This window comes from Terriglobales bacterium (assembly GCA_035651995.1).
Taxonomy (GTDB): Bacteria; Acidobacteriota; Terriglobia; order Terriglobales; family Acidobacteriaceae; genus DASRER01.
In genome coordinates this window covers 57,672-151,663 of record DASRER010000014.1, presented here as the reverse complement: position 1 = coordinate 151,663, position 93,992 = coordinate 57,672, and the positions used below count along the sequence as shown (strand labels likewise).

The 93,992-nt window shown below is 64.6% G+C and carries 75 protein-coding genes and 1 tRNA gene; 16 read left to right on the top strand and 60 right to left on the bottom strand.

Features of this window, described 5'->3' with window-relative positions; all coding sequences use genetic code 11:
• Positions 1-48: 48 nt before the first annotated feature.
• On the top strand, positions 49-3,114 hold the full coding sequence (locus tag VFA60_05715; protein ID HZQ91271.1) for an efflux RND transporter permease subunit: 3,066 nt from the start codon (positions 49-51) through the stop codon (positions 3,112-3,114).
• Between the two features lie 223 nt (positions 3,115-3,337).
• Here the strand turns inward: VFA60_05715 and VFA60_05710 are convergent, their stop codons facing one another.
• Genes VFA60_05710 through VFA60_05700 form a run of 3 tightly spaced genes read right to left on the bottom strand, consistent with a single transcriptional unit; the run spans position 3,338 to position 10,140 of the window.
• Positions 3,338-6,955, bottom strand: a complete 3,618-nt coding sequence (locus VFA60_05710; protein HZQ91270.1) for a BadF/BadG/BcrA/BcrD ATPase family protein — start codon at positions 6,953-6,955, stop codon at positions 3,338-3,340.
• A 44-nt stretch (positions 6,956-6,999) separates the two neighbouring features.
• The gene (locus VFA60_05705) at positions 7,000-8,292 is read right to left on the bottom strand and encodes a radical SAM protein (GenBank protein ID HZQ91269.1); all 1,293 of its coding nucleotides are present in this window, start codon (positions 8,290-8,292) and stop codon (positions 7,000-7,002) included.
• 33 nt (positions 8,293-8,325) lie between these two features.
• Positions 8,326-10,140 carry a hypothetical protein gene (locus tag VFA60_05700; protein HZQ91268.1) on the bottom strand — a complete coding sequence of 605 codons (1,815 nt, stop codon included), beginning with the start codon at positions 10,138-10,140 and terminating at the stop codon, positions 8,326-8,328.
• Between the two features lie 449 nt (positions 10,141-10,589).
• Between VFA60_05700 and VFA60_05695 the strand changes: the two genes are divergently transcribed.
• Entirely contained in the window at positions 10,590-10,859 is a 270-nt protein-coding gene (locus VFA60_05695; GenBank protein HZQ91267.1) for a hypothetical protein, read from the top strand.
• A gap of 99 nt (positions 10,860-10,958) precedes the next feature.
• Here VFA60_05695 and VFA60_05690 read toward each other — a convergent pair.
• Both VFA60_05690 and VFA60_05685 read right to left on the bottom strand, forming a co-directional pair.
• Positions 10,959-11,036: transfer RNA gene (locus VFA60_05690), tRNA-Glu, on the bottom strand.
• A 204-nt stretch (positions 11,037-11,240) separates the two neighbouring features.
• Positions 11,241-12,080 carry a glycosyltransferase family 2 protein gene (locus VFA60_05685; protein ID HZQ91266.1) on the bottom strand — a complete coding sequence of 280 codons (840 nt, stop codon included), beginning with the start codon at positions 12,078-12,080 and terminating at the stop codon, positions 11,241-11,243.
• A 150-nt stretch (positions 12,081-12,230) separates the two neighbouring features.
• Here VFA60_05685 and VFA60_05680 point away from each other — a divergent pair, with 150 nt between their 5' ends.
• Positions 12,231-12,824, top strand: a complete 594-nt coding sequence (locus tag VFA60_05680; GenBank protein ID HZQ91265.1) for a hypothetical protein — start codon at positions 12,231-12,233, stop codon at positions 12,822-12,824.
• Between the two features lie 6 nt (positions 12,825-12,830).
• Here the strand turns inward: VFA60_05680 and VFA60_05675 are convergent, their stop codons facing one another.
• The 10 genes from VFA60_05675 to VFA60_05630 all read right to left on the bottom strand — a co-directional run bounded on the left by VFA60_05675 (position 12,831) and on the right by VFA60_05630 (position 26,880).
• Positions 12,831-13,334: a DinB family protein gene (locus VFA60_05675; GenBank protein ID HZQ91264.1), complete on the bottom strand. Its 504-nt coding sequence runs from the start codon at positions 13,332-13,334 to the stop codon at positions 12,831-12,833.
• Between the two features lie 105 nt (positions 13,335-13,439).
• A complete protein-coding gene (gene ppdK / locus VFA60_05670) occupies positions 13,440-16,184 on the bottom strand; it encodes a pyruvate, phosphate dikinase (GenBank protein HZQ91263.1) in 2,745 nt (914 codons plus the stop codon).
• A gap of 11 nt (positions 16,185-16,195) precedes the next feature.
• Positions 16,196-18,421 carry a glycine--tRNA ligase subunit beta gene (glyS, locus tag VFA60_05665; GenBank protein ID HZQ91262.1) on the bottom strand — a complete coding sequence of 742 codons (2,226 nt, stop codon included), beginning with the start codon at positions 18,419-18,421 and terminating at the stop codon, positions 16,196-16,198.
• Between the two features lie 190 nt (positions 18,422-18,611).
• Positions 18,612-19,631 carry a glycine--tRNA ligase subunit alpha gene (locus VFA60_05660; protein ID HZQ91261.1) on the bottom strand — a complete coding sequence of 340 codons (1,020 nt, stop codon included), beginning with the start codon at positions 19,629-19,631 and terminating at the stop codon, positions 18,612-18,614.
• 78 nt (positions 19,632-19,709) lie between these two features.
• Positions 19,710-20,453 carry a DNA repair protein RecO gene (gene recO, locus VFA60_05655; protein ID HZQ91260.1) on the bottom strand — a complete coding sequence of 248 codons (744 nt, stop codon included), beginning with the start codon at positions 20,451-20,453 and terminating at the stop codon, positions 19,710-19,712.
• 154 nt (positions 20,454-20,607) lie between these two features.
• Positions 20,608-21,858, bottom strand: coding sequence for a transcription termination factor Rho (gene rho / locus VFA60_05650; GenBank protein ID HZQ91259.1), 1,251 nt, complete (start codon positions 21,856-21,858; stop codon positions 20,608-20,610).
• 150 nt (positions 21,859-22,008) lie between these two features.
• Entirely contained in the window at positions 22,009-22,230 is a 222-nt protein-coding gene (locus tag VFA60_05645; protein ID HZQ91258.1) for a DNA-directed RNA polymerase subunit omega, read from the bottom strand.
• 519 nt (positions 22,231-22,749) lie between these two features.
• Positions 22,750-24,057 carry a hypothetical protein gene (locus VFA60_05640; GenBank protein HZQ91257.1) on the bottom strand — a complete coding sequence of 436 codons (1,308 nt, stop codon included), beginning with the start codon at positions 24,055-24,057 and terminating at the stop codon, positions 22,750-22,752.
• Between the two features lie 108 nt (positions 24,058-24,165).
• A complete protein-coding gene (locus VFA60_05635; protein ID HZQ91256.1) occupies positions 24,166-25,098 on the bottom strand; it encodes a hypothetical protein in 933 nt (310 codons plus the stop codon).
• 231 nt (positions 25,099-25,329) lie between these two features.
• Complete coding sequence (locus tag VFA60_05630) at positions 25,330-26,880, bottom strand: YifB family Mg chelatase-like AAA ATPase (protein ID HZQ91255.1); 1,551 nt, start codon at positions 26,878-26,880, stop codon at positions 25,330-25,332.
• Between the two features lie 194 nt (positions 26,881-27,074).
• Between VFA60_05630 and VFA60_05625 the strand changes: the two genes are divergently transcribed.
• Positions 27,075-27,569: a DUF6496 domain-containing protein gene (locus VFA60_05625; protein ID HZQ91254.1), complete on the top strand. Its 495-nt coding sequence runs from the start codon at positions 27,075-27,077 to the stop codon at positions 27,567-27,569.
• A gap of 550 nt (positions 27,570-28,119) precedes the next feature.
• Here the strand turns inward: VFA60_05625 and VFA60_05620 are convergent.
• A complete protein-coding gene (locus tag VFA60_05620; GenBank protein HZQ91253.1) occupies positions 28,120-29,304 on the bottom strand; it encodes an acetyl-CoA C-acetyltransferase in 1,185 nt (394 codons plus the stop codon).
• 75 nt (positions 29,305-29,379) lie between these two features.
• Here VFA60_05620 and VFA60_05615 point away from each other — a divergent pair, with 75 nt between their 5' ends.
• On the top strand, positions 29,380-30,132 hold the full coding sequence (locus VFA60_05615; protein HZQ91252.1) for a CPBP family intramembrane glutamic endopeptidase: 753 nt from the start codon (positions 29,380-29,382) through the stop codon (positions 30,130-30,132).
• 278 nt (positions 30,133-30,410) lie between these two features.
• Here the strand turns inward: VFA60_05615 and VFA60_05610 are convergent, their stop codons facing one another.
• The 7 genes from VFA60_05610 to VFA60_05580 form a co-directional block, all read right to left on the bottom strand.
• Positions 30,411-33,389, bottom strand: a complete 2,979-nt coding sequence (locus VFA60_05610) for an ATP-dependent DNA helicase (protein ID HZQ91251.1) — start codon at positions 33,387-33,389, stop codon at positions 30,411-30,413.
• 136 nt (positions 33,390-33,525) lie between these two features.
• Positions 33,526-34,257: an RsmE family RNA methyltransferase gene (locus VFA60_05605; protein ID HZQ91250.1), complete on the bottom strand. Its 732-nt coding sequence runs from the start codon at positions 34,255-34,257 to the stop codon at positions 33,526-33,528.
• 2 nt (positions 34,258-34,259) lie between these two features.
• Positions 34,260-35,390: a molecular chaperone DnaJ gene (dnaJ, locus tag VFA60_05600; protein HZQ91249.1), complete on the bottom strand. Its 1,131-nt coding sequence runs from the start codon at positions 35,388-35,390 to the stop codon at positions 34,260-34,262.
• 152 nt (positions 35,391-35,542) lie between these two features.
• Positions 35,543-36,103 (bottom strand): nucleotide exchange factor GrpE, encoded by a 561-nt coding sequence (grpE, locus tag VFA60_05595; protein HZQ91248.1) that lies wholly within the window; start codon positions 36,101-36,103, stop codon positions 35,543-35,545.
• An 8-nt stretch (positions 36,104-36,111) separates the two neighbouring features.
• Positions 36,112-37,158 carry a heat-inducible transcriptional repressor HrcA gene (gene hrcA / locus VFA60_05590; GenBank protein ID HZQ91247.1) on the bottom strand — a complete coding sequence of 349 codons (1,047 nt, stop codon included), beginning with the start codon at positions 37,156-37,158 and terminating at the stop codon, positions 36,112-36,114.
• A gap of 175 nt (positions 37,159-37,333) precedes the next feature.
• A complete protein-coding gene (locus VFA60_05585; protein HZQ91246.1) occupies positions 37,334-39,355 on the bottom strand; it encodes a hypothetical protein in 2,022 nt (673 codons plus the stop codon).
• A gap of 247 nt (positions 39,356-39,602) precedes the next feature.
• A complete protein-coding gene (locus VFA60_05580) occupies positions 39,603-40,421 on the bottom strand; it encodes an Mrp/NBP35 family ATP-binding protein (protein HZQ91245.1) in 819 nt (272 codons plus the stop codon).
• A gap of 417 nt (positions 40,422-40,838) precedes the next feature.
• Here VFA60_05580 and VFA60_05575 point away from each other — a divergent pair, with 417 nt between their 5' ends.
• Complete coding sequence (locus VFA60_05575; GenBank protein ID HZQ91244.1) at positions 40,839-41,102, top strand: CDGSH iron-sulfur domain-containing protein; 264 nt, start codon at positions 40,839-40,841, stop codon at positions 41,100-41,102.
• 6 nt (positions 41,103-41,108) lie between these two features.
• Here VFA60_05575 and VFA60_05570 read toward each other — a convergent pair whose 3' ends face one another.
• The 4 genes from VFA60_05570 to VFA60_05555 all read right to left on the bottom strand — a co-directional run bounded on the left by VFA60_05570 (position 41,109) and on the right by VFA60_05555 (position 45,078).
• Positions 41,109-42,344, bottom strand: a complete 1,236-nt coding sequence (locus tag VFA60_05570; protein HZQ91243.1) for a VWA domain-containing protein — start codon at positions 42,342-42,344, stop codon at positions 41,109-41,111.
• A gap of 109 nt (positions 42,345-42,453) precedes the next feature.
• Positions 42,454-42,801 (bottom strand): GxxExxY protein, encoded by a 348-nt coding sequence (locus VFA60_05565; protein ID HZQ91242.1) that lies wholly within the window; start codon positions 42,799-42,801, stop codon positions 42,454-42,456.
• Positions 42,798-44,294 carry a magnesium chelatase gene (locus tag VFA60_05560; protein HZQ91241.1) on the bottom strand — a complete coding sequence of 499 codons (1,497 nt, stop codon included), beginning with the start codon at positions 44,292-44,294 and terminating at the stop codon, positions 42,798-42,800. The genes VFA60_05565 and VFA60_05560 overlap by 4 nt, the downstream gene beginning before the upstream one ends.
• Before the next feature lie 175 nt (positions 44,295-44,469).
• A complete protein-coding gene (locus tag VFA60_05555; GenBank protein ID HZQ91240.1) occupies positions 44,470-45,078 on the bottom strand; it encodes an LON peptidase substrate-binding domain-containing protein in 609 nt (202 codons plus the stop codon).
• 193 nt (positions 45,079-45,271) lie between these two features.
• Here VFA60_05555 and VFA60_05550 point away from each other — a divergent pair, with 193 nt between their 5' ends.
• On the top strand, positions 45,272-46,099 hold the full coding sequence (locus tag VFA60_05550) for an SDR family NAD(P)-dependent oxidoreductase (protein HZQ91239.1): 828 nt from the start codon (positions 45,272-45,274) through the stop codon (positions 46,097-46,099).
• Here VFA60_05550 and VFA60_05545 read toward each other — a convergent pair.
• Positions 46,096-46,410 carry a tetratricopeptide repeat protein gene (locus tag VFA60_05545; GenBank protein HZQ91238.1) on the bottom strand — a complete coding sequence of 105 codons (315 nt, stop codon included), beginning with the start codon at positions 46,408-46,410 and terminating at the stop codon, positions 46,096-46,098. The genes VFA60_05550 and VFA60_05545 overlap by 4 nt on opposite strands.
• A 140-nt stretch (positions 46,411-46,550) precedes the next feature.
• Between VFA60_05545 and VFA60_05540 the strand changes: the two genes are divergently transcribed.
• Positions 46,551-46,988, top strand: coding sequence for a hypothetical protein (locus tag VFA60_05540; protein HZQ91237.1), 438 nt, complete (start codon positions 46,551-46,553; stop codon positions 46,986-46,988).
• Positions 46,989-47,002: 14 nt separating this feature from the next.
• A complete protein-coding gene (locus tag VFA60_05535; GenBank protein HZQ91236.1) occupies positions 47,003-47,512 on the top strand; it encodes an acyl-CoA thioesterase in 510 nt (169 codons plus the stop codon).
• On the opposite strand, the gene VFA60_05530 is transcribed toward VFA60_05535, so the two are convergent.
• The 17 genes from VFA60_05530 to VFA60_05450 all read right to left on the bottom strand — a co-directional run bounded on the left by VFA60_05530 (position 47,509) and on the right by VFA60_05450 (position 68,180).
• On the bottom strand, positions 47,509-49,722 hold the full coding sequence (locus VFA60_05530; GenBank protein HZQ91235.1) for a glycogen debranching N-terminal domain-containing protein: 2,214 nt from the start codon (positions 49,720-49,722) through the stop codon (positions 47,509-47,511). The two genes, VFA60_05535 and VFA60_05530, sit on opposite strands and share 4 nt — an antisense overlap.
• Complete coding sequence (locus VFA60_05525) at positions 49,719-50,795, bottom strand: glycosyltransferase family 4 protein (GenBank protein HZQ91234.1); 1,077 nt, start codon at positions 50,793-50,795, stop codon at positions 49,719-49,721. The genes VFA60_05530 and VFA60_05525 overlap by 4 nt, the downstream gene beginning before the upstream one ends.
• A 104-nt stretch (positions 50,796-50,899) precedes the next feature.
• On the bottom strand, positions 50,900-52,003 hold the full coding sequence (locus VFA60_05520) for a glycosyltransferase (protein HZQ91233.1): 1,104 nt from the start codon (positions 52,001-52,003) through the stop codon (positions 50,900-50,902).
• On the bottom strand, positions 52,000-53,100 hold the full coding sequence (locus VFA60_05515) for a glycosyltransferase (GenBank protein ID HZQ91232.1): 1,101 nt from the start codon (positions 53,098-53,100) through the stop codon (positions 52,000-52,002). Before VFA60_05515 ends, VFA60_05520 begins: the two co-directional genes overlap by 4 nt.
• The gene (locus VFA60_05510) at positions 53,097-54,209 is read right to left on the bottom strand and encodes a glycosyltransferase (GenBank protein HZQ91231.1); all 1,113 of its coding nucleotides are present in this window, start codon (positions 54,207-54,209) and stop codon (positions 53,097-53,099) included. The genes VFA60_05515 and VFA60_05510 overlap by 4 nt, the downstream gene beginning before the upstream one ends.
• A complete protein-coding gene (locus tag VFA60_05505) occupies positions 54,206-55,315 on the bottom strand; it encodes a glycosyltransferase family 4 protein (GenBank protein HZQ91230.1) in 1,110 nt (369 codons plus the stop codon). The genes VFA60_05510 and VFA60_05505 overlap by 4 nt, the downstream gene beginning before the upstream one ends.
• Positions 55,303-56,592, bottom strand: coding sequence for a TIGR04295 family B12-binding domain-containing radical SAM protein (locus VFA60_05500; protein ID HZQ91229.1), 1,290 nt, complete (start codon positions 56,590-56,592; stop codon positions 55,303-55,305). Before VFA60_05500 ends, VFA60_05505 begins: the two co-directional genes overlap by 13 nt.
• A complete protein-coding gene (locus VFA60_05495; protein ID HZQ91228.1) occupies positions 56,589-57,692 on the bottom strand; it encodes a GDP-mannose 4,6-dehydratase in 1,104 nt (367 codons plus the stop codon). Before VFA60_05495 ends, VFA60_05500 begins: the two co-directional genes overlap by 4 nt.
• A 27-nt stretch (positions 57,693-57,719) precedes the next feature.
• Positions 57,720-58,838 carry an NAD-dependent epimerase/dehydratase family protein gene (locus VFA60_05490; protein HZQ91227.1) on the bottom strand — a complete coding sequence of 373 codons (1,119 nt, stop codon included), beginning with the start codon at positions 58,836-58,838 and terminating at the stop codon, positions 57,720-57,722.
• Positions 58,835-59,746: a beta-xylosidase gene (locus tag VFA60_05485; GenBank protein ID HZQ91226.1), complete on the bottom strand. Its 912-nt coding sequence runs from the start codon at positions 59,744-59,746 to the stop codon at positions 58,835-58,837. The genes VFA60_05490 and VFA60_05485 overlap by 4 nt, the downstream gene beginning before the upstream one ends.
• A 34-nt stretch (positions 59,747-59,780) precedes the next feature.
• Positions 59,781-60,620 (bottom strand): TIGR04290 family methyltransferase, encoded by an 840-nt coding sequence (locus tag VFA60_05480; GenBank protein ID HZQ91225.1) that lies wholly within the window; start codon positions 60,618-60,620, stop codon positions 59,781-59,783.
• 194 nt (positions 60,621-60,814) lie between these two features.
• Positions 60,815-61,297 carry a hypothetical protein gene (locus tag VFA60_05475; GenBank protein ID HZQ91224.1) on the bottom strand — a complete coding sequence of 161 codons (483 nt, stop codon included), beginning with the start codon at positions 61,295-61,297 and terminating at the stop codon, positions 60,815-60,817.
• Positions 61,298-61,416: 119 nt separating this feature from the next.
• Positions 61,417-62,757 carry a sigma-54 dependent transcriptional regulator gene (locus VFA60_05470; GenBank protein HZQ91223.1) on the bottom strand — a complete coding sequence of 447 codons (1,341 nt, stop codon included), beginning with the start codon at positions 62,755-62,757 and terminating at the stop codon, positions 61,417-61,419.
• A 396-nt stretch (positions 62,758-63,153) separates the two neighbouring features.
• Positions 63,154-63,873, bottom strand: coding sequence for a hypothetical protein (locus tag VFA60_05465; GenBank protein ID HZQ91222.1), 720 nt, complete (start codon positions 63,871-63,873; stop codon positions 63,154-63,156).
• A 174-nt stretch (positions 63,874-64,047) separates the two neighbouring features.
• The gene (locus VFA60_05460) at positions 64,048-64,212 is read right to left on the bottom strand and encodes a hypothetical protein (GenBank protein HZQ91221.1); all 165 of its coding nucleotides are present in this window, start codon (positions 64,210-64,212) and stop codon (positions 64,048-64,050) included.
• A 104-nt stretch (positions 64,213-64,316) separates the two neighbouring features.
• Positions 64,317-66,350: a transcriptional regulator gene (locus VFA60_05455; protein HZQ91220.1), complete on the bottom strand. Its 2,034-nt coding sequence runs from the start codon at positions 66,348-66,350 to the stop codon at positions 64,317-64,319.
• 243 nt (positions 66,351-66,593) lie between these two features.
• The gene (locus tag VFA60_05450) at positions 66,594-68,180 is read right to left on the bottom strand and encodes an OmpA family protein (GenBank protein HZQ91219.1); all 1,587 of its coding nucleotides are present in this window, start codon (positions 68,178-68,180) and stop codon (positions 66,594-66,596) included.
• Positions 68,181-68,635: 455 nt separating this feature from the next.
• Between VFA60_05450 and VFA60_05445 the strand changes: the two genes are divergently transcribed.
• The 4 genes from VFA60_05445 to VFA60_05430 all read left to right on the top strand — a co-directional run bounded on the left by VFA60_05445 (position 68,636) and on the right by VFA60_05430 (position 74,640).
• Positions 68,636-70,036, top strand: coding sequence for a sigma-54 dependent transcriptional regulator (locus VFA60_05445; GenBank protein HZQ91218.1), 1,401 nt, complete (start codon positions 68,636-68,638; stop codon positions 70,034-70,036).
• A 112-nt stretch (positions 70,037-70,148) separates the two neighbouring features.
• Positions 70,149-72,008, top strand: a complete 1,860-nt coding sequence (locus VFA60_05440; protein ID HZQ91217.1) for an ATP-binding protein — start codon at positions 70,149-70,151, stop codon at positions 72,006-72,008.
• 108 nt (positions 72,009-72,116) lie between these two features.
• Positions 72,117-72,785 carry a hypothetical protein gene (locus VFA60_05435; protein HZQ91216.1) on the top strand — a complete coding sequence of 223 codons (669 nt, stop codon included), beginning with the start codon at positions 72,117-72,119 and terminating at the stop codon, positions 72,783-72,785.
• A gap of 244 nt (positions 72,786-73,029) precedes the next feature.
• The gene (locus VFA60_05430) at positions 73,030-74,640 is read left to right on the top strand and encodes a hypothetical protein (GenBank protein ID HZQ91215.1); all 1,611 of its coding nucleotides are present in this window, start codon (positions 73,030-73,032) and stop codon (positions 74,638-74,640) included.
• Between the two features lie 46 nt (positions 74,641-74,686).
• Here VFA60_05430 and VFA60_05425 read toward each other — a convergent pair whose 3' ends face one another.
• Both VFA60_05425 and VFA60_05420 read right to left on the bottom strand, forming a co-directional pair.
• Positions 74,687-75,841, bottom strand: coding sequence for a hypothetical protein (locus tag VFA60_05425; protein HZQ91214.1), 1,155 nt, complete (start codon positions 75,839-75,841; stop codon positions 74,687-74,689).
• A 122-nt stretch (positions 75,842-75,963) separates the two neighbouring features.
• Positions 75,964-76,614 carry a CmcI family methyltransferase gene (locus tag VFA60_05420; GenBank protein ID HZQ91213.1) on the bottom strand — a complete coding sequence of 217 codons (651 nt, stop codon included), beginning with the start codon at positions 76,612-76,614 and terminating at the stop codon, positions 75,964-75,966.
• Positions 76,615-76,881: 267 nt separating this feature from the next.
• Between VFA60_05420 and VFA60_05415 the strand changes: the two genes are divergently transcribed.
• The 3 genes from VFA60_05415 to VFA60_05405 all read left to right on the top strand — a co-directional run bounded on the left by VFA60_05415 (position 76,882) and on the right by VFA60_05405 (position 80,278).
• Positions 76,882-78,147 carry an MFS transporter gene (locus tag VFA60_05415; protein ID HZQ91212.1) on the top strand — a complete coding sequence of 422 codons (1,266 nt, stop codon included), beginning with the start codon at positions 76,882-76,884 and terminating at the stop codon, positions 78,145-78,147.
• A 175-nt stretch (positions 78,148-78,322) separates the two neighbouring features.
• Complete coding sequence (locus VFA60_05410) at positions 78,323-79,291, top strand: small ribosomal subunit Rsm22 family protein (GenBank protein ID HZQ91211.1); 969 nt, start codon at positions 78,323-78,325, stop codon at positions 79,289-79,291.
• A 219-nt stretch (positions 79,292-79,510) separates the two neighbouring features.
• A complete protein-coding gene (locus VFA60_05405; GenBank protein ID HZQ91210.1) occupies positions 79,511-80,278 on the top strand; it encodes an enoyl-ACP reductase in 768 nt (255 codons plus the stop codon).
• 19 nt (positions 80,279-80,297) lie between these two features.
• On the opposite strand, the gene VFA60_05400 is transcribed toward VFA60_05405, so the two are convergent.
• The 13 genes from VFA60_05400 to VFA60_05340 form a co-directional block, all read right to left on the bottom strand.
• Positions 80,298-80,840: a hypothetical protein gene (locus tag VFA60_05400; GenBank protein HZQ91209.1), complete on the bottom strand. Its 543-nt coding sequence runs from the start codon at positions 80,838-80,840 to the stop codon at positions 80,298-80,300.
• 54 nt (positions 80,841-80,894) lie between these two features.
• Positions 80,895-81,332: a tRNA (adenosine(37)-N6)-threonylcarbamoyltransferase complex ATPase subunit type 1 TsaE gene (tsaE, locus tag VFA60_05395; GenBank protein ID HZQ91208.1), complete on the bottom strand. Its 438-nt coding sequence runs from the start codon at positions 81,330-81,332 to the stop codon at positions 80,895-80,897.
• A complete protein-coding gene (locus VFA60_05390; protein HZQ91207.1) occupies positions 81,332-82,984 on the bottom strand; it encodes an NAD(P)H-hydrate dehydratase in 1,653 nt (550 codons plus the stop codon). Before VFA60_05390 ends, tsaE begins: the two co-directional genes overlap by 1 nt.
• Before the next feature lie 99 nt (positions 82,985-83,083).
• Entirely contained in the window at positions 83,084-84,097 is a 1,014-nt protein-coding gene (locus VFA60_05385) for a potassium channel protein (protein HZQ91206.1), read from the bottom strand.
• On the bottom strand, positions 84,094-84,552 hold the full coding sequence (locus tag VFA60_05380) for a hypothetical protein (GenBank protein HZQ91205.1): 459 nt from the start codon (positions 84,550-84,552) through the stop codon (positions 84,094-84,096). The genes VFA60_05385 and VFA60_05380 overlap by 4 nt, the downstream gene beginning before the upstream one ends.
• 67 nt (positions 84,553-84,619) lie before the next feature.
• Positions 84,620-86,119, bottom strand: a complete 1,500-nt coding sequence (locus VFA60_05375; protein HZQ91204.1) for an amino acid permease — start codon at positions 86,117-86,119, stop codon at positions 84,620-84,622.
• A gap of 24 nt (positions 86,120-86,143) precedes the next feature.
• Positions 86,144-87,664: an amino acid permease gene (locus VFA60_05370; GenBank protein ID HZQ91203.1), complete on the bottom strand. Its 1,521-nt coding sequence runs from the start codon at positions 87,662-87,664 to the stop codon at positions 86,144-86,146.
• A gap of 338 nt (positions 87,665-88,002) precedes the next feature.
• Positions 88,003-88,698 carry a hypothetical protein gene (locus VFA60_05365; protein HZQ91202.1) on the bottom strand — a complete coding sequence of 232 codons (696 nt, stop codon included), beginning with the start codon at positions 88,696-88,698 and terminating at the stop codon, positions 88,003-88,005.
• Positions 88,699-88,745: 47 nt separating this feature from the next.
• Positions 88,746-89,498: a thiamine phosphate synthase gene (locus VFA60_05360; GenBank protein HZQ91201.1), complete on the bottom strand. Its 753-nt coding sequence runs from the start codon at positions 89,496-89,498 to the stop codon at positions 88,746-88,748.
• Between the two features lie 42 nt (positions 89,499-89,540).
• Positions 89,541-90,911, bottom strand: a complete 1,371-nt coding sequence (gene accC / locus VFA60_05355) for an acetyl-CoA carboxylase biotin carboxylase subunit (GenBank protein HZQ91200.1) — start codon at positions 90,909-90,911, stop codon at positions 89,541-89,543.
• Between the two features lie 140 nt (positions 90,912-91,051).
• Positions 91,052-91,573, bottom strand: a complete 522-nt coding sequence (accB, locus tag VFA60_05350) for an acetyl-CoA carboxylase biotin carboxyl carrier protein (GenBank protein HZQ91199.1) — start codon at positions 91,571-91,573, stop codon at positions 91,052-91,054.
• 139 nt (positions 91,574-91,712) lie between these two features.
• A complete protein-coding gene (locus VFA60_05345; protein HZQ91198.1) occupies positions 91,713-92,795 on the bottom strand; it encodes a Xaa-Pro peptidase family protein in 1,083 nt (360 codons plus the stop codon).
• 65 nt (positions 92,796-92,860) lie between these two features.
• Entirely contained in the window at positions 92,861-93,019 is a 159-nt protein-coding gene (locus VFA60_05340) for a hypothetical protein (protein ID HZQ91197.1), read from the bottom strand.
• Positions 93,020-93,992: the final 973 nt, after the last annotated feature.

The following is a 93,992-nucleotide window of genomic DNA, read 5'->3' as shown; positions in this document are numbered from 1 at the left end:
AGTGCAACCGCCGGATAACTCGAAGCCGAAACCCGAGGACAGTTAGTCATGAAGTTTACCGACCTCTTTATACGCCGGCCGGTTCTTGCCATCTGCATCAACCTGGTGATTCTGATCGCCGGACTGCAGGCGATCCGCTCTTTAAGTGTCCGCCAGTATCCGCGCAGTGATATTGCCGAAGTACAGGTTTCGACCGTGTACGTCGGAGCCAACGCCGACCTGGTTCGCGGATTCATCACTACTCCGCTCGAGCGCGTGATCGCCAGCGCCGACGGCATCGACTACATGGAGTCGTCGAGCGCGCAGGGTATCAGCACGATCACCGTTCACCTCAAGCTCAACTACGACACGAACGCTGCCCTTACGCAGATCCAGGCCAAGGTGGCGCAGGTGCGCAACGACCTGCCGCCCGAAGCTGAGGCGCCGGTCATCGATTTGCAGACCGCCGACACGCAGTTTGCGGCGATGTACATCGGCTTCTCATCGCGCGACCTCGACCAGAACCAGATCACCGACTACCTCACGCGCGTCGTGCAGCCTAAGCTGAGCGCCATCAGCGGCGTGCAGCGCGCCGATATTCTCGGCAAGCGCACGTTCGCCATGCGCGTGTGGCTCAAGCCCGACAAAATGGCGGCCCTCGGCATCACGCCGTCGGCCGTGCAGGATGCGCTGGCCAACAACAACTATCTCTCGGCCCTGGGGCGCACCAGGGGCTCCATGGTCTCCGTGAACCTGGTGGCCAACACCGATCTGAAGACGGCCGAGGACTTTCGTCAGCTCGTGGTGAAGGAAGGCAACGGCACCATCGTCCGGCTGGGCGAGATTGCCGACGTCGTGCTCGGCGCCGAAACCTACGACGAAGACGTGCGCTTCAACGGCGAGTCCGCCACCTTCATTGGCATCTGGGCGCTTCCCACGGCCAACTCACTCGAAGTGGTGAAGAAAGTTCGCGAGGCCATCCCCGGTATTCGAGAGCAGTTGCCCGCCGGCATGAAGGTCGGCATCCCCTACGACTCAACCGAGTACATCGATGACGCGATCCACGAGGTGCTGCACACGCTGAGCGAGACGCTGATCATCGTGATCGTCGTCATCTTCCTCTTCCTCGGCTCGTTCCGTTCCGTGCTGATCCCGGTGGTCGCGATTCCGATTTCGCTGATCGGCGCCGTTTTCCTGATGGCGGTCGCCGGATTCACCATCAACCTGCTCACGCTGCTGGCCATCGTGCTCTCGGTCGGCCTGGTGGTGGATGACGCCATCGTGATCGTGGAAAACGTGGAGCGGCACATTCACGCCGGCAAGTCCGCCTATCGCGCCGCCATCGACGCTGCCCGCGAACTGGTCGGCCCGATCATCGCCATGACGATCACGCTGGCGGCGGTCTACACGCCCGTCGGAATCCAGGGCGGCCTCACGGGCGCGCTCTTCCGCGAGTTTGCCTTCACGCTCGCCGGCGCCGTGGTCATCTCCGGCGTGGTCGCGCTTACCCTCTCGCCGATGATGGGGTCGCGCCTGCTGCGTGCCGGCCAAACCGAGCGTGGATTCGCCGGATGGGTGAACCGCCGTTTCGAAAACGTCCGCGGCGCCTACTCCAGCGTGCTCTCCGGTACGCTCCAGTATCGGCCCGTCGTGCTCACGCTGTGGCTGATCGTGGCCGCGCTCATCGTTCCCTTCTACCAGTTTTCGCAGCGCGAGCTGGCGCCGGCCGAGGACCAGGGCGTGGTGTTCGGCGTCGTCCAATCTTCGCCGAACGCGACCATCGACCAGACGAAGCTGTTCTCCTCGCAAATCTACGACGTTTACCACTCTTTTCCTGAGAGCGGCAGTGTGTTTCAGATCATTTCGCCCACGGGCGGCTTCGGCGGCATGGTCACAAAACCGTGGTCCGAGCGCACCAAGACGGCGCAGCAACTGCTCATCGAGTCCACCGGGCCGCTGTCGAAGATTGCCGGCGTTCGCGTGATTCCGCTCACGCCGCCCCCGCTTCCCGGCGCCGGAAATTTCCCCGTGGACTTCGTCGTTGCCTCCGCGGCCGAGCCTCAGCAGCTCGTCAAGTTTGCCGATCAGCTCGTCGCCAAGGCCTTCCAGAGCGGACTGTTCATCTACGCCGACTCTGACCTGAAGTTCGACCAGCCCCAGGCCGAGGTCGTCTTCGACCGCGACAAGCTGCGCTCGCAGGGCGTGAACCTGAGCCAGGCCGGCCGCGACCTTTCCACGCTGATGGGCGGCAACTACGTGAACCGCTTCAGCAGCCAGGGCCAGAGCTACAAGGTGATCCCGCAGCTCAAGCGCGTGGAACGGCTCACGCCTGAGCAACTCACCCAGATCTACGTCACCGGCGCCGGCAACAAACTGGTGCCGCTTTCCACTTTCGCCAGCCTGAAAACGACCACCGAGCCGCGCGATCTGAAGAAGTTCCAGCAGCTCAACGCCGTCCGCATCCAGGGTGTGGTCCCTCCGGGCGTTCCGCTCGACAAGGCGCTCAGCTTGCTGGAAGACGAGGCGAGAAAGATCCTCCCCGCCGGCTTCACCGTGGATTACGCCGGCGAATCGCGCCAGCTACGCACCGAAGGCAGCAAGTTCCTCGGCGTCTTCCTGCTCTCCGGCGTGCTCATCTACCTGGTTCTGGCGGCGCAATTCGAGAGCTTCCGCGATCCCTTTATCATCCTGGCGGGATCGGTGCCGCTCGCTCTTTCCGGCGCGCTCCTGTTCTCCTTCATGGGTCTGACCACGCTGAACATCTATAGCCAGGTCGGGTTGATTACGCTGGTGGGACTGGTGTCGAAGAACGGCATCCTGATCGTGGAGTTCGCCAACCACTTGCAGGAGCAGGGACTGGAAAAGGTGGAAGCCGTGATTCAGGCGGCCACGACCCGGCTCCGTCCGATCCTGATGACCACCGCCGCCACCGTTGTCGGACACTTCCCGCTCGTGCTCGCCAAGGGCCCCGGCGCCGGCGCGCGCAACAGCATCGGCATCATGCTGGTGAGCGGCATGATCATCGGCAGTCTGTTCACGCTGTTCGTCGTGCCGTCCATCTATGTGCTGGTGGCGCGGCGCCACGCGTCGCTGGAACGCGATGTCGCCGAAGAACTGGTCGAAGCGGCGGGATGATCAGCCTCCGCGGTTCGTTGGCGACCGCCCCGCTGCGATTGCCGGGCCGCCAACAGAACAGCAGCAACTTACATCGGGAGCGCCTTCTGCCCGGGTCCAGGCTTGCACACCCGGCCAACCAGCCCAGGCGTCCTGAAACTGGGACACCTGTCGCTGGCTTGACTCAGGTTGGCGCGCTTCTCTGCCCGCAAGGACTCGGTCGTCGGTGATGGAGCCATGACTTTTAATCCGCGGCCATTTCCTGGAGCTCGGAAGCGCGCGGCCGGCTGTGTCGCAGGCCCTGTTCGATCGCAGAGAGCTGACGCTCCAGTTCAGTGATCGCCGCCCGGCGCTTGACCAGGTCTTCGCGATAACGCTTCAGGAAGTAGTCGATTGTCTCGACTCGGATCTTGATCGAACCGGTAGGCTTGTTCTCGTCCAGGTCCTTGAACGCGAAGTACGGCGTCCCGGAGCTCTCGATGATCCCTTCAATCACACTGTAGATCGGCGCATCGTGTCCGCATTTGAAATTCGAGATCTCCAGCGCCACCAGGTTCGGATGCCGCGCCGTGAACTTCGCCGCCCAGATTTTGTGATTGGTGCTCGCCGAATAAGCGTTCTTCCAGACGTCGGTGATATCGAGCGGGTGTTTGATCGTCCCCGCCCGCACTTCATCCCCAAAGAGGCGGTCAAGCAAATCTTCATCGAGCGGCAGGGTCGATTGCGAGAAGACCGGGTAGCCTAGTTTCTGGAACTCGTCCATGATCTCGTGGTTGACGCCCGGATCGTGGTGGTAGACGCGCCCCAGCATCACGATCCCGATGCGGTCCTCGGCTTCGAGTTGATCCAGCACCTGGCGGGCGTGCCGGCGCAGGCCGGATTCATACTGCTCCAGGGCCCTGAATCCCTGCTCCACCGCCCGCTGGTTCTCTTCCTCGGAAAGGCCCAGGATCGGCTGCCAGCACTGGAACATCTGCTGCGCAAACAGCTTGCGGTCGGCAAGGTTGACGATCGGATCCAGATACCGGATGCCGTTTTCCGCGAAGATATCCTGCTCCTTCGTGAAGGCGGCCTTCACCGCGTTCGGCGTGGCCGTGACCGTCGGGCAGGCATTCGAGCCGGTCGTGCACTTCAGATAGGTTGCGAGCACGTCGACCATCGGGAAGAAGATCGCGTCCAGCGGCTTCTTCGCGTGCTTCACATAAATCAGGTTGTAAACGTGCGGGATGCCGATCTTCGACGGGAAGCATGGATCAATGGCGCCGCGGCCCGCGCCGGCCTTGTACATCTCGTGACTCGTGTAATCCGAGTACACGATGTTCTCGGGCGCCACGCCCAGGCTTTCCAGATATGCGCTGAACACCGGCGCGTAGACGTACATGTTCAGCACCTTCGGCATGCCAACGCGCAGGCTTGCCCGCTTCTTCATCAGCTCCAGGCGATCCCGCGATGCCCGTGTCCAGGCGCGGGCGGGAATCGGATCGGCGACTTTCTCCGGATTGCGTGATCTCCATACCTCGCGCGACGCGATCTCGACGAAGTTCGGGTTCTGCTGCTTGACCGCATCGAGCCCCGCCTTGATGCCGCGCATCGCGCCGACGTCCTCCACCTGCCCCTTCTCACAAGTGGAGATGATCAGCCGCTGCTCGCCGGGCTGGAGCGGCACTTTGGACTGAAAGGCAGGCGCTTTCCAGCTCTGCAAATCGCCCAGTTGCACGTCGATGAACGTCCGCAGGCAGTTGTTCTTGCAGAAGTAGCAGCGCGTGCTCTCGTTTCGCGTGGTGCGGTAACTGATCTTCTCGATCGCCTCCAGGCCGATGAAGCTGGTGCGGTGGCCGTCCTTCCACAGCCGCAGGGCCTCGACGGCAGCGCCGATCGCGCCCGATTCGCCGCAGTGCTGATGAACGATCACTTCCGGCTCGGCGTGAACGCCGTTGAAATGTGACTTGATGAAGTCGACCTGCGACTTCACGGCTGCAAGGTTCTTCTGTGTGCCACCCTGGAGGATGAAGCGCGAGCCGAGCTTCGCCAGGTTCGGAATACTGGCGACATACAGAAAGATGTTCTTCGGCAGCACGGCCGCCAATCCGGCCAATATCTCTTCCGGTTGCCATCCCTGGCGCTGGAAGTTGACGATATCGGACTGCATGAACACCGCGCAGCCGTAACCGAAGACCGGCATCGCCTTCGCCGAAAACGCAATGTCCGAATACTCCTCCACCTGCATGCCGAACCCTTCGGCGGTGGACTGCAGGAAATAGCCGTTGCCCGCCGAGCACTGCGTGTTCAGCTTGAAGTCCTTGACCCGGCCGTCTTTCAGGACGATGAGCTTGATGTCCTGCCCGCCGACGTCCACGATCACATGCGGATCGTCGTAGAAGCGCCTCGCTGACTCGGTGTGCGCCACCGTCTCTACGAGCGCTACATCAGCCTTGAGCACGTCCTTGAGAATGTCCTTCGCGTACCCGGTCGTGCCGACGCCGAGGATGTCGAGCGACGCGCCCTGGCTCTCCACCTGCTTGCGCAGAGCGGCGAACATCTCGATCGTGTCCTGGATCGGGTTGCCGTTCGAGAGCTGGTATGCCTTGCACAAAATCTCGCCGGACTCGGAGATGAGGACCGCCTTCGTCGAGGTCGACCCGCCGTCCACCCCGACAAAGCCCTGCACCACTGTTCCGGGCTCGAACTTTGCCGCCGCGAACGGCTTCACCCGATACGCTTCTTTGAACTGCGCCAGCTCCTCGGCCGATTCGCTCAGCCCCTTTGCCCCCGAAGCCTCCTTCTCCCGCTGCCGGCCGACCGTGATGTATTCCACCAGGCGCTCCGTCCCGCGATAACGGCCGACTTCTTCGTCCTCGCCCTTGCCGAACTCGATCGAGCCCAGCGCCGCGAAGTACTGCGCGTTGGCCGGGACCTTGATCAAGTCTTCGGGACGCGCGCCGGAGGGGAGCTCGACCTTGCGCTCCTGCCACATGCGCGGAATGTTCGCCTGCCAGGCCTCGCGCATGCCGCGAATGAACGTATTGGGCCCGCCGAGCAGCAGCACATGCGGACGCAGCGTGTGGCCGCGCGTCAGCACCGTCAGGTTCTGCATCACGATGGCTTCGAACAGCGACGCCATCAGCTCGTCCGGCGGGACCCCCTGCTTTTGCAGTCCGTTGACGTCGGTTTCGGCGAAAACACCGCACTTGCCCGCCACCGGATGCAGCTTGAACCCGGTGTAGCCCTGGTCACACAGCCGTTCGGCCGGAATCTTCAGCTTGGCATTGATCTTGTCGATCACGGCGCCGGTGCCGCCGGCGCACTTGTCGTTCATCGACGGAATCTTCTTCTTGCGCCCGGTTGACTGGTCTTCCTTGAAGACGATGATCTTCGCGTCCTGTCCCCCGAGTTCGATCACCGAATTGACTTCGGGGTGAAGCTTCTCGACCGCAAGCGAAACCGCCGTAACTTCCTGCACGAACTTTGCGCCGACCAGGCCCGCGAGTGTCGCGCCGCCGGAGCCCGTGATGAACACGCGGCAGTTGTTGGGCGCGATACCAACCTCCGATTCCAGCCGCTGCAGAAATTCAAGAAGCTTTTCCGGCTGCTTGGTCTCGTGGCGCTGGTAGTCCTGCCAGAGCACCTGGTCGCTCTTGGCATCCACGACCACGGCCTTCACCGTGGTGGAGCCCACGTCGACGCCGGCGAAGAATCTGATCGCGAAGGGCTCTTCTGCGGCGGCTTGCGCGGCCCTTTGCTCAATCAGGGCCGGCATCCGTCCGCGCATGTGGGTCGTGCGCAGCAAGTCATCGATGCGCACGTCGATTGGTTCCGATTTGCCGTTCGCGCTCTTCCCGTTCGACCCGCAACAACCCGGCATCGTGTTCCCTCTCCTCGCGGCCGGCCGTCAGCCGCCGCTCGAAGCTAGTCGTTCCAGTTCGTCACGCCCTGAAAACCGCGCGCTGCCTGCTTGAGCAGCCACTTGATGACGCGCGCGTCGTTGTAGCAGAAGCCGACAATGTGATTGAGCGTGGAGAAGCAGTGCTTCTGGCAGTCCTGCTTCATTGCATCCAGCTGCTTGACTTCGAACTTGTGGTCCTCGATCGCGCCCCAGTCGTAGTTTGCCGAATACATCGGGAAACATGGCGCCAACGTCCCGTCCGTACGGATGATGAGCGTGTTCTGGCCGGCGCGGCAGTTCCACTCCTGGAGCTTGCCCCGCATATGCAGACCCATCTCGGCAATTCGCGAGCACGAATTCGTCATCTTGTAGCCGGCTTTCTGCTTCTCGATCAGCCATTGCAGCAGCTCATCGACCTCCGGCCAGTCTTCCTCCCGGACAAAGGTTGGGTTCTCATTCAAGTGCTTGTAGTGCGGTTGCTCGGTCATGGGCGACTCGACGATGTGGTAATCGGTCGCGATGCCGTTGTCGTGCGCGATCTCGGTCAGCATGCGCACGTCATCCATGTTGTTCCGGCAGATGCAGATGTTGAGGAAGATGCTGTAGCCGTAGCGGTATTGCTTCTTCAGCAGGTATTCGAAGTACGGGCGAATGGGGGCCAGCGCCTTGGGCAGGCCCGGTTTCACATCCACCGCGTCCACCGCGAGATTGAAGACGTCCACCCCGGCGTCACCGAGCTTATCAATCACTTCGGGACGGAGAAGCCGGCCGTTCGTCGGCAGGTAAACCCAGAAGCCCTTCTTCGCCGCATAGTAGACGACCTTGTGCGCGAAGTCGGGTCGCAGGAGGGGCTCGCCGCCCATCAGCGCCAGTACCCGGCAGGTGGTGGAGTGCAGCCATTCGATCGAGCGCTTGGCTACATCTTCCGTCATGCCCTTGACGCTGTTCTCGAACGCCCAACAGTAGTGGCAGTCGAGGTTGCACTTCCACTCCGTGAACAGGTAGCTGATGATCGGGTGGAAGTCGCCCGGCAGCAGGCGGGATTTGAAATACGGAAACATCCACCCATTCATCGTGTGCAGGATCTGCTTCGGCTTCCACTTCCGCCGGCCGTTCGTGGGGAGATATTCGGCATCCTCGCCGGCCTGCAGCTCCGGACGCGACGGGAAGGGCGGGACCGGCAGTTGCTCGCGGCCGTTGCGCAGCGGCGCCGCCATGGGACGCGCCTGTGGCGGCCGCATCAGCAGCTCATGCAGTTGCACGTCAAGCCGAAACGGCGGCGGTGGGTCGTGTTTCAGGTTCGCGGATGCAGGCATTCCTCCTCCTCGCAAGCACCGCTGGATGCCGCTTTAAGCGGCCGCCGGCGATGCCAAAGCCTGCGGCAGGGGCCTGATCTTGGCCTTGCCGTCCATCAGGTCGGAGACGTGCAGCGCAAAGTTCGCCGCTACGCCGGTCGTGCCTTTGCGCTCCGGCACGGGATAGAACGGATGCTGAAGCTCGCGGTGGTTCGCGACGTAGTCGCGGATGTCCTCGAGCCGCTTCCCGGTCGAGGCCAGCGCCTGCTCGAATTCCAGCTTGGCTTTCACCTTGGCCTCCCCGAGCGCCATCTGGACCCGGCTGTGGGCGTTGATCTCGCCTTCGCCGGAGGTTTCGATCGGCAGGAAGATCATTTCTTTGAAGTGATTCGCCACCGCCGACTGCGCGCCGTCGGATTGCGTGGAAGGCATGCAGCCGAACGGTTTCAGGGCCAGCACCATGTGGCAGAGGCGATTGACCGTGTAATAGATGTTCTTGCCGACTTCCAGGTGCCCTTCGCCGCCGCGCGCCAGTTGGTGGTAGAACGGATGCGCGAGGTCGGCCATCTCCCGCTGCGGAACAAGATGATGGGTGATTCCGCCCAATTCCTTCGCCACGCGGTGATACTGCCGCTGGTAGATCTGCTCTCCCACTGAGAATCCGAGCCACTTCCCCCGATATGCCAGCTCATTCAGCGCACGCTTCTTCAGCTCGTACCACTTCGGGTTCTGGTATTTCGCCCGCAGCTTCTTCTCGCCGGCTGCACGGATCTTGGCTTGATACAGCATATAGAGCACCCAGGTAGCGATCGGCTCGACCATCACCTGTGCGCCTTCGCTTTCGAGAAATTCAAACATATGGAAGTTGCCGTCACCCTCGGTGATCTGCGCCCAGAATTCGCCGATGATCTTGACGATCGGCTTCACGCGCAGACGGTCCACCTCGACCTGGCCGATGCGCTCGCGAGCGGCGTGCAGCGCGTCAATGTAGGCCTTGCCGTACAGGTGGTCCCACACCTTGCCCAGCGAGTTCACTGTCTTTTCCCAGCCCGTGTTCTTGTGCGCCCGGATGCGTTTGGCCAGAAAGGGCGGCAGATCGCGGTGGTCCTCGAACACCACCCGGTCGCGCAGCGTCGAGCAAAGCCTGTCAACGGCTTCTCGGAACGCGCGGTCGGTCTCGCCCTTGTTCACTTCGTACGGGCGAACGCGGTAGATCATGTCGTTGATTACGTCGCCCAGGTTCAACGCGTTGAACATGCCCATGCCGAAGTCGACAGTGAACTTCAGTCCCGGCTCGCCGCTGGCGGCCTTGACGCCGTCGTTCTGCTGGAACAGCAGCACGCGGAACCCGTCGAACCCGGCGTTCTGCAGCGCCAGCCGGTATTCGGACTCGTACATGCCGAAGCGGCACGGCCCGCAGGAACCGGCCGTGAAGAACACATAGTTGTCCAAAATGTCCTCGCGCCGGACGCCGGACGACTCAAGACCCTGCAGGTACTGCACCAGGTTGCCGACCGTGAAGTACGTGGGATTGCACTGTCCGTTGTTCCCGTACTCTTTGCCAAGCTGGAACGCGGCCACGTTCGGAGTGGGCAGGATCTCGCAGCGGTAGCCGCAGCCTTGGAAAACGGCGCGCATCAGCTTCTCGTGCTTCCACGTCAGGCCGCCAATCAGGATGGTGACCTTGCCGCGTTCCTCGGCTGTAAACGCCCGCTCAACCGGCCGGCGGAAATGCTGGCGTTGTGCGCCCAGCCCCAGCTCGCGCGCCAGGCGCGCGCGCTCACCTTCGAGTCGCCGCCGGATTTCGATTTCGGGATCGGTCCCCTTTCCCAGATTCTCCAGTGGGATATCGATTCTGCTGACGGACATGGCTGCGTCTCCTGTGCTCAGGGCGAGCACGGCTGATTACACGGCTGATGAACGGCGTAAACGGGAACATCATGGAAATTTGCGCAAGTGAGGTCCATGAAGCAGCCGCACTTGCCGCTACGGCCGCCGACGGAGTGGACGAACGGAGAACGCACTCTACGGAGGGTTGGAAACTGTGAAAACCCCGCAAGTTGCCAGCGGAGAGAACGGAGCTGCGGGATGGGCAGTCTGCCGTGGAGGCGACGAACCAAGCGTTCATCTGTCCCGTTTTCACGAACATGCCAGGCGTACAAGGCACGGACAGACCCACCCTGCGTAAGCAGGGACCTCAGGCTACCCCAGGCTCGAGAGGTCTGGCAAGCGGGAAAGGCCCCTTTTCAACGGTCAACATGCGCCACTGCGGATTGCATCTGGAATAAAAGAATTGCCGGTGGGTAACATGCCTCCCTATGAACGACGGAAAAATCATGTTCGAGATCTATCGCGACGCGCTCGAAGGGACATATCGGGTCGTCTATTACACCGAACTCGACGATCACACGAAGGATTGGGAAATCAGCCGCGCCGCCGCCGGAGACTCCGTCTTCGATGGATTTCTGAGCTGGTCGTCGCGACTCGACGGCAAGAGGGCGATCGCGCAGATCGTCGACGCCTTCAACAGCGGCGCCCCTCTGGACGCCGCCGAACTTCGCAAGCGATTGGCCCCGTTCCTGACCTGAACTTGCCCTCTCCCCTCGCGCACTGAATCACCCCGTGGGCGCAATAGGGTTCCCCGGGCCTTCACTTCAGCGGCGATGAACCATCATCGCGAAGGGACTTGGCGTCCCCGACGGGATTTGAACCCGTGTTACCGCCGTGAAAGGGCGATGTCCTAGGCCGGGCTAGACGACGGGGACGCGATCGAAAGGCGGGACGCGCATGCGCTCCCAACAGCGCTGAGCGCTCACTTCATGGTAGCAGCGGCGGTGCGAAGGCGTCAAAGTTGAGGCGCTTTGCGGGCAAGGGAAGCAGCAGCCCGTTGCCGAAATCCTGAGCAATGCGAAAGGACCGGTTCCGCGCGCTGACTTTGTCACATCGGTCCCCGATCGTGCCTGTTTTCCTCATGCGCTCTCGTTGCGCTCCACCGCCGCACGCGACTCGTCCTGGCCGAGCGGGACGGCGGCGTAACGCTGCTTGAGCGAGAGAAATTGCTTCTGCCGCCAGATGCCCAGGCGGTGCAGCAGGTAGCGCTTCATCAGCCACAGAATGCCGCAGCCGTATCGCACGCTCACCAGAAAACCCGCCGACGAGGCCTCGGGAAAATAGCGCGTCGGCACGGGCACTTCTGCAATGCGGAACCCGGCTGCGACAACCTGCGCGATGATCTCCTGGTCGAAGATGAATTGGTCGGAATTCATCGCCAGGTTCACCGACTCGAGCACGCGGGCGTCGAACGCGCGATACCCGGTGTGGTACTCGGAGAGGCGCAGGCCGAAGGCCCAGTTCTCGAGCGTCGTGAGCGCGCGGTTCGAGAGATACTTCCACCACGGCATTCCCTGCGCCATCGGGCTGCTGCCCATGAGGCGCGAGCCCAGCACCATGTCGGCCTGGCCGCGCTCGATCGGCTCAATCACCGCCGGCAGAAGCCGCGGATCGTACTGGTAATCCGGATGCACCATCACCACGATCTCCGCGCCTGCCTTCAGCGCCTCGCGATAACAGGTCTTCTGGTTCGCGCCATACCCGTAGTTCCGGTTGTGAACGAAGATCTGTAGCCCGAGCTCCTGCGCGATCGCCAGCGTCTCGTCGGAGCTGCCGTCGTCCACCAAAATCACGTGGTCCACACGCTCGTGCGGCAGGCTGGTATACGTGAGCTTCAGCGTGCGCGCCGCGTTGTAGGCGGGCATCACCACCACCACCCGCGGGCGTGGTCGTAACGCTTCTGGTTCAGCGGAAGACATTCCTGCGGTTATAGCACAGTCGGCGCGGCTTCGCCCTGCACCGAGCACCGCTTGCTGGTATGCTGTCGCGACGTTGTTTGTGAATACCGCGCGGACGTCCGATGCGCCACGGGCAACGCGGCGGCTGCCCTCACATCCGATACGTTGACCATGGCCGACTCTCTTTACCTGAGTTTGTGGTTCCCAACCTTCTCCGAGAAGGAAATGCTTCCGCGCACGCTTTCCGTGCTGAAGCAATTCCCTTTCTCGGCTGCGCGGCCCGGCGTGAACTCGGTCGCCGTGTATCCCGTCTCATGGAGCGAGGCGTCGGTGTACGCGCAGAGCTTCGACTTTGGCGCCGACCCGGAGCGCGCGGTCAGCTTCGCGGCTGAGTTCTTACACGAAGACTACGCGTATGAATTCGAAGCGCGCTGGGACCTGTGGACGCCTAACGAAGACGACCCTCGGCGCTGGCAGCTGCGTCCCGAGCCGGTGCGCTTCGCCGCACACGGCCTCAGGTTTGACGACGGTATCTTCCAGCAGCACGGACACCTGCAGGTTGACCTCGGCCTCGATGCGCCGTTCCTTCAGGAAGAGCTGGACTTTACCGACGCGGAAGTGCGCGTGCGCGCCAACGTGCAAAAGCTGATCAACTTCACCAACGCGGTCGAGAAGAACTGCGGTATCAGCGGGCGCGTCCTCTGGTCCGAGTCGGACGAGAACCTGGCCCAGAAGCTCATCGCGCGGCTGCAAAAAGTGCACTGAACTCGCCTACATCGGGCTCTCGTCCGCCGACGGCCCATAAATCGACGGGAGCGGCACGTCATTGATGCGCAGGTAAACGCCGAGCTGCGCCCGGTGATGGATCATGTGGTTCATCACGAAGCTGCGCCACATCGCGACCCGCGGAATCGTGAAGAGCGTCTTCCCGCTTGCCTGCAACGTCCAGCTTGCCATCCAGCTTTGATCGGCAGTCGAGTTGACCAGGTCGCGGAGCGCTACGACGCCGCGGTCAAAAGCATCGAGAATCTCCTGGCGGCTGGTCAGTGCACGCCTCGGCGGCGGCGTCACGGGCTTGACGTCCACCCAGTCCTTCTGGATGGCGCCATTTGCCCACGTGGGAATTTCCGCCAGGTGCGCCGCCAGTTGCCCGATCGTCCTGGATTTGTCGTGAGGCTTCCAGCCGAACTTGTCTTCGGGCACGCGCTCCAGCGTTTTACGCGTGCTCTTCATCTCCTGTTCGAACTCAGGCAGCAGCGATTGGCTTACGGACATACGTGCTCTCCGTTGACCGTGCAGTGGACTTCCTGACAAAAAAGAGGACGCTGGAGGTCGCTAGGATTGGGCCCGCAACGTCCTCGACTTCCGGAATATGGCGAGCTACTTGGTGCGGCCGCCCTCCACGTTCAGCTTCGTGGTGGCCGCCGCCTGCGCTGCCGCCAGGCGCGCCGTGAGCACGCGGAACGGCGAGCACGAGACGTAGTTGAGCCCAACCTGGTAGCAGAACTCCACTGAACTCGGCTCGCCGCCGTGTTCGCCGCAGATGCCGACCTTCAGCTTGGGATTGGCCTGGCGTCCGAGTTCCACGCCCATGCGCACCAGCTTGCCCACGCCTTCGCGATCCAGCGCGGCGAACGGGTCCTGCTTCAGGATGCCGTGGCCCAGATACGCGGGCAGGAACTTGTTGATGTCGTCGCGCGAGAAGCCGAACGTGGTTTGCGTCAGGTCGTTCGTGCCGAAGCTGAAGAACTCGGCTTCACGCGCGATCTCGTCGGCCACTAGCGCCGCCCGCGGCAACTCGATCATGGTGCCCACCAGATAGTCCACGCGGCGTTCTTTTTCCGCGAAGACTTCCTCCGCAACGCGCTTCACGATCTCCTTCTGGTTGGCCATTTCTTTCAGCGTGCCCACCAGCGGGATCATGACTTCCGGAAAGACCTTCACGCCCTCCGAAGCGGCCTTTACCGCCGCTTCGAAGATGGCGCGCGCCTGCATCTCGGTGATCTCCGGATACGTGATGCCGAGCCGGCAACCACGGTGCCCTAGCATCGGGTTGAACTCGTGCAGCTCTTCCACTCGCCGCAGCAATGCTTGCAGTTCGCGCAATTTGGGCGAGCGCGGCTTGGTGACTTCCAGCTTCCCGATCTCCACCATCAGCTCTTCGCGGCGCGGCAGGAACTCGTGCAGCGGCGGATCGAGCGTGCGGATGGTTACCGGAAAGCCGTCCATCGCCCGGAACACGCCGATGAAGTCGGCGCGCTGCATGGGCAGCAGCTTCTTCAGCGCGGCGCGGCGGTCTTTTTCGTTCGACGCCAGGATCATCGCCCGCATGTGCGCGATGCGGTCCTCGGCGAAAAACATGTGCTCGGTGCGGCACAGCCCGATGCCCTCCGCGCCAAACGCGCGCGCCTGAATGGCGTCGCGCGGAATGTCCGCGTTCGCCCGCACGCCCATGGTGCGGAACGGCTCCGCCCACGACATGATCGTCTGCAGGTCGGCATCATCGGGCGATGCCTCGACCGTGTTCAGGCGGCCGTTGATCACGCGGCCCGTGGTGCCGTCGAGTGAAATCCAGTCGCCTTCGCGCAGCGTCTTGCCCTTGACGCGCATCTCGCGCTTCTTCTCGTCCACTTCAATGTCGCCCGCGCCCGCCACGCAGCACTTACCCATGCCGCGTGTCACCACGGCGGCGTGGCTCGTCATGCCGCCGCGCGAGGTGAGAATCCCGGCGGCGACTTCCATGCCGTGAATGTCTTCCGGCGTGGTTTCCGCGCGCACCAGAATCACCGGATTGCTGCGGTCCGGACCCACCTTCTTCACCGCATCGTCGGCCGTAAACACGATCTGGCCGACGGCCGCGCCTGGCGACGCCGGCAGTCCCGTCGCGAGCACTTCGATCTTCACGCTCTTCTCATCGAGCTTCGGGACCAGGAAGTCATAAAGCTGGTTGGGATCCACGCGGAAGATGGCTTCCTCTTTCGTGATCAGCCCCTCTTCCACCATGTCGATCGCCACCCGGACGGCAGCGCGGCCGGTGCGCTTTCCGTTGCGCGTTTGCAGCATGTACAGCCGGCCGTCCTGGATCGTGAACTCGAAGTCCTGCAGGTCCTTGTAGTGCTTCTCCAGCCGCGTGGTGATGTCGCGCAGCTGCTCGTAGACCTGCGGCATGATTCTGTTCAGCTCGGAGATGTGCACCGGCGTGCGGATGCCCGCCACCACGTCTTCGCCCTGCGCGTTCATCAGGAACTCGCCGTAGAACTCCTTCGCGCCGGTCGAAGGATTGCGCGTGAAGCCCACGCCGGTCCCGCTGGTCTCGCCCAGGTTCCCGAACACCATCGCCTGCACATTGACGGCAGTGCCCAGATCGTCAGAGATGTTGTTGATGCGCCGGTAGTGCTTCGCGCGCTCGTTGTTCCACGAGCGGAACACGGCATCGCGCGCCATCACCAGCTGCTCGTGAGGGTCCTGCGGGAAGTCGCGTTTGGCGTGCTTCTTCACGACCTTCTTGTACTCCTCAATCACTTCCTTCAGCGCCTTGGCGTCGAGGTCAGTGTCGAGCTTGGCCTTTTTCTGCTTCTTTTTGGCGTCGAAGACTTCATCGAAAGCGTGCTTCGGGATGTCGAGCACCACGTTGCCGAACATCTGAATCAAACGACGATAAGAATCGTAGGCAAAGCGCGGGTTGTTCGAGCGGCGCGCCAGCGCTTCCACCGAAACGTCGTTCAGCCCGAGGTTCAGGATCGTGTCCATCATGCCCGGCATGCTGAACTTGGCGCCCGAGCGCACGCTCACCAGCAGCGGGTTCTCGCCCGCGCCGAGCTTCTGCTTTTGCAGGTCTTCCAGCCGGCGCAGCGCCGCTTCCATCTGCTCGGTCACTGCCTCGCTCACGCCGCCGTTGGTGCGCATGTATTCGCGGCAGGCGTCGGTCTGGATGGTGAAGCCGGGAGGCACGGGCAGGCCGGCGTTGGTCATCTCCGCAAGCCCCGCGCCCTTGCCGCCGAGCGCGTCCTTCATCTTGCCGTTGCCCTCGGCCTTCCCGCCGCCGAAGAAGTAAACGTATTTGGTGGCATGCTCCGCGCGTCTCTCCGTGCGCGACTCAGTCTGCGGAATCGTTTGCGTGCTCATTCGTCTCGCTTTCAGCTCTTCCCTTCTGTAACGATCTCGGAAAAATCGGCAATGCGCGAAAACTCCCCGAGCAAAGCGCCCAGCAGCCTCAGCCGCCGCCTGCGGACTTCGCGGTCTTCAGCCATCACCATGACTTTGTCGAAGAACGCGTCCACCACGGGACGCAGCCGTGAAATCTCGGTCAGGGCCTGCTCGTACTTCTTGTTGCCGCGCAGCGGCTCAACCGTTTGCGACGTTTTCCTCATTGCGTCGAACAGGTCCTTTTCCGCGCCCTCCAGCGTGCCGCTGGAAAGCTCTCCTGCCGATGCGCCGGGCTCCTTCTCTTCGGCCTGGCGCAGGATGTTGCGAATGCGCTTGAACGCGACCGAGAGCGCGGCGAAATCCTCCGAACCGCGGACCCTCGTCACCGCTTCCGCCCGCGCGATCGCATCCACCACATCGTCGTTTCCGGCGGCGAGAACCGCCTTCACCACGTCGTAGGCGAAGCCGCGAACGTCGCGCAAGTAGAACTCCAACCGCTCCGTCATGAAGCGTTCCAGCGCCACGCCCAGCGCCCGGCAAGCGGCGGTCGCGCCCGTGGGACACTGCCACAGAACGCGGTGTGGGTCCTTGCCTGCGCTCTTCATCAACTCTTCGGGCCGCGCGAACTTTGCCTGCGCCGGCGATCCGTCATGCCCGTTGATGGCGGAGACGAACAGCTTCGTGAGGCTCAGCGGCAGCTTGTGTTCGGCGATGGTCTTCACAATGCCGTTGGCCGCGCGCCGCAGCGCAAACGGGTCCTTCGAACCGCTGGGCGCCAGGCCTAAGGCAAACATTCCCGCAATCGTGTCGGCCTTGTCGGCAAGGGCGAGCACGGCGCCTTCCACCGTCCGCGGCACGCGGTCGTCCATGGACTCGGGTTTGTATTGGTCGTAAACCGCGTCCGCGATGGCGAAGCGCGTCGCCTCGGGCACCATCTCGTCAATTGTCTGCGCGCGCGTGTAGAGCCCGCCCACGATGCCCTGCAGTTCAGTGAACTCCTTCACCATCTCGGTGGTCAGGTCGGCCTTGGCAAGCAGCGCCGCTTTGTGGATCACGCCCGGCCGGATGGCGACGCCGGCGTCCTTCAGGATTTCCGAGACCACGCTGGCCAGCTTCTGCACCCGGATCGTCTTATCGTAGTAGTTGCCCAGGTCCTTCTGGAACGTGACTGCCTTGAGCAGCGCCACGCGGTCCTTCATCGAAATCTTCTGGTCCTGCTGCCAGAAGAAGCGCGCGTCGTTGAAGCGCGCGCGCAGCACGCGCTCGTTGCCATGGCGGATCACGGCCGGGTCGCCCGTGGTGTTGAGCACCGCGAGGAAGTGCGGCGCCAGCTTTCCGCTCGCGTCTTCGACCGCGAAATACTTCTGGTGGTCGCGCATCACCGTGACCAGCACTTCCTCCGGCAGCGAAAGATACTCGCGGTCGAAGCTGCCCAGGACCACCGATGGCCACTCCGTCAGGTTCACCACGCTCCTCAGCAGCTCAGCGTCCTCACGCCAGCGGGCTCCGGGAATCGCGCGCGTGGCGGCGTCGAGCTGCTTGCGGATGTGCTCCTCGCGCGCCGCCGGGCTGGGCATGACCGATGCTTTGCTCAGCGCGTCGGCGTAATCCTTCGGCGATCCGATGCTCACCGCGCCCGACGACAGCACGCGGTGTCCCCGCGACTCGCGCCCCGCGCGCACGCCCGCGAACTCCAGCGGAATCACTTCCCCGTCAAGCAACGCAACCATCCAGCGCACCGGCCGCACGAAGCGTTCGGGCTTGCCCGCGCGCCAGTACATGCTCTTGGGCCAGTAGAGTGCCGCAATTTCTTTCGGCAGCAATTCGCCGAGCAGCGCGCCCGTCCCGCGGCCCTTGCGCCTGATGCGCGCTGAGAGATATTCGCCCTTCGGCGTGGTCACCTTCTCCAGCTTCTCGACCGGCAGGCCAACCTTCTTCGCAAACGCCTCGGCCGGCGGAGCGGGCTTGCCGTCCTTGAACGCCACTTTGGCCGCGGGACCGGTGACCTGCTCTTCCACGTCGGGCTGACCGGCAGGAACGCCGTGCGCATACACCGCAAGCCGTCGCGGCGTGGCGAAATACCCAACGTCTGACGAAGGCGACAGGCGCTCGGCGCCCAGCAGATCGGTGACCCGGCGCTGGAGTTCGGCCGCAGCAGCATCAATCATTCGCGCCGGGATCTCTTCAGTTCCGATTTCGAGCAGAAAGTCAGGCATTCTTATTCACAAGCAACAGGCGTCATGCTCTGGCAAGGAGCGCTTGGCACTTGGCGTTTAGTCCATCACCGTCCGCAGCTCCTTCGTGTCCTTCGTGTGCCCTTCGTGTCCTTCGTGTGGACCGCTTTTGTTTTTTTTCGCGGGCGCTTCCACAATCCTTCACTGCCAAGTGCCAACTCCCTAAGTGCGGTTAGTCCGCCACTGCCTCGGCGCCCGCCGGCGCCACTTCAGCGCTCTGCTGCTCCACCCACGCCTTCGCCACGCCCACTGCGAGCTGCCGCACACGCGCAATCACGCCCACGCGCTCGGTCACGCTGATCGCTCCGCGCGCGTCCAGAATGTTGAACAGGTGCGAGCACTTCAGGCAGAGATCGAATGCCGGCAGCACGGGGAAACGCTTCAATTCTTCCGGCGAGGCGTCCTTCCGCTTCGCACGCGCCGCGTACGACTGCAACAGCTGCCTGCACTCCGCCTCATACAGGTCGAAATGCTGCCACGCCTTCTCCACGTCCGCGGCCTCGAAGTTGTACACGCTGAACTGGACCTCGTCGGCGAGACGCACGTCGCCGTAGGTCGTCACGCGGCCGCTATCAGGGTCACGCGCAGGGTCTCCGGCAAGCCCGGTCTTGGCTTGCTGGGATGCTTCGCGCGCCCACACGATGTCGTACACCGACTCCACGTCCTGCAGAAACGCCGTCAGCCGTTCCAGCCCGTACGTCAGTTCCGCCGAGATCGGGTCCAGGTCCACGCCGCCGCACTGCTGGAAGTAAGTGAACTGCGTGATCTCCAGGCCGTCCAGCATCACCTGCCACCCGATGCCCCACGCGCCCAGCGTCGGCGACTCCCAGTTGTCTTCCTCGAACTTGATGTCGTGCTTGCCGAGGTCAATGCCGATCGCCGCCAGCGACTCCAGGAACAGCTCCTGCACGTTTTCCGGCGGCGGCTTCAGGATGACCTGGAGCTGCATGTGCTTGTACAGCCGGTTCGGGTTCTCGCCGTAGCGCCCGTCCGCCGGACGCCGCGAAGGCTGCACGTATGCCACCTTGTACGGCTGCGGCCCCAGCACGCGCAGAAACGTTTCCGGCGCCATCGTCCCCGCGCCCACCTCCGCGTCATACGGCTGCTGCAGCACACACCCGCGCTCCGCCCAGAACGACTGGAGCTTGAGGATGATGTCCTGATAGGTCGGTTTGTTCGAAACCGTCAGCATTCAGCAGTCAGCATTCAGCCCTTGCGCGTTCGTGCTCCACTCTCCACTGGCTGAATGCTGAGTGCCGAGTGCTGAGTGCTATTCGATTTTCTCCAGCATGCTGGCCGTGACCAGCTTCTTCTCGATGTGCCGCTCGATGAGCTGGACCAGGAACCTGCGCAGGTCGCGGGCGCGCTCGCGCGGCCACGCTTCACCGTTGTCGAACTTCTCCACTGGCGCGCGGAACATCTCCGCCGCCAGTATGCGCGACTCGCGCGCCATCTCCGACGAAGCCAGCCGCTTGTCGTTTGCGCACATCAGCCCGTCCGCCAGCGGATGGAAAAATGCCCGGCTTCCGTTGAGTGCCTCGCCGCACACCATGCACGCGCCCAGCTCGGGCAGCACGCCGGTGAGCCGCGCCATCCACAGTTCGAAGTACGTAAGCGGCATCCACACTGACCCGGCGCGCAGGCGCGGCAGCACCGAGACGAGCAGGCGAAAAACCACTTCGTTCGCCTCCCGGTCCGGCAGCAGCTCGTCCACCAGCTCGGCCAGGTGCGCCAAACCAACCGCGCGCGGATAATCCACCTCGGTCGAAAGCGGCGAGTCGAGCACGTCGCAGGAATCCACCCGCGCCAGCTCGTGTCCCTCGCGGTCTTCCCAGTAGAGCCGCACATACGTGAGCGGCTCCAGCGCTCCGCCGAAGCGCTTCTTCGACTTCTTCGCCGCCCGCGCCACTCCCTTCACCTTGCCCTCAGCGCGGGTGAAGAACGACACCAGCAGGTCGGCCTCGCGCAACGGATAGCTGCGCAACACCACCGCCTCAGACTGCTTCAGAGGCATCTGCCCACACTCGCGCGGGAGTTACGGAAACGCGGAACGGAACGCGGCTGACCACCGATTCTAATGCACTCGAGCGTGGATGGAAAGGCGGAGCGCGCTGCCAATAGAAAAACGGGGACCCTTGCGGGCTCCCGTCACACTTTCACGCGTGGCCTTACAGCGAACTCATGTTCGACAGGAACTCGGCGTTCGCGCGCGTCTTGCTGAGCTTGTCGATCAGCAATTCCATCGCTTCCACCGGCGACAGCGGGTTCAGCACTTTGCGCAGCACCCAGATGCGCGCCAGATCGTCCTTGGGAATGATCAGCTCTTCCTTGCGCGTCCCCGAGCGCTGAATGTCGATCGCCGGGAAGACGCGCTTGTCGCTCAGCTTGCGGTCGAGGATGACTTCGCAGTTGCCCGTGCCCTTGAACTCTTCAAAGATCACGTCGTCCATGCGCGACCCGGTTTCGATCAGCGCCGTCGCGATGATCGTCAGCGAGCCGCCCTCTTCGATGTTGCGCGCCGCGCCGAAGAATCGCTTCGGGCGCTGCAGCGCGTTCGAGTCCACGCCGCCGGAGAGCACTTTGCCCGAGGGCGGAACGATGGTGTTGTACGCCCGCGCCAGTCGCGTGATCGAGTCCAGCAGGATCACCACGTCGCGCTTGTGCTCGACCAGGCGCTTCGCTTTTTCAATCACCATTTCCGCCACCTGCACGTGCCGCGCCGCCGGCTCGTCGAAGGTCGAGCTGATCACTTCGCCCTTCACCGAGCGCTGCATGTCGGTCACTTCTTCGGGGCGCTCGTCAATCAGCAGCACGATGAGCACCACTTCCGGATGGTTCGTGGTGATCGAGTTCGCGATGTTCTGCAGGATCATCGTCTTGCCGGCGCGGGGCGGCGAAACGATCAGGCCGCGCTGCCCTTTGCCCAGCGGCGTGAGCAGGTCCATCACGCGCGCCCCGATGTTGTCCTTCACCGTCTCCAGCTTGATCCGCTCCTGCGGATACAGCGGCGTCAGGTTGTCGAACAGGATCTTGTTGCGCGCCTCTTCCGGCGACTCGAAGTTCACCGCTTCGATTTTGACGAGCGCGAAGTACTTCTCGCCCTCGTGCGGCGGACGCACCTGGCCGCTGATCGTGTCGCCCGTCTTCAGGTCGAACTTGCGGATCTGCGACGGCGAAACGTAAATGTCGTCCGGCCCGGGCAAGTAGTTGTAGTCGGGCGACCGCAAAAACCCGTACCCGTCCGGCAAAATTTCCAGCACGCCTTCCGCGAAAATGTGCCCTTCCTTCTCGCTCTGCGCCTGAAGGATTTTGAAGATGAGGTCCTGCTTGCGCAGGCCGCTGGCGCCCGGAAGGTCCAGCGAACGGGCGATGCGGGTCAATTCGGTTATGTTCTTTTCTTTCAGTTCTGAGATGGTCATGTTCACCTACGGGAGAATTCGAAACAGGGGGGCTACTCAGCAGCGAGCCAGAAGATTTGGGCCGAAAACCTGGAGCGTTCCTCGCTCCGCTGCCTCAGGGCTGGAAAAATGAAAGTGTAAGGCGGAGCAAGTCGCTGGAACGAAGTCCTATTATGCCGCTCGGCGGCGGGGTTCTGCAAGCACAGCCTGCGACCGCTCGGCCATCACGCCGAGGCGCTCGGTGCTCGACACCCGCTCGAGCACCTCGTTGGTCGTCTCCTGAATGCGCGTGTTCGGACGGTGGAACTTGCGCGTCGCCTTCGACGCCACCTGGCACAGCATGTACCGGTTCTGCACCGTCTTCACGGCGCCAAATACGAGATCAGAACGCATAGGTTTCTCCTGTCACCTTTCAGCCGGCGCTCTGCCCGTTGCCACCGATCTGCTCTGGGGGAGCCTGAGCCGTTTGCCCTGTCTGGGAAAATTACACTTCTACTGCAAATAGATGCCGACCCCACGGTGTGAGTTGCACCCTTATTCTTACGCGACGAATCAGCGCCTGGATGGAGGATGCTGCGGAGGAAGTCCCGAACTACCCCTTACGAGCCGCTCCAACTTGCCACAGGCCATTAACTTAAGGCACCTGAGGCCACAGGTCAACCCTTTTTGTAAGTACCTTACCAATTTGTTTTCAGCAGCTTAGGATGGACATTGGCAGTTGCCGCTCGCACCGCTGCCATTCAAAGTTGTAGCGACGGGCGCCCTCGCCCGTCGGCACGTGATCTCCGAACCCCGGGTGCCCTCGGACCGTGTGGACGCGGGCGGCCCCGTCCGCGTGCCTCGCGCCGGCACGACTGTGCCTGCCCCACCCTTCCACCATCATTTCGCGGAGGTGGGAGCCCCACGCACTTTTCAGGACACTTGCTTCGCCCGCGCTTGCTCCCGCTCTACCGGTCGGTGCCGCCTCAACCGGTCCCGGTCGCGCAGCGACGTCATTTGCCAAAGCCCGGCGCCGCCCATCACGAACCACATCCCCAGCAGCGGCATCTGGTAGCGGAAGCCGGCCGGGCCAATCAGCGCCCCCACCACGGTAGGCAGCGCCACCGCCAGGAAGAGCCCCGGCATCAGCGCCTCGCGCCATGCCGGCCCGCGTCGCATACCAAAGTAGCCGGCCATGGCCAGCGCATAAAGCGCCAGCGAACTGCCCAGCGCCACCAGGTTTTTCAGCGAGACAAGCGAAAACTGCGGCCCCACGCCCGTCAGTGTGACCGCCAGCTTCACGACTCCCCACCGCAGCGTGCGCACCGGATGTGACCGGATCTGCTCCACCCCAAGCTGCCGGAAGTAGCGGTCCATCTCAAGTTCGTTCCCGAGGGTGGCGGCGTGGGTGAACTCGGCCTGCATGTAGGTCTCGTTCAGGACCTCAACCTGCCCCCGCGTGAGCAGCGCCTCCATGGCGTGGTCGTAGTTCGATTCGTACAGCGTGATCCCGTCGTGGCTGGTGCCCGTGAAGAAGGAACCCGTCAGCGAGCGGTTGCGCTCGCCCCACGCGAACACTGCGATGGCCACGCCGAGCAGCATCGCCATTCCCTCGCGCCGCAGCCGCACACGCTTGGCCAGGATGAGCGTGACGGCCGTCGCCGCCATCGTGACCTGGCTTTCGGCGCGAACCAGTGCGGCGTAACCGCACAGCAGGGCCAGCGTTGCCGCACGCCACCACGGCCGCGATTCACTGCGCTCCATGATCGCACTCACGATCATGGCCAGCGCCGCCCACTCCAGCGCTGCGCCCAGCATGGCGTCGTCCCACACCGGGCCGTGGACCACCATGAACGGATAGCAGGCCGCCAGAAATCCTGCCGCCGCTCCTGCGCGAGTGCCGCCGGCCAGGGTCGCAACCCGGAACACCGCCAGCACGAACAGCAGCGTGATCGGCAGCTGCTGATAGCGGTGGAATGGCTCGGGAAGGGTCTCAAAGACCGCCAACTGATAGACGGCCGCGCCGGGAAGATGGAACATCCGCAGCGGCTCAACCCGCGATGCAACGTGGCTCCATCCCACCAGCCGCTGCCAGGAAAAGAGCCCGTACTCGCCCCTCCGCAGCCACGTTCGCGCCAGCAGCGTGGTGCCGTTGGGCGACTCGAAACTGTGGACAACCCAGGTTGCCGACACCGCCTGCAACACAAGCGTGAGCAGGGCCAGGACGATCGCGGCGCGCACTGTAGAGCCATGCTCCTCGCGCCGAACGTCTCGAGTAGCAGTTGCCGGCATGCGGCGGAGTATAGCAGCAGATTTTTCTGTGCTCCGGCGCGGTTTCAAAGCAACTCGTTATCGCGGAGTGAACAAGCGCTGAATGACGGCTGGTGACACAACTTCACGCATGTCCCCAGCACCAGTGCGCCCCTTCAACTCGCCCGATGGAAACGAGATGTGCTCGATACCGCGTGGCGTAAGCCGGTAGACGTACGTCGCATTCATCTTGCCGATGCCGGCCGCCTTCGGGCCGTAGCTGGAAGCGTCCGCCTCAACGACGAATGCCAGCGCGCTCGCCCGGTCGTTCATCACGATCTCCCGCAGATCGCCATCGAACAGCTCAGCGTCACAATGATGATTGCGCTCGCGGCACCATTCCTGGTCGAGCATGGGACGGATGCGCTCGGCAAATGCGTGCCGATAAGGGTCGCCGGCAACCGGATAGATTTTCGTCACCTGGTCCCGCCTCGGATCGTAGACCGACAGCTCCAGCGGATGCGTCGGCGCAAAGTGCGCCTGGCTGTGGCGGAGCACAACCTCGCCCGAATCGAATCCGGCAACACTCCACCCGTACAGCGTCTTATGCAGCCGCAGTTGGTCATCGAGCACCAGCAAGCATCCGGCCGACGGATTGATGTGCACGCTCACGTACCAGAACGCGCCGTAGTGGTCGAGCGCCATCGCCGGCCGCAGGCACCAGTCCCGCGCCGAATGCCCGAAGAGCCGCGCCTCGCGCAGTTGCGTGCTCCGCCACTCCCGCTTCACTCGGTCGTAACGCTCAAAGCGCAGCGGCGACTTCAGCAGGTTCGAGCCGGAGTCGTAGTAAGCGATGGCGAAGTTGCTGTCTGAATCGAACGTCGCGTAGTTCACCACGGTCCGGGAAAGATCATCGGCCGAGCGCGTGTTCGTGGGAACATTGTGCTGGTCAAGAATCTCGCGCAGCGTTTCGGCTTTCAGCGCCGTGCTCAGGATGACCGCTGTCGCGCCGGCCAGCAAAAGGCGTTTCACGCGAAAATCACAAAGGCCACACGAAGGGTTCATTGCCAGTCCGTGCCCATCATGAAACGTCTGATTGCCGATAACCACACTCCAGCTTGATTCCGCCAGACACGACAGGAACGGGTACCTGCGTTTCCACGTAGCAGCCTCGCCGCCTAGGTTCCTCAGCGAGGCAGGCCCCGTAGGCACTCTCCAGCAAGCCCGGGCCGAGAAACGTGTGCACGGCCATCGCCGCGTCAATCACGACGCCCAATACGTCCTGTCCAGCGTCCGATACTGGATCGCCTCCGCGATGTGCTTCGGCGCGATGTCGGCCGTGCCCTCCAGGTCGGCTACCGTGCGCGCGACCTTCAGGATGCGGTCGTGCGCGCGCGCGCTCAGCCCCTGCTGCGCCATCGCCCGCTCCAGCAGGCGCTCGCTCTCGGTGCTCAGGTCGCAGAAGGTGCGGATCTGCCGCGGGCCCATCTGCGCGTTGCAGTAGATCCGCTCCTTCGCCGCCGCGAAGCGGTTGAGCTGCACTTCCCGCGCCCGCTCCACGCGCGCGGCAATCTGCTCCGAGCCCTCCGGCGCCGCCCCGCCGCGCAGCTCTTTGTAGTTCACCGCCGGCACGTCAATGTGAATGTCGATGCGGTCCAGCAGCGGCCCGGAAATCTTCGACACATAGCGCTGGATGATCGGCTGCGTGCAGTGGCACTCCCTCGAACGGTCGTTGAAGTATCCGCACGGACACGGATTCATCGCCGCCGCCAGCATGAAGCGCGCCGGAAACGTCAGCGACATCGCCGCCCGCGCGATCGACACCGACCCATCCTCCAGCGGCTGCCGCATCACCTCGAGCACGTTGCGCGGAAACTCCGGCAGCTCGTCCAGAAACAGCACGCCGTTGTGCGCCAGCGAAACTTCTCCCGGACGCGGCACCATCCCGCCGCCAATCAGTCCCGCGTCGCTGATGGTGTGGTGCGGCGCGCGAAACGGACGCGCTCCAACCAGCCCCGCGCCCGCTTCCAGCACGCCCGCCACGCTGTGGATCTTGGTCGTCTCCAGCGCTTCTTCGAAAGTCAGCGGCGGCAGGATCGTCGGCACGCGCTTGGCCAGCATCGTCTTGCCCGATCCCGGCGGCCCGATCATCAGAATGTTGTGCCCGCCGGCGCACGCCACCTCCAGCGCCCGCTTCGCCGTCTGCTGTCCGCGCACGTCGCGGAAGTCCACGCCGCCCTGCCGCGCCCGCGCCAGCTCCGCCTGCATGTCCACACGCACCGGCGCGATGCCGTTCCCCTGGTTGAGAAACTTCACCACGTCGATCAGCGAGCGCACCGGAAACACATCGACGCCGGTCACCATCGCCGCCTCGCGCGCGTTCGCCTCCGGCACGATCAGCTGCTTGATTTTCTTGGAGCGCGCCTCAATCGCGATCGGCAGCGCGCCCCGCACGCCGCGCAGCCCGCCGTCGAGCGACAGCTCGCCTACGAAAACAAAATCGCTCAGGTCCTTGCGCGTGATCGCCCCGTACGCTCCCAGGATGCCCATCGCCATCGGCAGGTCGAACCCCGAACCCTCTTTGCGGATGTCCGCCGGCGCCAGGTTGATCGTGATGTGGGTTGGCGGAATATCGTAGCCGCAGTTCTTCAGCGCCGCCCGGATGCGCTCCCGGCTCTCGCGCACCGCCGCGTCCGGCAGCCCAACCGTCATGAAGTGGTCTTCCGCCTCCTTGATGCCGGAGACGTCAACCTCAACCTCGATGATGCTGGCATCAATCCCGTAAACCGCCGCGCTGAGTGTTTTGTAGAGCATTGGAAAACGCCAATCCCTGTGCGCTTTCACGCTGGCAAGCGCGAAGCGCGCGAGTATAGCCCGGTTGTGCCCGGAACTGAGCGGTGGGCCTGTGGATGACGCTTCCTGACGTACCTGCGCCCCGCTCGTCCATCCCGGAAGCCGCGGCGACGCATCCGTTTCATCTGGGGACCCCTAGAAAGAGGAGGAGATCGATGCCCGAGAAGGAAACCATCGAACGTGCCCGTGAAGACGAGCGTCAAGGCAAGTCACCCAGCACCCAGGCGGGCGAATTCGTCCGCGAAGAGATAGAACACGTCCGCGAAGGCAAGCACGGCGCCGAGTCGCCGCAACAGGCGATCGCCATCGGACTCTCCAAAGCAAGACGCGCCGGAGTAAAGCTTCCCGCGCCCCGCCGCGGACGGGCGTCCGCTCGAACGCGGAAACAGGCGCGGCGCGACTTGCGACGCGGGCGCACCCGCCGAAAGACGTCGGCGCGTCGCTCGCGCGCGACCACGCGCGCCCTGCGCCGCAAGGGACGCGGCGCTGCCTCACGCCGCAGCTTGTCGCGCCAGGCCCGCGCCGCCGCCCGCCGCCGTGGCGCCGCCAGCCGTCCTAAGGCCGCCGCGAAAGCTGTGCGCACCAGGGGCAGGAAGGGCATGCAGCGCGCCGCGCGCAGGGCGGCCGCAACCCGTCGTCGCGCCGCCTGAGTATCTCCGGACCGAAGGCCCGCGCTCATCGCGCGGGCTCTTCGTGCTTCACGCGCCCGCCTGCCCGCGGGCCGGCTCGCCCAAACCGTGTCAAGCCCCCGCCAGCCCGCAAATCCCGCTAACCGCCACATTCTGCTGGCAAGAAAATTCCCGCCGCGCTTCCCATCGCCCCGCTCAAAGTTGCTATGCTGGAAATAAGAAGGCCCCGAAAGCGCATTCCGCTTCCGGGGCCTTCCCCGTTTGCAATCGCCGTCTCGTGAAGTGGCTTCCTGCGTGTGCCCTTCGCGTCCTTTGTGGGAAACGCCTTTGACTTTGTTGCAGGACCCAAAACGAACGTTCTTTGACAACAAGTCCCGCGCTTTCAAGACCACGGACTTAAACGGCTGCGCCGCAATGTGTTCCGTGGCTCGAATCCAGCGGCGCTGAAAACGCTCATGTCAGCACCTCGGTCTCAACCCGCGCATCCGCAGTGTTTTGCCGGGGAACCGCGCCTCCAACTCATTGCAAACAATCACAGGGTAGGAGGGGGGAAGGGGGTCAGCGACTCTGGCTATCTCTCCACCGCCATCGCCACCGAGTTCCCTCCGCCCAGGCACAGCGCGGCGATGCCCCGATGCACGTCGCGCCGCATCATCTCGTAGATGAGGGTCGTCAGCACGCGCGCGCCGCTGGCGCCAATCGGATGTCCCAGCGCCACCGCCCCGCCGTTCACATTGACCTTGGCCGGATCGATGCCCAGCTCGCGCACCACCGCCAGCGCCTGCACCGAGAACGCTTCGTTCAGTTCGTAGAGGTCAACATCTTCCGGCTTCCACCCGGTCTTCTGCCAGATCTTCCGCACGCCCGAGACCGGCGCCATCATCACCCACGCCGGGTCCACGCCGCTGGTCGCCTGTGCCACGATGCGCGCCATCGGCGCGGCGCCGAGTTCCTTGGCGCGCAGCGCGCTGGTCACCACCAGCGCCGCCGCGCCGTCGTTCATCCCCGGCGCGTTGCCGGCGGTCACCGTGCCGTCTTTCTTGAAGACCGGCTTCAGCGCCGCCAGAGTTTCCGCCGTGGTGTCCTCGCGCGGCGATTCGTCTTTCTCGACCACGACCGCCGGCTGCCCTTTCTTCTTGGCCGGCAGTTCGACCGGCAGGATCTGCGACTTGAACCGGCACTCCTTCTGCGCGGCAACTGCCTTGCGATGCGAGCTCACCGCGAACTCATCCTGCTCGGCGCGCGTGATGCCGTACTTCTCGGCCACGTTCTCCGCCGTCATGCCCATGTGGTAGTTGTTGTACACGTCCCACAGGCCGTCATTCACCACCGCGTCAACGATCTGCGCGTTGCCCAGCCGGTATCCCTTGCGCGCCTGCGGCAGCAGGTACGGCGCGTTGCTCATCGACTCCATGCCGCCGGCGACGACGATGTCGCTGTTTCCCGTCTGGATCGCCTGCGCCGCCAGCGCCACCGCCTTCAGGCCTGAGCCGCACACTTTGTTGATCGTCATCGCCCCGGCTTCCGGAAGAAGCCCGCCGCGCAGCGCCGCCTGCCGCGCCGGGTTCTGCCCCAGTCCGGCCGCGACCACCAGGCCCATGATGCACTCATCGACCTGCTTCGGCTCGACCCCCGCGCGTTTCACCGCCTCGCGCACCACCATCGCGCCTAACTCCGGCGCCGGCACTTCACCCAGCGCTCCCTGAAATTTTCCGATCGGCGTGCGCACCGCGGAAATGATGACCGTCTCGTCCATAACTGCTCCTTCCGCTCTCCGCGACCTTTCATTATAAGATGGCCGTCGCGGGCGAACGATTCGCCGCCATCCTCGATGAACGAAAACATCGTCACCGCTCCCGCCGCACCCGCCGCTGCCGCCGTTGAGCCGCCCAGGCGCCCGCTGGCGTCGCCGCTGCACACCGCCGTCCTGGTTCTCGTCGCCGTTGCGGTGTCGCTCGCCGGCAGTTCGTCGGTCGGCGCCAGCATCGCGCGCCACGGCCGCATTCGCACTTACGCTTTCACAATCGCCTACGAGTTGGTGCTGCTCGGCTGGGTCTGGTTGGGAATTCGCCGCCGCGGCGAAAGCATTCGCAGGCTGATCGCCGGACGCTGGAAGACGCCGGAGGATTTCCTGCTCGACCTGGCGATCGCCGCCGGCTACTGGATCGTCGCGATCGCCGTTCTCGCGGGTCTTTCGTTCGCGCTCGGACTCGCCGGCCAGGCGCAGGCGGACGCGGCCAAAAAAACTCTGTTTGCGCTCGCACCTTCCACCCGGCCCGAGCTTGCGCTCTTCATCGCGCTCAGCTGTGTTGCCGGCTTCATCGAGGAAGTCGTCTTTCGCGGATATCTGCAGCGCCAGTTCGCCGCCTTGTGCGGCGGCAGCGCCGTCATCGGCATCGTCGCCTCCGGCATCGTGTTCGGACTTTCGCACGGATACGAAGGCGCCAGGCGCATGGTCGTGATCGCCGTTTATGGAATCCTGTTCGGCGTTCTCGCTTACTGGCGGAAGAGCCTGCGGCCGGGAATGATCGCGCACGCGTGGCATGACGTCATCAGCGGCCTTGCACTGCGACTGCTGAAGTAATTGTTGTGCGTCGAACTCGCAGCGCACTTCATCGCGCGCTGCATTTTCTGTTTCGCGGCGCGTAACCTGAGCACACTCGCCGCAGCGCGTCACATTTTTTCTCTTGACATCGTTTTTCAATCACTCTATACATTCAAACAATTGCAACAGAGCATCGTTGCTATTCGATGAACAATCGAAGGGAGAATAGTTCAATGGCAAAGAAAGCGAAGAAGGCCAAGAAGAAGAAACACTAAACTGGCCGCCAAGTCGATACAGGGGACGCGACGAGCGTCCCCTTAGTCTTTTGTTTGCGGACTTTCGTCCGCGCCCGCCGATGCCGCATCCGATCGCGGCGCGATCTGAAACAGCCGCTCTTCCGTCTCCGGACACAGCGAGCGCCATCCACACCAGCCGCAGTGATATCCGGGCCGCGCCTGAAACTTTCCGGCGGCGATCGCCGAGGCGATTTCCGCAATCTTGTTTTCCGCTGAGCGCAGATCGCTCGCGCTTCGCGTAGTGGTCACGGTGCTGCTGTTTTCCAGGTTGAAGAAAGCCAGCCGCTCCGGCCGCATCCCCAGCTTGGTGGCAGCGAGCGCGTAGACGGAGAGCTGCAAGCTCCGGTCGGCATCGTCGTCGTCTCGCGGCCTGCCCGACTTGTAATCGGTGATCGCAACGCCGGCGCCGTCGAGCGTGTCCACGCGATCGAAGCGGCCCACCACCTTCGCTCCTCCGACTTCCACCTGGAAGCGCTGTTCCGTGGCCTGCACGCGCGGAAACGGCGAGCGCGTCACCAGTTCGTAGAACTCGTGCAACTGCTGTCGCCCCTGCTGCGCGTACAACTCGCGCTGGAATTCGTCTTCGAACTGCACGCTGGCGCTGGCGGCGGCGAAGCACGCCTGCAGCTCGGGCTCGGTCATCGGCCGCCCCGCCTGCACGGCATCGAAAAAAGCCTTGAGCGCGGTGTGCATTGCCCAGCCGTTGCTCAGCGCGCCGGCAGGCTCCTCGGGCAGCTTCCAGTCGCGCTCCATCTTGTACTTCAGCGGACACCGGTCGTAATTCTCGATCGCGGTGGCGCTCAGCGGATCGAGGTCAAGGCGCCGCATTGGCGGCAGCTCCATCCAGGCGGCCACTGCCGAGGCGGGCGCCGCCGCGGCCAACCCGGTGGCGTACGGTTCGGCGGCACGCTGGCGCAGGAAGGGAGCTGCCTCGCGATCGGTGAGCAACTCGCGCAAATATCCGGGTGGCGATGGGTCCTTCTTACCGGCGCCCCGCTTGGAGCTGAGCGTGAGTGTGTCGCGCGCGCGCGTCATCGCCACGTAGAACAGCCGCCGCTCTTCTTCGTAATGCTGCAGCTCGGGATCCGTTGCCGGCGCGGCCGGCCCTCGCAGCTCGTTCGGCATCTCGAATAACGGCTCGCGGTGGCTGGTGGGAAATCCGGGCTTGATGACCCGCAGCACGAACACGTGCTGGAACTCCAGGCCCTTGGCGCCGTGGACGCTCATCAGGCGCACGGCATCAGGCACCGCGGTGTCTTCGTCGTCCTCGGGGCGCGCGACCCTGCCGCCCGATTCAACGTACCAATCCAGATACTCAAGGAACTCATCCAGATCGCCACGCACGGCCAGCGGCTTCTCGCGCCAGCGCTCCACGAACTCGCGCAGAACGCGCAGCGGCTCTGAATCGGACAATGCGAATCGCCGCTCGATGAAGTGCAGTGCAGCGCTCGCGCTCAGCTGCCGCCGCCGCACCTCCTCGCGCGTGCTGGCCACTTCCTGCAGCAATGCCTTGCCGCCCTCCAGATCGGCCAGCGCCTCCGCAACTTTCCCGCGATGCAGCGCCAGCCGCTCCCTGAACTCCTCGCCGCGAATGGAGTATTGCGGCAGCGCCGCCGCGCGGAACTGGCTGATGCCGTCGCCCGTGGCGACCGCGCGCATCAGCGCAATCGCATCGCGCCCCTCGGGCGTGTCGAGCACATCGAGCGCCTTCACGACGAACGGAATCCGCCGCGCGGCCAGCTCGCGAATCACCTCTTCGCGGTGCCGGTGCTGGCGATACAGCACCGCAAAGTTGCACCACCCGAACAGGTGCCGCTGCTCCGGGCAGCGGCAGCTGCTCGCCTCCTGCATCCGGCCGATCGCCTCGGCAATATTGGCCGCCTCCTCCTCGACGCTGGTGGCGATGACTACGTTCACCGGCTCGCGAGGCAGTGTCTCGCTTCGTTCTTTCGCGTCCGCTTCCCTGCCCGACTCGAGCCGTCGCCGCTTCAGCTCGCTCACTTGCGCGCTCGGTCCGGAAATCTCAGGGTTGCGGCGGATGACGCTGTGGGCGCACGTCAGGATCGGCGACGTCGACCGCCGGTTTTCGCGCAGCGTCACAGCGCGCGTCTCCGGAAAGCGCCGGAGGAACTCGTCGAAGGCTGCGCTCGACGCGCCGCGAAACTGGTAGATGGCCTGGTCGGGATCGCCGACGGCGAAGATGTTGCGTTCATCGCCGGCCAGCAGCGTGGCCAGCTCGATTTGCGCGAAGTTCGCGTCCTGGAACTCGTCGATCAGCAGATACCGCGCACGCCTGCGTTCAGCGTCGAGCACCTCGGGTTTCTCGCGTAGCAGCGACACCGCCCGCGTGATCTGGTGCCCGAATGTTCCCAGCTTCTCGCGCGCCAGCATCTGCTCCACGGCGCGGAACACGCGTGCAATTTCGCGGCAGCGCGCCAGCTTCTCGTCATCGCTGAGCGCGTCCTGCTCCTTCTGCCGCGCTACCCGCGGCGGCGGAAGCTCACCGGCCGCGACCTGCTGCACGTAGAGTTCATAACGGGCGGCATCCACCAGCTCGTCGTGGCAGCGTTCAAAGAAGGTGAGCAGGTCGTTTAGAAAAACGGCGGGCGCGGCTGCGCGAATGTAACGCTCCAGCGGCAGCTCGCGACGCGCCATCCGCCTCCGCAGGTACACCCACAGATCGTTGGGCTCGAGGATCCCGAAGTTGCGCCGATGGCGTTTCAGCAGCTCGTAGCAGTACGCATGGAAGTTGCCCGTCCAGATCTTCGCCCCCCGCGCGCCCAGCCGCTCGCGGACACGGTCTTTGAGCTGCTGTGCCGCGTTCTTGGTGTACGTGATGGCGAAAACCTCTTCCGGCTTGGCCTCGCCCGACGAGACCAGCCGCACCAGCCGCTCCACCAGCACGGTCGTCTTGCCCGTGCCGGCGCCGGCCACCACCAGCATGGGCCCGCGGCCGTGATCGACGGCAATCCTTTGTTGCGGGTTCAGTCTGTCGTACACGATTCGGCGCGAAGATGCGCCAGAGTGCGGCGCGAAGCCCGATTATCGAAGCAGCCGCACCCGGCGGCAACCCAGATTTTGCCTTAGGCGAGATCGTGCGCGACGCAAGATGACGTTTAGCGGCGCGGAAGAGGCCTCAAGAGGCGCCGCTTTCCGCGGTTGCGGAAAACGCCTGCGCAACCGCAAGCGCCGCAACCACTGCCGTCTCGGCACGAAGGATGTTTGCCCCCAGCGACGCGCACAGCCATCCGGCCGAAGCAAATTGCTCCAGTTCGCGCTCTGTCCACCCGCCCTCGGGACCAATCGCCAGCGCCAGCGAACCGGCGGGCGCTTGCGCCAGCGCGTCACCAAGCGAGAGCGGGCATTCGGATTCGGCGAGTACCACGCGCGCGCCGCTTTCCAACTTCACAACGTCCGCGAACTTTGCCGGGTCTGTGATTTCCGGCGGCGCCACCCGCCGCGATTGCTCCGCCGCCTCGCGTGCGATGCGCCGCCAGCGCTCCACCCGCTTGATTGCCGCCTTGGCAAGATGCGCATCCGTGCGCGCCGCCGCAAAGGGCACGATCCGCGACGCGCCAAGCTCGGTGGCTTTCTCTACCGCCCACTCGAAGCGATCAAACTTGAAGATGGCAAGCGCGAGCGTGATCGCGCCGGATCGCACCGAAGGCAACTCTTCTCCTAAAGCGAATTCCACGCGATCGTCGCTCACCCGCGTCACGCGTCCAAGGCGCACACGCTCGCCCACCGCGATATCAAATTCCTCGCCCACTCGCGCTCGCAGCACGCGCGCCAGGTGCGCCGCGTGTTTGCCGGTGAGCGCCGCGGTATCGCCGTCATGCTCGTCGGCCATCCAGCGTCGGCGGGTCACGTTCAGGAAGTGAAGATGTCTTTGACTTTGCCGAGAAGCGAATTCTTCTCTGGCTTGTTTTCGATCGGCTGGCCCGCGTCCAGTTGTTCCAGCAGCGCGCGCTGCTGCTTGCTCAGCCTGGTTGGGGTCTGAACTTTGACCTGCACGTACAGGTCGCCCTTGCCGTGCCCGTTCAGCGAGGCAATTCCCTTGTTGCGGATACGGAACGTCGTCCCCGTTTGCGTGCCTTCGGGAATTCTCAGCAAGTGCTCGCCGTCCAGCGTGGGAACCGTGATTTGCGCGCCGAGGGCTGCCTGCGAAAACGAGATCGGAATCGCGCAGTGCAGGTCTTTACCGTCGCGCTCGAAGAAGCTGTGCTCCTTCACGTGAAACACCACGTACAGGTCGCCCGCCGGACCGCCGTTGACGCCGCCCTCGCCCTGTCCGCTGAAGCGCATGCGTGTCCCGTCTTCCACTCCCGCAGGGACCTTGACCTCGATCCGCCGCTCGCGAATCACACGCCCTTCGCCGTGGCACTTGGCGCAGGGATCGGCGATCACGCGGCCCGCGCCCGCGCACGCCGGGCACGTCCGCGCAATGGTGAGGAACCCCTGCTGATATCGCACCTGCCCCCGCCCGCCGCAAGTGCGGCACGTGGCCGGCTCTTTACCCTTGGCCGCGCCGGTGCCTCCGCAAGCCTCACAGCCCTCGTGGCGGCGAATGTGCACCTCGGTCTCCACCCCGAACGCCGCTTCCTCGAATTCGAGGCTCAGGTCTTCGCGCAGGTCGGCGCCACGCTGAGCGCGATTCCGCCGGCGGCCGCCGCTCGCGCCGAACAGGTCGCCGAAACCGAACAGGTCGCTGAAGATGTCGCCGAAGTCCTGGAAGATGGTGGGATCGAACCCGACACCGCCCGCGCTGCTCACGCCCGCGTGTCCGAAGCGATCGTATTGCGCGCGCTTGTCGCCGTCGGCGAGCACCGCGTACGCCTCGCTGCACTCCTTGAAGCGTTCTTCGGCATCGCTGTTGCCGGGATTCCGGTCGGGATGGTACTGCATGGCCAGCTTGCGGTAGGCGCTCTTGATTTCCTGCTCGCTGGCGCCGCGCGCCACCCCCAGCACCTCGTAGTAGTCGCGTTTTGCGTTGGTTGCCAAAATTCAGTTCTCGGTTTTCAGTTCTCGGTTCTCGGTTCGCCCGGCAACATCACGTCTCGGCTCTCATTCGCGCGCCTGGCCTCGGAGCAGCGCGGGCCAGGAAGAACTCCGGTTGGCGCTCCCAGGTCCAACTGAGAACCGAGAACTGAGGACTAGCCCTTCGGATTGCGCGCCACCCGCACCATCGCCGGACGCAGCAGCCGGTCTTTCAGCCTGTAGCCCCGCTGCAACTCCTCAATCACCTGATGATCGGGGACATCGCTGCGCTCCACCATTTCCACCGCTTCGTGCAGCGTTGGATCGAAGGGCTCGCCCTGGGCAGGCACGGGACGCACGCCCATTTTCGCCAGCGCGTCGCTGAACTGCCGCTGAATCAGCTCCACGCCGGAGCGGAACTCATCGCCCCCGCCGCGCGAACTTTTCAGCGCGCGGTCCAGGCTGTCGAGGATTGGCAACAGCGTCCGGGCGGCATCCACCAGCGCGTAGTCCCGGAAGTCGGCCTGCTCGCGCGCGGAGCGCTTGCGCGCATTCTCGAACTCGGCCTGCAGCCGCGCCATGCGGTCGAGCAGCGCGTCGCGCTCCGCTCGGGTGCGCTGCAGCTCCTCCTGCGCAACCTCGGCTGCTGCCGCGCTGTCGTCGCCCGCGGTCAGCTCGCGCTCGGCATCCAGCCGGACATCCTGGTCAAGTTCGGATTTGCCATTCCCTCTCGCCATAACCGTCCCTATTCGCCTTCGTTGAGGATCTTGTCGAAGAGCCGCGCGATATAGCTCACCGCCGTGATGGTGTGTTCGTAGTCGATGCGCGTGGGGCCCAGCACTGCCAGCGATCCGCGCACCTCGTCGCCAACACGGGCCGGCGCCCCGATGAGTACGAAGTTGCGCATGTGCGGCATCGCGTCTTCCAGGCCGATCACGACGCGCACTGCTTCCTGCTGCGCGTTGAGATACGCGGCCAGCAGGTCGGCAACGCGCTCTTTCTCTTCGAGCGTCTGCAAAAGCTGCCGAAGACGCGCGGTGTCCTGCTCGTTCCCCACCAGGTTGGCCGCGCCGCCGATGTACACGCTTTGCGACGAAGGCTCGGCCGCCAGCGCGCCTTGCCGGTAGAGCTGTTCGAGGGACCGCATCATGCGGTCGTACTCGCTGCGTTCTTCTTCCAGCCGCCGCGCAATTTCTGCGCGCACGGCTTCCATCGTCCAGCCTTGAAAATTTTCGTTGATGTAGCGCGCCGCAACGTCCAGGTCGGCCTGGCTCAGGTCGTGTTCGACCCGCAGCAGCCGGTCGCGCACCACGCCCGAGCGTGTGACCAGCACCGCCAGAATCTTGTTTTCCGACAGACGCGAAAAATAGATGTGCTCCAGCGCCTTGCGCTGCCCCGTGCTGGCTACCGTTACACCCACGCCGTGCGAGATCAGCGAGAGCACCTGCGACGTCCGCTCCAAAAACTCCTGCGGATCGCTGATCCCGTGCAGCGAGTCCTCGATCAGCCCTGCGTCGTTCTCCGAGATTCGCGCTCGCCCCGTCAACTGTTCCACGTAGTAGCGGTAGGCCTCGGTGGTCGGCACGCGGCCCGCGGAAGTGTGCGGCTGCTCCAGATAGCCGGCATCGGAGAGGTCGGCCATGACGTTGCGGATGGTCGCCGGGCTCAGGCCCTCGGCATTCATGCGCGCCAGCGTCCGCGATCCTACCGGCTCGCCGGTGGCGATGAAGGTGGAAACGATCGCCGTCAGGATCTCGCGTTCGCGCTCTCCGATGTTGGGTTGGTTCGGCATATGCCCAGAGACAATCCTGCTGTCGGTCCGGACGCCGACAGCAGCTTAATCCTTTAGATGCAAAAACTTAGCTAGCGACGCCCGGCACCTTCGATGGTCTCGATTGTAGGAACGCGCTGCCGGACTGTCAAGATTGGCACTCTGGGTACCCAGAGTGCCAATCCGTGCAGGAGGGCTAGAACTGCTTCTGGATCGTCCCGGTGAGGACGCGGTTGCTGTCCGTCTCAAGAAACAGGACGTTGTTGAAGTCCACGATGTAGAGCGCCAAAACTCCGTTGGGCAGCGTGCCCGCGTTGCTGGTGAAGCTGGCGGCGCCACGTCCGGTGGCGGAGTCCACCAGGTACGAAGCGGTGAAATTCTGCGCCGTTGACGTGGAGCCGTTGTTGTTCACGTCCACGATTCCGGTGAGCGCGCTGCCGCCGTTCAGCGTGAACTGCCCGATCACATCGCTTTGTCCGCGGTTGGTGATGAGGTCCGCGCCCGTGAGCAGCCCGGCAAACTCACCCACGAGTGAAGATCCGTTGAACGTTGAGACGCCCTGCGCGATGGCGGCGCCGCGCGTGACGTTGGTCGCGTCCACTTCCACCAGGTTCAGCACGCCACCCGCCTGTGGATAGAACACGTACTGCAGCGTGCTGCTTCCGGCGGTGAATGACAGCGTGGCGCGCCCGGTGGCCGTGTCGCTGACGGCGTACGTGCCCGACAGCGGCACATTGCTCTGCAGGTTGCCATTGCTGTTCTGGTCAAGCATGCCGCTCACCACGCGTCCGCCGCCGTCGAGCGTAAAGATTCCGCCCTGGCCCACCGGAGTAAGCGCCGCCGTGCCCGACGTCGTGAAGGCGAATCCACCGGAGAAGCTGGCGTTGCTGAACGGACCGGCGGCCTGCTTGCCCACGTCACCCGCCAGTACCTGCGCGGTATCGGTGCCGACCAGCTTGAGCCGGTTGGTATCGACAATGTAATAGGCAAAGTTCAGCGTGCCAAGGCCGCTTACGATCGAGAGCGTGCCGCGGCCGTTCGCGTCGGGCGCGGTGTAGGTGCCCGTAAGGGCGCTGTCCGGCGTGACGACATTCGCCACATTTGCGTCCAGCCGCCCGCTCGTGATCCCGCCGGCGCCGCCTGAAACGAGCGCCCCGGCGATGGCCACCGTGCGCCCGGCGCTTTGCCCGCCAATGTTGAACGCATAGCCGCCCTGCACCGACGCCAGCGTGAATTGCGAGGGCGTTTGCCGGTCGAGCACGCCGCTGGCGTTGGCGACGCCGGCATCGAAGCGCGCTGCGAACCCGTGCAGGTTGTTCACCAGCGTGAACTGCCAGCTTTCCGTGCCCGCCGCCGTCTGGATGGTTGCGGTTCCGCGTCCGTTGCTGCCCACGTTGTAGCTGCCACCGGTGATGGCCACGTTCGCGGCGCCGTTGTTGTTGTTGTTCACGTCCTCCGTGCCGCCGGTGATTCCGCCGGTGCCGTTGAAGACGATGCTGCCGCCCGCCATGAACGGCGCGCCGGATTTCTGTCCGGAAAATGTAAATGCGTACCGCCCGCTGAGGCTTCCGTTGCCGAACTGAATGGTGACGCTGGCCGTCGCAGTGGGCGCGCTGCCGTCATTTGCCGTCGCCGTAATGCGCACATTGCCCCCCGGCGGCGGCGTCAGGGGCGCCGTGTACACACCCGCGGTGGTGATCGATCCGCACGCGCCGGCCGTCGCGCTGTCGCAACGGACCCCCCAGGTCACCGCGATGGGCGCGCCGTTCTCCGTCGCGCTGAACGTCTGCTGGCCGCCGGCGGGTAGCGTCGCCACCTGCGGGCTGATCACTACGAACGCCGTGGGTATGGGCGGCGCAGGTCCGGTGATGGTGACCGAAGCGGTCGCGGTCTTGGTGGTATCGGCCTGCGAGATCGCCGTAATCGTGACCGTCGCCGGGTTCGGCACCGTATTGGGCGCGGTATAGAGTCCCCCTGTGCTGATCGTCCCGACGGTGCTGTTGCCGCCGGCAATGCTGTTCACCTGCCAGTTGACGGCGGTGTTGCTGTTGCCGGTCACGGTAGCGGTGAACAGCACGGTTTGGCCGCCAACCACCGACGCGGTGGTGGGCGATATGGTGATGGTGACGGTCGTGGAGGAGGAAGACGACTTGCCGCCGCCGCAGGCGACCCACAACGACATCGAGCATACGGCCACGGCCAGGGCGAGCTTCTTCATCGAGGCGTCTCCACGTCTATGACGGAGTTCCAGGTGGTTCTTGCATCGGTGAAGACGAACCTGGGCGCGGGGCGCGCTTCTCCCGAAGCGCCCGAAACGCGCGGCTCGCTTCACATGCGCTGCAAGATGAAACGCAACATAATAACCCAGCAGGGCTGCTGGAGTTCCACTCGAAGCCGGTTAAGGGACAAAATGCGAAAGCCTCAGCGAAATCCCGCCCGGGCCGCGCACAGCCGTCGGCGAATCGTCATTGGATTTCGACCACGCTCTCGCTCGGCCGCGACTTGATCTCGCGCACGCGCTCGTCCACCCGACGCGCCAGGTCGAAGAATGACTTCGCGTGCTCGTCCTCGCCGGCCAGCGCCACCGGATGCCCCGAATCGCCGCCGGCCCGCACCGCTGGATCGAGCGCCACTCGTCCCAGGAAGGCCAGTCCGAAGGCGCCCGCCGTGCGCTCGGCTCCGCCCTTGGAAAAGATGTCGATCTCCTGGTGGCAATGCGGGCAAACGAAGTGGCTCATGTTCTCGACGATGCCGAGAATGTCCACCTTCACCTGGCGAAACATTTCGATCGCCTTGCGCGCGTCCTGCAACGACACGTCGGACGGCGTGGAGACCACGATCGCGCCCGTGAGCGGCACGGTCTGGATGAGCGACAGCGCCACGTCACCCGTGCCCGGAGGCAGGTCGACCACGAGATAATCGAGTTGGCCCCAATTCACCTGCTGCAGGAACTGCCGGATGATGGAGTGCAGCATGGGCCCGCGCCAGATCAGCGGCCGGTCGCCCGGATTCAGCAGGCCCACCGACAGCAGGCGCACGCCGTGCTGGTCCAGCGGGATGATGCGGTTTTCAGCGTTCACCACCGGGGTCGCCGTTGCGCCCATCATCAGCGGAACGTTGGGGCCGTATACGTCGGCGTCGAGCAACCCGGTCTTGAAGCCCAGCTTCGCCAGCGCCAGGGCGAGATTCACCGCGACGGTGGTCTTGCCCACGCCGCCCTTCCCCGATCCGACCGCAATGATGCTCCCCACGCCAGGCAGCGGCTGCGGCGTAGGTGGCTGCATTCCTGGATGTCCGTGTGCACTCATCTCAGTTCACAGTTTACAGTTCACAGTTTACAGAAAGCGCGAGAACAACAACGGCATTGCACACCATCTCCGCCCGTTTTGACGACGACGCGCGCCTCGCCCTCGGCACGCAACCCTTCGCCGCTCTTGACGCTGTAGCGACCGCCGCCGCGCCCGTCGGCACCTAACCCCGGACCCTCTTTTGAAAAGTGGTCATCCTGGGCTAAAGAGGGTCATCGTGAGCCGAAAGAGCTGACCTAAAGAGGGGTCATCCTGAGCCGCGTTCTGTGCGGCTCGGGATCTCTGCATTCCGCCTACGCTATCGGCGCCCGCCGCGCCGACGAGAATGCCGGAACGACCGGGTTCCCAACTGTGAACTGTTAACTGTAAACTGTGAACTTTTCCGGAGGACTCATGGCAGAGGTGAAGATCACCGTCCGCCCCAACGGCCCGTATCGCGTGGAGGCCCCCATCGGCAGCGTCAAACTGGTTGACGCCAACGGAAACGAATACGACCTGAGCGCCAAGGTCAAAGACGGCCAGCAGGCATTCTCGCTCTGCCGCTGCGGCGCATCGGTCAACAAGCCGTTCTGCGACGGAACTCACTCCAGGATTGGCTTCCAGGCGGCCGAGGCGGCGGTTCGGGCGGAAGAGACGGGGCAGCCGCCAAAAGCGTAGGTGAGCTCAGTGGATCGTCTTGGTCTTCCTGCTCATGTAGTCCATCAGCAGGTACTGCCCCAGCGTGTAGGGCGTGGTGAAGTACGCCTTCCCGCGGCACATCTCGGTCACCTTCTGGACGAACTGCACCAGTCCGTAATCCGACGCCAGCATGAAGGTGTTAATCAGAATTCCCGCTCGCTTGCACTTTGAAACTTCTTCCAGCGTCTGGCTCACCACCAGCGGATCCAGGCCGAAGGCGTTCTTGTAGATGCGGCCGTCTTCGAGCGTGAGCGCCGAGGGCTTGCCGTCGGTGATCATCACGATCTGCTTCATGTCCTTGTTCTGCTTCTGCAGCACGCGCTGCGCCAGGCGCAGCCCCTCGCGCGTGTTGGTGTAGTACGGTCCGACTTTGACGCGCGCCAGTTGCGAGAGCGGCACTTCTTCGGCCGAGTCGTGAAACAGGACGAGCGACAGCGAATCGCCCGGATACTGCGTGCGGATCAGCTGCGAGAGCGCCATCGCCACTTTTTTCGCCGGCGTGAAGCGGTCTTCGCCGTACAGGATCATGGAGTGCGAGCAATCGAGCATCATCACGGTCGCGCACGACGACTGGTACTCGCACTGGTGCACCTGCAGGTCAGAGTACTCGATGTTCAGCGGCAGCTTCAGCCCGTCGCGCTGGATGGCGCTCGAGAGCGTGGCGGTGATGTCGAGGTTCAGCGCGTCGCCGAATTCGTACTGCCGCGACGCGCCCGAAGCCTCAATGCCCGTCGCCAGGTCGCGCGTGTCGTGCCGCCCGAAATTCGACTTGCCCAGCGACCCGAGCAGGTCGCGCAGCGTCTTGTAGCCAAGGAAGTCGAGGCTCTTGTCGGTGATCTCGAACTTCGCCTGCGCCTGGTTCTCGCCCACCTGTCCGCCGACGCTCGACCGCTGCGACGGCTCGTGCGGCTGGTCAATGGAGACGTAATCCTCCCGCTCCATTCGCCGGATGATCTGCTCGATCAGCTCGTCGAGCCGCCCTTCCTGCTGCATCTGCTCGAGCTGCTGCTGCACCTGCTCGTCGTCGAACATATCGCCCGACATCAGCGCCTGCTCGATCGCCTGGCGCAGCTCTTCCAGCGTCTGCTGGTTCATGTCGTAGAAGTATTGGTCCTGAAATCCGGAGTTCAGCAGATAGTCGGAGAGCGCCTGCAGCAGGTCCTCCATCGACATCTCCGAGGCCAGGTCGGGGACGTATTTGCTGTAGCGTATGCGGCGCATATACCGATCTATAACCGCGGAGACGCGGAGGCGCGGAGAACTTCGGGCATTGAAAGCACCTTACGAATCACGCCGCCCCTTGTCAGAACATTGCTGTGAAAGTTGAAGATCAATCCGACTCAATGTTCAGCATTCGCATGTAGGTCAACAGCTGCGCCTCAATCACGGGCAGGACACGATCAACGCATTTGAGCTCGACGACGACACGATCTTCGACCAGTAGGTCGATCCTGTAACCACAATCAAGTTTCACTCCCTTGTATTCGACTGGGACTTCCACCTGGCGTTGAAATGAGAGGCGTCGCAGGTTTAGCTCCCTGCACAGGCACTCCTCGTAGGCCGACTCCAGCAAACCTGGGCCGAGAATTCGATGCACCTCGATGGCAGCCCCTATGATTTGCTCGGTGAGGTCTTCGTGAATCAGTTTTCTCCGCGTCTCCGTGTCTCCGCGGTTCAATTGAAGCCTCTCCGACCACGCGACGGCGGTTCTTCCCGTCCAAACTCATCCCGCTCCGTGCGCCGGGGCTGCGCCATCTTCTCGCCCTTGGTGAACACCCGCTCCTCGCTGCGCCCAATGCGCTTGTGCGCGTGCAGGCCCTCAAGGACAAACTCGGCCGCCGACACCTGCACCTCGGGCGCGTCTTTCCCCTTCACCCCAACCGCCGCCAACTTGTCGCCGAGGCCCTGGATGCCGCGCAGCGTCTCGCTCATCTCCGCCGCCGGAGCACCATCATCCACCTTGATCTCGCCGCCCAAGTCGAACCACTGGACGATCTGTTGCAGGTCGCTCGTCTCGTAGTACTCGTCGAAGGTCTTGGCGATGGCGGTGCGGATCAGCTCGCGCGCCACATTGTCGGCGCCCTTCATCTCGCCTTCGTACTCCAGTTCGAGCTTGCCGGTGATCGCCGGCATCGCGGCGTAAATGTCGGCCACGCGCGGCACTACGGTGGATTCGCCGTTGCGCAGCGCGCGCCGCTCGGCGTTCGAGACCACATTTTCCATGCAGCTGATGGGCAGGCGCTGGCTCACGCCCGAGCGCTTGTCGATCTTCTTGTCTTCCCGCGCGCAGAACGCGATCCGCTCCACGATCTGGCTCACGTATTTCGGCACCACCAGCTTGTTCCCATCGCGCGATGTCCACGACTCCTGCGCGGTGATGGCAATCCCTTCATCGACCGTGGCCGGATAGTGGGTCCGCACCTCCGAGCCGATGCGGTCCTTCAGCGGCGTAATAATTTTCCCGCGCGCCGTGTAGTCTTCCGGGTTGGCGCTGAATACGAGCGCCACGTCGAGCGGCAGCCGGACCGGGTAGCCCTTAATCTGCACGTCGCCTTCCTGCATGATGTTGAACAAGCCGACCTGGATTTTTCCCGCCAGGTCCGGCAGTTCGTTGATGGCGAAAATGCCTCGATTCGCCCGCGGCAGCAGTCCATAGTGGACGGTGAGTTCGCTTCCCAGCTCATGCCCGCCGCGCGCCGCCTTGATCGGATCGATGTCTCCGATCAGGTCGGCAATGGTCACGTCCGGCGTGGCGAGCTTCTCCACGTAGCGGTCGTCCGGCGCGAGCCACGCAATCGGCGTCTCGTCGCCGTCGCGCGCGACCAGGTCGCGGCAGCGGCGGCAAATCGGCGTGTAGGGACTGTCGTGAATCTCGCAACCGGCGATGAACGGGGTTTGCGGATCGAGCAGTCCGGTGAGCGCGCGCAGGATGCGGCTCTTCGCCTGTCCTCGCAGCCCGAGCAGGATGAAGTTGTGCCGCGAGAGCACCGCGTTGACGAGCTGCGGCACCACCGTATCGTCGTAGCCGACAATGCCGGGAAAAATCGCCTGCCTGCGGCGCAATTTACAGATCAGGTTTTCGCGGAGTTCGTCTTTCACGCGGCGGGTGCGCAGCCGCTGCTCGCTGTAGTCGCTGCGCCGCAGCTCGCCCAGGGTGCGAGGAACAGTCATGGGCCCGGGACCTCCAGAACGCCGATTATACGATGCGTCGCAACGCGCTTCGGTCGCGCGCGGAAGCAGTCAGCACTCAGCATTCAGCACGCAGCCCCCGGACGATTGCAGCCGGCAACGAATTCTTGCCCCGCCCGATCGTTCGGGGACCGAATGCTGATTGCTGAGTGCTGCTCTAGTGGACATGCCCATTCCCGCCGGCCCGTTTGCGGGCCACACGCATCTTCTCCAGCCGGGGAATGATCGCTTCGTAGTACTCCAGCAAAGCGGAAAGGCGCTCGTCTTCCGAGCGCATGGTGAGCAGCGCCTGCTTGAAGTCCAGGTCGGTCGGCAGACCCGCCGCCAGCTGAAACGTCACGTGCGGAGAGTCGCTCTCCGGCGGCTCGGCCTCCGCGCCCAGCAGCGCAAGCGCCTGCTTGTGCAATCCCAGGGCCTTCTCGATTCCGGTGCGCGACGCCGAACCGGGTTCGTCGTCGAAGAAGCGCACGTCGCCTCGCAGGAAGCTGCGCTGCTGGTCCACTTCGAGCAGTTCGAAGCGGCGCACGCCGCCGGCGATAATGTCCATCCGGCCATCGTCGTACCGCTTCACCACGTTCACAACTTCCGCCGAGCATCCCACCCGCGACAGGCTCGTTTCTTGCGCCCGCACGATGCCGAACGGCTCCCGCTGCTGGATGCACTCGCCGATCATCTCCTTGTAGCGCGGCTCGAAGATGTGCAGCGGCACACCGACGCCGGGAAACAGCACCATCTCCAGCGGAAAAAGCGGCAGCAGTTGCGCCATTTCGCGATTGTACGCTTCGTGTTGTGCAAGTGAGAGGCAGGGCGCATTGGTCATCCTTGCAGGGTGTCATGCCGGGTCCCGCGCTGAATCGGTATGTCCAGCTTGCGCCCCAACAGCGGTTGCGCCGCACAACCGCCGCCAACGCCGCCACAAACCACTTGAAACCTGAAACTCGAAACCTGAAACTGCCTGCATGAAGCTCAGGGGCAAGGTTGCCGTCGTTACGGGCGGTTCCATGGGCATCGGCGAAGCCATCGCAAAGCTGTTCGCCGATGAGAGTGCGGCCGTGGTGATCACCTCCCGCGACCCTGCGCGTGCCGAGGCCGCGCGCGCCCGCATCGGCCACACCGAACGTACGCTCGCCGTCGCATGCGACGTTCGCCGCCGCGCTGACCTCGAAGCGCTGATGGCCGCTACGCTTCAGCGCTTCGGCCGTGTCGACGCCTGGGTGAACAACGCCGGCTTCGGCATGATGGCTTCGGTCGAGCAGCTTCCGATGAGCGGCGCCCGCGACCTGTTCGATACCAACTTCTTCGGCGTGATCGACGCCATGCAGGTCGCGATTCCCGTCATGAAGCGCCAGGGCTCGGGCGCGATTATCAACATCTCCAGCGTCTCGGGACATATTGCCTCGCCGCACATGAGCATCTACTCGGCCAGCAAGTTCGCGCTCAATGCTCTCAGCTACGCGGCGCGCCTGGAATTGCGCGGAACGGGCGTGAACGTGATTTCGGTCTGCCCCGGCTACATCAGCACAGACTTCGGCGTGAACGCGGTGCGCGCGCCCGGCGCCATGCGCGTAGGACGCTCAGCCAAGTGGAGCGTTCCGGCCGGCGTCGTCGCCCGCGCCGTTCTCAAGGCCTGGCTGGGCGGCAAACGCCAGGCGGTGGTGCCGTGGTGGTACTGGTTGTTTGTGAAGCTCTACGAAAACGTGCCGCGGCTGGTGGAGAAGTCCATGGCGCGCTCGCTCGCTCCCGCCGACGAAGTCATTGCTGCGCAGCAGGCGGCAGCGAAGCGCTAACCCAATTCATCCAGCATCCCCTGCATCTCCGACTGCGCATGCGCGTTGTTCGACTTCTCGGCGCAGGCGATTCCCTGCTCCAGCATCGCGCGCGCCTCGTCAGTCCGGCCTGCGCGCAGCAATGTTTGCGCGGCCATCTGGTATCCAGGGACGTAGTTGGGATTCGTCTCGAGCAGGCGTGCGAACTCCGCCAGCGCGGTCTCCGTCTCGCCCGAATTTGCATACTCCAGCGCCAGCGCGTAGCGCGCAAAGGCGTCGTCCGGGTTCTGCGCGAGCACTTCGTTGAGCATCCCCACGCGTTCAGCATTCATAAGGAGTAGAGACGTAGCTTGCTACGTCTCTGTTCTATCGGTCAACCGCCTGCACGTTCAGCCTCTTTTCCTCCGTGTCTTCCGGGTCCTTTCTGTCTTAGGTTGCCCATCGCGCTACAATTGCCGCAAACGGAGCCGTGATGGCCTGTCCTTACTTTCTTCCCTCGGAAAAGCGCGACGATCTCCTCTGGCCGCATCCGGCCCGTCTCCCGCTGGGCTCCGGATTCGGCGGAAGCTGCTGCGCCGCCGGCCACGAAGGCGAGCAGCTCCGCGACGATGAGCTCAAGTCGAACTGCAACATCGGTTACGCGCGGAACTGTCCTCGCCTGCCCGCCGAGCGCGCCGCCGACGCTGTGCGCTACGCCGTCGCCCTGGAAAGCGACGGGCGGCTCGTGATCTCCTGGTGCGCCGAGCGTGACCACGCGCCTGCCGCGCACGGACGCGTGGACTACGACTGCGCCGCGCATCGCCTTGCCCATGCCGATCTGCCGCTGCCCGGAATGGCGCGCCAGGTCGAGCGTTTCGTCGCGACCTATCTGGAACGCCGGCCCCGCACTGCTACCCTGTCCAACGCCTGACCTCGAAGAAAACAATGACCGAAAGCAAACCCGACCTGACGCCCCGCCCAGTGAGTGAATCGCAGTCCGAGATGGCAGAGATCGTCCTGCCCAACGACGCCAACCCGTTGAACGCGCTCCTCGGCGGGCGTTTGATGCACTGGATGGACCTGGCTTCGGCGCTCGCCGCCCACCGCCACGCCCGCGCGTACGTCGTCACCGCTTCCATCGATCATTTGGATTTTCTCGTGCCGGTGCGCGTCGGCGACCTTGTGATTCTGCGCTCGTCGGTAAACCGCGCCTTCAATACTTCGATGGAGGTCGGCGTGAAGGTTTTCGTGGAGAACTACCTCGAGGGCACGCGCAAGCACGTCAGCTCCGCGTATCTCACCTTTGTCGCCGTGGACCGCGAAGGACGCCATCTGCCCGTCCCGCCCGTGGTCCCGCAAACTCCCGAGCAGAAACGCCGCTATGAAGACGCCGGGCGCCGCCGCGAGCAGCGCAATGCCGAACGCGCCCGCAAAAAGAACGCCGGACTCCGCTAGCGCCTGAACACCACGTTCACCGAGAGTCTCTCGCCCCCCACGTCCACCACGTTGCAGAACGTTCGCTCGCCATGGCGGTTGAAGTCCAGACCCACGCGGCTGTTGCCGATGCGCAGGTTGCGAATGCTGAAGTGTTCCATCCAGTCCGGCAGAATCGGGTTCACGATGTTCAGCTCCCGCTTGTGCGCGCTCGGGCGAATACCGAGCACCGATGCCAGCATCAGGAAAAATGCTCCCGATGCCCAGGCCTGCGGAGAGCACGACACCGGGTAGTGCACCGGCGCATCGTGCTGCCGCCGCTGGATGCCGCAGAACAGCTCCGGCAAGCGGTAGTCGCGGAAGTTCAGCGCCGCCTGGAACAGCGTGGTCATGCACTGCAGGGCGGGCTTGCGGATTTCATTCAGCGCCATGCCGTGCGCCACGATCGAGTTGTCGTGCGGCCACACCGATCCGCGGTGGTAGCTGAGCGGGTTGAACACCGGCTCCGCCGACGAGAGCGTCCTCCATCCCCAGCCGGTGAACATGTCGCTCTGCATCATGCGCGCGGCAACCGTCCGCGCCCGCTCGCGGCCGAGAATGCGCGTGAACAGCAGGTGCCCGGGATTCGACGATATGACCTGCAACTGCCGCTTGTCGGCATCCAGGGCCATCGCATAAAAGCCTTCCTTCGGCATCCAGAAGGCTTTCTCGAAGCGTTTGGCCAGCGCAGCGGCCTCGTTGCGCAACGCATCGGCGCGCTTCGAGTCTCCCATCGCGCGCAGCACCGACGCCATCCGGTACTTCGCGTCGTAAACGTAGCCCTGCACCTCGACCAGCGCGATGGGTGAACGCGCCAGCGTGCCGTCGCGATGCATGTTCGCGTCCCAGGAATCCTTCCATCCCTGATTGGTCAGACCCTGTTTCGAACGCCGCTGATACTCCACGAAACCGTCGCCGTCCAAATCGCCGTAACGGTCAATCCAGTCCAGCGCCTTGTACGCCGCCGGTAGCAGATCGCGGACCAGCTGCTCGTCACCGGTCCAGTTCCAGGTTTCGCCCAGCAGGATGAGGAACAACGGAGTTGCGTCCACCGTGCCGAAGTACGGATGGAATGGCATCTCGCCGTCCAGCGTCATCTCGCCTTCGCGATACTCGTGCAGGATCTTGCCGGGTTCCTCGTCCTGCCAGTCGTCATAGCGCGTGCCCTGGCGCCGCGCCAGGACGCGCAGGGTGTCGCAGGCCAGTTGCGGATTCAGCACCAGCGTTTGATACGCGGCAACAATCGAGTCGCGCCCGAAGATGGTGGCAAACCAGGGTATGCCGGCCGCGATGATGCGCTGGTCTCCGTCAGGAATGAGCAGCGCGTGGAAGTCGCCGGTGGCCGTGGCCAGCGCCGCGTCAAACACCTTCTGATTGCTGGAGAAATGCGTTGATTGCGCTTCCCACTCGCCCTGGGTCCGCCGGCGCAGGCTCTCGCCTTCGGCGAACTCCACCTGGCGCGCTCGCGACTTCCGGCCCTGCACGCTGGGCGTTACCCATATCTGCAACTGCACGCGCTTTCCCGGCTCCAGCCGCACGTCCCAGTGCGCCGCGTAGTCTTCCGTGTGTGAAGGCGCGGGCGCCATCTCGATTCGGGTCTGCCGCATCGTGCCGTCCAGCCCGGCGTAATGGAACTCCAGCAGCTTCCCGTGATGCACCGGCTTGAAGTACTTGCCATGAACCCGCCGCACGCAGCCACGCACCTGGAACACGTCTACGAAGTCGGCGCCGAATGCCATCTCCACCATGAACTCCACCGGCACGCGGTTGTAGTTGTCAAAGCTGATCGAATCGCAGAAGACGTCGTTCACCAGCAGTTGCTCGCGCCGGATGTGCACCGTGTTCTCGGGCAGGTCGAACGACTCGCGCAGCGCGAGATTCCCGGTGGTGAGCTCGATGTGCGAGGTGAAGGTTTTTTCGGTGCTCGACGAAAGCACCACCGCGCGAGCGCCGCCCACGCGCAGCTCCAGGTGGCTGAGGAAGCGCGTGTCGTCGTGGAAAAAGCCCACATCGGGCGCGCCGGCCGGCGAGATGTCGCCCGCAACGGTGGTGGAGAGAAACGTCTTGCCGTCGATCAGGGTGAGGTTGTTGACCTTCCGCGGCTCCTGCGCCTGGAAGGCGACGCGCGGCTCGACGTACGGCGACGGAATTTCAATCAGCCCCTCTGGTGATGGGGCAAACTGCGTGCTCATGCGATCGCCGATTGCTCCGACAGCGCGCTGCTCCGGGAGGTCTTCGCCGGCGGTTGCGGATGCTCGAGTATCTCGCGGTACAACTCCGCGTACTGGGCCACCATGCGCGCCAGCGAAAAGTTCTGTTCCACGTACTGGCGCGCCAGCCCGGGCTCGATTTCCAGGTTGCCGATGCGCGCCGCCATCTCTTCCACGTCCTTGCACACGTACCCGGAGATGCCCTCCGCAACGATTTCGCGCACCGATCCACCGGGCAGTGCCAGCACCGGCGTTCCGCAGGCCATCGCTTCCACCATGACCAGGCCGAAGGGCTCATCCCACTGCACCGGGAACAGCATGGCGCGCGAATTGCCCAGTAATTCGTTCTTGGCGGCCAGGTCCGCTTCGCCGATGTATTCGATAAATGTCCCGTCGATGTGCGGCTTGATCTCGCGCTCGAAGTAGTCGCGGAAGACGGGCTGCACTTCGCCCGCTATCTTCAGCGGGACGCCGGCGCGTTGCGCCGCCGCAATCGCCAAATGCGTGCCTTTGATGGGCGCGATTCGCCCGATAAAGCTGACGTACGGCTGCTTTTTCTCGCGGAAACTGTAAAACGAGACATCGATGCCGTGGTGGATGGTGCGCACCCTCGGCATGCTTTCACGCCGCCGCTGAAACTCACTGATGGTGACGTACTGCGTCTGCGGGAAGCATTCATAGAAGCTGCTCAGCCCGTCGTTGTGCGGATGGTGAATGGTGTAAACGAATGGCTGGGTCGCAAAACGCGAAGCCACCAGCCCGGACGCGTTGTTCAGATGGATGAGGTCACAGCTCTTGCGGGCGTCGGCCACTGCCCACGCGGTGTGGTTCATGTCTTTCAGGTTGTCGTAGATCTCACCGCGGATCGGCCACTCCCCCCGCTCGTACATCCAGCGCCGCTCCACGTTCACCGTAGACTCGCCGTTGCAGTACACCACCGGCTCGATCCCGCCCTCGCGCAGACCCTCCGCCAGGTGCGCAATGAACAGCTCGGTTCCGCCATACACCTTCGGCGGCACAGGGATGAACGGGGGCGCGATCAGAGCGACTCGCATGCGCTTCCTTTTCTGACAAAAGTATGCGTGCGTGCCCCAAGCGTGAGACGAAGGGCGGGGACATACCTTAGGATGCGCCAGGTTCCGAATCCGTTGGACGCGGGCTACGCCGGCGCCAGCGCCGACGCGGCCTCCGCCGCCCGCAGCGACGCGCGCTCCACCAGCAGTTCGAGTTGCCGCGCCCGCCGATCGCTGGTGTGTTCGGCGATCACGCGCTCGCGGGCGGCGGCGCCCATGCGGCGCAGCTCGGCTGCGTCCATGCCGTCGAGGTAACGGCGCACGTCGTCGGCGCTGCTGGCCAGCAGGATCTCTTTCCCGGGGACAAAAAATGCCTCCAGCCCTGGCCAGTTGTCGGAAACGATTGTCGCGCCGCAGGCGGCTGCTTCGAACAGACGCACCGACGGTGAGTATCCGGCCAGCACCATGTCGCGACGAGTCACGTTCAGGGTGAGCCGCGAAGAGCTGTAGAGCAGCGGATGCCACCTCGGATTCAGGTGGACGATGCGTTTTACGTTCGCCGGCCAGCGAACCGATTTTGGATATTGCGAACCCGCCACAATGAACTTGCCGTGCGGCATTCCGGTCGCCGTCCGCCCCAGCAGTTCGTCGACCTTCGGCTGGCGATCGGCGGCATACGTGCCCATGTAGCTCATGTCGCAGGTGAAGCGGCGCGCCGGCGGCCGCGGCCGGTACATTGCCGGGTCGAACGAGCAATAAAGTGGCGCCGCCAGCCGCGCCCCGAACACCGTCTCCAGCTCGCGCAACATGGGGCCGCCGGTAAAACTCAGGTACAGATCGAATCCCGGTATCTCCTCGCGCCGCAGGTACGGCGCGTGGCCAGTGCGGCGCAGCTCGGCCACCGTGACCGGCGTGTCGATGTCGTAGAACGCCTTCAGCGCGGCTGAATCCAGCACCAGCCCGACCGCGCGCGCCGCGTCGGGAAAGTACGAGCCGACTATCGCCAGGTCGGCATCGCGCAACGCGCGTCGCGCCGCCGGCAACGCGTCTGGCCACTCCTCATAGATCCGGAGATCGCAGAAATCGGGCTCGGGCAGGTCGCGGTTGTCGCGGTACCACTCCCAATCGCGTTCGAAGAACACGATCCGGTGCCCGCGCGCATGCAGCGCGCGCCCCAGCGCCCGATACGTGGTGGCGTGTCCATTGCCCCACGACGAACTGATCGCAAGCCCAAAAATGACTATCTTCATGCTGCTCTGACTTCGCTGACTTCCGCGATTGCCTCGGCCCCGATGCCGCACAGCACGCTGTGCACCAGCCGCGCGCGCCGCTCGTAGGTATGCTCGCGCAGCGCGCGCGACCGCATCGCCTCGCCAATCGCTCGCGCCATTCCCTCCGGCGTTCTCCGCAACAGCTGGACAATTTCCTGCGCGTTCCGTGCCGGCAGGACCTCCGCGCCCGGCTCGAAGAACGTGCCAAGCCCGGACCACGCGTCAGTGATCAGGCACGCGCCCGCGCCGGCGGCTTCGAACACGCGCGTGGGCGGAGAAAACCCAACCTCGGCCATGGATTCGCGATTGATGTTCAGCACCACGCGCGCCGAGCAGTTCACTCGATTGTGGTCGGCGGTCGCCACGTGCCCGATCCAGCGTACGTTGCGCGGCAGAGGCTTCGCTGCCCATCCTTCGCCGCCCAGCAGGAAGCGCATTTCCGGGGCCAGTTCGGCCGCGCGCAGAAAGTACTCCTCCACGCGCCGCTCGCGATCCGGCAGCCGATTTCCCACGAACGCAAGGTCACACGCCAGCTCAGGATCGGCCGGCACCGGAAAGTGCGCCTCCGGATCGAGCGCGTTGTAAATCGGGATGCAGTGCCGCGCCCCGCGAAGCATGTAGTGGTCCACCACCGGCGCTCCGCCGCCATAAGTAAGGATGAAGTCGTACTCAGGGATGAGCGCGCGAAACGGGTCGTCGCGATCGGCTTCCACGCGCGCCAGCGTTGCCGGCGCATCCACGTCCCAGAACGCGACGCGCGCAGGTCCGCGGCAATCTAGGACGCGGCGCTCCAGGAGTGCGTCATCGGCGCCCACGCCGCTGTGCTTGATCACCAGGTCGCAGTCGGCCGCGCGCTGCAGCAGCGCATCGATGTCACGCGGCGTTCGATAGACGATGCTCTCCACGTAGCTGAAGTCGCCGTCGTCGCGATGCTGCTGCCGCCGGTAGATGTCCGGTTCGGCAAAGACAATTTCGTGCCCCAGCGCGGCCAGGTTCTTGTAAATGCCGCGATAGTACGTTGCCGCCCCGTTCCAGTAAGACGAAACGATGCTGGAGCCGAACACGAAGATCTTCATCGTCCCAGCTCCTCCACCATGCTCACCAACTGCTCGGCCCGATGCGCGCACGTGTGCCGTGCGCGAATCGTCGCCAGGCCGGCCGCGGCCAGTTGCCGCCGTGCCGCGTCATCGCGCCTAAGTTCTGCCAGCATGGCGCCCATGGCCCGTCCGTCCACGGCGGTCAGGTAATCCTGCCCGGCGGAAAAAAGATTTTCTGTGTCCGGCCAGGGCGCGCACACCAGCGGAACGCCGCAGGCCAGCGCTTCGAAAACGCGGATCGTCGGAATGCCGCTCAGGCCATTGTTGTACTGCCGCCGCGGCACGTGCACCGTCACCCTGCTTTCGCCGTAGACGCGCGGGCTTTCCAGGTTCGGCAGGTAACCGCGATACTCGATCCCGCCTTTCCGCATTCGCTCCACGGCTTCCCTCGGATAGCGCACACCGTGCACCACGGTTCGGGCGCCCACCTGCTCGGCAGGTCGCAGCAGGAATTCCTCCAGCTCGAGCGTGCGCTCTTCATCCCCCCAGTTCCCGATCCAGACCACGTCGTTCGTCTTCGGCCTGTCGAGCGGGACGAAACTGGTGATGTCCGCCGCCTCGTGCAGCGTCCAGGCGCGCGGCACGCCGAAGCCGTCGCGATAGATGCGCGTGATGGCCTCGCCGAACGTGAGCACGCCGTCGAAGCGATGCAGATGGAATTTCAGAATTTCGCGCGGACTGGTGTAGGCCCGGTGGTGTGTGTCATGCAGCAGAACGCGGAATCCCAGTTGGTCCTTCAGCGCCAGCACCTGGTTCACGATGCGCGGGTCGTTCCACTCGTGGATGATCACCAGGTCGGCGTGCCGCAGTTCGCGGTGCGCGAACGCGCTGAAGTGTTCGTCGTTGTTGTAGAACCAGATGTCCAGCTCCGGAAACCCGCGGCGAAATTGATCAATCGCGCCGATGGCGCGCTCGCCCTCGCTGCGCATCAGGTTGGCCAGCGACCAGGCGCCAAGCTGCTCGTAGCAGCGCACGCGATGGCCCAGTCGCACGAGCGCCCGCGCCAGCCCGCGCAGAAAGTGCGCGTTGCCGTGGTTCCAGTCCGAAACCCATGAATGCGCGAAGTAGCGGATGGTGAGCGGCTTCACGCGGCCACCTCCGCTCCGACCACCGAGTGGTACAGGCACAAGTAATCGTCCACCATGCGCTCGGCCGAGTAGCGCTGTTTGGCGCGCTGGTACGCCAGGTTGGCATATGTAAGGCGCAGGTCGCGATCGCCATGCAGCCGCGCAATCTGCTGCGCCAGGCTGGCGGCATCATTTTGACGGAAGTAACACGCCGCCTCCCCCCAGACCTCGCGCAGCGAGGGCACGTCGTTCGCCACCAGCGCGCAGCGCGAAAGCGCCGCCTCCAGCGGGGCCAGCCCAAACGGCTCGTATCGCGACGTGGCGGCGTAGATCGCGGCGCGGCTGTAGCAGTGCCGCAGCTGCGACTGCGTCAGCTCGCCCTTGAAGAAGACGCTCTTCTTCGCCGCCGCCCGGAACCCGGCTTCCCCGCCCAGCGCGTTGTCCGGATGCTTCTCCTGCCCGATCACCCACACCGGCAGCGGATGTTCGTGCCCGGCCAGCAGCGAAACCTGCTTGCCGCCGTCCCAAAGGCGGCCCACGCTGATCGCCATCTCCTCCTTGCTCAGGTGCGGATTGAACAGGTTCGGCGACCGCCCGTTGTAGATCACCGAACCGCAGCGCGGCCTCGCGTAGAACGCGCCGAGTGCATCGAGCATCCAGCGCGTCGGCGCGACCACTGCGTCGGCCGCAGCCAGACCTTCGCCGACCACGCCGCGATACCAGCGCATCCACGCCGTGTCGCGCGGCTCCTCGCCGTGCACGCTCACCCACCAACTCACCACGTCGCTGTGCGCCGCCATCAGCCGCGGCACATCACAAGCAAGATTTCCGTAGGCGTACTGGCTCAGGTGCAGCAGGTCGGGCTTCACATCGTGCACCACGCCGAGCAGGTACTCACGGGAAGCATCCAGGTCCTGCTGCGCCTCTTGCATCCATTCGAGGCGAAATGCGGTGGGACGAAAATCCACATCGCGCTGGCCTTCGAGCCACTGCGCCTGCTCGGGCGACGGGATGTTGCCCAGGCTCACCAGCGTGACCCGCACGCCGCGGCGCACCAGGCCCGTCACCAGCTCGCGCGCGTAGGTCCATACGCCGCCCAGCGTGTCTGCCGTGACTAGTACGTGCATTCCAGGTCCTCGATCGCCGCGGGCCGTTGCTCCTGAATGTCGCTGTATCCCTTGCCGGCGAACGCCGACGTGTAGTAGTGGTGCGCGCGCTCCCAGGCGCGGTCGTCGGGCGTGCCGAACATCTGCTGATACAGCGGCGTGCCGGGAAACGGAAACATCGGCACCGGCTCGCTCACCCAAACGCCGCGCGCCTTCAGCCGCTCCTGGAACGCGCGTATCTGCTCGCGATCGTCATGCTCGGTCAGGATCAGGTTCGCCTGCACCCACGGAATCTGCGTCCGCGCGTGGATGAGCAGCTCCGCCATCCTCTCGCTACTCATGCCGCATCCTTTGTTCAGCTCATCGCGGCCGCTCTCGGTAATCGACTCGATGCCGCACTCCACCGAAATGCAATGTGCCCGCCGCAGCAGGTCGAGCGCTTCTTCGTTCCACAGGTCGATGCGCGTCTGCAAACCGATGTTGATGTTGCGCTCCGCCATCCCTTCCAGCAGAAGGCGCGCGTTCTTGCCGGCGCCAAAAGTTTCGTCGATGAAGTACACATAATCGATCCCGCGCGCGATCAGCTGGTCCACTTCGGCGAGTACGGCGTTCACCTCGCGCTCGCGGAATTTGTTGCGGAACAGCGTCTTGTTGCAGAAGTTGCACGACCACGGACACCCGCGCGCAAACTCCAGCTCCGCCCCGCGCCCTTCGCCCTGAAACACGTGATGCCGATGCCGCCGCAGCTCCAGCGGATAGCCGCCAAACTCCAGGGACGGAAGCTGCCTCATATCGACCACCGCGAGATCGGGCGAGACGTGGTCGCGCTCGTCGTCCCGCCAGCACGCGCCCGGCACTTCGCCCCAGGGCTTCGAAGCAAGCTCGGCCAGCGCATGGTCCGGCTCGCCCCGCATGACTACGTTGCACTCCAGCTTGCGAAGAGTTGCCAGCGGAGTAGCGGAAGGATGCGGCCCGATCGCCACTCGCAGCGCGCCCATCGGCGCCACCGCCGCAAACCACTCCCGCGGCACGCGCAGCTCGGGCGGCGGACACCGCCAGAACAAGTACGACGGCGCGGTCGGGATCACCACGAAATCGGGCGCGAACGCGCGCACCTGCTCGCCCACCTCTCCCGCCGTCCGATTTTCCAGTTGCGCATCGATGAGCACCGCATCGTGACCTGTGCGCTGCAGGTGCTGTGCCGCAAACATCAGCTCCAGCGGAAGATGAGGATCAGCGCAACCGAAATAGGTCGAGCCGGTAAAGTTCCAGTTCGGATTGACCAAGGCGTACTTCATGCCGGCCTCGGCAACATATGCGGCCAGGGCACGACTTCCGCGCGGCGCGGCGCCGCCACCGGAAACAGCTCGCGGTTGTGCTTCCACCAGTCGTAGATCCGTGCCAGCGTCAGCGCGGGATTCACATGCGCCTTCCATCCGGTATCGCGCTGCAGTTTCGACGTGTCCGTCACGTAAACCAGTTGGTCGCCGGGACGCCGATCGTCGAAGGCGTATTCCAGCGGCTTGCCGGTCAGCCGTTCCACCTGCTCCATCAGCTCGAGCAGCGAAATGGTGTTCTCCGCTCCGCCGCCCACGTTGTATATCTGCCCCCGAGTCCTGTGCAGGTTGTCGCGCACCGCTTCGAACGCGCGCAGCAGGTCGTCCACGTAGAGAACGTCTCGCAGCTGCCGGCCGTCGCCGTACACGATCACCGGCGCTCCCGCCAGCGCCGAGTAGAGAAAGTGCGCGACCCAGCCTTGGTCTTCGTTGCCGAATTGCCGCGGTCCGGCTACGCACGACATGCGGAAGACCACCGTCGGAATCTCGTACATGCGCCCGTAGTCGTGCACGTACTGGTCGGCCGCGCCTTTCGAGCAGCCATAGGGCGAGTGCAGGTCGAGCGGTTGCCGTTCGTCCACGCCCTCACCCGCGACGAATTCCCAGCGCTTCCCGCGCGCAACCCGCGCCCGCGTTTCCAGGTTGCCGTAGACTTTGTTGGTGGACGTGAACAGAACAAACGGACGACGTCCTGCCCGTCGCGCCGCTTCCAGCACGTTGAACGTGCCCATCAGATTCACTTCGAAGTCGTAGCGCGGGTTCGTCACCGAATTGGTGACCGCCACCTGCGCGGCCAGGTGATAGATCTCGGTGGCCTGCCGTACGGCGCGCTCCACCCGCGCCGCGTCACGCACGTCGGCCACGGTGACCTTCAGCCGGCCCGATTTTCCGGCTGCTTCACGCAGACCCTCTAAATTGTTGCGAACCCCAGGACGGGAAAGGTTGTCGTAGATATGAATTGCGGCGCCGGTCGTCTTCAGCAACCGATGGGCCCAGTTCGAGCCGATGAATCCTGCGCCACCGAAAATGAGGACAGAGCGAGCGCGGTCTTTGCTTTCCATAACTCCCTCGTACGCCACCGCGCTGGTTCAGGCCGTCAGACCATACGCGTTGAGCTGTTGTGCCGCTTCCGCGGCGTGGTCTTCTGCTGACTGCGAGCCCAGCCACTGCACCAGCTCGCCCACGCCGCTGCGGAACGTATGCCTGGGCTCGTAGCCCAGGAGTTGCCGCGCCCGCGCAATGTCGGCGAAACAATGCCGAATGTCGCCGGCGCGATACTTGCCCGTGATCTCGGGCATCGTCTCGATGTTCAGGGCCTCCGCCAGCACCTCCGCCACTTCGCGGATGGTCACCGGCTCGCCGCACCCGATGTTGATGGCCTGCTGATCGGCCGTCGCGCTGTCCAGTGCCAGCAGATTGGCGGCCACGACATCGTGCACGCTCACGAAGTCGCGCGTCTGCTTGCCGTCTTCGAATACCAGCGGCGCGCGCCGGTTCAGCAGCCGCGCTGCGAAGATCGCCGCCACACCCGTGTACGGGTTGGAAAGCGCCTGCCGCGTGCCGTAGATGTTGAAGTACCGCAGCGCCACCGCCGGCACGCCATACGTGCGCCCGAAGAGCAGGACCATTTCCTCCTGGTCTTTTTTTGAGAGCGCGTAGTACGACGTGCACTGCAGCGGCTTGCTCTCGTCCGTGGCGACCGGCGCAAGCACACTTCCGCACGCCGGACACAGCGCCTCCCAGTCATGCGCGCGTAATTGCAGCGCCGGGCGCGGCGGCGGCGCGACCGGACCGCAGGCATCACACCGGTACTGCCCCTCGCCGTAAATCGACATCGAAGAGGCCACCACCAGCTTCTCCAGCGGGCGCCGCTCGTCGAGGATCGCCTGCAACAGGTTCGCCGTTCCCTGCGTGTTCGCGCCCACGTAGTGTGTGATCTCGTACATCGATTGCCCGACGCCAACGGCAGCCGCAAGATGAAACACGGCATCCTGCCCGCGTACGACGCGACGCAGCGCGCGGATGTCGCGCATGTCGCCGCGCACGAACTCGGCTTCGCGCGCCAGGTACCGCGGGAACGCCGCGCCGTGCACCTGCGGCGACAGGCTGTCGAATACCGTGACTTCGTCACCGCGCGCCAGCAGGGCGTCCACCATGTGCGAACCCACGAACCCGGCGCCACCTGTGACCAGCACGCGGCGGCTCATCGTCCGCCTCCGCCGCAGGCGGCCGCCCCGGCGCCCGCATAACGCCCAACCGCCCACCTGGCAAAGTCGGCAAAGTCCTGCGCGTTCTTGGGCGGGCTGGTGTAGTGGGGAGCAATGCCCAAGTGCTCGGGCGTGAAACACAGCGTGAGCGTGACGTCAAAGTCCTCCAATGCCGCCATCTGCCGGTCGAACCACGCCTCCGCATTCGGCCGGAACCAATCCGCCCAGCTGATTCCGGTGCGCAGACGCCGCGCACCCAGCTTGCGCATCCACCCCACCGCTGCATCCAGCCGTGGATCTTCGAAGTGGAACCACTGGCAGATTCCCATTCCTTCAGGAAAACGTTCGGCCGCCGGCTTGGGCGTTCCGTCTTCGCGCACCAGGCCCATGTAATAGTGCCGGTAGTAAGCGCTCCCCTCCGACTCCTTGTGGCGCGTTGTCGCCGTCCACGTGGCGGGAAGGTCAAACAGGCTGTACCAGTGAACGCGTTCCACCTGCGGCAGCAGCAGCTCGGCGGTGCGCTCCAGCCCGAACACCTGCACTTCTTCCGCCCCGAACGACGACGCGCCCGCTTCCGACACCCACACCGGCAGCGGCGTCACCGCGCGAATCTCCTCCAGCTTGGCCGGCCATTCGCCGATCTTCCAGTGGTTCCAGTCCAGCGGAAAGCCGTGCACCGCCACCACGTCCACGTGGTCCAGCACGCCGTGGCCGCCCAGCAGCCGGATGAAATTCGCATCGATCGGCGAAATGCCTCCCAGCACCAGCTTCAGCCCGGGATGCGTCCGGCGGATCGCTCGCGCTCCCGCGATCGCCATCTCGGCAAACATTCGCCAGTCGGGATCGATCTTGAAATCCCAGTGCGAAAGGTTGTTGGGCTCGTTCCAGAGCATCACCGCCTCAACCACGGGACCTCCTTGGCAGCCATGCCGGCGGGCAGCATCACAGCGTTCCTTCCAGCTCTAGATCGAGCACGTAGCGCCCATTGCGCCGCGCCGTGCGCGGCTCGCAGATCCATGTCTCCGCCTCCGGATGCGCCACGATCTCCAGCCCGGAGCTGCGCAGCATGGCCTCCGCTGCGCCGCGGTTGGGGATCCACCAGTTCGTCGGATCTCCCGCGTAGGAGTGCTCCACGAAATACATGCAGGGAAAATCCGGGTCGGCGAACACGCCTTTGTTCCAGAAGTGATAGTCCTTCTCCCATGCGCGTGCGTTCTCCGAGCCGCGCACCATGGTTTGGAAGATGAGCTGGCGGCCGACCTTCTTCACCACCTTGTCGAGCGCGAACATCGGATATCGCAGGTGGTACAGGACGCCCATAAAGAGGACGTAGTCGAACTGCCCCGCGATCTGGTCCACCTCGTACACCGAGCGCGTTTCGAACTCGATCTCCAGTCCCAGGGTTTCGGCGGCAAAGCGCGCTTGCGCCAGGTAACGCTGGTCCACGTCGATGCCGAGCACGCGCTCGGCGCCGCGCCGCTTCATCTCCACCGAATAGAAGCCGCCGTTGCAGCCCACGTCGAGAACGGTCGCGCCCGTCAGGTCGGCGGGAATCGACGCTGCAAGACTCTTCCACTTCACCCGTGGATAGTCCCCGAGGAAGTGATTGGGCGCAGTGGCCACGCCGTGCAGGTCCAGGTTGTGGAACCAGTCCCCGAGCTCGGCCACGCGGCGCTCCAGCGCCGCGCGTTCGGTTTCCAGCGCAGTCGCCGCGAGCGAGGCCGGCGCCTCCTTCTCAGTTACTGGGGTCGATGTTGGTGACGGTGCGTTGGGTTGAAGCAAAATGCGCAATCGTCTCAATTCCTGTAAATGGCCGCGACCGATGCGGCCTTTGCCGAACGCAAGGTTAGATGCTGGCGTATTTTGGGCGTTGCCCTTGCAAGGACTTGCGTGCGGATGGGCTGAACGCGGGCGACAACGCCGGAAGTGCGGCGGCGCACTGCGGCGCGCCTTGACGCATCAACGGCGGGGCGTGATCAGGCTTCCAGACGCGCGCGCATTTTCTCGGCGAGCATGCACACCGAACGCAGGCGCGCTTGCGCCGTCGCAGGCAAGGCGGGATCGTTGAGCGCAAGCTGTGACGACAGCAGGATGCCGGTAATGTCCCCTTTCAGCTCGGTACGCAGCGTGCGCGCGGCAGCATCGAGCGCGGCCGCTTGCTCGCGGTCGCGCCGCTGCAGCGCCGAGCGGACTTCCCGCAGTACCCGGTCGGCGCTGGAGATGGCCATGTTCACCAGCACCGGTACCGCCGTTTTCGTGTAACGGAACAGCGTCTCCACGCCCGGCCCCTCGCGGTCGAGCATCTGCTGGTCCATCACTACGGCGGCATACTCGTTCGCGCGCGCCAATGCAACAGCCGCCTGCATCGCGTGCGCCGTGTCCACCGGCTGCCCGAGCGCGCCCGAGAGCGCCGTCGCGCACTTCTCTGCTCCACCGTGCAGTCCTATGACGAGAATCATGTCCCGGTGACATGCAAACCGCAGGCCAGTTGTGCTCCGACTGAAAACACTGCCCTTGCCGTGCGGCGGCCAGCCTGCCGCGTCCCGTTGTGGAACGGTATAGATTCAATCCGGGGCGTCTAGTCGCGGAAACTATATTCCTTCAGCTTGCGATACAGCGTTGTCTTGCCGATGCCCAGCAGGCGCGCCGCCAGCAGCTTGTCGCCATTCAGCCGCTCCAGCGCCGAGACAATCGCGCGCCGCTCCAGCTCGAGCAGTGGCACGATGCCGCTCGCGTCTGTTGCCACCGGCGCCACGCCGAGCCGCGAGTTCTGGATTGATGTCGGCAGGTCGCCCACATGCAGGCCCGGCCCGGAACTCATGGCGCAGGCGCGCTCAATGCAGTTTTCCAGTTCGCGCACGTTGCCCGGCCAGTCGTAGGCCATCAGCAGTTCCATCGCCTCGCTGGAGATCGTCCGCGGACCGCCGCCCGCATTCGTGATCCGCTCCAGGAAATACTCGGCCAGCATGGGAATGTCGCCGCGGCGTTCGCGCAGGGGCGGAATGCGCAGCGTCAGCACATTCAGGCGGTAGAACAGGTCCTTGCGGAAGGCGCCCTTCTCCACCGCTGTTTCCAGATCGCGATTGGTCGCGGCCAGGACTCGGACATCAATCTTCACCGAGTGCGTGCTGCCCACCGGCCGGATTTCCTTCTCCTGCAGCGCGCGCAGCAGCTTCGCCTGCAAGTCCACCGGAAGCTCGCCGACCTCGTCGAGAAATACCGTGCCGCCGTTGGCGATCGAGAGCAGCCCCTCCTTCGAGCGCACCGCGCCCGTGAACGCTCCGCGGACGTAACCGAACAACTCGCTTTCGATCAGCGTCGGCACCAGCGATCCGCAGTCCACCGGGATGAACGGCTTGTCCTGGTTCGGCCCTGAATAATGGATGGAGCGCGCCACCAGCTCCTTCCCGGTCCCGCTTTCGCCCAGCACCAGCACCGGATGCGTGCTGAACGCCGCCTTGGAGATGATGCGGTAGAGCTTCTCCATCTCCGGCGAGCGCCCCACGATGGAGCCGAAGCCCTGCCGCGTCCGCATGCTGTCGCGCAGCAGCCGGCTCTCCTGCGTCATGCGGACGTGCGCCGCCAGCCGCTGCAGCAGTGCGTTCAGGTCCTGCAGGTCGAAAGGCTTGGGCAGGAAGTCATAGGCCCCCAGCTTGACCGCCTGCACCGCCAGCGACACCGAGGCGCTCTCGCTGATGACCACCACTTCGCAGTCCGGGCGCCGCGTCTTGATCTCACGAAGCAGGTCGAGCAGCGTCCCGTCGCTCGCCGTCGATTCCACGATGAGCGCATCCACCCGCTGCGCCTCCAGCAGCCGCAGCACATCGTCCGAACGCGCCGACGATTGCACGCTGAAACCCACCGAAGGCGCCAATTCGCGCGCCGCCTCCCGCAACGTGTCGCCGGGACCGAGCAACACGAGACGAAGCCCAACTGCCGCGGTCCCGTCCGGAGCCGATCTGGAATTCGCCGCCATGCTGGACGTCGCCCCCGTGCCCTTTCGGGCCGCACACACTGAAGATTTACTGCTGTCCCTCTTCGCAGGTCGCGTTCCGATTTGAGCTCGACGCAGCTAACTCCCCGCAAAGCAGCGAGTTAGTCTCGAGAACGACGCCGTGCTTGGGTGGACTTTAATGCGACGTGGTTCCCAAAATGAAACGCAATGATGCGTCAGGCATGGCATCTACCTGATTAATCGGGACTTCCCGAATTGGGAATCATCGCGTGAGTTGGTTCCTAAATGGAAAAAGCGGGCCCGGGAACCCCCGGGCTCGCTCTCATTTCAGCTTGACGCTTTCTTTGCCCTTACTTTTCCTTAGCCCCGTGAATTGACGGGCTGCATCAGCCGGAACGTCAACCGCCGCTCGGCGGCAAACGCCACATCTTTCTTTCCGGTGACGTACGCCGTACCGGTGCCGCCGGCCGCGCCGATGGCGCTGCCGATCAGCGCACCCTTGCCTCCGCCGGCCAGCGCGCCAATGAGCGCGCCCGCTCCGGCGCCTCCGCCGATGAGCGCGAAATTGCGCTTCTTGTGCGATGCGCCCGCGGCGAAGATGCTCGAGGTCTGCACCGGAACGCTCTTGCCGTCAATCGTCACCGAAGCCAGCGTGAGCCGCAGATAGCCCGGGCTCTTCAGCCGGCCGGAGCGCTTCGCGGTGACCACGCGGCCCACTGCGGCCGCGCCCGCCGGCGCCACTGTCTTGCCGTCAACCACCAGGGGCTCGGCCAGCACCGCGTCGAACATCTGGCCTGAAACCGCCGATTCGCTGGAGACCGTTGCCTGCAACCGCACGGCAATCGGCGTTCCCGCCGGCACCGTTATCGCCGGCTGCATCGACTTGGGCAGCAGCCGCTGAAGCAGGCTCTCCTGCTTCGTCTTGTCGGAGTTGTCGTTAAACGGCGCCGGCTGCGACGACGAGGCGTCGCTGGCCGTGGTGGCCGCATCCGAATCCGGCGCAAGATGCTGTCCGCACGCGGTCGTGAACAGCACCGCCGCCAGCAAAACAATCAAGGAAAGACCGGTAAGTCGCTTCATGGCTTACCTCCCGAACACGTTCCAAATCACCCTTGAAAGGGCACGGAGGCTGCCATCCGCCAGCCTTTGATTTCAGTGACTTACGTCAAGCCAGGGCTGTCGGGCCGTGTAGATTTTTCCGATCAGCCCAGGGGAGGGCCGTTTCCACAACCCTCTTTTGCACCGGGTCGCGACTCAGCTCACGCGCCCGCTGGTCGCGCGCTCCACGCCCGTGTCGTAGATCTTACGGAGTTCGAGCGCGAGTTCCCTGGCGCGAGCGTACTCCCCCGCGGTGATGTAATCGCCCAGGAGATCGAACTTCTCAACCATCGGCTGGAGAATTTCGGGAATCGACGCCATGTGCTCCCCCTTTTTTGCCAGCGCGCATTATCGTGCAAGCGGACGCCATACAACAAAGCCCGGCCCCGGGGCCGGGCTTCTCCGTCCTGCTGCCTGAAACGGCTCTACTGCTCCTGCGATCCGGCCGCCGTCTGTCCAGCGCTCCGCCGCGACTCGCTCGACGCGACCGGCTGCGCCACAATGCCGTCATACGACGTCGTCGCCAGCACCCGGCCGTGCACCGGAACAACCCGCCTTAGCGCGAAGCCGGTCTGCGTGCGTCGCCACGATCGGCCCGAGTCGGTGCTTTCGTACAAATCGCGGGTATCGCTGGCTGTCGCCAGCAAGCGCCCGCCGTCCTCGTCAACCGTGATGCTCAGCAGGTTGCGATGCGGCAGGCCCGCCAGCACATGCTCCCAGTTGTCGCCGCCGTCGCTGCTGCGGAAAGCTCCTTCGCGCGTCGCCAGCCAGATCACGCCGTCGGCAGTGATCGCCACGCCGTTCAGCATCGTCAGGTAGTGCGGCAGCTTCGGCTGATACCAGTTCACTCCACGGTCAACCGAGACCAGCAGCGCGTGGTGATTGGCCGCCACCAGCATCCGCGGCGTGGCGCGCACCGTTGTGAAGAACTGCTGACCCATCACCGGCCCGCCGGTCCACCTGCGGCCGGTCGCCTCAGCCGGGGACCCCTGGCTCACGAACAGGCCCGCGCTCGTCGCGGCATACAACCGGCCGCCAAACTCTTCCACATCGAACACGCGCGCGTTCAACTCGGAGCGTTCTACGCTGCGCACCGTGCGGGTGCGCTGTCCCTTGACCGGGCGCGCCAGTTTCACCTGGCTCGTTTTCTCGCCCACAACCTCGTTCAGCGGCTTCCATGCGCCGTCGTTTCCGTTCAGCATGAACACGCCGCTGTTGGTGCCCGCCAGCAGGTCGCCGGAGGCGATCTGCCGCAGCACGAACACGTCGCGCGAACCGAGGCCGGTGCTGCGCTGCTCCCAGCTTGAGCCGCCGTCGCGCGACATGTACACGCCGCCGAATTCTTTGTCGTTGACCAGCCCGGCGTAGATCACGCTGCTGTCGCCGCGGTCCACCAGCAGCGAGGTCACCTGCCGGTGCGCAAAGCCGCGGTTCGACGCCACAAAGCTGCCGCCGCCGTCATTCGACGCCAGCACGCCGCTGCGGTCCGTCGCCAGCAGCACGCGCGACGGGCGCCGCGGATCGACCAGCACGTCGTTCACAATGATGTTGGCCGCCGAGACGCGCTGCCACGTCTTGCCCGCGTCCACCGTCTTCCACAGACCTTCGGTCGTGCCCGCATAGACCACGTTGGAATTCCCCGGGTCCTGCTGCAGCACGCGCGTCCGCCGCGCGGAAAACGGGATGCCCTGTACCTTGTGGAACAGGTCGCCCGCGCTCTCGCTTTTGTAGATTCCCGAGCACGCGCTCACATAGACCGTCTGCGGATGATTGCGGTCGATGATGATGGAAAAAACGTCGGAGTCGTCAATCACGCCCTGCTTGATGTGCTGCCACGTCGCGCCGCCGTCGCTGGTCTTCCACGGCAGGTGCCAGGTACCGGCGTAAATCACGTTGGGATTTCTCGGGTCCACCGCCAGCGATTCGATGTTTTTGATCTCCGCGTGTCCCGCCGGCGAGATGCGCTGCCACGTTTCGCCGCCGTCGTTCGACCGGAAGACGCCATCCAGCGCCCCGGCCACCAGCACACGCGGATCACTCGCCGCCATTGCCAGCGACCGGACCGATTTGCCGTGCATTCCCGGCAGCGCCTCCCAGGTGCGTCCGCCATCGCGGCTGCGGAAAATGTCGCCGGTGTTGTCCTCCACGCTCCATGCCGAGACGTAAATCACGCCATCACTCGGCTGGAACAAAATGTGATCGAGGACATAGTCGTCGTTCTCGCCCAAATGCGCCAGGCGCGACCAGCTCGCGCCGTTGTCGCGCGAAGAAAACAGTTGTCCCGCGCTGGTGCCGAGCAGGATGTGGTCGGGATTCGCGGGATCGTAGGCCAGGCTGCGGACGTCGCCGCCGTCAGGGCCGATAGGCAGCCACTGCGCCCGCGCCGGAAGCGACGCGACGGCCAGCAACAGAAGAAGGACGAAGGCAATGGGCCGGGCTGGCTGGGTCCTGGTCATCACGGGCAATTCTCCTCTTCGCCCCCCTGACAGGCAATTGGATGTTTTGGGACCCCGTCAGATTGCCACGGCCGTCTGGAATCTTACACGTTACGAAAGGCCCAAGGACCGTCGCGAAAGGTGCGCAACCTATGTAGCGACGGGCGCCCTCGCCCGTCGGCGCTGCGCCACTCACTCCAAAAACGTCCAAAGAAAGCCCGGCCGTTTCCGGCCGGGCTCGGTTTTCCCCAACTTCAGTTCACACGTCTACTGCGCTGGCGCCGCCTTTTTCTTCGCGCCGGACTTCTTCGGCGGAGCAGGAGTGCGCGGCTGCGCTTTCACCTTGCTCACGTCCACCGGCTGCGTGCCGGCCTGGTCGAAGGTTGCGCCCGCAGGCACCAGGTAGATCTCCGCTTTCGCGGCCGACGTGCCGTCGGACCGGGCCTCGATGCGGCTGCCGTCAATGCCCTTCTCCGTGACCAGGTAGTCGCGGGTGTTGACGGCGCGTTGCGCGGCCAGGTTCGCATTCTTCTTCGCCAGCGCCTTGCTCTTCAGCTCTTCCGGATCGGTGTAGCCAACCACCACGGCCTTGGCGTCGGCGTCACGCTGCAGGCGCAGCGCCACGTCGTCGAGGATGGCCTTGGCTTCGTTGTCCACCCGGGCCGGCTTCTGCTTGTTCTTGAACTGGATCTCGTTCAGCTTGCTCACCTGCGGCGGCGGCGGTGGCGGCGACTCTACGTTCACGCTCGTGTTGGCCGTGGCCGTCAGTCCGCGATCGTCAGCCGCGTTGCAGGTGATATTGATCGGACCCGGCGCCGCGCCTGCCGTGTCGAGCGTCGCCTGGTTGCCGCTGCCGGTCACCCGGCCGGCAGTTGCCGAGTAGGTGACCGTCACCGGCCGGTTGTCCGGACTCGCGGCCTGCGCCGTGATCGTCGAGGGCTCGCCCGACTTCACCGAAGTCGGGTTCGCCGAGCACGAGATGGTCGGCGGATTCTTCGGCGGCTCCTTCACGGTGAACGACGTCGTGCAGTCCGCCGACGCCTTCTTGCCGTCCGTTGCCGTGCCGCGCACGGTGTAGCTGCCCGGCGCCAGGCCGGTGGTGTCGATCCGGGTCGTCGCGGCGTTCCCGGAAGGCTTCCCCCCGCTGGCCGTCCACGTGTACGTCAGGGTAGCCTTCGGATGGAAGTTCGAGGCATTGCCCGTCACCGTGACCGGCTCACCCGCCATCACTTCGGTGGGCTGTGCCGAGCACGCCAGGGCCGGCGGCGCCGGTGGCGGACCCAGCGAGCCAAGCTTCAGCACGATACCGCCGCCGATGCGGCCGCCCTCGATGTCGCGGCTGCCGACCGCCTGCGCGTAGTTGTGGTGCGCCCACATGTAGTCGGCTTGCACAGCACGTATCGCCCAATGCTCCGAGATGTTCAGATCGAGCCCGCCGCCGACCGCCAGCCCCAATCCGCTCTTATCTTCCGGATTCCCGGGAAAACCCGAGGCCGGCATCATCCGGTTCAGCCCCAGCAGGACGTGCAGAAATGGCGTGACATTCTCGCTTGGAAATTTCACCACCGGACCGAACAGCAGCGTGGTGGCGTTGGCGCGGCGGTCCTTGAAGTAGGCGCCCACGTCCGCCTTGAAGCCGAAGTTGCGATTAAAGAACCAGGCAGACGAAACATTGAAGCCGTTCATCCCGCCCACCTGGGTGGTTCCAAATCTCTGTCCCGGACTGTACCAGCTGTACCCGCCAAACACCTCGGAACGGTATGCGTTATTGTCCTGCGCGGCCGCCATGCCTGTGAGCAATAGCGCCGTCAGCAACAACCCAAGTCCGCGGCTGCACCAGCCTGCGTTCTGCATTTGCATGTGCGATCCTCCGAAAATCTATAAAGACGATCCGCTCAGACGACAAAGCAAAGGAAGGGGCCCATGACTAAGGCTTTCACCGGACCTTAACAAACGGAAAATGATACCGCAACGCGCTCTGGTTTGCGAAACCGCGCGCCTCTCGTCAAAGCACAGTGTTTACTGAGTTACTATCCGCGCCGCGTGTTGCTTCAACTTTGTTCCCGAGCTCGATTTCCCGGCGCTCGCACCGGCCCATCCCAAGGGGCCAAAAGCCGGGCGGATTGCCCTGGTACCGGCTCGGACTGGCGTAATGTAAAAAACACACGTTTTCAGTGACAGTTCCGGGCCAAAGTCGCATCCTAGAGAGCGCCGGGCCTGATTTCTGGGAACTCATGGCAGGCACGCCCTGCTCGGCAGGTTTGCCAGGCAGCGCCAAAGCGCTGAAAATGGAGTGTCAGACCGCCCCTATGGCACAGGAAAAGATACTCATCGTCGAAGACGAGGAAAACGAACGCAGCGGCATGGCCGAGCTGGTCTCGGCCTGGGGATACCGAACCGAAACCGCCAGCGACGGCATTGAAGCGCTGGAAAAGATCACCGCCTTCAACCCCGGCATCGTCGTCACCGACCTCAAGATGCCGCGCATGGACGGCATGGAGCTGCTGGAGCGCCTCGCCGCCCAGCCGCAGCCCATCGCCGTGGTGCTGCTCACCGCCCAGGGCTCCATCGACGCCGCCGTCAACGCCATGAAGACTGGCGCCTACGACTTCATCCAGAAACCGGTTGACCCCGCCCGTCTGCGCGCCATCCTCCAGAATGCCGCCCGCCAGCGCGGCACCGAAGTCGAACTGGAGGTCACGCGCCGCAAGCTGCGCGACACCGGCGTGCTCGACGCCCTGGTCGGCCCCTCAAAGAAAATGCAGGAAATCTTCCGCCTCGTGGAAATGGTCTCACCGTCGGTCGCCTCGGTGCTCATCACCGGCGAGAGCGGCACGGGCAAGGAGCTGCTGGCCCGCACCATTCACAACCTGAGTCCCCGCAAGGGCAAGCCGTTCGTCGCCATCAACTGCGCCGCCATTCCTGAGACCCTGATCGAAAGCGAAATCTTTGGCCACGAGAAGGGCGCGTTCACCGGCGCCCTGGAGCGCCGCGCCGGCTGCTTCGAGCTCGCCGAGGGCGGCACGCTGCTGCTCGACGAAATCGGCGAAATGCCCGCCGGCACGCAGGCCAAGCTGCTGCGCGTGCTCGAAGATCACAAGGTCCGTCGTTTGGGTAGCAAGGTCGAGAGCCCGGTGGACGTTCGCGTCCTGGCCGCCACGAATAAAGTCCCGGAGGAAGCGGTCGCCAAGGGCGAGCTGCGCAACGACCTCTATTACCGGCTGAACGTCTTCAACATCCACATGCCCGCCCTCCGCGACCATAAAGAAGATCTGCCCGCGCTGGTCGAGGCCCTGCTCGCCGACCTCAATCAGCGCCACGGACGCAACGTCGCCATGGTCGCCGACCCCGTCATGGCGCAGTTCAGCAGCTACTCCTGGCCGGGCAATGTCCGCGAGCTGCGCAATACGCTGGAGCGCGCCGTCATCGTATGCGACGGCTCGACCATTGAGGCGCGCCATCTGCCGCCGGGCTTCGGGCACGTCACGCCGCGCGCGCCGGTGGACGAGCCCAACGCGGTTCGCCTGGGCGTCGGAACCACCGTGGAGGAAGCCGAGAAGCTGCTCATCCTCAAGACGCTCGCCGCCACCAACAACAACAAGACACGCGCCGCTGAAATCCTCGGCATCAGCTTGAAGACGCTGCACAACAAGCTGAAGGAATACGGCGCCGGCGGCGGCACCGTCGTCGCCGAGGCGGCCAATGGATAGCGGCAGCTTCAGGCTTCACGTTGCATGTTCTTGTTCGCGCGCTCTCCTCCGTCCTCCCGAGTCGACGCTGCACGCGCAAGTGGGTGAAACGTGAACACGGGAAACGTGAAACTTGCGTCTTAGGACCAAACTCGTTCTCGCGATCAGCGCCATGGTGGTGGCGCTGGTGGCCACTCTCTCGTCCATTTACATCGCGCAGATCGTGCACCAGCGCATCAACGCCGACTACGAAACCGGCGTCTTCATCGGCAACCAGGTCCTGCACGCCACCCAGGACGCTCTCGACACCGATTTCAGCAGCACTCGCCTCGACTTCAACAATCCTGACGCCGTCCGCGATGCCATCGCCGAAGCGCTTCAGACCGATGCCGGCGTCAACTCGCTGCTCGAGTCTGACACCGGCTATTCCAAGGTCGTGTACGACGTGGCCATCACCGACCTCCAGGGCCGCGCCCTCCTGCACACCGATCCCAGCTTGAACGGCAAGCTCATTCCTGGCCGCGACAGCTTCGACGAGTTGCTCCACCAGGGCATGTGGCGCCAGTTGCAGATCGTTTACGGCGAGCCGCACGCCTACGACATTCGCATGCCGCTCAACCGCGCCGGCGCGCCCTTCGGCTACATCCGCATCGGCATCCAGACGCTGTTCATGAAGAACGAGCTGCAGCCGGTGCTGAACCGCGCCATCGCCTTCTCCGGCATCGCCGTGCTGGTTTCGCTCGTGCTCGCGGCCGGGCTCTCGAACCTTGCCTTCCGCCCGCTCATGGCCATCGCCCGGCAACTCGACCTCGTGACCGGCCCGCCGGTCGAGGGTGAAAATAGACCGCGCGACGAAGTTGGCCTGGTCACCACCAGGATTGACCGATTGGGCCGCCAGTTCCGCGACGTCAAAGACGTCTTCTCCGCCCTGAAGGAAAACCTTGACCAGATCATGTCCACGCTTCAGGACGGCCTGATGCTCTTCACGCGCGACTCGCGCGCCGTGCTCGTGAGCGCCTCCGCCGAGCGCTTCCTTGCGCAGCCCCGCGGCCAGATGCTCGGCTCCAGCGTCGCCCAGATTTTCTCGTCGCAAACGCAGCTCGGCTCCGTCGTGCTGAATGCCTTCGAGGGCCACGAGGCCATCGCCGCGCGCGAAGTGCTGACTGAAAACGGCCGCCGCCTCCAGGTCTCGCTTGACTTCATCGAAGAGGGCGGCGAGCGTATCGGCGCCCTGCTCACCATGCGCGACGCCGAGTCCGTGCGCCGCATCGAGAGCGAAATCGAGCTTTCGCGCCGCCTCGCCGCCATCGGCCGGCTCACCTCGGGCGTTGCTCACGAAGTGAAGAATCCCATCAACGCCATCGTCGTGCATCTCGAGATCCTGCGGCAGAAACTGGAAGAGATTGATCCCGATACCCGCCGGCACATGGACGTCATCGGCAGCGAGATTCAGCGCCTCGACCGCGTCGTGCAGATGCTGGTGGACTTCACCCGCCCGGTCGAGTTGCGGCTCGCCGACGTGGACCTGCGCCGCGTCCTCGACGAGGTCGCCATGCTCGCCTCCCCCGACGCTGAGCGCCACGGCGTGCACATCCAGAAGCAGTCGCCCCCCGAGCCCTTGGTCGCAAAGATTGACGCCGACCTGGTGAAACAGGCCGTCCTCAACGTCGTCCTCAACGGCGTGCAGGCCATGGAGCACGGCGGCACCCTGCGCCTGGAAGCTGCGCGCTTCGGTGGCGGCGCCGAACTTGTGGTACAGGACTCCGGCCCCGGCATCCCGCCTGAAATTCGGGAGAAGATCTTCGATCTCTACTTCACCACCAAGAAGGCCGGCAGCGGTATCGGCCTGGCCATGACGTTCCGCGTGATGCAGCTCCACCACGGCGCGGTCGAGTTCGACTCGGCGCCCGGAGCCGGCGCCACGTTCCATTTGCGCTTCCCGGCCGCCGGCGCCATGAGCGCTGAGACAGAAGAGATGGCGGCACGCGGATAAATTTGGGCTCGAAGTACGAATCATAAAGACGAAGTATCATGGATGAGGTTGCTGATGATGCTCTGGGTTTCTCAACCTCGCAATTCGTAAGTCGCAATCGATCGGCCGATGATGCCACTTCGTAAGCTCACGCTGCTCGCGCTCATCGCCCTGATGGCGGTCCTGGCGGGCTGCAAGAAAAAAAAGCCGCCCGTGCCGCAGCCCGCGGCGACGGCGCCCACGATCGCGACTCCAGCCGAGCCCGCTCCTGCTCCACCCACGGTGACCGAGCCCGAGCCGGCCAAGCCGGTTCCCGCCGAACCTGCTCCAGGGCCGGCCCCAAGCACAAGCACCACGACGAAGCCGCGTCCCAGGACCAAGCCTTCGGCGGCGCACACCACCACCACGCGCAAGCCGCCCAGCACAACCGCTGCGACCGGCTCGCAGCCTGCCGGCGCAACGCCCTCGCCGGCGCCGCCCGCGACGCCGTCCACGCAGCCATCCACCACCGCCAGCGCCAAACCGCCCGCTCCGCCGGAGAACACCGTGCAGGTCGCTCCCGGTCTTCCTCACGACCAGGCCATGCACGCCCGGCAGACAACCGAACAGCTGCTTCAATCCGCCGAGCAGAATCTGTCCACGCTCCGCTCGCCGCTCACCGTGGACCAGCAGGCCATGGTGCAGCAGATTCGCCTCTACATGACCCAGTCCCGCACCGCGACCACCGATGGCGATCTCGTCCGCGCCCACACGCTCGCGTTGAAGGCGCACCTGCTCAGCGACGAAATGGTGAAGTAAGCGGTTCTCGATCCTCGCTTCTCAGCTCCGTTCTCGGTTCTCCGTCCACACGTGGACCAGTCATCCCGAGCGAAGCACCCAGTACCGCTGGCGCCATCTTTGTCGTCCCAAGGCATTCTGGCCAAGCTCGATTTCGTCACGCGCGGGCATGTCACGGCGTGCCCAAGCGCCCTCCAGCCTCCGCAAGTCCTCCCGGTAGCGGTTTGGGTACAATGAAGACCCGCCCGCGAGGTGGAGGATTCCCATGCGTACGTTGGCTGCTGTTTTTCTCGCTTCCTCTCTCCTCCTCACCGCCGACGACGGCCACCAGCACACCGGCAAGCCGCCGGAAAAGCTCGGACGCGTGAACTTCGTCACTTCCTGTTCCGCGAAAGCGCAGTCGGATTTTGAGCGCGGCCTTGCCCTGCTGCACTCGTTCTGGTTCGAGCAGGCGGAGAAGTCGTTCCATGACGCCGCGCAGGCTGATCCTCACTGCGGCATCGCCTGGTGGGGCATGGCGGCTTCGCACTACCATCCGCTGTGGGAGCCGCCCACACCGGCCGAGCTGGCGGCGGGCAGTGCGTTCATTGCGGAGGCGGGTAAGCTGAGCGCGCCCACCCAGCGTGAGCGCGATTTCATCGCCGCCCTCGCCGACTTCTACCGCGACTACCGCCATCGTCCCCACGCCGAGCGCGCCCGCGCCTGGTCTGACGCAATGGCGCGCGCTCATCAGCACTCACCCGACGACAGCGAGGCGACCATGTTTTACGCGCTCTCGCTCATCGCCATTCAGTCGCCCACCGACAAGACGTACGCGCAGTATCGCCGCGCCGGCGAACTCCTCATTCCGATTTTCGACCGCCAGCCCGGCCATCCCGGCGTCGCGCACTACGTGATTCACGCCTGTGACGCTCCGCCATTGGCCCACATGGGCCTCGCCGCCGCGCGCCGCTACGCCCAGATCGCGCCCTCGGTGCCGCACGCCCTGCACATGCCCTCGCACATCTTCACGCGTCTGGGATATTGGGAAGACTCAATCGCCAGCAACCGCGCCGCTGCCAGCGCCGGCGAGGCCTACGCGCGCGCCGAACACGCTACCGCCGGCTGGACCGAAGCGCTGCACGCGCTCGACTACCTCGCTTACGCCTACCTGCAATCCGGACAGGACTCCAGGGCCCTGGCGGTAGTGCGTGAAGCTGCTGAGATCGGCGCCGGCGACGGATCGCTCAAGGCCGGCTACCCGCTCGCCGCGATTCCGGCGCGCTACGCGCTGGAGCGTCGCGACTGGAAAGCCGCCGCCGCGCTGCAGCCGGCTCCCGGAGCACCCGCCGTCCCACCGGCCATCCGGCTGTGGGCGCGATCCATCGGCGCAGCGCGCAGCAATCAGCTCGACAAAGCGCGCGCCGGCGTAACTCAGCTCGCGGCCATGCGTGACGCTCTCGCCAAACAGGAACCGTACTGGTCCGGCCAGGTCGAGATCATGCGCCTCGAGGCCGCGTCGTGGCTCGCCCTCGCTGAGAAGGAGCCCGGCGCACTCGAACTCGCCCGCGCCGCCGCCGACAAGGAAGACTCGGCCGATAAGTCGAACATTACTCCCGGCTCGGTCCTCCCCGCGCGCGAGCTCCTGGCCGACCTGCTTCTCGAGCTGAAGCAGCCGGCGCAAGCGCTTGCGGAATACGAAGCCTCGCTCCAGTCGGCGCCTCGCCGCTTCAACTCGCTCTACGGCGCGGCCCGCGCCGCCGAACTCGCGGGCAACAAGGAAAAGGCGCGCACGTACTACACGCAGCTCCACGACGTGGCGCGCAACGGCGAGCGCAAGCAGATTGAGTTCGCCCGCAAGGCTGCGGGCATCATCATTGACGGTCCGGTGAACTGAAGGCGCACGTGGCGGCGGCCGACTCGCCGACCGCCTGACCGGCGCGCTACTTCGCCGCCGCTCGCGGCGCCCGGGCGCTGTTCACCTTGCCCAGCAGATCGCGCGCCAGCGCCTGGTACGGTCCCGGGATGCCGGCCGCTTCGCTCAGCGCGCTGCGCGCTTCGTCCATGCGATTGCTCTTGGCGCACGCAAACCCCAGCCAGTACAGCGCGATGGCATACGATCCCGGATCGCTCTTCAGCGCCGCCGACGCCAGCTTCAGCTCCGCGATCGCGCCCGGCGTCTTCGGTCCAGGACGCGGTGCCGTCAGCCCATCCTGACGCAGCATGGTGTACCCCAGCGCCGAGTGCGCCAGCCCCACCATCACGCCGTTCGCGTCGGCCTGCGTTTTCGAAAGCTCAATCGCCCGCTTGGCGTACTCGGTCGCCTTCGCCAGGTGCGCGCCCGACTGCTCTTGCGAAAACGCGTTGGCCACGATGGCCAGCGTCGCCAGGCTGTTCGGATTGGCCGCGAGCGCCTTTTCGCTGAAAGCCGCCAGCCGCGTCATGTCGTTGATCTGCGCCAGAGACACGATCGCCAATTGCGTCGTCGGCTCCGCGTACTTCGACTTGGGAAAGGCCTCGGTGAACTGCTCGATCGCCGCGAAGCGGCTCTTCGGGTCCTGTTCACTGGCGATCGCGTTGTACGACGCCGCTTCCAGGAATTCGTACTGCGCCGCCAGGTTCTTGCGCTGCTGCTCGGCCTGCGCGGCCGCCTCCGCATCACTCATTCCCTCGGGCTTCGTTTTGCCGATGCCGTTGTACGCCCTGCCGCCCGCATTGGCGTACTGCGCGGCCTTGCTCCAGTTCTTCGCCTGCTGCGCCGCGCCCACGGCCGTGGTGATGATCTCCATGTTGTTCGGCATGGCGGCGTAGGCCTTCTCGGCCGCCGCCAGCGCGCCCACCGCATCGCCATTGGACTGGAGTTGCTGCGCCAGTTGCAGGTTCCCGTAGGCCACCGCGCCCTTGTTGTCGGCAAACTTGGTCACGAACTCGGACCACATCGCGGCGCGCTTGTTACCGTCCTCTTCTTTGCCGATCGCCGTCGTCGCCTGGTCTTCCGGCGTGCCCGCGGTGATCACGATGTCCTGCAACTGCGCCGCGGCCGGACCGGCAATCAGAAAAATCGCGAGTGCGGCAATGACTACATTGCGCTTCTGCATGGGGACCTCCGGAGGGTGCCGCGCCGTGCTGCTCTTTTCGCGCGCATCCTAGTCCCGACGCCCGGCAAGGTGCAAGTGGGGAGCCCGGCTCTCGAGGGGTGATGGCAACCGGCAACTGGCAACTACTTCCTGCCCTGCCTTTTCTGCGCCATCACTAACCCTCGCGGTGTCGGCAGCAGCAGCACCGAGATCAGCCCTTCCTGCTCCAGGCGCAGCGCCGCCTCGCGCACCACCTTCAGATGCGAGCTGGCGTCGTGCATCAGGATCACGCCGTTCGGATTCATCTGCGGCAAAAAGCGCCGCACCTCCTGCTCGCGCACCGGCATGTCGCTGTCGCTGAACAGCAGGTCAATCTGCCCCGGAACATCGAGTTCCAGGCTCGACTGGCAGCGCGCCTCGATCAGATCACTGAGCGGCGACGCCGCGAAACGCTCCTTCGCCTTGGCGAAAACCAACGGATCGAATTCGCAGGTCACGACCCGTCCGAAACCGTTCTGCTTGAGGGCCTCTGCGATCCATAGCGTCGAGATGCCCATGAATGTTCCGGTCTCCACCACCAATTTCGGCTTGATGGTCGTGACCACGGCGCGCAGAAACTCGAGCACCTCGACCTCGGCCGTCATCGAGTCGAACATGCTCCAGCGCGCCGGCTCGGGACACTCCAGTGTGGCCCGGTGATACTCCGGCTGCAGCACGTCCCCCGTGCGCTCCACCCGCCGGATGATGCGGTGCTCGTTCTTCTCTTTTTTGCCGAACAGTTCCTTCAGCTTCAAAGTCGCTCCGTGCAGGGGATTATATGATTGCCTCCGAGTCATCCTGAGCGAAGCCAATCAGCTCGCCACGGGCGGGCTGATTGCCGAGTCAAAGGACCCCGTGGTCGCCCGCGCCTTTCCCTCTGCGCCAGGGCATTCCGGCCGCACTCGATTTTGCTTCGGCCCCTCCGGAATCGCGACCTCCCTCAATCACTCTTCGCAACTGGCGCGCCCCGCCTTTCCGCGCTACATTGAATGTGCCGGCGGCCGCGAACTCCGCACAAATAAATGCGCTCCATCCTCAAACATCGCGCCTTGCGGCTCGTGTTCACCGCCAATCTCATCTCCATGCTCGGGAGCGGGATGAACGCCGCCGCGGTGACGTGGTTCATCCTCCAGGCCACGCGCTCGGAAACCGCGCTCGGCACCCTTGTCATGCTGCAAACGCTGCCGGCCATGCTCATGCTGCCGTTCACCGGCGTGATCATCGACCGGGAAGACCGCCGCCGCCTGGTAATGCTCCTCGACGCCGCGCGCGCCATCGTTATTCTCGCTGTCGCCACCCTCGCGCTGCGCGGACAGGCGCAGGTCTGGCATCTGTACGCCATGGCCGTGCTCGTGGCCGCCGGCTTCTGGATGTTCTGGCCCACCGTCACCGCGCTCATCCAGGAACTCACGCCCGACGCCCAATTCGTAACTTCCAACACCTTCCTGCTCGCCGGCGTGCAAGGTGGATGGCTGCTCGCCGGCGCCGTCGTCGGCTTTGTCTACAACCACATCGGCCTCGGCGGCGTGCTGCTGCTCGACGTCAGCACCTACGTCGTCTCCTTCGTCTGCTACTTGTTTGTCCGCAGAGGCCGCCACGTCGTCAAGCACGAGCACGCCATCTCTGAGCGGCTGCACGCCGCCGAGACCGCCGTCGGAAAGTATCTCCACGAGCTGCACGAAGGCTGGATCTACGTCCGCTCCAACCGCTACCTGATGCTGATGGGCACGGCGCTCTCGCTCTTCATCGCCGGCATGATGGCGCAGGGCGTGCTCACCGCTCCCTTCAGCGACCGCATCCTCCATGCCGGCGCCGTCGGCTACGGCTGGCTCAACGGCGGATGGGGCACCGGCGCCTTCATCAGCGCGCTCTACTCGCCACTGCTCATCAGGCGCTGGTCGCCGCGCCTGGCCACGATTGTCTCCATGAGCGTCATGGCCCTCGGACTCTATGTCATGCCCTTCTTCGCCTGGCTCTGGATCGGCGTGGCCATCTACGCCATGATGGGCTCGGCGCGCGGCATCTCCGGCGTCGCCATCCAGTCCAGCATCATGGAGATCGTGCCCAAGCACTTCATGGGACGCGTGCAGAACACTTTCTATTTTCTCGGCACCGTGTTGCAGATCGTCATCGCCCCGCTCGTCGGCGCAGTCTCGCACCACATTGCCCTGAGCGGCGGCTTTGCGATTGTGGGCAGCATGTATCTGGTCGCAGCAGTCGCCGCACTCGCCGCCGTTGACGCCCCCAGGCAGGCCGAAGTCGCCGTCCCGACGACGGTAGCCGATTAGATCGACGGACCCCCGCGGAATCATCCTGAGCAAAGCGAAGGACCCCGGACAGCCACGCACCACGGCAAGCGCTCCAGGCTTCTCGGCCACGACTGTCCATGCACGAAACTGGCAACTGGAAAGTCGAAGCTCGAAAACACTCCGGCTCTAGCCGCTGAGGTACTCTTTTCCCGGAATGCTTCCTTCACAACTGCGCGCCGCCATCGCCGCCGAGCTCGCGCCCTTCCCCGAAAAAACCCTCGCCCGCGCTGCCGCCGAGCTCACCTCGCGCTACAAATCGGGACGCTCCTCCGGCGCGCTCGGCGCCGCCGCCGACCGCGCCGCCTACATCGCCCTGCGCCTGCCGGCAACCTACGCCGCCGTGCGCCGCGTGCTCGATGAAGTTCACGCGCGCGCTCCTCGAGCAGACGTCCGCACGCTGCTCGACCTCGGCGCCGGCCCCGGCGCCGCGCTCTGGGCCGCGGCCGACGCCTTCCCCAGCGTCGGGTTCACAACACTGATCGAACGCGACACCGAGCTCATCGCCGCCGGAAAACGCCTCGCCGCTCACTCGCCGCTTGCACCCCTGCGCAACGCGAACTGGATTGCGCGCGACCTCACTCTCCCCGAACCGCTCCCGAGCGCCGATCTCGTCATCGTCTCTTATGCGCTCAACGAGCTGTCGCCTCGTCAGCAGGCCGCCTTGATCGCCCGCGCCTGGGCCGCGGCGCGAGAGCTGCTCGTCATCGTCGAACCGGGCACGCCTCCAGGATTCGCCAACATCATCGCTGCTCGCAAGGCACTGCTTGCCTCCGGCGCCGCCATGGTTGCTCCCTGCCCGCATGGCGGCCGTTGTCCCATGGAAACGGCCGGTGACTGGTGCCACTTCGCCGCGCGCCTGGAGCGCACCGCCGCGCATCGCCGGTTGAAGCAGGCCGAACTCGGCTACGAAGACGAAAAGTTCTCTTACGTCGCCCTCAGCCGCCGACCGCCGGACCCGGCCGCTGCTCGCATCGTTCGCCACCCGCGACATCACAAGGGACACACCGAACTGCTCCTCTGCGCTCCCGCCGGCCTCCAGCGCGAAGTCGTCACCCGCAGCGACAAGCAACGCTACCGCGCCGCCCGCAAGGCCGAATGGGGAGACGAGTGGAGCGATGTCTGATTTGGTGATTTCGTGACTTGACGATTTCGTGATTTGGCGATTGAGCGACTCGACCGCGGTGCGGCATTTAGCACTCGGCATTTGGCATTTTGGCCCCTGAGCACATCGGACGTCGACGGCCAAGTGCTAATTGCTAACTGCTAAATGCCGAATCACCAAATCACCCAATCACCAAATCGCTTTGTTATCCTGTCCGTTCGCCCTCGGAGGAAGGCACCCATGTGCAGCATTGACGGACGCACGGCTGTCGTCTTCGGCCTGGCCAACAAGCGCAGCATCGCCTGGGGAATCGCGCAGAAGCTCCAGCAGGCCGGCGCCAAGCTCGCCATCACCTACCAGAACGAGCGGCTCGAAGAAGACGCGAAGGCGCTGGTCGCCGAACTCCCCGGCGCCGAGGCCTTTCGCTGCGACGTTTCGCGCGACGAAGAAATCGCCCAGCTCTTCGCCCAACTCAGGGAGCGCTACGGCAAGCTCCACACCCTGGTGCACAGCATTGCCTTCGCGCCGGCCGACGAGCTAAAAAACGATTTCGTCCTCACCTCGCGCGAGGGCTTCCGTATCGCCCACGACGTCAGCGTCTATTCCCTCATCGCCGTCTCGCGCGCCGCCCTGCCGCTCATGACCGGCGGTGGCAGCATCATGACGCTCACCTACTACGGCGCCGAAAAAGTCGTCCCGCGCTACAACGTCATGGGCGTGGCCAAGGCCGCGCTGGAAGCCACCGTCCGCTATCTCGCCGCCGATCTCGGCAAGCACAACGTACGCGTCAACGCCATCTCCGCCGGCCCGGTGAAAACCCTGGCCGCGCGCGGCATCTCCGGCTTCATGGACATGCTGAAGGCGCACGCCGAGCGCGCCCCGCTCAAGCGAAACGTGGAAGTCGACGAGGTCGCCGGCGCCGCCGTCTTCCTCGCCTCCGACATGAGCACCGGCATCACCGGAGAAGTCATCCACGTGGACTGCGGCTACAACATCATGGGCTTCTGAGAATGGGCTGCTGAGAAAGCTATATCCCGAGGGCGCTGCCCTTCGCCTTCGAGCTGCCACTTGAGGTCTTCGTTCGCAGCAGGTTCGCCACCCGGCGGCTGCGTTCCGCACTGTCGCTGATCCGGCGCTCTTTCGTCGCCAGCATCAGCTTGATCGTCTCCTCCGACGTCATGATCTCCAAGTTCTTGATTGCGCCGGAGCCCGTCTCCGAAAGGGAGAGGATCTTTTCGTAAGGCAGCTTGCGCGACGCAATGCGATCCTGAAGATTGCTTGCCACCTGGATTATCAGCAGGCAGCGCTCGGTGGGCGCGAGGATGTATCGCCGGTAGTTCTTGAAGTACCAAACGATCGAAAAGACGATGATGCCCACTGACACCAGCGAGAGCGCGCCGATCTTCGTCGATAGAATCGCGAACCCGATGATGCTAGCCGGGATCAGGAACTGCCACGGTTGCGGCAGGATCGATCCCGCGCTACCCGCCGTACATACCTCCAGTATTTGATCGCCGCTGTCGAGTTCTCTCTCCGCGAGTTGCCGGACCTGGGCGTCCAACTCAGCCATGGGGCCTCCAGGGGTGAGATATGAAGGGCCCGCGCGCCGCCGATGTTACACCCGTCAGTGCTTGTGAGTCACGGTGAATTGCCGCGCGGTCGGCCCGACCGACGAAATCGCAATCTCCACGTCCCGCTCGCGCGCGAAGCGCGGAAACTTCTCGCCCCACTCGATCAGCACCAGCGCGCGCTCGTCGCGCAGCAACTCGTCAATCCCCAGCGTGGCCAATTCGCGTTCGGTCTCAATGCGGTAAAGATCAATGTGGTACACGGTCACGTCCGGCCCGCGATACTCGTGGATGAGCGTGAACGTGGGGCTGGTGACGTCATGCTGCTCGGCAGCCTGGAACGCCTCGGCAATCCCCTTCACGAGCGTGGTCTTGCCGGCGCCGAGTTCGCCTCGCAGCAGGATGAGCTTCGGCGGAGTCAGTTCTGCCGCCAGTTCGCGGCCAAGGGCAACCGTCTGCTCGGGCGAGTGCGTTGTTTGTTCCAGGGCCCGCATCAGCAGCCTAGACGCGCCAGATGAGCTCCCCGCACCCAGGTGAAACGCGAACGCGGCAGGGCTCCTGCACGAGAAAATGCCGGCGGCACGGAGCGCATCAGGTCGGTCGCAGCCATGCAGTGTTCTCCGTACCGCTCAGCCGCAAAATCTCCCGCCAGTCCGTGCAGGTACACTGCGGAGAGAACGGCCTCGCCGAAGTCGCGAGACGGTTCGGCGGGCGGCTTCCGCCCGCGCCGCCATTCGCGCGCCACGCACGCCGCCATGATGCCGGTCAGGATGTCGCCCGTGCCACCGGTCGCCATGCCGGCGTTCCCGGTGGTGTTCACCCAAACGCAATCGCCGCCCGGCCGCGCAATCACCGTACGGTGGCCTTTCAGGACGACTGTGACTTCATGCTGGTCGGCGAACTGTTGTGCCGCCCGATGGCGCTCCTGATGCATCCAGTCTTCCGGTTTCCCCGCGAGGACGTCTGTCGGCAGACCGGTCAACCGCGACATCTCCCCGGGATGCGGCGTGATGATGATTTGCCGATCGCGACCGTTCAGTTCGTCCGTGTGACCGTCGAAAGCGTTCAGCCCGTCGGCATCGAGGACCACGGGAACCTTCACACGCTTGACTGCCGTGCGGATGAATTGTGCCGTCTCGGGATGCTGCGACGCCCCCGGCCCAATCGCCACGACGGTCTTCCCGGCCAGCAGCTTGTCGAGGAGGCCGTAGTCGAGCGCGGCCAGCGCAATACTTCCCTGCTCGGTCTCCGGCAGCGGCTCGGTCATGATCTCCGGCGCGAAGCCGGCAACGGTCGCCAGCACCGGCCGCGGACACGCAACCGTTACCAGGCCAGCTCCGGCGCGCAGCGCCGCCATGCCCGCCATTGCTGCGGCCCCAGCCTTGCCGAGCGAGCCGCCGATGATCAGGACATGTCCAAAGTCGCCTTTGTGGGCCCACGGAACTCGCGGCGCTACCGTTGCCAGAGTTTCCCGGTTGGTGATCACTTCCTGCCCTGACGCTGAAACGATTGCCTCCGGCGGTGACCCGATCTCCGCTACCACCACTGTACCCATCGCGGGACTGTAAACGTGTATAGGCTTGGGCGCGGTGAACGTAACCGTGTCGCCTCCCTCTACTCGCCTTCCCGAATGCGTCGGCATTCGCGCGTCCGCATCGGCGCCGCTCGGGACGTCAACGCAGACTTTGCAGGCTCCCTCCATCCGTTCGAATACGGCCGCGTAAAACTCGCTCACCGGCGGCTTGAATCCCGTCCCCAGGATCGCATCCACAAGCAGATCCGCCGCCAACACGCCCTGCGCCGCCTCCCCCGCCAGCTCCTGCTCGTTCCGCGCAATCGCAGGCTCGACTGGCAGCCGCCGCAGCATCTCTGCCGCATCGCCCTTGACCTCGGCCGGATCGGCGAGCAGCAGCACGCGAACCCTCTTCCCCGCCTCATGCAGCTTCCGCGCCGCCACCATTCCATCGCCGCCGTTGTTTCCCTTGCCGCAGATCACGCCGTAGCTCCGCGCCTCCGGATGCTGCTGTAAACAGAACTCCGCCACGGCGCTGCCGGCGTTCTCCATCAGCGTGAGCGACGGCACGCCGAAGCGCTCGACGGTGACGCGGTCAATCTCGCGCATCTCGGCAGCCGTCACGATCTTCATAGGTGAAAGCAATTCTTACCGCGGATGAAGCGGATAAACGCGGACTTCAACACCTGACCGGAACCACTCTAATTGATTTTGGTCCGTGTTGATCCGCGTTCATCCGCGGTGACTGGAAGTTGCCGCCTGCTGCTCCAGCCGGCGCAGCGCCGCCGGCTCGCCCATGGCGATCAGAAAGTCGCCCGACTGGATGCGATCATCCGGCGCGGGATTGAAGCGCATCGCCTGCCCTTCGCGCTGGATGGCGAGCACGATCGCGCCTGTGTCCTGCCGGATGCCCGAGGCCTCCAGCGTCTTCCCGACAAACGCCGAGCCCCCTGCGATTCGAATTTCTTCGATCTCCAGTCCCGGCTTGCCGGCGCGCGCCGTCGCCACATCGAGGAAGTCGAGCACATTGGGACGCAGAAACGCCTGCGCGATCCGATGTCCCGCGAACAGATACGGCGAAATGACCGAGTCCGCCCCCGCCGTCAGCAGGTGCTTCTCCGCGCCCTCTTCGCTGGCCCGCGCGATGATCTTCAGCTTCGGATTCAGGCTGCGCGCGGTGAGCACAATATAGATATTGGTCGCATCCAGCGTCGTCGCGGCGACCAACCCCGATGCCTGCTCGATCCGCGCCCGCCGCAGCGCCTCTTCCTGCGTGGCGTCGGCGACGAGCGAGAGCCACTCCGGCTCGAGCCGCTCCAGCTTTTCGGGCTTCGTGTCCACCACCAGAAACGGCGCCGGCTTGCGCGCCAGCTCACGCGCCACGCTTCGCCCAACGCGTCCCGCTCCGCAGATGATGGTGTGGCCGGTCAGCCGGCCGATATCGCGCTCCATGCGCCGCCTGCCGAAGAAGTTTCCGAGTTCGAATTCTAACAGCGCCTGCGTCAGTGACCCGATGCCGAGAAACACCAGCACCACGCCGGTGATGATCAGTCCCGCATTGAACACCCGCCCCGCATGCGACAACGGATGCACTTCCTGGTAGCCGATCGTGGTGAACGTGGTCACCACCATGTAGAAGCCGTCGAACCACGGCCAGCCTTCGATGAAGTGGAAGCCGGCCATGCCCACCAGGGTGAGCAGCAGCAGGGCCGCCGCGATCAGCTTCAGGTTACGGAGTGCCCTCATCGGTGCTCGCCGCGCGCCGCGGCGCCCGGCATTACCGCCAGCCAAACCGACGCTGCCGCCAGCGCGATCAGCGCGACATAGTAGCCCGTTTCCGGAGCGATCTCCATGCCGCGCGTCACCAGCCGCGGCGCCACGCTCACCGAGCGCCATGGCAGCAGCAACATCGCCGCCACTCCACCGGCTGCCAAAAGCGATCCGAGCCGCCGCCAGCGCGCATCGCCCAACGAGGCGGCCACCAGCGCCAGCAGACACCCAGCAGCCGCCAGTTGCGCCGCTGGCTCCGGCTGCACATGCCCCAGAAATGCCAGTGGACTGCCCGGCTGGAACGTCGTCCCCATGACGAGTTCGGTTCCAGTGAAGTGAATCGGCGCGTTCCCGCTCACGCGCAGCATCGGCGCCACAAATGCGGCCAGCGCGATGAGCAACAGCCCGGCGGGCGCCCAACGATTCATCATTTGCAAAGTCACAAACAGCGCGGCCCTTCGCGGGTAGCGAAGGGCCGCCACAACTCCAGCCGAACGGTTAGCGCTGCGATGCTGCCGTGAACTGCTCCCCGCTCTGCACGCGGCTGTGCTTGCGGCCGTACGTGAAGTAGAACAGCAGGCCGATTGCCAGCCACACCAGCAGCCGCATCCAGTTCGTCCAGCCCAGGCCGTAGATCATCGAGCCGCAAACCACCACGCCGATGATCGAGACCACCGGCACCGCCGGCACGCGGAACGCGCGTGGCAGGTCGGGACGCTGTCGCCGGAGGATCCACACGCCGATGCACACCAGCACGAACGCGAACAGCGTGCCGATGCTTGTCATCTCTCCCACGATGTCCTCGGGAATGAACGCGGCGAACAGGCCGGTGAACACGAAGAACAGCATGTTCGACTTGTACGGCGTGCGGAACTTCGGATGCACCTCGGAGAAGATCCGCGGCACCAGCCCGTCCTTGCTCATCGAGTAGAACACCCGCGACTGGCCGAGCAACATCACCAGGATGACCGACGAGAATCCCGCCAGGATCGCCACCGTCACCGACTTCGACAGCCACTCGTACCCGTGCATGTACTTGCTGATGGCGAACGCCACCGACGCCTCGCGCCCGCTCGAACGGAAGTCCTGCACCGTGGCCACGCCGCTCAGCACGTACGCGAACAGCACGTACAGTACCGTGCAGATCACCAGCGATCCGAGGATGCCGATGGGCATGTCGCGGCCCGGGTTGCGCGCTTCCTGCGCCGCCGTCGATACCGCGTCGAATCCGATGTAGGCGAAGAACACCACGCCCGCGGCCCCGAGGATGCCGAGGATTCCGCCGTAGTTGTGCGTAATGCCCGTCGGCGTCACGTATTTCGTCGCCTCGGGAATGAACGGCGTGTGGTTGGCCGGGTTGATGAAGCCCCAGCCGATCGCGATCACCAGAATCACGATCGAAACCTTCAGCACCACGATGATGCCGTTCACGATCGCCGATTCCTTCGTGCCCTTGATCAGCAGCAGCGAGAGGACCGCCAGGATGATGATCGCGGGAATATTGATGATGCCCCGCGTGCCCGTTTCATGCATCATCTCGAACGGCGAATGGCTCCACTGATACGGGATCGTCAGGCCGAACCAGCTGAGCACGCGATTGGCGTATTCGCTCCATGCGATGGAAACCGTCGCCGCTCCCACCGCATACTCCAGCACCAGGTCCCAGCCGATGATCCACGCCACCAGCTCGCCCATGGTGGCGTACGAGTACGTGTAAGCGCTGCCCGCCACTGGGATCATGGACGCGAATTCCGCGTAGCACAGTCCGGCAAAAGCGCACCCGGCGCCGGCCACGATGAAGGCGACCGTCACCGACGGACCCGCGCGGTCGGCGATCGCCGCGGCCGTACGCACGAACAGGCCCGCGCCGATGATGGCGCCGATGCCCAGCATGATCAGGTTCACCGGCCCCAGCGTTCGCTTCAGGCTGTGTTCGCCCGTCTCGCGCGCCTCGCCCATCAGCGAATCGATACTCTTGGTTGCAAACAGGTTTGCCATTCGGTATTTCCGCTCCTTGGAGAGTTACGCGTCGGCCGCGACATGCCGCGAACGGCGCGACCACAGCAGGTACACGGGAATGCCCAGCAACACGATGATCAGTCCCGGCCACGTGTACTGCGGCTTGTAGCGCAGCAGCACAACGTCAATGAACAGCGCCATCACGATGTAAATCGCCGGCAACACCGGATAACCCACCGCGCGGTACGGACGCGGCGCGTCCGGCTGCTTCCTGCGCAACACGAACAGGCCGAGGATCGTAAGAATGTAGAAGACCAGCACCGCGAAGATGATGTAGTCCAGCAGCTGCCCGTAGCTTCCCGACAGCGCCAGCATCGCCGTCCACACCCCCTGCACGATCAGCGAAACCACCGGCGTCTTGTACTTGGGATGCACCTGCGCCACGCGCTCGAAGAACAGCCCGTCCTTGGCCATCGCGTAGTACACGCGCGCGCCCGCCAGGATCAGCCCGTTGCAGCACCCGAACGTCGAGAGCAGGATGGCCACCGCCATCAGCGCCGCGCCCGCCGAACCGAAGATCTGCTGCATCACCGCCGTGCCCACGCGGTCTTCGGCGGCAAACTTGATGCCGCGCTCCAGCACCGTCGCCCCCGCCGCCGACCCATCCATCGGGAGAACGGCCAGGTATACGAAGTTTGCCGCCACGTAGAGCGCGATCACGATTCCCGTGCCCAGCGCCAGCGAGAGCGGCAGGTTCCGGCTCGGGTTCTTCACCTCGGCCGCGGTGAACGTCACGTTGTTCCACGCGTCGGCGGAAAACAGCGAACCCACCTGCGCCACCGCCAGGATCGTCAGCGTGCCCACGAACACGCCGCCCGCCACCGCGTGCTGCGCTCCGAGCGACGCATTGCGCCAGAAGTCGCCGTAGTTCAGCGCGATCGCCTGCGGGTTCCGTCCCACCGCAATGCCAATCAGCACCAGTCCCAGCAGCGCCGACGTCTTGGCGATGGTGAACACGTTCTGCACCAGCGCCCCGCCCTTCAGCCCGAAAATGTTGATGACGGTGAGCACCGCCACCACCAGGATCGCGGTCAGGTTCTGCGTGTTCAGCCCCACGTCCATGTTGCCCAGCACCATGGGACCGATGTGGATGGGCGGCACGTGCGCGATGTGCCAGATCCAGTTCGTCGACGAGACCGACGGCATGAAGTAGCCGAGGAACTTGCCGAACGCCACGCCGACCGCCGCGACCGTCCCGGTCTGTATCACCAGGAACAATGTCCAGCCGTAGAGGAAGCCCCACAGCGGCCCCAGCCCCTCGCGCAGGAACACGTACTGGCCGCCGGCCTTGGGCATCATGGCCGCCAGCTCGCCGTAGCAGAGCGCGCCCACGATCGTCATGAATCCGGTCACCAGCCACGCGCCGATCAGCAGCGCGGGCGAGTCCACCAGGCGGGCAATGTCGGCGGAAACAATGAAGATGCCCGACCCGATCATCGAGCCCATGACCAGCGTGGTGGCGCTGGTCAGGCCCAGGCCTTTGACCAGCTCGGGATCGTGGGCGGCCGCGCCGCGCGCGGCCATGGGGAGGGTTTTGGCTTCAGTCGTCAAATGGGCGGCTGTCCGTTGGGCCCTTGTAACACAGTTTTACCCCAAAACTGCCTGAATTGGGCGAGCAGAATTGCGAAATCACAAACTAAAGGACCGACGCGGGGATGACCGCACTCACCGGGTCATCCTGACGGACAATGTCGCTCCGCGATCACCCCCTCACCGAGTTGTCCTGAGCGGAAAGCGGGCGAGGCCGCTCCGCGGCATCGTCCGCGGAGTCGCACGACCCCACAACCGCCCGCGCCGCCGCCACCCGATCCGGGAAGTCTCAACCACGGACGCCGCTGCCCTGACCGCTCTTCAACCGCAAATCACGAATCGGGCTGCAGTGTCTCTTCCGGATCGTAATCGTGCAGTCCGCGCACGACCTTCCCCGGCGGGATTCGCTTCAGGAAGTACACGTATCGGTGCGGAAACGGACCCGTCATCTCCTTGGCCACTTCAAACAGCTCGTCGTTGTAGCGGATCGTGGTCAGCTTCGTCCACTGCTTCGGACGGCTGGCGTCAATCCGCAGGTCGTACTCGGGCGAGATGCCGGCAATCACCGTGTCCACCAGCCGCGGCCCAAGCGAGTGGCTCGCGTACTTGCGACGCCCCGCTCCCTGCAGCCAGGCGATGAGTTGCAACGGCATCGAGGGCACGACTTCGCTGGTCGCAACCGCGGCCATCGTCCGCAGCGCGCCTTCCGCACAGCAATAGATAAGGAAGAGGTTGATCGGCGTGAGAATGTACACCCACAGTCCGAGGAAGCCGATGCTGAAGTCGGAAATGCCGGCCGAAAGCCTGTCGTTCGCGGTGCGCGCTGCCACCTGCGCGCCCGCCTCCGCCATCATCCCGTGGATGAACGTCGGATAGCGGAACCACAGCGTCAGCCCGCTGCCCACCAGCTCCAGTACGCCGGAGAAAATGGCGCCGCGCTTCATCCCCACTTCCTGGTCGCCGAGCCAGCTCCGCCGCCAGCGCAGCGGCAGCAGTGACGCGAAGATGCTGATCAGCAAGCTGAACATGAAATGGGTGGCGGAATGTTACACGAGAATCACTGATCGGCAATCGGCTAGCTCTGGAACTCCTGTGCCGCCGCTCTCGGTTCGAGCAGTAGATCGGAGATAACGGCCACCGAATCCGCGCCCGCATCCAGCACGCTGCGGAAGTTCGCGCGCGTGATGCCGCCAATCGCCACCAGCGGCTTTGCCGTTGCGCGCCGCGCCGCGCGCACGCCCGCAAGCCCAATCACTGCATCGGCACTTGCCTTCGACGCGGTTGCAAACACCGGCCCGACCGCAATGTAGTCCGCCGAAGTCTGGTCGGCCGCCGCGACCTGTTCCGCCGAATGCGTGGAAACGCCCATCCAGAGCGGCTTTTGGAGGGTTGCCGAATCCGGCGATTGTGCAGTTTGCTGGCCTTGTGCGGCGGCCAGGATCCTGCGCGCCGCCTCCGGCGACAGATCATCCTGCCCCAGGTGCACGCCGTCGAACCCGGCCGCAATCGCCAGGTCAACCCGGTCGTTCATGATCAGGAAAACCGCTGAACGTTCATCTCGCGTTGCCCGGCCCGGAGGCCTTTGAGGAGCGCGGGCATGCGCAGGCCCGGACGTCTCCTCCGGGCGCGGCCCGGCGGCGCATACGATCCGCCGCAGCTCCCGCGCCTCGGCCAGCATCTGCCGCGCGCTTCCCTGCTTGTTGCGATACTGGATCAGCGTCGCTCCGCCGGCCAGCAGCTCACGGGTGAAAGTCAGCAGCGCCGCCGTGGGATCGGGCTCACGCGCGAAGGGGCCTGCGTCAACGATCGCATACAGTCGCGGAAGCATTTCAATTCCGCGCTTCCGCAATTCGGCAATTCCGCAATCGTGTCATGCCGCTCCCTGCTCTTTCTCTTTGGGCCCGGCCAGGAAGCGCTCCATGAACTTGGTGTCGAAGCGCCCGGCGATGAAGTCGGCGTCGTTCACGATGCGCTTGTGCAGCGGGATACTGGTGTAGATTCCCTCCACCACGAACATATCCAGCGCGCGTCGCATGCGCGAGATCGCCTCGGCGCGGTCTTTCCCGTGCGTAATCAGCTTCGCGATGAGCGAGTCGTAGTACGGCGGGATCACGCCCTCCGCGTACGCCGCCGTGTCCACGCGGACGCCCGTGCCGCCGGGCGTGTTGAACGCGGTGATCTTTCCCGCCGACGGCGTGAACTTCTCCGGATGTTCGGCGTTGATGCGGCACTCGATCGCGTGTCCGCGGTACTCGATCTTCGCCGGCAGCACCGAGTCCAGCCGCTCGCCCGCCGCGATCAGGATCTGGCTCTTCACCAGATCAATGCCCGTGACCATCTCGGTCACCGGATGCTCCACCTGGATGCGCGTGTTCATCTCGATGAAGTGCAGGCTGCGGTCTTCGTCCATCAGGAACTCGACCGTGCCCGCGTTCACGTATCCGATGTGCGAGAGCGTGTTCACCAGCTTCTTGCCCACTTCCTCGCGCAACGCGGGCGTGACCTGCGTCGAGGGCGACTCCTCCAGCAGCTTTTGGTGCCGCCGCTGGATGCTGCACTCGCGCTCGCCCAGGCTAACCACGTGCCCGTACGCGTCGGCCAGCACCTGGAACTCGATGTGCCGCGGCCGCTCGATGAACTTCTCCATGTAGAGGTCGCCGTTGCCGAACGCCGCCGCGGCCTCCGACTGCGCCGCCAGAAACAGCTGGGGCAACTCCTTTTCCGAGCGGATCACGCGCATGCCGCGTCCGCCGCCCCCGGCCGACGCCTTCACGATCACCGGAAAACCCACCTGCCGCGCCCACTGCAGCGCGTCGCTTTCGTTCGCGATCACGCCTTCCGATCCCGGCAGGATCGGCACGCCGTGCTGCTTCATCGCCATGCGCGCCTTTTCCTTCTCCCCCATCAGGCGCGTCACGTCGGGCGGAGGCCCGATGAACTTCATGTGGCAGGTCTCCACCACTTCGGCGAAGTTGGCGTTCTCGCTCAGCAGCCCATAGCCGGGATGGATCGCCTCCACGTTGGCGATTTCGGCGGCGCTGATCACCGCGGGAATGTTCAGGTAGCTCTCGCCCAGGCGCGGCGGCCCGATGCAGATGGCCTCATCGGCGAAGCGCGCGTGCAGTGAATTGCGGTCGGCCTCGCTGTAGATGGCGACCGTGCGGATGCCCAGCTCCTTGCAGGCGCAAATCACCCGCAGGGCAATTTCTCCTCGATTGGCAATGAGAATCTTTTTGAACATGGCTGGCTGCAGAACATTGCCGCTACGGCATCGAGCACTCAGCGCTCAGCCGTCAGCATTCAGCCCTTCGACAGGCGGCTTCGAGAGCGCGCCTTCGCAGATGCCGTTTGCCGGCTGAATGCTGAGTGCTGACGGCTGCCTCATCGCGGCTTGATCGCGAACAGCGCCTGGCCGTACTCCACCGGCTGGCCGTTGTTCACCAGCTTTTTCACGATCTCGCCGGCCAGGTCGGACTCGATCTCGTTCATCAGCTTCATCGCCTCGATGATGCACAGCACCTGTCCCTTCTCCACCACGTCGCCCACTTTCACGAACGGTGGCGCGCCGGGCGACGGCGCGTCGTAGAACGTGCCCACGATGGGCGACTGGATGGTGTGCAGGCCTTCTTCTTCCGCGGGACGCGCCGCGGCAGACGCGCTCGTTGCCGGCGCCGCCGTATGCGGATGCGGATGCGCCACCGCCGGCTGCGCCGCCGGGCCCGCAACCGGCGCCAGCGTCACCGCAGGCGACACGTGCGCCACGCTTGGAATCACCTGTGCGGTCGCGTCGGCAGGCAGCGCTCGCTTGATGCGCACCTTCACATCGCCGCGCTCGAGTTCGAACTCGGCGATGTCCTTCTCGATCAGGAACTCGATGAGTTCTTTCAGTTCTTTTTGGTTCATTCAAAACCGCTGATGCGGCTGGACGACGCCACGGCCCGGGAGGCCTTTGGACTGCCCCGTGCGGCGGGCGCCCCTTCAAGCCCTCTTCTGGCTTGAGTGGGGCTGTTTGCCGCCCGGCCCCGACGCTGGTTCGAATGGATCAAAGTATCAGCAGCTCTTTCGTGGTCGGAGTCAGCACCTCGCGGCCCCGCCGGGTGACGGCCACCATGTCCTCGATGCGCACGCCCCCAAACCCCGGCACGTACGCTCCAGGCTCGATGGTGATCACCATGCCGGGCTCAAGCACGTCCTTTTGCCTGCGCGCCAGCCGCGGAATCTCGTGGATCTCCAGGCCCACGCCGTGCCCGGTGGAATGCGTAAACCACCTTCCCAGCCCAGCCTTTTCCAGCACGCGGCGCGCCGCCTGGTCCACCTCGCCGGCCGTCGCCCCTGGCCTAACTGCTTCCAGTGCAGCCAGTTGCGCGTCCAGGACCGCGTCGTACATGCCCCGCGCACGCGCCGAAGGCTTCCCTACGTGCACAGTGCGCGCCATGTCCGAACAATAACCGGCGAGTATAACACCATAATCCAGCACTACGAAGCCGCCGTGCGGCAGCCGCTGCGCGCTCGCCACGCCGTGCGGCAGCGCCGAGCGCCGTCCCGCGGCGACAATGGTTTCAAAAGCCATGCCGCTCGCCCCCGCCGTGCGCGCCGCGTACTCGATGGCGGCAGCGACGGCGGATTCGGTCGTGGCCTGGTCCTTCCCGCGACGCAGCGCCTTCAAGGCCGTGGGGAACAGGCTCGACCCCAGCCGGACCGCCTGTCGGATGACGGCCAGCTCGTCCTCCTCCTTTATTAACCGCAGCCGCTCCACCAGCCCCGCGGTTTCCCGGAGGCGGATTCCAGCCGGCAGCCCCTTCTTCAAGCCCTTCACCTCCGCCAGCGTCATCCGCTCGGCCTCAATGCCAAGCGCGCCGCGCCGCACATGCTTCGCCGCTTCCGCCAGCAGCGGCCCGCGGCTGATGACCACGCGTGCGCCGCTGACCTCCTGGCGGGCCTGCTCCGTGTAGCGGCCATCGGTCAGGAACACCGGACGGCCGTTCGCCGGCACGATCAGCGCCGCCGCGCTCCCGGTGAATCCGCACAGGTAGCGCACATTGGGCAGATGCGTGACCAGCAGCGCGTCGAGCTTCGCGCGCTGGAGTGCCTCACGCAGATTGCGTTGCCGGGTGACGAAGTTCATCCCGAGCGAGTATCTCTGCTCGCCGTGGAAATCACAAATCGCGCGGCCACGGGTTCCCTCGCCAGTCAGATGATGTCGGGGCGGGTGAGCATGACGTCGGTGGTGGCGTTGTCACCTGCAGGCGGCGAGCCGTGCGCGTTGGCCCGGGCGCGCGGCGTCCAAGGGTTGTAGGCGGCGTCGAGATCGGCAATTTCGGGGACGAGGGACGGTGGTTCGGTGGTCATCTCGTTCGCATGCTGCCAAGCTCGACGCGCTTGAGGAAAAGAGGTCTTTCGACCTGGCAACTTGCGAAGGAATACAGCCTTGAGCGCGCGCTACCGCGCCATCTCGGTAATGATCGGAGATGTAACCGAGCCGTCGGCGCCAAACCAGAAGATGACATGGGCGTCAACACGCACGGGAGCTCCCGCAGCGACAAACGGGCGAAACTGCCAGTTCTTAATCGACCGAGAACATGCGGCCAGGGCCAGCGCGTCCCCCTCCAGTGATTGCTGCGAGACAACTCGCCCAGTCTCATCGATACGGATCTTCAGCTGCGCTGACATTACATGAGCGATAGTACCGGGATATGCAGGCTTTGAGAACGTTATGATGTGTGAGGCCAGTCCTCGGGGCGTGGCAAAGTAGCCACCGGTGCCCAGGGCCACCAACTCCTGCGGCGCTTGTGAGGATGCGGTCGCGGTGCGGTGGAGAATCTGCCGTGTGATTGTCCCAAGGCCCCGAACAGGCTCAGCGACAGACACCCCGTTGTGAAGGAGCAGGCTGCTATCGCCTCCCACTGTGACGGCCGCCACCTGGCCCGACGCGTTCTCGACGGTCACGCGAGTTCCCGTCGGGACGGTCCCTCACACGACCAGCGCGTTGCCATTTCCGTTACCGAGAATTCGGATCGTTGAGTCCGTAACGACTACTTGCCCGGAGGGCCAGTTATCGATGGACTTCAGGTGGCGCATTGGTCCGGACGCATCGACCACAGCTGCACCCACCACGAGTGTTCCTTGACTAACATCTTTCGCTTCGATTCCTATTGAGTACTCGCTATCCGGAGATAGATCAGCCAGCACAAGCCGGAGGCCGCCCGCTGTTGTAGGGATCGGGACTTTTCGGAACTGCCACGTGCCGGAATAGCTCATCGATTGAGCGTGGGCCGCTGATGCAACGAACAACAAGAGCAGCGAAACGGCGATAGCACGCCTG

What these genes read in the sequence shown, in the direction of transcription:
- rho (HZQ91259.1), bottom strand. Translation starts at nt 21,858, where the DNA reads ATGACCATCTCAGAACTGAAAGAAAAGAACATAACCGAATTGACCCGC.
- VFA60_05620 (HZQ91253.1), bottom strand. Translation starts at nt 29,304, where the DNA reads ATGGACGAGACGGTCATCATTTCCGCGGTGCGCACGCCGATCGGAAAA.
- VFA60_05415 (HZQ91212.1), top strand. Translation starts at nt 76,882, where the DNA reads ATGCGCTCCATCCTCAAACATCGCGCCTTGCGGCTCGTGTTCACCGCC.
- VFA60_05430 (HZQ91215.1), top strand. Translation starts at nt 73,030, where the DNA reads ATGCGTACGTTGGCTGCTGTTTTTCTCGCTTCCTCTCTCCTCCTCACC.
- VFA60_05385 (HZQ91206.1), bottom strand. Translation starts at nt 84,097, where the DNA reads ATGAGGGCACTCCGTAACCTGAAGCTGATCGCGGCGGCCCTGCTGCTG.
- VFA60_05520 (HZQ91233.1), bottom strand. Translation starts at nt 52,003, where the DNA reads ATGAAGATAGTCATTTTTGGGCTTGCGATCAGTTCGTCGTGGGGCAAT.
- VFA60_05535 (HZQ91236.1), top strand. Translation starts at nt 47,003, where the DNA reads ATGACCGAAAGCAAACCCGACCTGACGCCCCGCCCAGTGAGTGAATCG.
- VFA60_05500 (HZQ91229.1), bottom strand. Translation starts at nt 56,592, where the DNA reads ATGAAGTACGCCTTGGTCAATCCGAACTGGAACTTTACCGGCTCGACC.
- VFA60_05475 (HZQ91224.1), bottom strand. Translation starts at nt 61,297, where the DNA reads ATGATTCTCGTCATAGGACTGCACGGTGGAGCAGAGAAGTGCGCGACG.
- VFA60_05365 (HZQ91202.1), bottom strand. Translation starts at nt 88,698, where the DNA reads ATGTTCAGCTTGCTGATCAGCATCTTCGCGTCACTGCTGCCGCTGCGC.
- VFA60_05375 (HZQ91204.1), bottom strand. Translation starts at nt 86,119, where the DNA reads ATGGCAAACCTGTTTGCAACCAAGAGTATCGATTCGCTGATGGGCGAG.
- VFA60_05435 (HZQ91216.1), top strand. Translation starts at nt 72,117, where the DNA reads ATGATGCCACTTCGTAAGCTCACGCTGCTCGCGCTCATCGCCCTGATG.
- VFA60_05660 (HZQ91261.1), bottom strand. Translation starts at nt 19,631, where the DNA reads ATGCTGACGGTTTCGAACAAACCGACCTATCAGGACATCATCCTCAAG.
- VFA60_05675 (HZQ91264.1), bottom strand. Translation starts at nt 13,334, where the DNA reads ATGTCCGTAAGCCAATCGCTGCTGCCTGAGTTCGAACAGGAGATGAAG.
- VFA60_05560 (HZQ91241.1), bottom strand. Translation starts at nt 44,294, where the DNA reads ATGACTGTTCCTCGCACCCTGGGCGAGCTGCGGCGCAGCGACTACAGC.
- VFA60_05495 (HZQ91228.1), bottom strand. Translation starts at nt 57,692, where the DNA reads ATGGAAAGCAAAGACCGCGCTCGCTCTGTCCTCATTTTCGGTGGCGCA.
- VFA60_05525 (HZQ91234.1), bottom strand. Translation starts at nt 50,795, where the DNA reads ATGCGAGTCGCTCTGATCGCGCCCCCGTTCATCCCTGTGCCGCCGAAG.
- VFA60_05695 (HZQ91267.1), top strand. Translation starts at nt 10,590, where the DNA reads ATGAACGACGGAAAAATCATGTTCGAGATCTATCGCGACGCGCTCGAA.
- VFA60_05450 (HZQ91219.1), bottom strand. Translation starts at nt 68,180, where the DNA reads ATGCAGAACGCAGGCTGGTGCAGCCGCGGACTTGGGTTGTTGCTGACG.
- VFA60_05575 (HZQ91244.1), top strand. Translation starts at nt 40,839, where the DNA reads ATGGCAGAGGTGAAGATCACCGTCCGCCCCAACGGCCCGTATCGCGTG.
- accB (HZQ91199.1), bottom strand. Translation starts at nt 91,573, where the DNA reads ATGAACCAAAAAGAACTGAAAGAACTCATCGAGTTCCTGATCGAGAAG.
- VFA60_05715 (HZQ91271.1), top strand. Translation starts at nt 49, where the DNA reads ATGAAGTTTACCGACCTCTTTATACGCCGGCCGGTTCTTGCCATCTGC.
- VFA60_05390 (HZQ91207.1), bottom strand. Translation starts at nt 82,984, where the DNA reads ATGAAGATCGTGACGGCTGCCGAGATGCGCGAGATTGACCGCGTCACC.
- recO (HZQ91260.1), bottom strand. Translation starts at nt 20,453, where the DNA reads ATGCCTCTGAAGCAGTCTGAGGCGGTGGTGTTGCGCAGCTATCCGTTG.
- VFA60_05625 (HZQ91254.1), top strand. Translation starts at nt 27,075, where the DNA reads ATGCCCGAGAAGGAAACCATCGAACGTGCCCGTGAAGACGAGCGTCAA.
- VFA60_05425 (HZQ91214.1), bottom strand. Translation starts at nt 75,841, where the DNA reads ATGCAGAAGCGCAATGTAGTCATTGCCGCACTCGCGATTTTTCTGATT.
- VFA60_05685 (HZQ91266.1), bottom strand. Translation starts at nt 12,080, where the DNA reads ATGTCTTCCGCTGAACCAGAAGCGTTACGACCACGCCCGCGGGTGGTG.
- VFA60_05515 (HZQ91232.1), bottom strand. Translation starts at nt 53,100, where the DNA reads ATGAAGATCTTCGTGTTCGGCTCCAGCATCGTTTCGTCTTACTGGAAC.
- VFA60_05530 (HZQ91235.1), bottom strand. Translation starts at nt 49,722, where the DNA reads ATGAGCACGCAGTTTGCCCCATCACCAGAGGGGCTGATTGAAATTCCG.
- VFA60_05570 (HZQ91243.1), bottom strand. Translation starts at nt 42,344, where the DNA reads ATGCGCCGCATACGCTACAGCAAATACGTCCCCGACCTGGCCTCGGAG.
- ppdK (HZQ91263.1), bottom strand. Translation starts at nt 16,184, where the DNA reads ATGAGCACGCAAACGATTCCGCAGACTGAGTCGCGCACGGAGAGACGC.
- VFA60_05490 (HZQ91227.1), bottom strand. Translation starts at nt 58,838, where the DNA reads ATGAGCCGCCGCGTGCTGGTCACAGGTGGCGCCGGGTTCGTGGGTTCG.
- VFA60_05400 (HZQ91209.1), bottom strand. Translation starts at nt 80,840, where the DNA reads ATGGCTGAGTTGGACGCCCAGGTCCGGCAACTCGCGGAGAGAGAACTC.
- VFA60_05465 (HZQ91222.1), bottom strand. Translation starts at nt 63,873, where the DNA reads ATGAAGCGACTTACCGGTCTTTCCTTGATTGTTTTGCTGGCGGCGGTG.
- VFA60_05630 (HZQ91255.1), bottom strand. Translation starts at nt 26,880, where the DNA reads ATGCTCTACAAAACACTCAGCGCGGCGGTTTACGGGATTGATGCCAGC.
- VFA60_05445 (HZQ91218.1), top strand. Translation starts at nt 68,636, where the DNA reads ATGGCACAGGAAAAGATACTCATCGTCGAAGACGAGGAAAACGAACGC.
- glyS (HZQ91262.1), bottom strand. Translation starts at nt 18,421, where the DNA reads ATGCCTGACTTTCTGCTCGAAATCGGAACTGAAGAGATCCCGGCGCGA.
- VFA60_05345 (HZQ91198.1), bottom strand. Translation starts at nt 92,795, where the DNA reads ATGAACTTCGTCACCCGGCAACGCAATCTGCGTGAGGCACTCCAGCGC.
- VFA60_05580 (HZQ91245.1), bottom strand. Translation starts at nt 40,421, where the DNA reads ATGCAGCCACCTACGCCGCAGCCGCTGCCTGGCGTGGGGAGCATCATT.
- VFA60_05700 (HZQ91268.1), bottom strand. Translation starts at nt 10,140, where the DNA reads ATGTCCGTCAGCAGAATCGATATCCCACTGGAGAATCTGGGAAAGGGG.
- hrcA (HZQ91247.1), bottom strand. Translation starts at nt 37,158, where the DNA reads ATGCCGAACCAACCCAACATCGGAGAGCGCGAACGCGAGATCCTGACG.
- VFA60_05615 (HZQ91252.1), top strand. Translation starts at nt 29,380, where the DNA reads ATGAACGAAAACATCGTCACCGCTCCCGCCGCACCCGCCGCTGCCGCC.
- VFA60_05645 (HZQ91258.1), bottom strand. Translation starts at nt 22,230, where the DNA reads ATGCGTTCTGATCTCGTATTTGGCGCCGTGAAGACGGTGCAGAACCGG.
- VFA60_05505 (HZQ91230.1), bottom strand. Translation starts at nt 55,315, where the DNA reads ATGCACGTACTAGTCACGGCAGACACGCTGGGCGGCGTATGGACCTAC.
- VFA60_05550 (HZQ91239.1), top strand. Translation starts at nt 45,272, where the DNA reads ATGAAGCTCAGGGGCAAGGTTGCCGTCGTTACGGGCGGTTCCATGGGC.
- grpE (HZQ91248.1), bottom strand. Translation starts at nt 36,103, where the DNA reads ATGGCGAGAGGGAATGGCAAATCCGAACTTGACCAGGATGTCCGGCTG.
- VFA60_05410 (HZQ91211.1), top strand. Translation starts at nt 78,323, where the DNA reads ATGCTTCCTTCACAACTGCGCGCCGCCATCGCCGCCGAGCTCGCGCCC.
- VFA60_05380 (HZQ91205.1), bottom strand. Translation starts at nt 84,552, where the DNA reads ATGATGAATCGTTGGGCGCCCGCCGGGCTGTTGCTCATCGCGCTGGCC.
- VFA60_05340 (HZQ91197.1), bottom strand. Translation starts at nt 93,019, where the DNA reads ATGACCACCGAACCACCGTCCCTCGTCCCCGAAATTGCCGATCTCGAC.
- tsaE (HZQ91208.1), bottom strand. Translation starts at nt 81,332, where the DNA reads ATGCGGGCCCTGGAACAAACAACGCACTCGCCCGAGCAGACGGTTGCC.
- VFA60_05710 (HZQ91270.1), bottom strand. Translation starts at nt 6,955, where the DNA reads ATGCCGGGTTGTTGCGGGTCGAACGGGAAGAGCGCGAACGGCAAATCG.
- VFA60_05705 (HZQ91269.1), bottom strand. Translation starts at nt 8,292, where the DNA reads ATGCCTGCATCCGCGAACCTGAAACACGACCCACCGCCGCCGTTTCGG.
- VFA60_05585 (HZQ91246.1), bottom strand. Translation starts at nt 39,355, where the DNA reads ATGAAGAAGCTCGCCCTGGCCGTGGCCGTATGCTCGATGTCGTTGTGG.
- VFA60_05405 (HZQ91210.1), top strand. Translation starts at nt 79,511, where the DNA reads ATGTGCAGCATTGACGGACGCACGGCTGTCGTCTTCGGCCTGGCCAAC.
- VFA60_05545 (HZQ91238.1), bottom strand. Translation starts at nt 46,410, where the DNA reads ATGAATGCTGAACGCGTGGGGATGCTCAACGAAGTGCTCGCGCAGAAC.
- VFA60_05680 (HZQ91265.1), top strand. Translation starts at nt 12,231, where the DNA reads ATGGCCGACTCTCTTTACCTGAGTTTGTGGTTCCCAACCTTCTCCGAG.
- accC (HZQ91200.1), bottom strand. Translation starts at nt 90,911, where the DNA reads ATGTTCAAAAAGATTCTCATTGCCAATCGAGGAGAAATTGCCCTGCGG.
- VFA60_05540 (HZQ91237.1), top strand. Translation starts at nt 46,551, where the DNA reads ATGGCCTGTCCTTACTTTCTTCCCTCGGAAAAGCGCGACGATCTCCTC.
- VFA60_05555 (HZQ91240.1), bottom strand. Translation starts at nt 45,078, where the DNA reads ATGGCGCAACTGCTGCCGCTTTTTCCGCTGGAGATGGTGCTGTTTCCC.
- VFA60_05360 (HZQ91201.1), bottom strand. Translation starts at nt 89,498, where the DNA reads ATGCTTCCGCGACTGTATGCGATCGTTGACGCAGGCCCCTTCGCGCGT.
- VFA60_05370 (HZQ91203.1), bottom strand. Translation starts at nt 87,664, where the DNA reads ATGGCCGCGCGCGGCGCGGCCGCCCACGATCCCGAGCTGGTCAAAGGC.
- VFA60_05460 (HZQ91221.1), bottom strand. Translation starts at nt 64,212, where the DNA reads ATGGCGTCGATTCCCGAAATTCTCCAGCCGATGGTTGAGAAGTTCGAT.